This window comes from Hungatella effluvii, from assembly GCF_003201875.1.
In the GTDB taxonomy this organism is placed as follows: Bacteria; Bacillota; Clostridia; order Lachnospirales; family Lachnospiraceae; genus Hungatella; species Hungatella effluvii.
Map to the genome: position 1 here is coordinate 57,672 of NZ_QJKD01000011.1, position 115,343 is coordinate 173,014.

The window sequence follows — 115,343 nt, forward strand, 5'->3', positions numbered from 1 at the left end:
GGAGATCATGAGCGCGTACTATAAAGAGGTGTTTGTAGTAGGAAATATCGGAACCCCGTATACGTCCACCGCACTCCGCACGACAGACCAGTCTTATACGGTCGCGGAGATCAGCAGCTTTCAGCTGGAGACCATCACGGATTTTAAACCCGACGTGAGCGCGATCCTGAATATTACGCCGGACCATTTAAACCGCCATAAGACGATGGACTGCTACATAGAGGTAAAGAAAGGGATTGCAAAGAATCAGACGAAGGAGGATGCCTGCATCCTCAATTACGACGATCCGGTTCTGCGGCGATTCGGAGAGACTGTGACCCCGCGCGTCATCTATTTCAGCAGCAGGGAGTTTCTCTCTGAAGGCATCTGCCTGGATGGCGATATGATTGTAAGGAACCACGACGGCGTGCGCATGGAGATCATTAATATCCATGACATGAATCTGCTGGGCCGCCACAACCACGAAAACGTTATGGCGGCGGCTGCCATAACCATGGAGCTGGGAGTGCCGCTTGAGACGATACAGAGCGTGATCAGGGACTTTAAGGCGGTGGAACACCGGATCGAGTTCGTGGCAGAGAAGGCGGGGGTGAAGTACTATAACGATTCCAAGGGAACGAATCCCGACGCGGCGATCCAGGCGGTTAATGCCATGCCTGGCCCCACGATCTTAATCGCGGGAGGCTACGATAAGAATTCCGAGTATGACGAATGGATCAGATCCTTCGGCAAAAAGGTGAGATACATGGTCCTTTTAGGCCAGACGAGAGAGAAAATCGCTGAGTGTGCCGCAAGGCACGGCTTCACCAATGTCATGTATGCGGAAGACATGCAGGAGGCGGTCAGAGTTTGCGCATCCTATGCGAATGCCGGAGAATACGTGTTGTTGTCACCCGCCTGCGCCAGCTGGGGGATGTTTAACAATTACGAGGAACGGGGTGATGTTTTCAAGGAGTGCGTGCGCAGTCTGTAACAGGATGCGGCTATCGCTCACTAAAGTTTTGGCGAGGAGGAATGAGATGGCGGAAAACAGGCCTAACAAGAAGAAAAACAAACCGCGCCGTTTTTATGATTACAGCCTGCTGTTTACGGTGATATTTTTGACCGTGTTCGGTCTGGTTATGATATACAGTTCCAGCTCCTACGCTGCCCAGATAAAGTATGATGATGCGGCCTATTTTATGATGAGACAGGCGAAGATTGCACTGGCCGGATTTGTCATCATGCTGATTATCTCCAAGATGGATTACCACTGGTACGCAAGATTTGCCGTTCTGGCCTACGTCCTTTCCTATGTGCTGATGATTGCCACCGCACTGTTTGGTATCGAGAGAAACGGTAAGAAGCGCTGGCTCGGAGTGGGCGGCGCCTCAATTCAGCCAACAGAGTTTGTAAAGATCGCCCTGATCGTCATGCTGGCATCCATGATCGTGCAGATGGGCAAGAATATCAACGAAAAGAGAGGCGTGCTGCTGGTGATTGTCACCACGCTGCCTATCGCCGGAATAGTAGCAGCCAACAACTTAAGTTCCGGTATTATCATTGCAGGAATCGCGTTTGTCATGCTGTTTGTGGCATGTAAGAAAAAATGGCCGTTTTTTGCCTGCGGATTCGCGGGCGTGGGGGTGCTGGCGTTTGCCGGTCCCATTGCGACCGCCCTGGAGAAGATCGGTCTGTTAAAAGAGTATCAGTTAAGCCGTATCTTCGTCTGGCTGGAGCCGGAGAAATACCCGTCCACCGGCGGCTATCAGGTGCTTCAGGGGTTATACGCCATCGGTTCCGGAGGACTGGTGGGAAGAGGCTTAGGGGAGAGTATCCAGAAGATGGGATTCGTACCCGAGGCGCAGAATGATATGATTTTCTCCATCATCTGTGAGGAACTGGGGCTCTTCGGAGCCGTGTCGGTGATCCTGATCTTTCTGTTCATGATCTACCGGTTTATGCTGATTGCAGACAACGCGCCGGATTTATTCGGTGCCCTGCTGGTCGTAGGTGTCATGGGGCACATTGCGATCCAGGTTATCTTAAATATTGCCGTAGTTACCAACACCATTCCCAACACCGGAATCACGCTTCCCTTTATCAGCTACGGAGGCACGTCGGTTTTGTTCCTGATGATGGAAATGGGCATGGTTTTGAGCGTTTCCAATCAGATACGTCTGGAAAGGTGAAAGTCCCCCTCATTTTATTCGGCGGAATGTGATAACCTTTTTCCCGCTTTTTACATAGGATAGTATATAAGAAGCCACGGGAGGTATCGGATTGTCGGTCATAGAAGTCCAGGGGCTTACGCCCTTAGAAGGTGAGATAAAGATCCAGGGTTCCAAGAATGCCGTTCTGCCCATGATGGCGGCGGCAATTCTTCATAAAGGCACGACAGTGATAGAAAATGTCCCCAGGATACAGGATGTGTTCTGTATGCTGGGGATACTTGACAGTATCGGCTGTAAATGCCGTTTGGAAGGAAACCGGCTGAAGATTGATGCATCCGTAGTTACAGAGACGGAAATACCGAAAGAGTTTGTGAAGAGTATGCGTTCCTCGATCATTGTTTCAGGGCCGCTGTTAGGACGGATGAAGAGAGCCGTTACCAGTTTTCCCGGCGGCTGCTCTATCGGGGAAAGGCCCATTGACCTGCATTTGACGGCGCTTGACGCGCTGGGGGCCCGGGTGGAAGAGGACGGAGAGGAGCTTTTAGTCACGGCCAATGAACTGACGGGAGCCGACATCTACTTCCCGTTTCCCAGCGTGGGAGCGACAGAGAACGCCCTCATGGCCGCCGTGCTGGCGGATGGTGTGACCGTGATTCACGGCGCCGCCAGAGAGCCTGAGATCGAAGAACTGTGCCTGTTTTTAATCGGCATGGGAGCCAGGATCCACGGGGTGGGAAGTTCAACACTGGTCATTGAAGGGGTACTTAGCCTGCATGATTCCATATTTACCGTAACCGGCGACAGGATTGTGGCCGGCACTTATCTTTGTGCGGTCATGGCCGCGGAGGGGTGTGTGACCCTGACGGGAATCCGGCCATCCCATATGGAGGCGGTGCTGCGCTGTGCGGAGGAGATGGGAGCCGCCATACGGAGGTATGACGACCTCATTTCCGTGACCATGACAGGGCGCCCGGCGGATTATTCGGTTGTGACGGGTCCTTATCCGCAGTTTCCGACGGATTTACAGTCGCCGATGATGGCGGTGATGGCCGCCGCTGAGGGAACCGGCCGTATGGAAGAAACTGTATTTGAGGGAAGATTTGGCACTGTAAAAGAATTGCAGAAACTTGGCGCAGATATTATAATAGAGGATAACAGGGCGGAGATCCGCGGGCTGTACCCTTTAACGGGCGCAGTCGTGAGGGCCAGGGATTTACGCGGCGGCGCCGCATTGGTGGTCGCGGGTCTGGCCTCCCGTGGTGTGACGCAGATTACAGACTGCAGCCACATCGAGCGGGGGTATGAAGATATCTGCCGGGATTTAAAGAGCCTTGGCGCTGTGATTAGAGGAATGGAATGATAAGACCAGAAAAAAGCAAACGAAGAATCGTAATCGGAATTGTGGCGGCGGTTATCGTCTTACTGGCGGTAATCTTAATGTCCATCCGGATTACAGAGATTACAGTAACGGGAAATAAACAGTATACCGCCGATGAACTGCGCGGTCTGCTGTTTAAGGATAAGTGGGACCGGAATACGATTTACTGCTTTTACAAAGATCATTTTAAGGAACACGAACAGATTCCGTTTGTAGAAGACTATAAAATCGTATTCCAGAGCCCGACGAGGGTGGAAATCATCGTATACGAGAAGAGCGTGGTCGGATACGTCTCCTATATGGGAAGTTATATGTATTTCGACAAGGACGGTATCATCGTGGAGAGCTCCAGCAATAAGCTCCCGGGAATTCCATGGGTAACAGGACTGAAGTTCGGCCATATCGCCCTGCATCAGCCCCTTCCCGTGGAAAACACCAGGATCTTCGATGAGATCCTGAATCTGACGCAGCTGCTGTCGACGCATGAGATTACGGTGGACAGGATCCAGTACGATACTCACGGCAACGCCAGTTTAATCCTGGGGGACATCACCGTCTATCTCGGAAGCAACGACCAGATGAGCGGCAAGATTTCCGAGCTGAAGGATCAGCTTCCCGTGCTGACCGGCCTTTCTGGGACGCTGTATCTCGATACATATGACGAGGCTGAGACGGCCACATCGTACCGGTTTGTAAAAAATAAATAAAATTTCCATTCAGAACTTATAATTTTGTTGAAAAAGTGGTTGATATTTTCGGTAAAATCAAATATTATATTAGATAGGTCTATAGAGTAAGCTGTTTATGGTTAAAGGAGGATATAATCTTGTTAGAGATTAAGATAAATGAGGCGGATAATGCTGCAAGAATTCTGGTAATCGGTGTGGGCGGTGCCGGAAACAATGCGGTAAACCGTATGATTGATGAGAGTATCGCCGGTGTAGAATTCATCGGAATTAATACAGACAAGCAGGCACTTCAGTTTTGCAAGGCCCCTACGGCTATGCAGATCGGAGAGAAACTGACAAAGGGACTCGGAGCAGGCGCAAAGCCTGAGATCGGTGAGAAGGCTGCCGAGGAGAGTTCTGAGGAACTGGCTCAGGCCATGAAGGGCGCGGACATGGTGTTCGTTACCTGTGGTATGGGCGGCGGAACAGGAACCGGTGCGGCTCCCGTTGTTGCCAAGATTGCAAAAGATATGGGGATTCTGACAGTCGGTGTTGTCACAAAGCCGTTCCGCTTTGAGGCGAAGACACGTATGTCGAATGCGATCGCAGGTATCGAGCGCTTAAAAGAGAGCGTTGATACCTTAATTGTGATTCCTAACGACCGTCTGCTTGAGATTGTGGACAGGCGTACCACCATGCCGGATGCGTTAAAGAAGGCGGATGAAGTCCTTCAGCAGGCAGTACAGGGCATTACAGACTTAATCAACGTTCCAGGCCTGATTAACCTGGATTTCGCCGATGTCCAGACCGTCATGACGGACAAAGGCATCGCACATATCGGTATCGGCAAGGCGAAGGGCGACGAGAAGGCTCTCGATGCCGTGAAGCAGGCCGTATCCAGTCCGCTGCTGGAGACCACCATCGAGGGTGCCTCCCACGTTATCATCAATATTTCCGGCGATATCAGCCTGATCGAGGCCAACGAAGCGGCCAGCTACGTTCAGGAGATGGCAGGAGACGAAGCCAACATCATCTTCGGTGCCATGTATGACGAGACGGCTCAGGATGAAGCCAGCATTACCGTTATTGCTACCGGCCTCGATATGGGGAATGAGACTCCTGTCGGCAAGGTCATGACAAGCTTCGGCGGCAGCGCAACCGGCTATACGAGACCGCAGAAACCGGCGGCACAGCCGGCGCAGAACCAGAATCCTAACCCAAATCAGGAAGCTGCGGCAACCGCACCTGCTTACAATCCGAATTATAACCCGAACTACGGCAATCCAAACTATGGAAACCAGGGATACAATCCAAACTACAACAAGCCAAATTATGGCGGACAGGCCGGTGCACCAGGTGCTTCCCAGGGTGCCGGACAGCCTTACAGACCAACCGTAAACAGAGAAGTTCAGATCAATATTCCGGATTTCTTAAAGAACAAGAGATAAGATGCTGTGCTGCGCCGCGTGGTAACACAGTATTGAATAATGGGGGGTGCTGCAGATAGCCTTAGCAAAGCGCTAGGACTACCTGCAGCACCCCTTGTTTTAAACGGAGGAGATACTTTATGTCGGAAGAAAAGAAAAACCAGGGTGAAGACTGGGAGATGTCGGAAGAGTATTATAAGAGCGGGGAAGGGGAGAAAAAGCTGTCCCTGGAAGATTTTATTACAGAAGAGGATTTACAGACGGATGGGCTGAAGCTTCAGTCCAATCACGACGAGCTCTTAAAGAAGACTGCGGAGGACGTACACCGTGTGATGGAGCTGACTATGCAGGGAAACAACATCGAGAAGATTTCGGAAATGACAGGGCTGGATAGCCAGTATGTATACAATATCCTGGTCTGCGCACAGGGCTTCCGCGAGGACGATGAGATCGCGGTGGCTCATCTCGTGCTTGGATAAGGAGCTGTGAGCTTTATAATACAAAGGAGAAAGAGGGGGAAAATGCGATGAAGAAGAAGATGTGCCCGGTCTGTGACCTTCCTGTGAACGCGGGGAATTACTGTCCGCGCTGCAGAAGGGTGATCAGAAATCCCTATACGCAGAACGTGGATTACTATCTCAATGAGAGACATCCGGAGCATGAGACGGAGTGTGGCTTCCATAATCCATATCTGGAGGCGGATCACCACGGGGAAAGCAGTCATCCTGCCAGCCCGGCTCCAAATAAGCCTGTTCAGAGGCCTTTTTCGGGCGCAGGAACTTCCAATGGAGGCCGGACACAGGGGAGAGCATCCCAGCAGGGACAGACAAGATCATCGGAGCAGGCGGGAACGCCGGGGCAGGTACTGCAGCAGGGCGGAAGCCATCCGATGGGAAACAGGTTTCCAGAGACCGCAGCAGGTTCCGGGGCGTATCGTACAGCCTCAGGCGGTTATGGAGCAGGAAGCCGTCCGACAGGGACCGGAAGTATGAAGCCGGAGGGCAAGAAAAGTAATGTGGGAAAACCCATACTGATCATGGCTGCTGTCGGCCTTGTTACAATTGCCATGGTTACTTTTACAAACTTAGAGAGCTACTTAAGTGATTACCTCAAGGGAGTTGCGGAGACGACAGAGGCATATAATTATGATTATGAATCCGACTTTACGGAGATGAGCGATGAGGAAGTGATGGAAGCGGGTAAACCGTGTATGGCTTACTACCATTTTCCAGTGGATGGTACTTATGTGAGTGAGCAGCTGCTGGCTGCTGTCGAGAATTCTGACTTTGGCTATAAGCTGGAATCCGATGAACTCTATACAGACAATTACTTATATGACGATATATCTTATTTTGAAAGTATCAGAAGTCTCTATCTGGAGGATAGTCTGAGTGAAATGCGGGATGACGAATACACGGACCAGTATATCGACTTGAACTACGACACTGCGACCAATGAACTTCATGATTATAGGACCAGGCTTTACAGCAGCGAAGCCTCCCTTGCCTTTCTGGAGTGCTTCCTGACTGCCACGGAGGAAAGCGGCGGAATCGCGGCGGAAGACCGGAAGGCCGATGAGATTATGGAGGAAGCCAGAGATATTGTGCAGCAGGGGCAGAGCAGCTATATCTATAAAGGGCTGTTTATCATTGAAATTTACAAATACGAGGATGAAGACGCCCTATATGTCTATGTATCGTATAACGATCCTGAGCTGGGCTCGGAGTTGTAGCTCAGGGAGTTCAGTGTATGGAAGAAATGGTGCCGGGTATGATATTTTCTTGACAATATAACCGGATTGTGATATAGTATCATCAATCGTAAGAGGGAGTAGCTTCCAGCCCCGGGGCTGGATAAGATTGCGTCAGAACGATAAAGGAACCTTTATCCGCATACTTATGAAATGTGCAAGACTTTTATTGATAACCAGATGGCTGTCAGTAAAGGTCTTTTTTTATTACATAAGAAAGCATGCTTTATGGGACTTCATAGTCTGCATAAAGGTAACGCGGCCGCGTTTTCCATGCCCTTTACGAGAGAAACCAGAAAACGACAGAAAGAAAGGCGGAGAAAATATGGAAACATTTGATCCCAACAAGAAACCAAAGTTGAAAAAGATAACAGGTCTGCTCAAGAAATCAGGAGTGATAGCGGTGTTGGTGATAGCGATACCTGTCATAGGGATTGGCTCTGTTTATAACATTCAGGAACAGGAGCAGGCGGTGCTTACAACCCTTGGATCGGCGAAGACGGTTGCGGAGCCCGGGCTGCATTTTAAGATTCCGTTTATTCAGCGGGTACAGAAGGTGAATACCACCATACAGGGCGTGGCTATCGGTTACGATCCATCGGATAACCAGTCGGAGGAAGCGGACTCTCTGATGATTACCAGTGATTACAATTTTGTAAATGTGGACTTTTTCGTGGAATATAAGGTGGTGGATCCGGTGAAGGCCGTGTATGCGTCTCAGGACCCATTCACCATTTTGCAGAATATCAGCAGAAGCTGTATCCGTACCGTCATCGGAAGCTACGATGTGGATTCGGTGCTGACGACCGGGAAAAATGAGATACAGTCCAAGGTGAAAGAGATGGTTATGAATAAGCTGGAACAGCATGACGTGGGACTTTCCGTGGTGAACGTCACGATCCAGGATTCCGAACCGCCGACAGTGGAGGTGATGGAGGCGTTTAAGGCTGTGGAGACTGCCAAACAGGGTAAGGAAACGGCGATTAACAATGCAAACAAGTACCGCAATGAAAAGCTTCCCGAGGCTACGGCACAGACGGATAAGATTCTGCAGGAGGCAGAGTCTTCAAAGGTGCAGCGAGTCAACGAGGCTAACGCGGAGGTGGCGAAGTTCAACGCCATGTACGAGGAATACAGCAAAAATCCGGAAGTGACAAGAAAGCGCATGTTCTATGAGGCTATGGAGGACGTGCTGCCGGGAATGAAGGTGATCATCGACGGTACCGGCAAGACGGATACGATCCTGCCTTTAGACAGCTTTACGGGCGCAGCAGGAGCTGCAGCGTCCCAGGGTGCGGGAAATAACGCGACGGGACAGAATTCACTGGGAAACAGTGCAGGAAATGGCGTGGGAAGCAGTGAGGGAGATCGTACAGGAAATGATGGAAAAAGCGGCATGAAGCAGGGCGGATCGGGAACTCAGAGCACGGAAAGCCAGACAGAGCATGGGGCAGAGGAGGCAGCAGAATGAAAAAAACATTGAAAAAAGTGACTGGAACTATTGCAGGACTGGCCGTCATTATAGTATTATTAGGTTCAGTTGTAGTAACGAATGAAAATGAGTATAAGCTGATCCGGCAGTTCGGCCGGGTGGAGCGGGTCATCGATACCGCGGGAGTTACACTGAAGCTTCCGTTTATTCAGACAGCGGACACGCTGCCGAAACAGATCCTCCTGTATGATCTTGCAGCGTCTGACGTGATTACCATGGATAAGAAGACCATGTTAAGCGACAGCTATGTGCTGTGGCGCATTACAGATCCGCTCAAGTTTGCGCAGACGCTCAATTCTTCTGTAGCGAACGCGGAGGGGAGAATCGATACGGTGGTTTATAACTCCGTTAAAAATGTAATCAGCAGCATGAGTCAGAATGAGGTAATCAGCGGCCGGGATGGAGAACTGTCTCAGGCCATTATGACAAATGTCGGCGACAGCATGGCTGAATACGGAATCCAGCTTCTGGCCGTAGAGACAAAGCGGCTGGATCTGCCTGCCGATAATAAGGCGGCGGTTTATGAGCGTATGATTTCGGAGCGCGACAAGATCGCGGCTACCTATACCGCAGAAGGCCAGGCTGAGGCTCAGAAGATCAGAAATACAACAGACCGCGAAATTGCCATCAGCATTTCCGATGCGAAAGCACAGGCGGCGGCCATTACGGCGGATGGTGAGGCCGAGTACATGAGAATTATGGCGGAGGCGTACCGCGATCCGCAGAAGGCTGATTTTTATTCCTACACCAGGTCGCTGGAAGCGGCGCGGGCTTCTCTAAAGGGAGACAGCAATACGCTGATTTTGCCCGCAGATTCGCCGATTGCCCGGATTTTTATGGGGCAGTAAGGGCGGATATTACGAAAGACAGGAGATTTACGATATGAAGATCAAAGACATACTGGGGCAGGGAAAGCCCACGTTATCCTTCGAGGTGTTTCCTCCGAAGACGGAAGATAAGTACGAGTCCGTAGAAAAGGCGGCGGCAGAAATTGCAAAGCTGAATCCGGCCTTTATGAGTGTGACGTATGGAGCAGGAGGCGGTACGAGCCAGTATACGGTGGACATCGCCTCCACCCTGCATCATGAGTACCAGGTGACGGCGCTGGCCCATCTTACGTGCGTTTCCTCCACAAGAGAAAAGGTGCACGAGGTGCTGGAAGAGTTAAAGGCCGCGGGAATTGAGAATGTCCTTGCTCTGCGGGGGGATATCCCGAAGGAAGGGCCTGTGGCATCGGATTACCGTTTTGCCTCGGAGCTGATCCGGGAGATCAAGGCCTGCGGCGATTTCTGCATCGGAGCGGCCTGTTATCCGGAGGGCCATGTGGAATCGGTCAGCAAAACCATCGATATGGACTATCTGAAGCAGAAGGTGGAAGCCGGATGTGACTTTGTGACTACCCAGATGTTCTTTGACAATAATATCTTATATAATTATCTGTACCGGATCCGGGAGAAAGGGATTACGGTGCCTGTCGTGGCGGGAATTATGCCGGTGACGAATGTAAAGCAGATCATCCGCAGCTGCCAGCTCTCAGGAACGTATTTGCCGTCGCGGTTTAAAGCGATTGTGGACCGGTTCGGGGATAATCCGGCGGCTATGAAACAGGCGGGGATCGCCTATGCCACGGAGCAGATTATCGATCTCATTGCCAATGGAGTGGACGCGATTCACGTGTATTCCATGAATAAGCCGGATGTGGCGGCAAAAATAAAGGAGAACCTGTCGGAAATTCTGTAATGAATTGAGAGCGGGTCCCGGTGAGAAGTGGAGTGATATGCATGGAAATTAACCGGAGAGAGATTCGAAGGTATCTGGGATATGGCAGACAGGAAGCGGATGAGAAGGTTTCGAAGCTGATTGAAGAATGTGTGGAGGAGCTGGAGGCGGCAGCGTCGCCGAAAAGCATATACAGAGTATATCCTTTCCTGTTTATGTCGGAAGAAGAACTGGATTTCACGGTGTTTCGGACGAAGAGCCGGAGTCTCAGCCGTAATTTGAAGGACTGCGAACAGGTCATTTTATTTGCCGCTACCCTTGGGGCAGAGGCAGATTCCCTGATCCGTAAGTATACAAAGCTCCAGATGAGCAAGGCAGTGACCATGCAGGCGGCGGCCACAGCCATGATTGAGTCGTACTGTGACGAGGTGAATACGGAACTGAAAGAGTCCTTTGAGAAAAAAGGACTCTTTCTGCGGCCCAGGTTCAGCCCTGGATACGGGGATTTCCCCCTGGAATGCCAGAGGGATATCATCGCCGTTTTAGAGACGGCCAAGAGGATCGGAATTATGCTTACAGACAGCCTTTTGATGACTCCTTCCAAATCCGTGACCGCGGTGATGGGAGTGAGCCCGAAGCCTCACCGCTGTGAGGTGAGGGGCTGTGAATTATGTTCGAAAACAGACTGCGCGTACAGGAGAGGATAAGGGATATGACAGAGTTAATGGAAGAAATCAGGAAGAGAATCGTATTTTTCGACGGCGGTACGGGAAGCCTTCTGCAGGCTAATGGACTGAAGCCGGGAGAACTGCCGGAGACGTGGAATATCCTTCATCCGGAGATTGTGACAAAGCTGCATTACGATTATCTGGAGGCGGGAGCCGACATCATCAAGACAAATACCTTTGGAGCGAACGGGCTTAAATTTAACGATTCCAGTGAATATGGGCTGGAGGAGATTGTGACAGCGGCCATGGAAAATGCGAAGAATGCTGTCGGGAAAGCCGGAAAAAAGGGCTTTATCGCTCTTGATATCGGACCTACGGGAAAGCTTTTGAAGCCGCTTGGTGATTTGGGGTTCGAGGAAGCGTACGGGCTGTTCTCTGACGTCGTTAAAATCGGTGTGCGCGAAGGCGCTGACCTTGTTTTGATAGAAACTATGAGTGACAGCTATGAGGTAAAGGCGGCCGTTCTGGCTGCTAAGGAAAACTGTGATCTTCCGGTTTTTGCCACGATGATCTTTGACAGCAAGGGAAAACTCCTGACTGGAGGCACCGTGGAGTCTACTGTGGCGCTGTTGGAGGGGCTGGGCGTGGATGCCCTGGGAATAAACTGTGGTCTGGGCCCGGTTCAGATGAAAGGGATTTTGGCTGATATCATGAAGGCGGCATCCGTTCCGGTGATTGTTAATCCAAACGCCGGACTTCCGAGGAGTGAAGGCGGTAAGACCGTCTATGATATTGATGCGGATGAGTTTGCAGAGACCATGAGAGAGATCGTGGAGATGGGAGCCTGCATTGTGGGCGGCTGCTGCGGAACGACTCCGGAACATATTCGGAAGACCATTGCACTCTGCAGGGACCTGCCGGCACGTATGCCGGAGAAAAAGAACAGGACAGTCATTTCTTCCTATGCGCAGGCAGTGGTTATCGACAAGAATCCCGTACTCATCGGCGAGCGGATCAATCCGACGGGAAAATCGAAGTTCAAACAGGCGCTCCGGGACCACAATCTGGAATATATTCTGCGTGAGGGTGTGACTCAGCAGGACAACGGAGCGCACGTACTGGACGTGAATGTGGGACTGCCTGAGATCGACGAGGCAGCGATGATGGAAGAGGTGGTGAGGGAGCTGCAGAGCATCATCGACCTTCCTCTTCAGATCGATACTTCTAATATTCAGGCGATGGAACGGGCTCTGCGTGTTTACAACGGCAAGCCTTTGATTAACTCGGTCAATGGCAAGCAGGAAGTGATGGAGGCGGTATTTCCTCTGGTGAAGCGGTATGGCGGTGTTGTAGTTGCGCTGGCGCTTGACGAAGACGGAATTCCAGAGACTGCCGACGGGCGCCTGAGAGTAGCGGAAAAGATCTATGTGAAGGCGGCGGAATACGGGATTGAGAAGAAGGATATCATCATCGATGCACTCTGCATGACGGTCAGCTCAGACAGTAAGGGAGCAATTACCACACTGGAAACGGTGAGGAGAGTGCGGGATGAGCTTGGAGGAAAAACGATTCTGGGCGTCTCCAATATTTCTTTCGGGCTGCCGCAGCGTGAGATTGTCAATGCGGCATTTTTCACTATGGCGCTGCAGAATGGGCTGAACGCAGCGATTATCAATCCGAATTCCGAGGCCATGATGCGTTCCTATTACAGCTTCCGGGTGCTGGCGGATTTAGATCCGCAGTGCAGTGAATATATCAGCGTCTACAGCGGCCAGGTGACGACTTTGGGGCAGACGGTGCGCCAGGGTGGCGGTTCCGGGAAAGCGGACGGGAATGGAACGGTGATGTCTGCTTCGCTTGCGGAGAGCATTGAGAGAGGATTAAAAGAGAGTGCGCATCAGGCGGTTACGGAGCTCTTAAAGACGCTAGAGCCTCTTATTATCATAAATGAGGAAATGATTCCGGCTTTAGACCGTGTCGGGAAAGGTTTTGAGAAGGGCACAGTGTTCCTTCCTCAGCTTTTGATGAGCGCGGAAGCGGCTAAGGCGGCTTTTGAAGTTATTAAGGAGCAACTGGCGAAGTCGGGCAAGGAAGAGGAAAAGAAGGGGAAGATCATTCTTGCGACAGTCAAGGGTGATATTCATGACATTGGAAAGAATATTGTCAAGGTGCTTCTGGAGAACTATGGCTATGATGTCATTGATTTAGGTAAGGACGTGCCTCCGGAGCTGGTGGTGGAGACCGCCGTAGAGCAGGAAGTGAAGCTGGTAGGACTCAGCGCACTGATGACGACTACGGTTCCGAGTATGGAAGAGACCATAAGGCAGCTGCAGAAAGCGGCTCCTGAAACAAAGGTGATGGTGGGAGGCGCAGTTCTGACTGAGGATTATGCAAAGACGATCGGGGCAGACCGGTATTGCAGGGATGCGATGGCTTCTGTGAATTATGCGGAGAGTGTGTTTGCGGTCGAATGAATGGGTAGCGGTAGTGGAGTATGTTAGATGTAAAAAGAACAATGGTTTTTGATAACGACTATTTAATTTGTAGACAACTAGCCTCTTAAAAGGAGGCTGTTGTCTTTTTTCTTCTGTCTTTGTGGGATATAAAATACTTGCAATGGTCGCCCAATAATGCGGTGCTCAAATACTCATGAGGATATTATTAATAAAAATGTAAATAAATTAAATGGGACAGACATTTATTAGGATAGGCTTAAAATTGTATAAATTGACTTATAAAATAAAATATAGTAAACTTATATTGTACAAAATGATAGTAATATATTGCCGGATTAACCTAAACGGAGGTGATTTATGCAAGGATATTATCGCTTTTTAAATCGATGCGATATTACTGATGGTTTTAGGGATGCAAAAAAAGGTTCTTTTTTTGTGGATAAGTCTTTGTTAATTAAAGAAATAAACCAAAAGATTTCAACAAAAGAAAAGTTCATTTGCGTTAGCAGGCCTAGAAGATTTGGGAAAACTACGGCATTGGAGATGCTGGCTTCCTATTATACCAAAGAGGGGAACGCGGACTATCTATTCAATAATCTCAAAATTAAGGAAACTCAAACATATAAAGAACATTTAAATTGCCATAATGTAATTTATATTAATTTTACTGATTATTTTGAACAAGGAACAGTGCCTGAAGGAATTAAAGAATTTACATTTAATTTGCTCGTGGATATGAAAAATAAATATTCTGAAATTCCAGGTACTGATGAAAATTTGATATCTGTTTTTGATAAAATAAGGCAATTATATGGAGATAAATTTATATTTTTGATTGATGAATGGGATTGTGTTTTCAGATTTCATAAAGGAGAAAAAAGAGAGCAGGCTTTATTTTTAAGCTTTCTAAAACACTTTTTTAAAGACAGAAATTACGTTGAATTGGTATATATGACTGGAATTTTGCCAATTAAAAAGTATAATACAGGATCCGCTCTCAATATGTTTAAAGAATATACAATGCTGGATCCTGGTCTAACAGCCCCTTATTTTGGTTTTACGGATCAGGAAATAACTTTGTTATGCGAAAATACGGCTATGGACAAGAAAGAATTGGGGGAATGGTATGGAGGCTATCTGTTATCGGGAGTAGGGAAAATGTATAATCCTTGTTCCGTAAAAGATGCTTTAGAAGGAAAAGAATGCAGCGATTATTGGAATAATACAGGGGGGTATACAGAGTTAGAAGAGTATATTACCATGGATTTTGACGGCCTGATAGAATCTTTGACAAATTTATTTACTGGGAACAGTGAAGCGGTTGGTGTTCTGGGCTTTTTAAACGATTGGGACAGCTTTAGAAGTAAAGATGAGATATTCACAGCATTAATTCATATGGGGTATTTAACTTATAGTAATGGAAAAGTGAGTATACCCAATAAAGAAGTTAGAATTGAGTTTTCTAAGACGATTAAAAAAATGTCATGGGCTACAGTACCAAAGCTTTTAAAACAATCCAAAGATTTGTTGACTGCTGTCTTGAATCAGGAAGAAGCTAAAGTGGCAGATATGTTAGAAGTCGTCCATGACGGAATGCAGGAATTTAAAGAGTACAATAACGAAAATACTTTAAAATGTGTTATTCATTTAGCATTTTATGCTGCTTTAGAAGAATATGATTTGAATTTTGAAGAAAAAACAGGAAAAGGATATGCGGACTGTATTTTACACCCTAAGCGATTGGGGAATCCTGGTATTATTTTAGAATTAAAATATAATGGAACTGTAGAAGAGGCGATCGACCAGATAAAAAATAGGGATTATCCCAGTGTTTTAAAAAATAAAGTAAATAGAGTTTATTTGGTAGGAATTAATTATAAAAAAGATAAGAAAAAACATGAATGTAGGATTGAAATTATGGATTTTTTTAAAGATACATATAAAAAAGGAGGTGATAACGAGTATCTGGCACATATAAGTTCAGATAAGATGAGGGAGCAAACGATCGCCGCCCACTGTCATGGAACCGCACATCTTGCCGGTGATTTTGCCTCTTCTTTCAGCTGTAAGGAATGGGGATACGGCTGTGGCCTGGTCCATGATATCGGAAAATATTCAGACAAATTTCAAAAGCGTCTTTATGGAGGAAGCATCACGGACCATGCGACGGCAGGTGCCCGGGAATTATATAAAAGAAAAAATATGTATGCGGCCTACTGCATTTCTGGCCACCATTCGGGATTGCTGAATGGCGGGACTCGTGCCGATTGCGCAGGAGAAGCTACTTTTATGGGAAGGATGAAAAAGGGGCTTGAAGATTATCATGCTTACGAAGAAGAAATAGAAATTCCTGATTTTCCGGTCCCGCCCCTGCAGCCTTTGGGAGAATTTGGTTTTACTGCCTCGTTTTTCATTCGTATGCTGTTTTCATGTCTGGTTGATGCCGATTATCTGGATACGGAAGGTTTTATGTCTGAAAATCCGGTGCCTCGCGGAACATATGATACAATGAGCAGTCTGTTCCAACGTGTACAGGACTACATAATGCCCTGGCTTACGAATACCGACAGAAATACGGTTAATGGGAGACGAACGGAAATTTTAAAAGCGTGTTTGGAAAAGGGAAAGGAGCCGTCTGGACTCTTTCAATTGACGGTGCCTACTGGCGGAGGCAAGACAGTTTCTTCTCTAGCATTCGCCCTCCGTCATGCTATCCGGCATGACAAGCAGCATATCATTTATGTAATTCCATATACGAGTATTATTGAGCAGAATGCGGCTGTATTTAAGTATATTCTGGGGTGCGAAAACGTTTTGGAAGATCATTGCAATGTGGTATTCGAGAGCGAGGAGGAACTGGTGCGGTCCCAGCTGGCTGCGGAAAATTGGGACAAACCGGTGATCGTAACGACCAATGTTCAATTTTTTGAATCCCTGTTTTCAAATAAAACATCAAAATGCAGAAAACTCCATAATATTGCCAACAGCGTTGTGATCTTTGATGAGGCACAGATGCTGCCGGTACCATATTTGCAGCCATGTATACGGGCAATTACCGAATTGATTGTCAATTATCGCTGCAGCGCAGTATTATGTACCGCAACCCAGCCGTCCTTGCAGCAGTTTTTTCCGGATACTATGAAATGCCAGGAAATATGCCCGGATGTAAAAGGACAGTATGAGTTTTTTAAAAGAACAGATATTCAGGATAAAGGGAACCTATCGGATGAGCAGTTAGCTGCCCTGTTAAGACAGGAAAATCAGGTACTGTGCATTTTAAACAGCAGACGGCAGGTACAAATGATTTACGAGGCGGTAAAAGAAGAGGGAACGTATCATTTATCTACACTGATGTACCCGGAGCACCGAAAGAAGCTGCTGCAGGAAATAAGGGATCGATTGAAAGACGGAAAAACATGCAGGTTGATCGCTACCAGCCTTGTTGAAGCTGGGGTAGATTTTGATTTTCAAACGGTATATAGGGAACTGGCTGGCATCGATTCTGTCATTCAGGCGGCTGGAAGATGCAATCGTGAAGGCAAAAGAAGGAAAGATGACTGCCATACGATGGTATTTACTCTGGAAAAGCCAAAGAATATCCGTCTTCCTTCAGAATTGAAACAGCCTATTGCCGCTGCGGAGCAGACGGCAGAGAAATATGATGACATTGCGTCTCTGGAGGCGATTCATGATTATTTCAAACGCCTGTATTATTATAAGGGCGACAGGGGATTGGATACAAAAGGGATCGTGGATCAATTGGAAAAGGGAGGGCGTACCGGTTTGTTTCCCTTTGCAGATGTTGCAAAAGCGTTTTCTTTAATAGAAGATGGCAGTACAAAAACGATTTTGATTGATCGGGAACCGGAAGCACAGGAGATTGTTGCGCGTATACGCCGTGGTGAACACTCCCGACAGCTTGTCCGGGAGGCGGGCCATTACTGTGTTAACATATATGAACAGGATTTTGAGAAATTAAACGGCGCAGGTAAATTGGAAGCGCTTGAGTTAAAGTTCTATCGTTTGAGAAACTCAGATCAGTACACAGAGGAAATGGGTCTGGTTCTGAATGTTGAAAGAGGGGAGGCGGTTTTCTTATAATTTTGAGATAAGAGAACGCGATTGGAAGGAGGACAAACATGAGCCGTGGTGTACGGGTACGGGTTTGGGGGGATTTGGCTCTCTTTACCCGTCCGGAGATGAAAGTGGAACGATGCAGTTACGATGTGATCACGCCTTCGGCAGCGAGAGGTATATTGGAAGCAGTCTACTGGCATCCCGGAATGAAATGGGTCATTGACAGGATTTATGTGAGAAATCCAATTCGGTTTACCAGCATACGCCGAAACGAGGTGAAAAGCAAGGTTTTAGCCAGCAGCGCTTTAACGGTAATGAACGGAGGAAATAAGCCTCTGTTTATCAGCAGCCGCCAGGAGATCGTCCAGAGGGCGGCAATTCTGCTTCGGGATGTAGACTATGTTATCGAGGCACATTTTGACATGACAGAACATGCCAGCGATGAGGATAATCCGGGGAAATTCAAAGATATTATCATGCGGAGGCTGAGGCGGGGAGAATGTTACCATACGCCATACTTCGGCTGCCGGGAATTTCCTGCTAAATTTGAACTCTGTGAGGACGATACTGTGGTTACGGAATATCAAGGGGTGGAAAAGGATTTAGGCTATATGCTCTATGATTTTGACTATACCAATCCGGAAGATATACAGCCAATGTTTTTTCGGGCTGTATTAAAGGACGGAGTGTTGGATGTCCGGGATCAGGAGGTGGTGCGATGATCCTGCAGTCTTTGGTAACATATTATGAGAGTCTGGAGCGAAAGGGGAAAATAACCAGTCCGGGCTGGTGTTCGGCAAAGGTGTCTTTTGGTTTGGAGCTTTCGGAAGAAGGAGAACTGATCCGCGTTATTCCGCTAAGAAGATCTGACGAGAGGGGGAAGAAGACGGTCGAAGTGCCTTCGATCTGGAGGGTTCCGCAGATGGTAGCCCGTTCTTCTGGGGTTTCGGCCAATTTCCTTTGTGATAATTCCAGTTATCTGCTTGGAATTGATAATAAAGGAAAGCCGGAACGTTCTCTGGAGTGTTTTGAGGCGGCAAAAGAGAAACATCTGGAGATTCTGGAAGATGTGGACAGCAGGGCAGCCAGGGCGGTGATTCTGTATTTTAAAACCTGGAAGCCGGAAAAAGCCATGGAGCATGCTGCGCTGTCGGAGGTACTGGAAGAAATTCTGGCAGGGGGAAATTTGATTTTCTTTGTTGGAGACGAGTTTGTTCAGGAGGACCCTGCTATAAAAGCAGCCTGGGAAACATACAGACAGCAGCCGGGAGAAGGAACGGAAGGAATCTGTCTTGTGACAGGGAAACAGGCAGAGATTGCGAGGATTCATGGAACAATAAAAGGCGTACCGGGCGCCCAGTCCAGTGGGGCCGCATTGGTATCGTTTAATGCATCGGCTTTTGAATCGTATGGAAAAGAACAGAGTTATAATGCGCCGGTCAGCACATATGCAGCTTATGCGTATACAACTGCTTTAAATTATCTCCTGGCGGACAGGGATCATATGACGATGATCGGTGATACGGCGGTCGTCTATTGGGCGGAAGATGGAGAAGAGGCGTATAACCGGACATTTTCTTTTATGATGGAGCCAACGGCAGATAATCAGGAAATTGTAGCTGGGGTGTTCAAAAACCTGGCGGCAGGCAAGGCGGTGGATGTAAGTGATGTGGAAGAAAGCCTTTCCATGGATCAGAAATTCTATATATTGGGACTGTCTCCCAATGCGGCGAGGCTGTCTGTACGATTTTTCTATCAGGACAGCTTCGGAAATATTCTGCGGCATGTGAAAGATCATTACGACAGGCTGCGTATTGTGAGGCCGGCAGGCGACCGTATGGAGTATCTGGGAGTATGGAGACTGTTGTCTGAGACGGTGAACAAGAAGTCAAAGGATAAGAAACCGGCTCCCAATATGGCGGGAAGTCTGTATCGGGCTGTTATTTCGGGAAGTAATTACCCGGAAAGCATGTATCAGGCGGTGATCGGAAGAATACGGTCAGAACAGGATGACAGCGACAGCCACAGTTATAAAATTACGCGGGGAAGAGCCGCTATGATCAAGGCGTTTCTGTTAAAAAACAGAGGAGGCAGTGAGGAGGAAATTACCATGGAAGTGAACGATAACAGCAATGATGTTGCATATATACTGGGTCAGGAATTTGCTGTGCTGGAAGCCATACAGGAGGATGCCAATAAGGAAATTAACGCAACCATTAAAGATAAGTATTTTAATTCTGCGTGTGCAACTCCGGCATCCATCTTTCCGATTTTGTTTAAACTGAAAAATAGTCATTTGCGAAGGATAAACAATAAAGGCAAGGAAATTTACTATGAAAAAATGCTTGGGGCTCTTCAGAGTAAGATAACGGAAATACCGAAGCGGTTGAATTTAGATGCTCAGGGCAGATTTATATTGGGATATTATCATCAGACCCAGAAGAGATATGAGAAAAAGTCAAAGGAGGAAGTGTAAGATGGCAGATGTAATCAAAAACCGGTATGAGTTTGTAATCTTATTTGATGTAGAAAATGGAAATCCCAATGGTGACCCTGATGCGGGAAATCTTCCCAGAATTGATCCGGAAAGTGGTTATGGAATCGTGACAGATGTCTGCTTAAAGCGCAAGATCCGTAATTACGTGGAGACTGTGAAAGAGGACAACGAAGGCTATAAAATATACATTAAAGAAGATGTTCCCTTAAACAGAAGCGATAATACTGCCTATGAATACCTGGGGACTGATGATAAAGGAATAAAAGATTTAAAGAAGAAAGATCCGGAGGTGGATCGGAAGATTCGTGAATTCATGTGCCGTAATTTTTTTGATATCCGTACGTTTGGCGCGGTGATGACAACCTTTGTAAAGGCTGCGTTGAACTGCGGACAGGTCCGGGGACCGGTGCAGTTGGGATTTTCCAGAAGCATTGATCCGATTGTCAGTCAGGAAGTGACGATTACCAGAGTAGCGATTACCACGGAAAAAGATGCCGAAACGAAAAGTACGGAAATGGGGCGAAAGAATATTGTACCCTATGCATTGTACCGGACAGAAGGATACATATCGGCGAACTTAGCGAGAAAGGTCACCGGTTTTTCGGAAGAGGATCTAGAGCTTCTGTGGGAAGCAATCATCAATATGTTTGAAATCGATCATTCCGCGGCCAGAGGAAAGATGGCTGTCCGGGAACTGATTGTGTTTAAACACAGCAAAGAGTTAGGCGACTGCCCGGCGTATAAGCTGTTTGATGCGATAGAAGTGAAGAAACATGACGATGTGGATTATCCCAGAAAATACAGCGATTATACGATTACCATCCATGAGGAGCAGATTCCGGAAACAGTAGAAGTATTAAGGAAAATATGATGGATTATAAAGAAGAGGATTACCTGATGCTTTCCGGAATCCAGCATTTTGCGTTTTGCAGGAGACAGTGGGCGCTGATTCATATTGAGCAGCAATGGCAGGAGAATGAGAGAACTGCAGAAGGGGAGTTGCTCCATGAACGTGCCCATGATACCTGGGCCACAGAGAAACGGTCGGATGTGATTACCAGCCGGGGATTGCCGGTGCAGTCCAGAACGATGGGGATATCCGGGAGTTGTGATATTGTAGAGTTTCACAGAGCGGAGGAGGGCGTTCCGCTCTATGGGCACAGGGGACTATTTCGGGTTTACCCGATCGAGTATAAGAGAGGAAAGCCGAAAGATATTCCCATCGATATGTTACAGCTTACCGCACAGGCCATGTGTTTGGAGGAAATGCTTTCCGCGGAAATTGCGGAAGGGGCCATTTATTACGGCGAGATACGGCACAGAGAAAAGATTTTGTTCACAGAGGATTTGAGAACTCAGGTAAGGAAGTATTTTCAGGAAATGCATCAACTATTTGATAAGCAGTATACTCCTAATGTAAAATGGTCCAAAAGCTGTAACGCCTGTTCTTTGAATGATATCTGTATGCCGAAGCTGGGGAAAACGCCTTCTGTGAAGGAATATGTGCGCGAGAAAATTATGGAGGAGGAAACGCCTTGAAAAAACTGTTAAATACTTTGTATGTGACTTCTCCGGATAGTTATCTCTCAGTAGATGGCGAAAATGTCGTGATTCTGGATAAAGAGGTGGAACTGGGGCGGGTTCCCCTGCATAATCTTGAAGCGATTGTCTGCTTTGGCTACAGAGGGGTTAGCCCGGCCCTTATGGGCGGCTGCGCGATGCGTGATATTTCTCTGTGTTTTATGACACCTCAGGGAAAATTCCTGGCGCGAGTAACCGGCAGTGTCAGGGGAAATGTCGTATTACGAAAGAAGCAGTATGAAGCTTCTGAAAATGCTGATTTTAGCCTGGGAGTGGCAAAGAATTGTATTCTGGGTAAGATTTATAACGGAAAATGGGTTCTGGAGCGCGCCACTCGGGATCATGGTTTACAGGTCGATGTGGAGGCGCTGAAGCGTGCGTCTGCATTTATGCAGCAGTCATTAAACTATGTTTTGGAGTGTACGGACATGGCTCAGCTTAGGGGATATGAAGGAGAAGCGGCCAGTGTTTACTTTAGAGTCTTTGACCAATTGATCTTACAGCAGAAAAAAGATTTTAAGTTCTCCGGGAGAAATAAACGGCCGCCGTTAGACAATGTAAATGCCATGCTGTCATTTGTATATACTCTTTTAACAAATATGGTGGCTTCTGCGCTGGAAACGGTTGGGCTTGATCCCTATGTGGGCTTCATGCATACGGATAGGCCAGGGAGGGCGTCGCTGGCTCTTGACCTGATCGAAGAACTCCGTCCAGTGCTCGCAGATCGTTTTGTATTAGGGCTGATCAATCGAAAAATGGTTAGCGGTAAAGATTTTTCTAAGAAGGAAGATGGCGCTGTTATTATGACGGACCAGGTCAGAAAGCAACTACTGACAGAGTGGCAAAATAGAAAAAAGGAAGTTATCACACATCCTTATTTAGGTGAAAAGGTGGAGTGGGGGATGATTCCGTTTGTTCAGGCAATGCTGCTGGCACGATATCTAAGAGGAGATATGGATGAGTATCCGCCATTTTTCTGGAAGTAGGAGGTATTTTTCAAAATGTTAGTGCTGATTACCTATGATGTAAATACCGAGACCGCTGCGGGAAAGACAAGGTTGCGTAAAGTTGCAAAGCAATGTGTAAACTATGGTACCAGGGTACAAAATTCAGTTTTTGAATGTATTGTGGATAATGCCCAGTGCGTGATGTTAAAAGCGGTGTTAAAAGATCTGATTGATGTGAATGTTGACAGTCTGAGGTTTTATTATTTGGGTAACAAACATGACACGAAGGTGGAACATTTTGGTGTAGAGAAGGGAGTAAATGTAGAAAAACCTCTTATCTTTTAGAAGCGAATTTATGGTGCGAACCGGAAGTGATCATAAATTCCCTTGTAGGTTCGCACCGGAAATTTTGGGGTTATGAAGGGAAAATTGGGAAATTGGATATATTGATTTAATGAAATGTGTGCAAATTGCGCATGATTATTGCTGGTTATATGGTATAATATGTGCGAATTTGCTGTCTCCGCTAGCGATAGCGGAGTGGATTGAAATTATTGGTGTTTCTGGGTCTACGGGTTCCGGATCTGTCTCCGCTAGCGATAGCGGAGTGGATTGAAATCTTTGTACTATGTATCTGCTATTTGTCATTGTCGTCTCCGCTAGCGATAGCGGAGTGGATTGAAATAAAGGTTTATCGGGACATCTACGATCAGATTAAGGTCTCCGCTAGCGATAGCGGAGTGGATTGAAATGCCTGACTGATAACGATCAGGCCGATGGCATCTTTGTCTCCGCTAGCGATAGCGGAGTGGATTGAAATTGTAAGTTGACGCCTCCACTGTCATATGTAAATGGTCTCCGCTAGCGATAGCGGAGTGGATTGAAATGGGTAATACTAGACCGGAACTTCCTCACCCACGGGTCTCCGCTAGCGATAGCGGAGTGGATTGAAATAAATTATGCATCGCTTTTATTGGAGATATCCGGGTCTCCGCTAGCGATAGCGGAGTGGATTGAAATCTGTAGCTACCGGGCTTTGTGTTTTAGCTTCTTGTCTCCGCTAGCGATAGCGGAGTGGATTGAAATCGTAAGGGAAAATTATCTGTGTAGTACTCTCCTGTGTCTCCGCTAGCGATAGCGGAGTGGATTGAAATATGTACCGTGGTGTTGATGATGTTATGAATGCCCGTCTCCGCTAGCGATAGCGGAGTGGATTGAAATAACTGAGATAATGCGGTACCCTTCGTATAACTGCGTCTCCGCTAGCGATAGCGGAGTGGATTGAAATTCCCAATCAATATCATCTCTCTGTATAAGCGGTAGTCTCCGCTAGCGATAGCGGAGTGGATTGAAATTCTTTACGATGTTGTATTCAAAATTGACTGCAACCGTCTCCGCTAGCGATAGCGGAGTGGATTGAAATCTTCATGGACTGCGTAAAATACCCGTAATCCAATATCGTCTCCGCTAGCGATAGCGGAGTGGATTGAAATATTCTTTTTTAGCAACCGTTTAGCCTCTGCATAGCGTCTCCGCTAGCGATAGCGGAGTGGATTGAAATGTTGCAATTACATCAGCATCAAATAAATCGATCCGTCTCTGCTAGCGATAGCGGAGTGGATTGAAATCAGGAAGTAGAGCAGCCTTCCAGCGAGTTTGTCTGTCTCCGCTAGCGATAGCGGAGTGGATTGAAATGTCAGATACCGGAGCCACGAATAGAACAGTGTTGTCTCCGCTAGCGATAGCGGAGTGGATTGAAATCAGTTGGATTATCATTTTGCTATCTCTCCACATGTCTCCGCTAGCGATAGCGGAGTGGATTGAAATTTCAATAGAGCGGCAAATCTTCCCCTTCCAGATAGTCTCCGCTAGCGATAGCGGAGTGGATTGAAATCAGTTGGATTATCATTTTGCTATCTCTCCACATGTCTCCGCTAGCGATAGCGGAGTGGATTGAAATTTCAATAGAGCGGCAAATCTTCCCCTTCCAGATAGTCTCCGCTAGCGATAGCGGAGTGGATTGAAATAGTCCAGATGATCTTTGCCTGATCTCTCTTTGTGGTCTCCGCTAGCGATAGCGGAGTGGATTGAAATGTGGGTAAAGTTGCAGGAAAGGGATTATCTACAGTCTCCGCTAGCGATAGCGGAGTGGATTGAAATTTTAACTGTGATCTCCTGTACGCCAGTTCGTAATGTCTCCGCTAGCGATAGCGGAGTGGATTGAAATAGCGTTATGACAATATTACGCTTATCTACCCTTGTCTCCGCTAGCGATAGCGGAGTGGATTGAAATACCGCATTTGCAGGAGAATGGAAGCAGGACGCAGTCTCCGCTAGCGATAGCGGAGTGGATTGAAATCACATAACGCCGTAGACCGTTTTTTCTTTGTAGCGTCTCCGCTAGCGATAGCGGAGTGGATTGAAATAAAACTTGATATACTTAATAACATCGTATACGGCAAATAATTAGTACCGTGCTAGTTTTATTTATCCATGAGATAATAACTCCAGAAAACTACAAGTTTTTTAAAGGAGCTATCTTATGGATAAGATCACCCATCAGATCCGTGCAGAGCACTGGACCAAAGTCCTGAATGAATGCATAAACAGCGGTATGTCCAAAACTGCCTGGTGCAGAGCCAATGGGATTTCAGAAAAGCAGTTATTCTACTGGCAGAAGATTCTGCGCAGGGAGGCTTTCGAGAATTCCAAGGCCTCATTACCGACAACCGCCGCATCACACCCGTCGCTGGTGCCAACGACTCAGGGGACGGTCTCTTTTACCGAAATCAAACTCCCTTCATCTCCCCGGAGCGCGAATCCGGTTTTCCATCCGGATCTCGTGATTCGAAAAGGGGAGATTATCCTGGAAATATCGAATTCCGCTTCGGATGCTCTCCTTTCCCGGATCGGAGGGTTCCTGAATGCTGAATAATGCTGCCGGATTCCAAAAGATTTATATCGCTGCCGGATTTACAGATTTACGGCGCGGGATCGATGGTTTGGCTTCCATTGTCAAATTTAACTTCCAGCTTAATCCGTATGAAAAGGACATTCTTTTTCTCTTCTGCGGTAGACGCAATGACCGCATAAAAGGGCTTGTATGGGAAGGTGATGGATTTCTTCTCCTTTACAAAAGGCTGGAGCTTGGCGGTTTCAGCTGGCCCCGTACAAAAGAAGAGGCATTGGAGATCACCCCGGAACAATATCAGGCATTGATGCAGGGGCTGGAGATTGTCTCCAAACATCCGATCCAAGAAGTGCAGCCACAGGATCTTCTGTAAAGCATTGTGCAAAACGGAGAAAACAAAAAATCGTTCCACCGTCGCAGCCTCGGGCAAATCGGCAGTTATCCACAACCAGGCTTTAATGCATTCATTCAATGATGGAGTGCCTGTCTGCAGCAGGCTGCTGTGTGGATAAGTACTCTAAAAAGCTGAAAAAACTCTTAGTTTTTCGGCTTTTTAGAGTGTTTATCCTATGGTGAAAATGACGGGGCCTGTTTTTGTGTAGCTCGCTTTTTCTTTTGTTTTGCGGTACAATCGCTACAGGAAAACAAAGGAGCACCGAACATGTCAACGAATTACTCACCAGACGAACTGAACCGTTTCAGCAAAGAAACGCTCATGGCAGTGATCCTGTCCATGCAGGATCAACTGAGCCAGCTAAATGCAAACATGGAGCGCCTGATCGAGCAGATCGCTGACGCGAAGAATAAACGCTATGGGCGTTCTTCTGAAAAACTGGATGTTATTGCAGGACAGCTTGAGCTGGAACTCATCTTTAACGAAGCAGAAGTTCTGACAGAAACGCTTTATGTTGTTGAACCCGCCGAGGAGGATGTGATCCAGGTCAGACGTAGGAAACGGAAAGGGAAACGCGAGGAAGATCTAAAGGATCTTCCGGTTGAAGTGGTCTCTCATACCCTTTCGGAAGAAAAACTGCGGGAACTCTTTGGAGACAACGGATGGAAACAGCTTCCGGATGAAGTCTATAAAAGAGTGAGTGTCCAGCCAGCCGTGTACACAGTCGAAGAGCATCATGTGGCTGTCTATGCCGGCAGGGACAATCAGACCATCGTCAAGGCGGATCGTCCAAAAGACCTGCTCCGCAACAGCATCCTGACTCCAACCCTTGCGGCAAGTATCATGAATGCCAAGTATGTAAATGGACTTCCTTTATATCGAATCAGTCAGGAATTCCTGCGGAATGATATCCACATCTCCAAGCAGGTGATGGCGAACTGGATGATCCAGTGTGCGGACCGGTATCTGGGGATTCTTTATGACTACCTGCATAAAGAATTGTACCGTTTCCATGTGCTGCAAGCCGATGAGACACCCGTTATGGTATCAAAAGACGGACGCCCCGCAAACAGCAAGAGCTATATGTGGATCTACCGTACTGGCAAGGTATACCAAGACACGCCGATCATCCTGTATGAATATCAGCGTACCCGGAAAGCAGACCATCCGAGAGAATTCCTGAAAGATTTTGCAGGTGTGGTTGTCTGTGATGGCTATTGCGCTTATAGGAAGCTGGACCGTGAAAATCCGGATATTATTTTTGCAGGGTGCTGGACACATGCGAGACGATATTTCTCAGACGCATTAAAAGCGCTCCCGAAAGCGGCACAAAAAGCCGCGAACGATACGGTTGCGTATGAAGCCCTGAAGCGGATCGGCGCCATCTACCATCTGGACAACCAGTTATCTGATCTGAAACCAGATGAACGGAAGAAACAGCGGCAGATGACGGTCAAACCTCTGACAGAGGCTTTCTTTGCATGGGCAAAAGAGATTCAGTCATCCGGACGTCTTTCCAAAGGGAAAACACTGGAAGGAATCAACTACTGTATCAATCAGGAAGAAGCACTGAACGTGTTCCTGAATGACGGTGAAGTTCCGCTAGATAACAACGTAACAGAAGGAGCACTCCGCAGTTTCTGCCTGCACAAACATGCATGGAAGCTGATTGATAGCATAGATGGCGCAAAATCCAGTGCGATCATCTACAGCATAACGGAAACAGCAAAGGAGAACCACCTGAATCCGTTCCGTTATCTGATGCACATCCTGACCGTATTGAAGGACCATCAAGATGACACGGATTACCGCTTTATTGAGGAACTGCTTCCATGGTCCGATCAGTTACCGGAAATCTGTCGGAGCAAATCTAAAACAACGAATCTGTAAACCGGACCGCCGGAAATGGCGGTCAAAAAATGGAACAGTACGCATGGTTTGCTGTATACGACCAATGGTTGACAGTGTGTGGAAATAGAGATAACGGAGGACACAATGTGGTGGGATAATGACTATACTTTTCATGGCAAGACAGACAGTTATGAATTAATGTTCAATTCGCCGTTTGCAGGTAAAGAAAATGTAGCTTCTTTTAGTAAAGATAAAATGAATGAACTCAAACAATATATTGAGCAGTTAGACCAGAAGCACCAAGTGGGCCTTGTTAAAGAGGATGATTTGACTTCGTATAATAACCCAGATTTCCTGTGGTTATCTTACGAGTTGAATCGGATGAGGTTAAGGTATAATACTTCTCAAAGAAATCCGTATACAAGAGAAGTCTTGCCGGGGCACAGCCAGATTCCGTATGTACATATCTGTCTGAATGCTTTGGCGATGTCTGTATCTTCGCTATATCCGAAATCCACATTGAATGAATACAAATCAAGTTTAAAAGAACATTATGTTGTAGAGTTTGAACTTCCGTTTCTGAAGAAATATATGGAATTCTTAAGCGGCTTGTTTGATGACAATCCGCAGATAATAGATAAGAACAAAAGAGTTGTGTATCAGTTCAAGGCTCCAATTTATAGAAAAAGTCCATTTGCGGCTATGTTCGATTACAGACATGAGATTCCTGCAGTTATTTTTCACCAGTCAGTGTTGATGCTGTTATCGCATGAATTAGCACATATCGGCAATGGACATCTTAAACTCATTGCTAGTGACAATGCCTACGGGTTATCGCAGGATGTTCTTCGCGCATGTGAGAACGATGCGGATTGTACGGCGCTGTGCTGGCTGCTTGGCAGCAGAATATTAGATGTTGAGGGAACCTGCTTGGAAATTTCAGCAGATGATTATATAAAGGAACTCGCCTTAGCTATTTGTTCTGTATATATGTTGCTTTCATGGTCTTATGATAAGGATCATCGAAAGTGGAATGTAGAATCAATAAATAAAAAAGCTCATTTTCCCGCTTCAGTTCGTGCGTATAATATGCTTAATCTTGCGTACTCAAGATTGCTAAAAATCGGTGAATGGTGTGAACGGGATGGCATTGTCACATCGGATAAAGTGAAGATTGACAAGGCCTTTACAGAAAAAGCTTTTTCTCTTGGTATGGAAATGATAAGAGCATTTGATAGAACTTTCTTTATGAAACACGCCCATACAGAAGAAGTCTGTGAGCTTTTTGATAAAGGTGAAGCCAGGGAAGTGTACCAGATGGTGGTGCAGGAACTATCTGAAGGAAGTGTGGATGTCGGCATTGCAGACACATTCTATATGATTGGCTGCACGAAAGAAGCCCAGGCAGAATTGAAAAAGATTCATGAATTATGGCCGGAAGTTCGAAGCAGATTACAGAAGGTAAATCCATATTGCCAGTTGGCCGCAGTAGAGCCTTGGAATGAACTGCCGGAGCAATTGATAATATAATGTATATAAGAAACTGATAAATACATTCACGGTGAATTCGTTGAAAATCAATGGGCATCCTGTCTGATGCCTGCCCTACCCGGATAGAGGAGCGCTTCCAATGTTTCGTTGGATGTATCCTCGCCGACCGGCCAGTTGATGCTAAGCGCTTTAGCCAGGTTCAACACTTCCTGCACCGTGCTTTTTGAAGGGAGTTTGATTTCGGTAAAAGAGACCGTCCCCTGAGTCGTTGGCACCAGCGACGGGTGTGATGCGGCGGTTGTCGGTAATGAGGCCTTGGAATTCTCGAAAGCCTCCCTGCGCAGAATCCTCTGCCAGTAGAATAACTGCTTTTCTGAAATCCCATTGGCTCTGCACCAGGCAGTTTTGGACATACCGCTGTTTATGCATTCATTTAGGACTTTGGTCCAGTGCTCTGCACGGATCTGATGGGTGATCTTATCCATAAGATAGCTCCTTTAAAAAACTTGTAGTTTTCTGGAGATTATCTCATGGATAAATACAACTAGCACGGTACTAATTATTTGCCGTATACATAACATCTGAGAAAATGTCTCCGCTAGCGATAGCGGAGTGGATTGAAATTACTGCTACTGTCAATAAAGGTAATATGTTACAGGTCTCCGCTAGCGATAGCGGAGTGGATTGAAATAAGATCGTCTATCCGGTGTTTCGCAGATTTCGTTGTCTCCGCTAGCGATAGCGGAGTGGATTGAAATACACCCCCAGCCATGAACATCACAGCTTTGTAGACGTCTCCGCCATCGCTAGCTGTGTGTTTTAAAATCGTAAGATTATTGCAGAAATAAACCGTTGAGGGGACTCTATCAGTAATAGCAGAGTATATTAAATTTATGCAAAAAATCAGTTCACAGACGATAAAAGTAAATAGATAGGTTAAGGAGAGCAAAGAGTGAAGTACATTTTTATACATGGACTTGGACAGGGGCCAGATAGTTGGAATAAAACAGTTTCCTGCATGAGAGAACAGGAAGAGATTCAATGTTTGAACGTATTTGCATTTAAAAAGGGATCAGAGATTTCATACAGAAAAGTATATAAGGCTTTTTCGGCGTATTGTGAGTCTATAAAAACGGAGTTTGGTCTTTGTGGTCTTTCTTTGGGCGCTGTGATTGCGTTAAATTATGTGGTGGAGCATCCGGGAAGGGTAAAGTCGCTGGTCTTGATAGGGGGACAGTGCGTGATGCCGAAGGGGCTTTTAAGATTGCAGAATATGATATTTCGGGTGATGCCAAATGGGATTTTTAAGAAAATGGGGATAGGTAAAAGAGAACTGATTCAGTTGACAGAATCTATGATGGCATTGGATTTCAAAGAAGATTTGGTTAAAGTGGATTGCAGGACTCTGATTGTTTGCGGGGAGAAGGACCAGGCGAACAGAGGGGCGGCTGAAATGATGGCAGAGAAGATTCATGGGGCGAGAATAGAGATATTGGAAGGCTGCGGGCATGAAGTGAATGTGGAGGCGCCGGAGAAACTGGCGGAAGTTCTTGATGCGTTTTACGAAGAAAAGCAGGCTGGGAACCTGACAGGAACCGTGGTGTAAGGACAACAACGAGCAGGTGGTGAATAACCATGGTATACTGACATCCGGGAGCATAAAAAGTCAGGATGAATCAGCAATGACAGGATAGAATGGGACTATACGGAAGGAGATGAGAGGATAAACTGGATCAGCGGCTTGCAGAAGGCGATCGACTATATTGAGAGTCATCTGACAGAAGAGCTGGGGCGGCGGATATTGCGGCACAGGCAAATTATTCACCGTACCATTTTCAGCGGGTATTTGGGATTTTGTGCGGATACTCTCTGGGTGAATATATCAGGATGAGGCGGCTCACACTTGCCGGCAGTGAACCAGTACAGCGTTGCATAAGTTACGGTGAATTCTGCACTCGCTATTCACGTCATGATCACGCCCACGAAGCTAGACGTAGGGTCCACTACGCCGTCGCTTCGCGGACGCGCTCCTGACGCAAATATCAAGCACATAATTCACCGAAACTTACGCAATGCTGTACTGGCGTCTACTGATATAAAGGTGATTGAGGCGGCTCTTAAGTATGGCTATGATTCGCCGGAGAGTTTTGGAAGAGCATTTTCGCGTTTTCATGGGATAACGCCAGTACAGGCAAAGTCGGGCAGAGCAAAGTTAAAATCCTTTTCACGCCTTTCCGTAAAACTTATTTTAGACGGAGGCAGTACTATGAAGTACAGAATTGAAAAGATGGGTGAGTTAGAGGTTATTGTAAAAAAGAAAAATTTCGCCTGTGATTTGGAGACCAGCAACAGGCAGCTGCCAGAGTTTTGGGGAGAGTGCTGGACAGATAAGACCATGCTTGAGCTGTTTGAACGGAATCCGAAGGAAGGGATCTTTGGAGATACACTGCTTGGGCTTTGCCTGAGTGAAAATCCACAAGCGAACGAATTTGTCTATGCGATCGGTATCATGTATGACGGAGGACCGGTTGCGGAAGAATTAAGTGTGGAGAAGATTCCGGCTCACACCTGGGCGGTCTTTGAATGTGCTGGTCCTATTCCCGGGACTTTTCAGGAGATGCAGCATACGGTCTATTCTGAATTCTTCCCCAGCAGCGAATACCAGCCCGGCAGCGGACTTGATATTCAGGTTTATCCGGTGGGAGATATGCATACGGATAAGTATGTGTGCCAGCTATGGATTCCAATTGAGAAGAATTCATAGAACGGCTTTAATGTTGGTAAACAGTGGAAGACAACGGAAATCAGGAGAAAAACAGGATGATTCATCTCAGCAAAGAGGAGTTGACAGAGACGCTTTTTGTGATCGCCTCGATTGTGGCGAGGTGCGAGAATGCACAGACTAAATTCAGGGAAGGCACCTCTCAGCATACGCTTTTGAAAAACAGAATAAGGGCGCTTTATCTCTCAAAGGAACTGGTTGAAGCAGAACTTTTGCGAATGGGGGAGCGACTGTCCACGGTGGGTTGTGAAGAGACGGGGAAATGCAAAGCACTGGACAATTGCGAAATACTGGGAGAAGGCTCTTTAATGGAGGAACTGAAATCAGCGGTTCCTCCAATTGTTTCCATAATCAGTAAATGTGAGAAGGCGCAGTCGAAATACGAAAAGGGGACGGCACAGTTTAGGCGGTACGAAAAGATAATCCTTGCCATGAAGGTCTCAAAGACTTTGTTGAAGGACCGGCTGGAGAATTAAGCCGTGCCGGAGAATTAAGCTGAGCGAAAGTAAAAAATTTACAGGTTTTATAAAATTATCTCCGTTGAAGATTGTCCCTCCTCTTACTTATAATAGACTTATCAGGCAGTAAGAAGTTTTGACATAAGGAAGCAATGAAAGCTGGAGCGTGTTTGAAAATTTATTTCCGCCATCTGCCCTAAGGAATTCACCAGGCTTTGCCCGGTACCCCTTAGGACTGGCAAGCCCCACTTCGCGGCATATTTGGCCCCAATTCAGTCAGCGTAGCCCACTACGCCTTCTTCATAGGGACCAAATCTCCCACAAAGTGTGACGCACAGCTGACGATAAGAAATTTTCAAACACGCTCCAGGGTAAGGGGACAAGCAACAGATCAAGAGGACAAACGAGAGGGAGGTTTTACAATGAAGAAGAGATGGTTTACTCTGACACTGACGGCGGCCGTCATGGCGGGACTCTGTGGCTGTGCGGGGAACAGCGGCACTTCCGGAGCGGGGGACACGGCCGGAGCGAAAACGGAGGCGGAGACGACTACCGCGAAAGCAGAGACCGTGGCACAGACAGCCAAAGAGGAGCAGAAGGACGAGATAACGCTGCAGTTCTGGGAGATGAACTACGGAAGCGACGACGCCTACTTGGAGACCTGCGAAAAACTGATTGCACAGTATGAGAGCGAGAATCCGGGCGTAAATATCGAGGTTACGGTACAGCCGTGGGATAATTATTACCAGCTGTTTTTAACCGCGGTCAGCTCCAATGCGGCGCCGGACGTGGCCAGTGTGGCTCTGGATCTTCCGGACATGTACGCCAGAATGGGCGAGGCACTGGAACTTAATGACGTAGTGGCGGAGTGGAAACAGGATGGAACCATTGATGACTATGGGGAAGCCACAATGAAATCATTTACTTACGACGGCGATCAGATCGCAGTTCCTTATATGGTGGGATACAGAGGGATCTTTTACCGCAGCGATTATTTAAAGGAGTGCGGGATCGAAAAGGTTCCGGAGACCTGGGATGAGCTGCTGGCGGCGTGTGAGAAGATCAAAGAGGTCCGCCCGGATCTGACTCCTCTGGATTTCGCGGGAGCAGACATGGGACTGTGGCACTATTTCATGTGCTTCGCCATGAGCAATGACGCAGGAATCGTGAAGGAGGACGGTACGCCGGGAAGTACGGATGACAGATATAAGGCGGCCATCGATCTGTTTAAGACATTCAAGGAAAAAGGCTATGTGGCTGACGGTGTCCTGGGACATAGATCGGCAGATGCGGAGAAACTGTATTACAGCGGCAAGTCCGTGTTCTGGTTTACCAGCTTCCCGGCTTCTATATTCGACTATCCGGAGATTCTGGAAAATACCGAGGTTTACAGCGCATTTAAGGGACCGGACGGAACAGCGGTCAGAACCTCCAGCTTTAGTGACGCTCTGATGGCATTCTCACAGACAAAGCACCCGGAGGAAGCGAAGAAGTTTGTAAAATGGTGGGCAGAGAACTGCAGCGCTTTATATACCGAAGGCGGATGCTGGGCGTATCCGGCGAAGAAATCCTTCTTCAGCGGCGAGACCTTTAACAACAAGGTTGCCCAGGGCGTGTTAAATAAGATCGTGCCGACCGCAGTACCGTGTACCTGGCCGATCGAGAACATTTTCCCGGGATTCTCTCAGGTAAATGGAGAGCAGACGATGAATTACAGCGCACAGGAGGCGCTTAACGGTAAGGTGGATACCGACGAGATCGCCAGAATTCAGGCAGAAAAGATCCAGGAAGCAATCGACATCGCAACAGAAGAGTAGTGACCAGAAAGGTCCGGCTTTTATAAAAGGCCGGACCTTCATTAAAAAAAGGAGGGACTGCTGATGGAGAAAAACCGGAGAAGGTTTGGCCTTAAAATGCTGGTCATGCCGACGATCATTCTGTTGCTGGTCAGCTTTTATCCGCTGTTTAACAGCATTTATTTAAGTGTTACCAATACGAATATTTTAAAGAAAGGACAGACGGTCCGGTTTACGGGCGCTGCCAATTTTATCAAGCTGTTTTCGGACAGGACCATGGGGCCGTCCCTGGTGTATTCCCTGGAATATGCGTTTATCTGTGTGGCCGCCAGCTACGTGCTGGGACTCTTTCTGGCCGTTCTGCTGAATCAGAAGATTAAGGGAAGAGCGCTGTTTCGCGGTCTGATTTTGATTCCATGGGCGATACCGACCGTAGTCGCTACGGCGAACTGGCTGTGGATCTTAAATGACCAGTCGGGAATCGTAAATGTGATTCTGCAGAGACTGCATCTGACGGATGGGCCGATTCTGTTCTTTGCGGATCAGAGGATGGCGCGGATCACATGCATCGTGGTGGGAACGTGGAAATCGTATCCGTTTATGTGTATGTCGCTGCTGGCCGGGCTCCAGGGCGTTCCGGAGGATGTCTACGAATCGGCCAGGATGGACGGGGCCACGGGAATCAAGACATTTTTCTATATTACATTGCCGATGATCCGGAACGTGAGTATGGTGGTCGTGACTCTGATGTTCATCTGGGGCTTTAACAATTTTGATATTATCTATCTTCTGACGCAGGGCGGGCCGCTGGAGGCGACCTTTACGCTTCCGATCTATACATATAATACCGCGTTCTACCGGGGACAGATGGGGTATGCATCCGCCATTTCCATGATGACTCTTGTGATTCTTCTGTTCTTCTGCGCAGTTTACATGAAAATGCAGAAGAGAAAGGATGATGTATGAAAAATAAAAAGGGGATCATCTATGCGCTTCTGATCTTTTTCTGCGCGGCTGCCAATTTACCGGTTCTGTCCATGATTGGAACCGCGCTTAAACCGAGGTCTGAGACGCTGTCAACCGTCTCGCTGTTCACGCTGCATCCTACGCTGGATAATTTTATCCATGTGCTTACCAGGACCTCTTTTGCACAGTCACTCGTCAACACGATCTTCGTGGCGCTGATCGTGACGGCGCTGTGTGTGGCATTTTCCACGATGGCCGGTTTCGGACTGTCACGGTGCCGCGGCGTGCTTTTTGACGGGTATACGATGTTTCTCATTATCCTTCAGATGCTGCCGGCCATGCTGATTATGATTCCGCTGTATGTGACTCTCAGCCGTTTTCATCTGGTGGATACCCATTTCAGCCTTATTCTCATCTATACGGCCATCAATCTGCCGTTCGGTATCTGGACTCTGAAAGGGTTTTTCGATGATATTCCGACGGAGCTGGACGAGGCCGCCATGATTGACGGATGCAGCCGCTTTCAGGCGTATTGGAGGATCATCCTCCCGTTTTCCCTGCCTGGAGTGGCGTCGGTGGGAGTGTTTACTCTGATGAATGTGTGGAATGAGTATACGATCGCCAGTATTTTTATCCAGGATAAGAATCTGCGGACGCTGTCAGTGGGAATCCGGCAGTTTATGATGCAGAATACGACAGACTGGGCTTCCATGAGCGCGGCGGCAACCATCGCGGTTCTTCCGGCGTTCGTCATGATTATATTTGCACAGAAGTATTTGGTGGGCGGATTGACTTCCGGTTCCGTGAAAGGATGAGCAGATGAGAGAAAGTGTACTGATTTTGTGCCGCAATGAACGGGAAACGATCCTCTACGCGGCGGAGGAACTAAAACGTTACTTAAGCCTGGCCGGCGTGTCCGCCTGGACCTCGGTGCAGGAGACGCACAGCCCGTATATGAAGATACTGGAGCTGGCAGTGACACCGGAGGAATTTTGTGTAAAGGAAGGGCAGCGTCCGGAGAGTCCCCCTCACTCCGTTCGGCGGAATGTTGACGCCTACGCCATCACAGTAACGGATCTCGGGGGAACCATAAAGGGGTCCAATAACCGCAGCGTGCTTTTGGGGGCCTACCGGTATTTAAAAGAGCTGGGCTTTGCATTTCTGAGGCCGGACCGGGAGGGGGAACGGATTCCGGCAGCGGTGGGGTCCCACACGGTGAATATCAGAGAGGAGGCTTCCAGCCGGTACCGCGGAATCTGTATAGAAGGCGCCGTGTCGTTTGAAAATATTATGCGCTTTGTGACATGGCTCCCGAAGGCAGGCTTTAACACGTATTTCACACAGTTTAAGATTCCCTATGAGTTTTTCAAGACGTGGTACCTCCATACCAATAATCCGTGTTACGAGAAGGAACCGGTTCCCTCGGAAGAAGAGGTGGACGCATTTGTGAAAGAAATTCTCGTGCCCCATATAAAGAAGCTGGGGCTGATCTGGCAGGCGGGAGGCCACGGCTTTACGACGGGAGCGGCGGGGCTGCCCGGTACGGGTTGGGATCCTATGGAGGAAGAGAAGGTGCCGGAGGAGCGCAGGGAGTATCTGGCGATGATAGACGGGAAGAGGGGGCTGTTTCATGGCGTTCCCTTGAATACCAGCCTATGCTGTTCCAATCCGCTTGTGAGAGAATTGCTGGTTTGTGAAATCCTGGATTACATTCACGGGAACCCTCAGCTGGACATGGTCCATGTATGGCTTGCCGATGACGGAAACAACAGCTGTGAATGCGGGGCGTGCGCCGCGAAACGTCCTTCTGACTGGTATATTGAGATTTTAAATCAGGTGGATGAGGCGCTTTCAAAGGAAGGCAGTCCGGTTAAGGTGGTATTTCTGGCATACTTTGATCTGTTGTGGCCGCCTGTCAGCGCGAAGCTTCTAAATCCGGAGCGATTTGTGTTTATGTTTGCGCCGATTACCCGGTCCTACCGGACGCCGCTTCCGGTGGAAGAGACGCCGCTCATTCCGCCTTATAAACGGAATCAGTGCAGATTTCCGGTAAATGCGGGGGAAAATATGCATTACTGCAGCGCCTGGAAGCAGTTTTTTCCGGGGGACAGCTTTCTGTATGATTATCACTATATGTGGAATCAGTTCCGGGACTGGGGAGATTACGGATCGGCGGAAATCCTGTGGGAGGACCTGGTGAACCTGGAAGAGGCGGGCTTTGACGGGTATGTGAGCTGCCAGCAGACCAGGGTATTTGCGCCTACGGGCTTTGGAATGTATGTGATGGCTGAAACGCTCTGGAACAGGAGCTGTACCTTTGAAATGCTGGAGCTGAAGTATTTCCGCATGGTCTACGGTGATCAGGCGGAGGCGGTGCTTTCCTACTGTAAGGAGCTCTCTGCACTGTCGTATATGGAGCAGCCGGAAAACGATGATCCGGGAGTGTGCGCGGAGGCTGTGGAAAAGCTGAAAGCGGCGGCCAATTTAATCAGAACTTACCGGCCTCTTTTTGAGAAGAATTTTAAGGATGAGATGATACAGGACCGGATGGCCTGGAAATATCTGTTATATTCAGGCAGAGCTGCCGAAATGTACATAAGTATGCTAAAATACAGGAGACAGGGATCAGAGGACCAGGTTTCGGAGGAATACCGGAAGCTGAAAGAGTATCTGCGCAGGACGGAGGAAGAATGGCAGGAAGGCTTTGACGTTTACTGGTTTGTGAAGGACAGAGACAAAAAGTTCCTGGCCTCTGAAACGTAAGAAAAGGGAGGGATCGTGCTTGGGGGATAGGAGAAAGCGAATTCCCGCGCTTCTCAGAAGAATTGGCTTGAAGAGAAGGCTGTTTATCGGTTTTGTGATCGTTTCACTTCTGCCGATGGCGGTGCTGGGGGTCATCATGGGCGTCAGGCTTTACCATACAATTATGGACAATTACGAGGAACAGTCCATACAGGCGCTGGGGACGATCCAGTACCGGATCGGAATCGTGACCGGAGCCAAGGAGGAGAGAATCAATGCGTTTGCCTCTGACGCCGATGTGGTCAAAAGTGTGCGCAAGCTGAATATGGATATCAGCCTTCTCGACCGGACTGCTCTGACAAGAGATCTGCAGGGCAGGCTGCTGGCGGAATTAAGCCAGATTAAGGGCGGTGTGCGCGCGGAAATCCTGGACCGGAACGGGGAGTACGTTACAGGGATTTTCGATGACCGCTACACGGCGCTCTCCGGCGAGGCGAGAGCCCGGGCGAAGGAGAGTCCGGACCGGCTGCATCTGTGGCACGGAACGGAGCAGGAGGGGGAAGAGATTATCGTTTTCTCCAGGCAGATTATTAATTATTTCAATGGAAGGACCACGGGGTGGGTGCTTCTCTATGTGGGGACGGATGAGCTGAAGGAAGAGATGAAGACGGTGCAGACCGACGCGGTTATCGCCGTTTACGATGAGGAGGGCGGTCTGATCTGTTCCGGAACGGGAAATGGGAGTATTGCCGTTATTGCGGAAGAAGATTTAAACGAGGCCGGATTCCGGGTATCGGGCTACCGGGATTCCGAGGATATGTGGAAGGCGGACTGGAAGCTGGAATCGGGCCGGTATCAGGTGCTTTTCCAGAATATGGCCGGTACCGGATGGGAGATCGCCATTTTTAAGGATTACCATGAACTGGTCCGGTCATTTGCCGGAATCGGGATTCTGGCTGCCGTTATCTGTCTGGTGAGTATCGGTATTATTATCTGTCTGTCGCTTTTGATCACCAGAACCGTGGCGGAACCGGTACAAAACATCGCGGAGAGCATGAAGATATTCAGCCAGGGAAACCTAAGTGTCAGGGTGACGGACGACGCGGCGGATGAGATCGGGATGCTGGGAAATGAGTTTAATTCCATGAGCAATAACATCGAGCGTCTGACTCACGAGGTATATGAGGCCCGCATCAAGGAGAAGGAGGCGGGCCTAAGAGCCCTTGAGGCGCAGATCAATCCTCATTTCCTGTACAATACCCTCGATATGATCAACTGGATGTCATACCGCTCATCCAATCAGGATATCTGTAAGATTGTGAAGTCACTTTCCGACTTTTTTAAGCTGAGCTTAAACCATGGGAAGGAGCTTTACACAGTGGGTGACGAGGTTCGCCATATACAGAGCTATGTTACCATTGAACAGTATAAGAAGGCGGAAATTGATTTTGAGATTCATGTGGACGAGGAATTGAAGCCGTGCGTCTGCCCGAAGCTGATCGTACAGCCGCTGGTGGAAAACGCCATCCTTCACGGGATCGAGCCGAAACGGGGACCGGGAATGATCATCATTTCCTTTGTCCGCCGGGAAAATGACATCGTGATCACGGTGGAAGACGACGGCGTGGGGCTGTGCGGGAAGCAGAGGGAAGGCGCACGCTATCACCACGGAGGATATGGTCTGCAGAATATCAATGAACGGCTCACCATGCTTTACGGAAAGAAGTACCATGTGACAGTGGAAGAGAGAAAGGGGGGCGGCGTGATTTCCAGTGTCGTCATTCCCCTGATCGGATTGGAAGGTTTGGACGATGTATCTGATGATTGTAGAGGATGAAAAATTTATTCGTGACGGTATTCTGTATCTCTTGTCCGAGGTACCGGGCATTACGGAAATCGACACGGCCTGCGACGGGGAGGATGCCTGGAGTATGATAACGGATTCAAGGCGGTTTCCCGATATCGTTCTGACAGATATCCGTATGCCGGGTATGGATGGGCTGGAGCTGAGCCATAAGATCCGGGAGCATTCCGCTGCCTCCAAGATCATATTTATCAGCGGATATGAGGATTTTGCCTATGCAAAAAAGGCCATTTCCCTTGGGGCCAGCGGGTATGTGACGAAGCCGGTCGCCCAGGATGAGCTGCTGGAGCTGATTAACCGCGTGATGATACAGATCAGAAAGGAAGAGCAGTTCGACAGGCAGCAGGAGATATCGTGTTTTCATGAGAAGCAATCGGATGCGCTGCTGGGAGATATCTTAAGCCAGATAAGGGATAACCCGGGCGGCGTGTCCCTTAAGGCGCTGTCGGAGAGTTGGGGCGTGTCTCCATCCTATATCAGCATTCTCTTCAAGGATAAGACCGGCCATAACTTTAAGGATTATCTGCTGGACTGCAGAATGAAGCGGGCGAAGGAGCTTTTGGCGGCGGGAAGCCAGGCGGCTGAGATCTGTGAAAACCTGGGATACAGCGATTACGATTATTTCAGCAAAAGCTATAAGAAGTATTATGGCGAGTCGCCGGCGGAATACCGGAAAAGGATTCATTTATAGGTTACGTTTTCCGTGCCTCTGCAAGGATAACCGCAGGGGCATTTAAACTTGCAACAGACAGACATGTTGTGCTATAATGGGGAAAGCTTAATACATTGGAGGTATTACAAAATGAAAAAGATTATTTTGACGGGGGACCGGCCAACGGGTAAACTTCATATCGGCCATTATGTGGGCTCCTTAAAACGCAGGGTGGAGCTGCAGAATTCCGGTGAGTTTGATGAGATATTTATCATGATCGCCGACGCGCAGGCTTTGACTGATAATGCGGACAACCCGGAGAAGGTGCGTCAGAATATTATTGAGGTGGCTCTGGATTATCTTTCCTGCGGCCTTGACCCTGCAAAATCGACCCTGTTTATCCAGTCACAGATTCCGGAACTGACGGAGCTGTCCTTTTATTATATGAATCTGGTTACCGTTGCCAGGCTTCAGAGAAACCCGACTGTGAAGTCGGAGATCGCCATGAGGAATTTTGAAGCCAGTATCCCGGTAGGCTTTTTTACGTATCCCATCAGCCAGGCGGCGGATATCACGGCATTTAAGGCGACTACCGTGCCGGTAGGCGAGGACCAGGAGCCGATGATCGAACAGACGAGAGAGATCGTCAGAAAGTTTAACTCTGTCTATGGGGACGCTCTGGTGGAGCCGGAGATTCTGCTTCCAGACAACCAGGCCTGCTTAAGACTTCCGGGAACCGACGGAAAGGCGAAGATGAGCAAGTCTCTGGGCAACTGCATCTATTTATCCGATACCGAGGCGGATGTGAAGAAGAAGGTCATGAGCATGTACACCGATCCGAACCACATTCAGGTTTCCGATCCGGGACAGATCGAGGGCAATACGGTCTTTACGTATCTGGATGCTTTCTGTAAGGCAGATGCGTTTGAGAAGTATCTTCCGGATTACAAGAATCTGGATGAACTGAAGGATCACTACAAACGCGGCGGACTGGGCGATGTGAAGGTGAAGAAGTTCTTAAACAGCGTTCTTCAGGAGGAGCTGGCTCCGATCCGTGCCAGAAGAAAAGAGTACGAGGCCAACATTCCTTATGTCTATCAGATATTAAAGGAAGGCAGCGAGAAGGCGGAGCGCGTGGCGGCGGATACGCTGGCCGGCGTGAAAAGGGCCATGAAGATCAACTATTTTGATGATATGGAACTGATTGCCGCACAGGCGGAGAAGTATAAGAATCAGGAGTCATAATGTGGGAAGAAGATCAACCGTTTTATAAAATGCGGCAGCGTTTTTATAAGGCGGTTGAATTATTTTTGGAGAGAAAGGAAGTAAAACAATGAAAAATGTGATATCGCTTCGTGAGGTAGTGGACTGTGATGCGTTTTTGAAGGAGAAGTGCTTAAATTTCAGGATTCATCTGCGGGATGCGTGCGGAAAACAGTCCTGCTGGATTGAGCCTTTGAGTGAGTGCGGATGTGATGGCCAGTACGAGGAGCTGTACGCGGCTTTGGAGGAATTCTTTGGAAAACTGCGTTACAAGCTGGAGTACAGCGACGATAAGCTTAATTTCTGGCTTTCCAATGAATAGGAGCAGCAGGCCATGAAGTCGCGTTATAAGGGAATTGTGTTTATCGTATGCTCAGCGTTCTGCTTCGCGCTGATGAATCTGTTTGTCAGGCTGTCGGGAGATCTGCCGTCCATTCAGAAAAGCTTTTTCCGGAATCTGGTGGCATTTTTCTTTGCACTCATTCTGATGAAACGGGATCACGTGGGCTTTTCCGGTAAGAAGGAGAATCTGTGGCAGCTGATTCTGCGTTCCACGTTCGGTACCATCGGAATTCTCTGTAATTTTTATGCGGTGGATCATCTGGTGCTGGCAGACGCCTCCATGCTTAATAAGATGTCGCCGTTTTTTGCGATTCTGTTCAGCTTTCTGATTTTAAAGGAAAAGGTAAAGCCGGCTCAGGCGGTTATCGTGGCGGGCGCATTTGCCGGAAGCCTCTTTATCATCAAGCCGTCCCCTCTCAATATGGAGCTGGCGCCGGCCCTGATCGGGCTGCTGGGAGGCATGAGTGCAGGAGCTGCCTATACCTTTGTGCGGTCGCTGGGCATTCGTGGGGAGAAGGGGCCGTTTATCGTCTGTTTCTTCTCCGGATTCTCCTGTCTGGTGACGCTTCCGTACCTTCTGGTGGGGTTCCATGGGATGACGTGGGCACAGCTGGGATTTCTGCTGCTGGCAGGCCTTGCAGCGGCGGGCGGCCAGTTTGCGATCACCGCGGCGTACTGCCATGCCCCGGCCAGGGAGATCTCGGTCTACGATTACTCCCAGATCATCTTTTCCGCCGTACTGGGCTTTGTTATATTCGGCCAGGTACCGGACCGGTTCAGCGTGCTGGGGTATGTGATGATCTGCGCGATGGCGGTGGTGATGTTTCTTTATAACAACAGACGGACGATAGATCCCGGTTAAATTCGTGGATAAAATATTGATGCATGCTGCTTTGAGCTGCTCCAGTATTTTTTCTACATGCATTTCCATAATGAATAATCCCTTTTTCTTTCATAATGGATATGTTTTAGGTGACTTTTTCTTATACTGTAAGGCGGAAAGCGGAGGCTGTATTTTATGAAAAAAGTTAAGATAACCGTGACAGAGAGTAAATGCCGCAGCGGACACTGTAAAATAGGAGAGGAATATATCGTTGAGGAGCTGTGCCCGCCGATGTGCCATGAGCTTTGGAATATCCTTTATTCCTATGTGTTCGCACTGCAGAATGGGGCGGAATTGGATTATGGAGCTGTTCATGCACGGCAATTCGATGCGAAGTGTCCGGATGGCGGAAGAGTGTGCGTTCATGGAGAGGTAGTGGAGTAAGGCTGTGTAGGTAGCTCATCATTGATTTTTTACAATAGAAAATATATCCAAATTTCAGTGCAATAAAATGATAATAATAATCAATACTGATTATTGACTTTTCCAAACCCTGGATGCTATAATGTTCCTATAAGTTAGACGTAACTAACTTATAATTTCCCTATAAATGAACCATATTATTTATGGATAAATTGGCAGAAAGGAGACATAAAAATTATGTCATTAATTGGAAAAGAAATCGGAGAGTTTAAAGTACAGAGTTTTGTAAATAATGAATTTAAAGAGGTAACGAAGGAGGATGTGCTGGGAAAATGGGCTGTATTTTTCTTCTATCCTGCGGACTTTACCTTTGTGTGCCCGACGGAGCTTGAGGATCTGGCGGACAAGTATGAAGACTTTAAGAAGATTGGCTGCGAGATTTACAGCGTCTCCTGCGATACGCATTTCGTGCATAAGGCGTGGCATGACGTATCGAAGACCATTAAGAAGATTCAGTATCCGATGCTGGCGGATCCGACCGGCACACTGGCCCGTGACTTCGATGTGATGATCGAAGCGGATGGCCTGGCGGAGCGCGGTTCCTTTATTGTCAATCCGGAAGGCAGGATTGTGGCCTATGAAGTGATCGCCGGAAATGTGGGCAGAAATGCAGATGAACTTTTCCGCAGAGTGCAGGCTTCCCAGTTCGTGGCGGAGCATGGCGACGAGGTTTGCCCGGCTAAATGGAAACCGGGTGCTGAGACATTAAAGCCAAGCCTGAACCTGGTTGGGCTTCTGTAATATGACCGGGCAGTATGACGTCATCGTCGTGGGAGCGGGGCCGGCCGGATTATCGGCCGCCCTCTACGCGGCGAGGGCAAAATACCGGGTCCTCGTCCTGGAAAAGGAGAAAATGGGAGGACAGATTACCATTACATCGGAGATCGTCAATTATCCCGGCGTGGAAAAGACGAACGGCACCGAGCTGACGGAACAGATGAGAAGACAGGCGGAAGCCTTTGGCGCAGAATTTGCCATGGCGGAGGTTAAGGGGATCGATCTGGCCGGGGAGATCAAGACGGTGAAGACCGACAAGGGAGAGTACCAGGCTCCCGGCATCGTTCTGGCGGTGGGAGCCAATCCCAGAAAGCTGGGCTTTGCGGGCGAACGGGAATATCAGGGGCGCGGCGTTGCCTACTGTGCTACCTGTGACGGTGAATTTTTCACAGGAATGGATGTCTTCGTCATCGGCGGCGGATTTGCGGCGGCGGAAGAGGCCGTATTTCTGACAAAGTACGCCAAAAAAGTTACGATCATCGTCAGGGAGGAAGACTTTACCTGCGCGAAGGCCGTAGCGGACAAGGCGAAAAATCATGAGAAGATCGAGGTACACTACGAAACGGAGATTTTAGAGGCGGCTGGAGACGGACTGCTTCGGCGCGCTCGTTTTAAGGACAACGCATCCGGGAAGGAGTGGAGCTACGAAGCACCGGAAGGAACCTCCTTCGGGATTTTTGTATTTGCCGGATACGTCCCGGATACGAAATGGCTGAAGGGCCTGGTGGAGCTGGATGGACAGGGCTACATCATCACCGACCGGGACCAGAAGACGAGTGTGGATGGCGTCTACGCGGCCGGGGATGTCTGCGTAAAGAATCTGCGTCAGGTGGTGACCGCTGTCTCGGATGGAGCCGTGGCGGCGACTTCCCTGGAACGGTACGTTTCGGAGACATACGAAAAACCGGAGCTGGCCGGATGGAAAGCGGATATAGAAGAAAAGCGGACAATGAACGTGGAACACGCCTCTGTTTCTGACTTAAACGATGGTGTATTGATTACCGGGGAGATGAAATCCCAGCTTGCGGACTTATTTTCCGGGCTTCAGAATAGAATAGTCGTTGAGGGTGTCCTTGACGGCAGTCCCATGGCGGATGAAATGGAGCAGTTTCTTGATGAACTCGGCGATATTTCGGATATGGTGGAATGCAGATCCCGCCGTGAATCGGATAAGGTCAAAGAGGATGAAGAGTATCCGGTGCTCCGCATCTTAAAGGAGAACGGAGATGAGACCGGGATTCGGTTCTATGCGGTTCCGGGCGGCCATGAGTTCAATTCCTTTGTTCTCGCAATCTATAACGCGGCCGGGCCGGGGCAGCCGATTACGGACGAAGAGAGAACCCGGATCGGGAAGCTGAAGGGACCGGTGAATATAAAGATTGCGGTCTCCCTGTCCTGTACCATGTGTCCGGCCACGGTTATGGCGGCGGGCAGAATCGCCGCGGAACATGATGGTGTGGAGGCGTGGGCCTTCGATCTGGCCCATTATCCGGAGATGAAAGAAAAGTATCAGATTATGAGTGTGCCGTGTACGATCATCAATGACGGGAAGGTGGTATTCGGCAGAAAAACAGTGGATGATCTGCTGACGGTTCTGGAGGAATCCTAAAAGGAACGGGCAGACGAAAGGAGAATGAATATGGACTATCTGGAAATAGAAAAGGTTATCGGACGGGAAATCATTGACTCAAGGGGAAATCCTACCGTGGAGGCAGAGGTATGGCTCGCAGACGGAACCATCGGAAGAGGCGCGGCGCCGAGCGGTGCGTCTACCGGTGAATTTGAGGCTCTGGAGCTGAGAGATAAAGATAAGAAACGTTTTGGCGGAAAAGGCGTCAGGAAGGCTGTGGAAAATATCAATACGGTCATATCCGGTGTCCTGACAGGCATGGATGCGTCGGATATTTACGCGGTCGATCACGCCATGATCCAGGCGGACGGAACGAAGGACAAATCAAAGCTGGGTGCCAACAGCATTCTGGCGGTCTCCATCGCCTGCGCGCGGGCCGCGTCTATATCCATGGGAATCCCGTTATACCGTTTTCTGGGCGGAATTTCAGGAAACAGGCTTCCGGTACCGATGATGAATATCTTAAACGGCGGCGCTCATGCGGCGAATACCGTTGATGTACAGGAATTCATGATTATGCCGGTTGGCGCTCCCACATTCCGTGAGGGACTCCGCTGGTGTACCGAGGTATTCCACTGTCTGGCGTCTATTTTAAAAGAGAAAGGCCTGGCTACCTCTGTCGGTGACGAGGGTGGTTTCGCTCCGGACTTAGGAAGCGACGAGGAAGCCATCGAGCTGATCTTAGAGGCGGTAAAACGCGCCGGATATGAACCGGGACATGATTTCGTTCTGGCTATGGATGCGGCTTCCAGTGAGTGGAAGAGCGGAAAAAAGGGCGAGTACCTGCTTCCGAAATGCAAGAAGCATTTTACTTCGGAGGAACTGATCGGACACTGGAAACAGCTCTGTGAGAAGTACCCGATCTGGTCCATCGAGGACGCTCTCGACGAGGAGGACTGGGAAGGCTGGAAGAAGCTGACGGCCTCTCTGGGCAGCAAAGTACAGCTGGTCGGCGACGACCTCTTCGTAACCAATACAGAGAGACTGAAGAAGGGAATCGATTCCGGATGCGGCAATTCCATTCTGATCAAGTTAAATCAGATCGGTTCCGTGTCGGAGACGTTAGAGGCCATCAAGATGGCTCATAAGGCCGGATATACGGCGATCGCTTCCCATCGTTCGGGTGAGACGGAGGACACGACCATTGCAGACCTTGCGGTGGCTCTTAATACGTGCCAGATTAAGACAGGCGCGCCCAGCAGAAGTGAGCGTGTGGCGAAGTATAACCAGCTTCTCAGAATTGAGGAAGAGCTGGGCGAGACGGCTGTTTACCCTGGAAGAAATGCATTCTGCATCAAACGGTAAAATGCGGCCAGTAAATTAAGAAAATAAAGAGAACGGCTGACAGAAGACATCTTCTGGTTCCGAGAAAACGGAATGGAAGAGGCGGCTTCTGCCTGCCGTTCTTTTTATGGATCGTCCTGATGAATGCGGCTGAGTGAAGGCTGCATCTGCATTTCAATGTGACATTTGCCGCAGACTATGGTAAAATGAAAGGAAAATTGGTTGAAATACAGAAGTTGGAGGCACTATGGTCTGGATTTATCGCGCTTTTTTTGAACCGGGGACAGGGAGCAATAAGAGGGAGAAAGAGCATGAGCAGGGACTTTTGCTCCTGCGGAGAGCCTTAAGGGAGCAGTATGGGATGGACTATGGAGATGGCCGAAAGCCGGTTCTGATTGAGGGAGCGCACGGAAAGCCATACTTGAGGGAGTATCCGCAGATTCAGTTCAATATCAGCCACTGTATGGGACTGGCCGTGCTTGGTGTCGGGGAGTGTTCCGTGGGAATCGACGTGGAATATGTGCGTCCGTACCGGGAGCCGCTTTTAAAGAGAGTGCTTTCTGCGGCTGAGCTCCGACAGATGGAGGCAGCGGGTGAAGCCGGGCGGGAGGAGCTGTTCTTCCGGTTCTGGACTCTGAAGGAAAGCTACGTGAAAGCGGTGGGATGCGGTATTACTGTGCCTCTGCAGGACATCTCCTTCCAAATTGGTGATGATGGGGGAATTACATGTGAAAAGACCGGATGGAAGTTCCGTCAGTGGATTCTGGCAGGGGGGTATGTGTTATCGGCCTGTGTATCGGGGGAAGGGGAAATTCGTCTGGCAGAACAGGAGGAACGGCCTTGAACGGTGAGAAAAAGGACTTGCGTTACAGCAGAACGGACAGGCTCCTGCAGGAGGCATTTTTAGAGCTTTTGAAGGTCAAATCCGTCGACCGGATTACGATCAGGGATTTGACGGAACGGGCGGGGATCAACCGCTGTACGTTCTACCACCATTACCAGGATATCTATGATCTGCTGGAACAGATTGAGGATGGGGTCATGGAGCACGTGCTGGAAATGATGCGGGGCTTCCATCCGAACCGGGAAGAGGATGTCAGCCGCCGTTATTTTGAGTGTTTCTGTCAGTATATCTATGAAAACCGGACCGTATACTGCGTGCTGACCAATGGCCAGGAAAGCCGGTTCATCAAAAAGCTCCTGAGGATGATCTCGGAATATATGGCGGGATTATCTGGGAAGGAGAATGACGGCGACAAGCTGAGCCGTGAGTACGCGGTTGCCTATTCCATCGGAGGCGTAGTGGGCGTCCTGCATAAGTGGATGAAAGAGGATTTTGAAAGCCCTCCCGAGGTGGTGGCCGGATTTATCAGCAGCGTATTTCTAAATGGGATGAAGGATATTCTGTGAGAATAGTAATAGAAGTCAGGAAAGAAGCGGTTTCGGGTATGATACTCCCGAAACCGATTCTTTCAAGTATCTGCATTCACTCATACGCTGCAGAAGCGTTTGCCTTTTGTGACACGGCGTAATGTTCGATATAGTGCAGTGCGTCTCCTACCGTTGTAATCTCGAGTAAATCACTGATGTCCATCTCAATCTGAAAGTGCTCTTCGATGTCTCCGATCATCGCTATAAAATCCAGAGAGTCAAATTCTAAGTCTTCAACGAAGCGGGAATCTCTGGTGATGGATTCCGGGCTGACATCCACATACTGGGTGACGAGTTCCTTTAACTGCTTATACATATTCATTCCTCCCTGATTCGCCGCCGGAAACTGTCCGATGGTTTGAATTTGAGTCCAAGTTTAAGCAGATTTCCTTCAAATATCAAGCAACAGATTGGAGAAACTGTTGCTTAAACAACAGATTTGGGAAAGTGTTGCATATTGTCTCCTCAGAAAATGATCCTGACGTAGAATAAAGAGTCCGGTTCCCTGTGTATTATTCCTATTGACTGAGTACCTCTGCGTTGATGCCCATAATTTTCAGATATCCGTCTTCCGCTAAGGAAAAGAAGAGACCGGGCGATCCGGATTCACTGCCTACGAAGATGCCTGCCTGTGACGGTGTCAGACGATCGGGATCGACACCGGCGACCGCCTGAAGCATGGCGTCTGTAAAAATGTCGTCCTTCTGGGCCTTCAGACCGGCGGCATCTGCGACATCCAGCCCCTCCGTGTTGGCTTCTGTCGTCACGTAAACGGGATAGGCGCAGAGCTGAGCCAGCGCTTCGATATCGCGCTCCGAGAAAATATGCTGAATCTGTTCGGCAAAGCCTTTATAGTCCGATTCTTCCAGGGACGCGGCCTGGCTGCCGGGGACTTCGGCATTCGCTTCTGCTTGGCGGGGGCGGTCGGAGTCTGCGCTGTTGGTGTTATCGCTGCCGTAACTGCTGCTGCCGGAACTGCCGCTGTCGGAACTGCCGCTGCCAGAATCTCCAGACTTCCCATCGGACTGATTCTCCGCAGATATGCGCTGAGTCATCAGCTGTATCTTTTCGGCGGAAGCGCTGCCGTTTCCGGCCTTCTTCACTTCCGACTCCCTTAGATCGATCGTCACCTCATCTCCGGCCAGCAGATCGCCCAGTTTTATCTCCGTCAGTTCTTCTGTGTCGAGGCCGTAGTAGGATAGCTGGGCGTGGGAGCAGTCGATAAAGCAGCGTTCCCCGAACAGGGAATCGCCGCTTGCGCCGCCATTATCCGCATCCTTTACGTAAAGTCCGTTCCGGCCTTCATCGGTTTCCAGAACAATGGCATTATTGCCGAGATGGAGCGGGTCTTCTTTAGGCTGGCAGCCCGTCAGGCACAGCAGGGCCGCTGCGGCCGCCGCGGCAGTCAGTAAGCGGATATTTATCATAGGGCAGGTTCTCCTTTGTAATGACAGGTTTGATCAGTTTATCTGATCCGTTACCTTCATTTTAAGGTCTGTCCATACCGATGTCAACCGAAGGTTTTCGGGAGGACTGTTTTAATGGGAACCGGCTCTCTGAGATCATGAGCCCGGCCAGTGTCAGCACGATTCCGCATACGGACTGCCAGGTGATGACCTCGTGCAGGAAGATTAAGGAAGTGATGACTGTAATTACCGGAACCGCGTAAATGTAGACACTCGTTTTTACAGAGCCCAGAGCCCGTACCGCGAAGTTCCAGGTGACAAAGCAGAGCGCGGAAGCGCCGAATCCCAGGAAGAGAATATTGAGCGCGTTCTGCATCAGCATGAAACGAGCCGGAGCGATCCGGAAAGGCAGGAAGAACAGAGCCGGTACCATGAAAAGGAGGCCGTAGAAAAAGGTTCTGCGGGTGCTCTCGATGGTTCCGTACCCATAGCTTCCGATCTTTTTCGTGAGTATGGAGTAGGCCGCCCAGGTGATGGCCGCCGCCAGGGCCAGGAAATCTCCTTTGGGGCTCAGCTGTACGCCGGTATCCTTTTGGAAGCTTAAGAGGGAGATTCCAAGCATGGCCGCCGCGAAGCCGGTTAAGAAACGGCGTCCCGGTTTTTCTCCCTTCATGAACAGCCAGTCGAAGAGGCTGGTGAAGAACGGGGCCACGGAGATGATAATGCTTACGTTGGCCGCCTGGGTCAGGGTCAGCGCGAAGTTTTCCATGAGGAAATAGAGGGTGACGCCGCAGAGGCCGGCCGCTGCGAAGAGCAGCTCCGCTTTTCTGTCTCCGGTATGGAGGAGGCGGGGGGCTGCGATCCACAGTGCTGCGTATCCGATAAAAAAGCGGAAAAACAGGATTTCCAGCGGTGTAAAGGATACCAGCAGAACCTTGGTTGAGATAAAGGTGGTTCCCCAGATGAAGATGGTGACGGCGGCCGCAAGATGGCCTGTCATGTTAGACTTTTCTGACATTTGTTTATTCCTCCGTGTCGGCAGTGGTGTCCCTGCCGGATTCTGTAAATATTTTCTGATACTGCTTCGGAGTCAGCCCTGTGAAATCCTTAAAAAAACGGGTGAAATGACTCTGGTCGGTGAAACCGGCCCTGGCGGCCGCGTCGATGGGAGGTACCGCCTGCTCTAACAGCTTCTTCGCCTCTTCTAAGCGGATGGACTGGAGATAGCGGTACGGGGATACTCCCGTCTGCTTTGTAAAGGTATGGAGCAGCCACGATTTGCTCAGATGAATCTGTTCGGTCAGCTCTTCCAGCGTGATATTTTCGGAATAGTGTTCCTTTAGATATTCACACGTATCGGCGATGGCGCTGTCCAAAAAGACTCCGTTATGCTCTTCGTAAGGAGTGCTGTGCTCCTTAAGGATCTGCTCCAGCAGGAAAAAGAATGCTTCCTCTTTTTCAAAGGGGGACGCGTCGGTTACGATGGCATTGTAGACATCGGCCAGCGATGTGGTGATATCGCTGTGATAGACTACATTTACGGTGAATTGTGGGACAAATTCTTTTCCCGTGATGTCGGCGGCCGCCTTTTTCATGACAGGCACGGGTATGTTTAACGCCCTGTAGTCCAGCAGCTCTCCGTTCATGGGAGAACAGAAGTGATTGTCTTTGGGATTAAAGAGGATCAAATCCCCTCTCGACAGATCGTACTCGGATCCGCGGCACCACAGATGGCGGCAGCCGCCTTCTATAAAGCCGATGACGTAGCATTCGTGAAAATGATTGGGGAATTTCTGTACGATGCCGCTTAGCTGGTATGCCTCGATACCGAGACAGCTGTCGTAGAATATATGGCGTTGTTCCTGAGATGTTGTCATGGCGTACTCCTTTCAAACTTTTTTGATTTTATCACAATAAAGTAAAAAAGTCTTGTATGATGTTGCAAATCTAGTACTGCGTTGCATAAATTCCTTAACTTTACAGGTTTACTTATGAAATCCTGAAAAACTGGAAAGAATTCATTAGAAAGAGAGTGACAAAAGATTGAAAATTTGAGAGTAACGGTAATATGGAGGAACTGCACATGAAGACCATGACAGATAATTTTATGATTTCTTTTTTACAGCGATTTGACGAGCACCCGTTTGATGTGAAGATCCATGGGAAAACCCATCATATCGGAAATGGAAATCCGACCTTTGTGGTGGATTTAAAAGAGGATATCGAGGGGAAAGAGCTTTTGACGAGCACCTCCCTGGCGCTGGGCGAGGCTTATATGAAGGGAAATTTAGAGGTGGAAGGGGATTTGTTCGAGGCTCTGGACTCATTTTTGGGACAGATGGACCGATTCTCCACAGACCGGTCCAAATTAAAGAAGCTGATGTTTACCTCCCAGTCAAAGAAGAATCAGGAGAAGGAAGTCACCTCCCATTATGACATCGGCAATGATTTTTACAGCCTGTGGCTGGATGAGACCATGAGCTATTCCTGCGGTTACTTTAAACATGAGACCGACACCTTATACGAGGCGCAGTGCAATAAAGTGGAACGTATCCTGGAAAAACTCTGTTTAAAGAAGGACATGACCCTGCTCGATATCGGATGCGGCTGGGGGTATCTGCTGATCCGGGCTGCGAAGGAGTACGGTGTGAAGGGGCTTGGGATCACCTTAAGCCACGAACAGCAGAAGGAATTCGAAGAGCGGATCGAAAAAGAGGGATTGACGGGACAGATTGAGGTAGCGCGGATGGATTACCGTGAGCTGGAGAAGAGCGGCAGACAGTTCGACCGGGTGGTCAGCGTCGGGATGCTGGAGCACGTGGGACGGGCGAATTACGAGCTGTTCGTAAAAAATGTGGATTCCGTGTTAAAGCCGGGCGGGCTCCTTCTGCTTCACTATATCAGTGCGCTGAAAGAGTATCAGGGGGACCCGTGGATCAAGAAATATATCTTTCCGGGCGGCATGGTGCCAAGCCTTCGGGAAATAATCCATTTATTCGGCGACTACCGGTTTTACACCCTGGACGTGGAAAGCTTAAGACGCCACTACTATAAGACTCTGCGCTGCTGGGAACAAAACTTCAGCGGCCACAGGCAGGAGGTGGAGGAGAAGATGGGGACTGAGTTTGCGAGAATGTGGGAACTCTATTTAAGCTCCTGTGCCGCGACCTTCCACAACGGTATCATCGACCTTCATCAGATCCTTGTCTCCAAGGGCGTAAACAACGAGCTGCCCATGACGAGATGGTATTAACTGGAAATGAGGAATTCTCTCAAAAAAAGTGGTTGCATTTTTAGTTAGCATATGCTAATATGTATACAGTTAGCAAACACTAACTACATGTGAATATTCTATACTGTGAGCACTTAGTGAGGTCTTTCACGAACTTAGTGCGAGCCATACCTGAGTACTTAACGAGATCTTTCACGAGTTTAGTACGAACGGTATACATTAACCCTCTGGGTTTTCCTTCATTGACCCGTGAAGGAATCATGACTCCTATGAGAACCGTCTCTGTTACCGCATGACAGAGGCGGTTTTTCATGTCGTACGAAAGGGGGGATGCGCACTCCGCGCTAAGGAAATATGGCCGATGAAGCGACCGCATTCCGGCGCGCGAGTCCGGTTTACCAGACTCTTTATTCTGTCCCGTAATGATGTCCGTCAGCATCGGAGTGTTTCAATCTTGTGTATTGATATGCAGAAGAAATAATGATAAAATAGTGAAACAGTATGAGAAAGCAGGAATTGATTGCAGATTTTTGAAAAGGAACTGCCAGAAGGGATAGAATCAGAAAGGATGGAATACAGATGAAAAAGGTACTGATGATGATTCAGGAATCATGTCCTTACTGCCGGCAGGCACTGCGCATGATGGATGAACTGAAAGCGGAGCGGCCGGAGTTTAAAGCAGTCGAGGTGAAAATTGTGGATGAGAACAGGGAGAAGGCGTTTGCGGATTCCCTGGACTACTGGTATGTACCGACGTATTTCGTGGATGGAGTAAAGGTGCATGAAGGTGTGCCGACCGTGGACAAAGTGCGGAAGGTTTATAAGAGAGCGCTTGACCTGTGAGAGGAGGGCCGGGAAGCGGGGGAATTTGCTGCTGACTGAGCGATCGTATGGTATGATTCCCGTGGACATCGAGTGACTGGATAGAAAGGTACATAATTGTGACGTTATATGAGTAAAGGGAAGAAAAACTGGCTGATGATCCTGATTTATGCGGGACTTATAGCTATGTGCCTCGGCATCGTTTGGTTTGTGGGAAAGATCTCCTCACCGACAAAACCGGGCAGAGAAAGCAGCAGCGAGACGACGATGGTGCAGACTGGAGAATCGCAGGAAGAGGAACGTGAAGAGGAGGAGATCGAGAGCGCGGAGGCGACTCCATCCGAGGCGGAGACACAGGAAGAAAGCAGACAGCAGGACGAAAGCAGGAGATGGTACGGCGGTCGCACAGAGACGGACCGGCCGGAGATGGAGGAAGAACTGCCGGTGGAAGAGTATCGGCCGCCGTCCATAGTAACGGTCTCTGATATCCATTATTTCGCCCCAGCCATGACCGATTACGGCGAGGCGTTCGACGAGATGGTGAAGCGGGACGATGGAAAGCTGATTCCTTATATTTCCCAGCTGATGGATGTGTTTACGGAAGAGATGACGGAGCGTCAGCCCGATGCCGTAATTCTGAGCGGTGATTTAACATTGAACGGCGAAAAGGGTGCTCATGAGGCGCTTGCGGAAAAGCTGAAGGTGCTTGCGGACAAGGGCGTGCGGGTCCTCGTGATTCCGGGAAATCACGATATCAATAATCCCAACGCTGCCTCCTATTTCGGAGAGGTGAGGGAGGCGGCGGAATCGGTCAGCGCGGAGGAATTCCTGGACATTTACCATGAATTCGGATACGACCAGGCGATCAGCAGAGATGAGACATCCTTAAGCTATATCTGTGAGCTTGACGAGAAAAACTGGCTTATGATGCTGGATTCCGCCCAGTATGAGCCGGTGAACCTGGTGGGAGGAAGAATACGGAGCACTACCGTCAAATGGATGGAGGAGCAGCTGGAAGCGGCGAAGGAACTGGGGATCTCGGTAATTCCCATTGCCCATCACAACCTGCTGAAGGAGAGTATTCTGTATCCTGTGGACTGCACCCTGGAAAACAGCGATGAGGTTATAAAACTGCTGGAACGGTACCGTGTGCCGGTCTTCATCAGCGGCCACCTGCATCTGCAGCGGACCAAGAAATACAAGCCTGAGCCGGGAGAACCGGAGGATGCCTACCATATCAGTGAGATCGTGGCGGATTCCTTTGCCATTCCGCCCTGCCAGTACGGAATCCTGTCATGGGGAGACGGCGGGCAGCTTCGCTATACGACGAAGGAAGCGGATGTGGAGCGTTACGCGGCGGCTCACGGCCTGACAGATGAAAACCTGCTGAATTTTAAGGAGTACGGAACCGATTTCCTGGTGGGAGTGATAAGCCAGCAGATATATAAGAAGATGAGCAGTCTGCCGGAGGAGCATATGCGCAAGATGGCGGAGCTGTACGGCCAGCTGAACCGTGATTACTGCGCCGGGACGCCCATCGACGTGAAAGAGATAAAATCAGATGAGGCATTCCGCTTATGGGAGCGTAACCTTCCGGACAGCCGGATGTTCGAGGAGATCGACGATATCCTGCGCGATACCAGGAAGGATCACAATACGTGGGATTTCCCGTAACAGTTCACTCCCCACCAGGGGCACCGCAGTCCGGTTCGACCGGGCAGGCTTCCTCAGCCTTTCCTGTGACTTTGCAGGGTATTAGAAGTTCTTAACGCGCAAAATTTTTCGTTCAGGTGAAATTTCCACTTGTCTGAGCGTAGCGAGTTTGGGAATTTCTCCTGGTTTTTAGAAAAATTCTGCACGTTTAGAACTTCTTATGCCCGAAACCGGAACTGGAAAGGCTGAGGAAGCCTGCCCGGCCGAACCGGACTGCGGTGCCCCTGGTGGGGAGTGAACTGTTACGAGTTTCTGGGAGAGTGGTAAAAACTTCCTTTACAAATTATTTCATATCGTGCTATAATGATGAAATAAAATTACATGCGTAACAGGAACGGAGGAAGAGGAGCCATGCAGGATCATATCAACGTTTCGGGAGTCCTGTGTTCTTCTTACGATACCTTTTTTGAGGCGGAAAAGAAGATTGCGGATTATATACTGGAGCATAAAAGTGAAATCATCGATATGACTGTCGCGGAGCTGGCTTTGGCAAGCGGAACCAGCGACGCGACGGTATCGCGTTTTTGCAGGCGCTGCGGATTTAACGGTTTTCATCATTTAAAGATTACTCTGGCGAAGGAGGTGGCGGAGGAACGCGGGAAATCCGTGGAGGTATCCAACGATATCAGCCGCGATAATATCGCGCAGTCCCTCCAGAATATCCTGGCCAACAAGGCGGCGGAGCTGACACAGACGGTGTCCATGATGGATCCGGTTCAGCTGGGAAAGATCCTGGAACTGATAGAACATGCCCGCACGGTGCAGCTGGTGGCTGTGGGGAATACGATTCCGGTTGCCTTAGACGGCGCCTTCAAGTTCAATCAACTGGGCATTCATGCGGTATCGGGTACGATCTGGGAGACACAGATGGCGTTTACCTGCAATTTGGGGCCGGAAGATGTGGTGATCATCCTATCTAACTCCGGTTTTTCCAAACGGCTGATGACGCTTACCGCAGTGGCGAAGGAGAATCATTGCAAGATGATTGCGATTACCAACAACGCTGCCTCGCCGCTGGGTCAGGCCAGCGATTACCATATCACAACGGCGACCAGGGAGAAGCTGCTTTTGGGTGAGTTCTGCTTCTCACGGGTATCGGCCACCATGGTGGTCGAGATTCTCTATTTGTTCCTGGCCGTGAGCAAGAAGGACTCATACGACCATATCCGACGCCATGAGATCGCGATTTCCGAGGATAAGAATAACTGATCCGGCGGAAGTTGCGGGGAAGAGAATAGGAAAATGAATATGGATATAAAAGAGTTTTACAGCCTGGAGGATAAAGCATACTGGTTAAGCCAGATCAGGAAAAGCGACTGGCGGGCAGGACAATATCTGCATGATTTGTTAAGCGAAGATCGGTTAAAGGCGCTGTGCGGGGAGACGACGAGAGTATTTCTTTTGACAGATAACCGGCAGCTGGTATCATTCTGCACGCTGGCGGAGATGGACGATGTGAGAAACACGGAGCTAAGTCCATGGATCGGTTTCGTATATACGTTTCCTCAATACAGAGGACACCGGTATATGGGAAATCTGCTGGATTATGCATATGAAGCAGCAAGAAATGATGGAGCGGGTCAGATTTATATTTCTACCGGCGAAACGGGATTATACGAAAAATACGGATATACCTTCTATCAGCTGATGAAGGACGAGAATGAAGAGGATTCCAGGGTATATAAAAGAGAGATTAAGTGAGAATTTCTCTTTTCCGGTAAACGTTTAAAACGGGAGTGAGTGTCAGGGAGTATACGGTGAACATGCCGTACCGGACATTGGCTCCTTTTTTAGTTCCTATGAAAGAAAATATTGTCCTCATAAAAGGAAACAAACGATGATGCATGAAATCAGTAATTATTGGAAAAATACATAGTAAAAAAGTACAAAAAACACGCGGGGAAACAGGGAAAATGGACTGGAGATTTATGGAAATTGACGAAACTGTATAAGAAATAATATTTCTTGTGAAAATGTATTGACGAAAATACTAAATCATAATATAGTATAGCAGAGGGAAGAAATAAAATTTTATATTAACGAGGAGAGGTGACATATGATTTACACAGTGACATTTAATCCGGCTTTGGATTATGTAGTAAAAGTAAATCACTTCACGCTGGGAATGGTCAACAGAACCGTGCAGGAAGACATTTATTATGGGGGCAAGGGCATCAATGTATCGGCGGTACTGAAGACGCTGGGCTTTGGGAGTACTGCGCTCGGGTTTGTGGCCGGGTTTACGGGAGACGAGATTGAACGGGGAGTGAAAAATCTGGGATTCCAGTCCGATTTTATCCGGGTGGAGAACGGTATGTCCAGAATCAACGTAAAGCTTAGATCGGAACAGGAATCGGAGATCAACGGCACCGGCCCGGAGATTACCGGAGCGGATGTGGAAAAGCTTTTTGAAAAGCTTGAGAAGCTGGAGGCAGACGATGTCTTAGTCCTGTCGGGAAGCATCCCGAATTCCATTGACGACGGAATCTATGAGCGGATCATGGAGCGGTTAGACGGCAGGGGCATCCGTATCGTGGTGGATGCGACGAAGGATCTGCTGATGAATGTCCTTCCCTATCATCCATTTATGATTAAACCGAATAACCATGAGTTGGGCGAGATGTTCGGCACGGTGCCAAAGGATGAGGATGAAATCATATATTACGCCAGACAGCTGCAGGAAAAGGGCGCGGTGAACGTGCTGGTCTCCATGGCGGGGGACGGAGCCGTCCTAATTGCTGAAAACGGAGCGGTATTTTCCATGGGAGTTCCAAAGGGAACGGTGAAGAATTCTGTGGGCGCCGGAGATTCCATGGTGGCGGGATTCATCGCCGGATATCTGGAAAATGGAAATTACGAGCACGCTTTAAGGCTTGGAAGTGCCTGCGGAAGCGCCAGCGCATTTTCCGAGGGACTGGCCTGTAAGGAAGATATTTTGAAACTTTATGAGGAATTACGATAGGAGGGGTTCTGAGATGAGAATAACGGAATTATTGAAAAAAGAAAGCATCGAGCTCGGTGTAAAAGTCTCTGGCAAGGAAGAAGCCATTGATAAGCTGATCGGTCTGATGGCGGCCGGCGGAAGGCTGAACGACAAAGCCGGCTATAAAGAAGGCATTCTGGCCCGCGAGGCGCTGGGAAGCACTGCAGTAGGCGAGGGGATCGCGATTCCTCACGCCAAGGTGGCCGCGGTTAAGGAGCCGGGACTTGCAGCCATGGTGGTGCCTGATGGCGTGGATTACGAAGCGTTCGACGGTTCGCTGGCCAACTTAATCTTTATGATTGCGGCGCCTGAGGGCGAAGCGGATGTTCATCTGGAAGCGCTGTCCCGTCTGTCCACGCTTCTTATGGATCCTGACTTTAAGAATGATTTGATCCATGCGGAGTCAAAAGAAGAATTTTTACAGCTGATCGACGACAAGGAATCCGAGCGCTATGAGAAGAAGGTGCGGAAAGAGGAGAAGATAGCGGAGGACGCGGCGCCTGAGGTCCAGGAGCCTTTAAAGAGCGCAGCCGGATACCGTGTCCTCGCAGTGACCGCGTGTCCTACCGGCATCGCCCACACCTTTATGGCGGCTGAGAATCTGGAGCAGCTGGGAAAGAAGCTTGGCATTCCTGTAAAATCGGAGACCAACGGAGCCGAGGGTGCGGCTAACGTTCTGACGAAGGAAGAGATCGCCGCTGCCGACGGAATCATCATCGCAGCAGACAAGAATGTGGATATGGCCCGTTTCGATGGTAAACACGTAGTGAAGGCCTCTGTCTCCGACGGAATTCAAAAAGGTGAGGAGCTGATTAAAAAGGCTGTGAGCGGCGAAGCTCCTGTCTACCACCATACAGGTGCCGCTGCTTCAGCGGAGGGCGGAGAGAGCGAGGGCATCGGCCACACCATTTATAAGCATCTGATGAACGGCGTCTCCCATATGCTTCCGTTCGTGATCGGCGGCGGACTTTTAATCGCCCTGGCGTTCCTGTTCGATGATTATTCCATCAATCCGGCTAATTTTGGTAAGAATACACCGATAGCGGCCTATTTAAAGACGATCGGCGAGCAGGCATTTGGCATGATGCTTCCGGTTCTGGCCGGTTATATCGCCATGAGTATCGCGGACCGTCCCGGTCTGGCGGTCGGTTTCGTAGGCGGCATGGTGGCAAAGATGGGAGCCACGTTCATGAATCCGGCAGGCGGGGATGTGAACTCAGGATTTTTAGGTGCGCTTCTGGCTGGTTTTATCGGCGGTTATATTGTTGTCCTGTTAAAGAAAGTATTAAAAAAGCTTCCAAAATCTCTGGAAGGCATCAAACCGGTTCTCTTATATCCGCTGCTGGGCATTTTCCTGGTCGCGGTGGCAACAACATTTATCAATCCGTTTGTCGGTGCGATCAATGACGGTCTGACCCATTTCTTAAACGGCATGGGCGGCACCAGTAAGGTGATCCTCGGAGCCGTTGTCGGCGGCATGATGTCCGTAGACATGGGCGGCCCGGTCAATAAGGCGGCATACGTGTTCGGCACGGCGCAGCTGGCGGAAGGAAACTTCGATATTATGGCCGCGGTTATGGCGGGCGGCATGGTTCCTCCCATTGCGATCGCATTGTGCAGCACATTCTTTAAGAAGAAATTTACGGAGAAGGAACGCCAGTCCGGTCTGGTAAACTATATCATGGGCCTGTCCTTTATATCCGAGGGCGCCATACCGTTTGCAGCATCAGATCCCCTGCGCGTGATACCGTCCTGTATCATCGGTTCGGCCGTGGCAGGCGGACTTTCCATGGCGCTGAACTGTACGCTGCGCGCACCTCACGGCGGCATCTTCGTACTTCCGACGATCGGAAATCCGTTCGGCTATCTTGCCGCGGTTGTGATCGGATCGGTGATCGGCTGTGTGATACTGGCGGCGCTTAAGAAGAATAAGGTTGGAGAGGAATAAGCCTGTTTAAAAATCGAAAAGGGAAAGATCAGTTGGGTAAAACACTGGTTTTTCCCTTTTCCCGTGCCATTTTGCCAGCAGGATGGTATAATTGACAGAAAAAGAGAGAGAGCGGCACTTTCACATCAGGTGGGGATCGTGTGGGAAGGCAGGAGAAAGGAAATGAGAGAATGCTAACAATAAAGCGAGTGAGTCTGGATATCCCGCGGGGACGCCGGATTCTGGCGGTCAGCGATATCCACGGCCATGTTCATTTTTTGAAAAAGGTGTTGGAAAGGGTGGGGTTCTGTGAGGATGACGAGCTGATAATCGATGGTGATATCATTGAAAAGGGACCGTATTCCTTAGAAACGCTCCGTTATGTCATGGAGCTTGATAAAAAACCTAACGTCCATGTGATTTCGGGGAATGTGGATTCATGGCAGCTGGAGCTGATCGGAAGCCGCGAACCAGAGCGGACAAGGGCACTGGCGGAATTTATCCGAACGGCAAAGAAACGATGGGGAGGAAGTCTTTTTCTGGATTTCTGTGAGGAAATGGGGATTGGGCATCCGCAGACGGAAGCGGAGACTGCTGCTGCCAGGGAAAAGGTGATAGTCCACGGGCAGGCGGAACTGAAATTTTTATCAGAGCTGCCTTCCATCGTGGAAGCGGGCAATTTTATCTTTGTTCACAGCGGCCTTCCTGAGCGGTGGGAGGAGATGGAGGGGCAGGAGGCCACTCCGGTTCTGAAGTTCGATGACTTTCGAAACAGGGGCGGAAGCTTCGAACGGTGCGTGGTGGCAGGCCATTGGCCCGTCTGTCTGTACCGCCATGAGGTGGCGGAATTCAACCCGTTTTTTGACCGGAACAAGAATATCATCAGCATCGATGGTGGCTGCGGCCTGAAGCGGGATGGACAGCTTAACTGCCTGATTATTCCAGATGCAGAGGGGACCATGGAAGAAGTCAGCTGGACCTCCTACGGGGGATTTCCGGAAATGACGGCTGTCGACAGCCAGCAGGAGAGGAAGGCCCGGATTTCGGTCCAGTACACGGACAACCGTGTGGAACTCCTGCCGGGGCAGAGTCCGGGGGCGGGGTTGGTGCGCCTTCGCCACCTGACTACGGATACTGTGCTTGACGTACCGGAAGACTATTTATATGAGCGGGATGGAACGCTTCGGTGTGACGATTTCTGCGACTATCATATGGAAGTAAAGGCAGGAGAGCGGGTGGAACTGGTGGAAACTGGCGCCATGGGAAGCCTCATTAAGAAGAACGGGGTCAGCAGCTGGTACCACGGAAGGCTGGAGCCGGTATAGAGTAGAGGAGAAAACAATATGAGCGAAGCTGGTGAGAAACAAACGGAAGGCAAAACCACGATCAGCGAAAACAGGGCACTGTCCGGCGTACCTGTGATTGAAAGGGAGGTAACTGCACTTCTGGAAGAGATATCTTCGTGCCCGGAAACGGCAGCGGTGGCGGTGGGCGGCTCCAGAGCCACGGGAAAGGCCGACAAGAAGTCGGATTACGATATCTATGTGTATGTGGAAATGGAGATAGCAAAAGAGCGGCGTAAGAGTATACTGGAAAAGTACTGCGGCGTCATGGAGATCGGAAATCACTATTGGGAGTCAGAGGACAACTGCACGCTGAACAATGGCGTGGACATCGATATTATTTATCGTAAGCTTCAGGATTTCGGGGGAGATGTGGCAGCGGTTGTGGAGCAGAACCAGGCTTCCAACGGCTACACTACCTGTATGTGGCATAATCTTGCCACGTGCAGGATCCTGTATGACAGGGACGGAGCACTGGAAGCAATGAAGAGGCGTTTTGATGTCCCCTATCCGGAGGCATTGAGGGCTGAAATCATTCGGAAGAACAGAGCCCTGCTAAGCGGCGTACTCCCGTCTTACGATGCACAGATACGGAAGGCAGCGTCCAGGAGAGACCTCGTCAGCATCAATCACAGAGCGACGGAATTTCTGGCCAGCTACTTCGATATTATATTTGCCATGAACAGGCAGACCCATCCGGGGGAGAAGCGGCTCGTGAGTCTCTGCAAAGACATATGCGAAAATTTGCCGGACCGGTTTGAGGAAAATCTGAACCGTTTATTTTCTGTTATGTACGATACTGACGGGGCTGTCAATGATGTGATCGCCTGTATGCTGATAGAACTGGACCAGGCTTTGCTGAAAGCAGAAAATGGGCAGCCGTAAATATAGACCACAGACGAATCCAGGAAACTTAAAAATCCCGGGCGGCGCTGAATGCGTGCCCGGGATTATACGTTCCTGTGTTCTTTTTTGCATGTCCCATCTATTTTATGAGGTGAATTCCTTCATTTCTTCGATCTCTTTTTCCTGAGCATCGATGATGTTCTGGGCGAGAGTCCTGATCTCCTCGTAATTGGTGTACTCGAGGATGGATTTGGCCATGTCAACCGCCATCTGGTGATGCATGATCATGCCCTCGGCAAATGCATGATCGAGGCTGTCAGTGCCGGACTTACTCATGGAATGGTCGTGCTCCAGCATCTTGTCGTATTCGTCTAAATATGCGCTTTCCTGGTCTGCATCGTTGTGGCCTTCTGCCTCATACTTTTTGATCAGATCCTTCATCTGCTGTATCTCTTCTGTCTGAGTGTTTTTGATGTTTTCGGCCAGTTTTTTCAGCTTTTCATTGCTTCCGCCGTATTCGAGGTAGCTGTCGGCCATATCGATGGCGGACTCATGATGAGGAATCATGCCGTTTAAAAAGTCGATGGATGCATTTCCTGTCTTGGGGATGTTCTCCATGTCATGCATCATGTCCATCATGATCTCATCCTGGCGCTGTAAGTAGCGGTTGGTGTCGTCGTCAGAGGCTGCGTCACTGCCGCCGTGGCCGTTATGGTCCATACTATTTTTACTTTCCGCTGAACCGGACGACTGTTCCGCGGTCTGGCTGCTGCTTTCCATCTCCGTTGGTGCGGGCGGAATCGGCGCCTTTTTTCTGCTTCCGGCCGCGGCAAAGGCGGCTATTGCAAGGATAACGATGGCGGCAATGATTCCAGTAGCCCAGTATTTCATATTTTTGTTCATAATCCCATTTCCTCCATTTCTTATCGGAGTACTCTCGGAAACTCAGCCACAAAGATGGGCGCAAGGGAGTTTCCGAGAGTGCTCTATCGGTAATCTTAGTATGAGGTAGTGATGGAAGGTTTATGCACGATGGCAAATCTAATCTTGTGCAGGAATGGATGCTCTGGTAAAATAAGGATAAAATGGAGGTGTCTTCTATGCGAACCGAACAGGAAATGTATACAATGATAATCGATACGGCAAAGGCGGACGACCGCATTCTCGCCGTTTATATGAATGGATCACGGGTGAATCCGGAGGCGGAAAGGGATATTTTTCAGGATTATGATATCGCCTTCGTCGTGAAGGAGACGGAAAGCTTTCGGAAGGACAGAACGTGGATCGACCGGTTTGGAGACCGCCTTTACATGCAGTATCCGGAGGAGAACGACGAGTTTCCCTCGGATGTGAAAAACTGCTATGGATGGCTCATGCAGTTTGCCGATGGAAACCGCCTCGACCTTCATGTACAGACGCTTTCCTACTCCCTGCAGATGATGGAGGAGGACCGGATGTTCCGGATTTTGTATGATAAGGATGGCTGTCTGGCTGAAGCACCGGAACCGACGGCGGAGCAATACCGGGTGAAACGGCCGGAGGAGAGCCAGTTTCTCTTTGTCTGCAATGAATTCTGGTGGTGTCTGAACAATGTAGCGAAGGGACTGTGGAGAAAAGAGGTGCCGTATGTGCAGGATATGGTGAACCTCCATGTGCGCCCCCAGCTCATTACGCTTCTGTCCTGGAAGGCGGGGATTCAGACGAATTTTACCTGCAGTGCGGGGAAATCCGGAAAGTATCTGTACCGCTCCTTATCAAAGGAGGACTGGGACCGGCTGATTCGGACGTACGCGGGCGGCAGGCTGGATGAGATGTGGGAGGCGGCCGATACCATGTGTGTGCTGTTTCATGAGACCGCTCTGGCGGTGGCAGAACAGCTGAGATTTCGGTACGATGGGAAGGAAGCGGAGGCGAGCCTGGGGTTTTTCCGTCATGTTAAGGGACTGCCGGAGGAGGCGAAAGAGGTTTTGTGAGTTTGTAAGTTTTATAGGAATACAAGTGATTTTCCGCTGCTGAATAAGGATTTTGGCTGATCTGAAATTATAATCAGAGCGGAAAATCTTTCTGCTTTATAATATTGATATAATGATCATAGAGCCTGGTAGATATCAATGTTCACGATATCAAAGTATCGTTTTATATTTCTTGCAATTTCTACCCATATATGGTAATCTGTTACATACAATCAACAGGGTTGCTGGTTTATTCAAATGATTCAAAATATTTTCGCATATTCTTAGTAACGGCATATCGCCGGAGTAATTCCAAAAAGTAAAATTTAATATAGTAAGTTATAACGGCAGATTGCGTAAAATTGGCTCCTGTACTTGTATTTTACACAGTATTTTTATATAATCATACTGAAGGCCCCATAGCCTCTCTGCGTTGTAAAAGAAACAGGAGGTGTGCATATGGGGAAAAGAGATATTGCATTAGCCAGGTATTTTGAAGACGAGGACCGGTATGCGGATTTGATTAATGGTTTTGTGTTTCGTGGTGAACCAGTCATATCCGGCGAGAATATTTTAGATAAAAATACTAGGATAACAGGAATTCTCGGAAATCTTAAAAAGCGGTTTGCAGTTCAAAAATATCGAGATGCAGTAAAAAGAGTTGTTCTTGGAGTGAATTTTGTAGTAATAGCGTTGGAACATCAGGATCAGATTCACTACAGTATGCCGGTGCGTGTAATGCTTGAGGACGCAGCTGGATATGATGAGCAGATGAGGAGAATCCAGAAGAAGAACCAAAAGGTTAAGGGGCTGGATAAGGGGGAGTTTCTTGGCAGTTTCAGGAAGGAAGACAGGTTAAACGCTGTTTTTACCATTGTTCTGTACTATGGTGAGAAAACATGGGATGGTGCAAAGGACCTTTATTCGCTTATTAATTTCGATGAAGTTCCGGAAATGCTGAAAGATCTGTTTAACAATTATCGTCTTCATGTTCTGGAGGTCAGACGTTTTAAAGATATCGACCAGTTTAACACTGATTTGAGGGAAGTATTCGGATTTATTGGCTTTTCCGGAGATAAAACTGCGGTACGTAATTATGTCGCAGAAAATCAGGACAGCTTTGAACAGCTGAGCGAAGATGCCTATGATGTAATTGCTGTCATGGCTCATTCGAAAGAACTGGAAGACGTAAAGGAAAGGTACAGAGAGAAAGGCGGGAAGATTAATATGTGTGAAGCCATACGGGGTATATTTGAAGACGGCAGACTTGAGGGAAAGCGTGAAGGTGAATTAAAGGCAAAGCAGATTGTTGCCAGGAATATGTATTTACGTGGAATGTCAGAGGAGGATACGTCCGGCCTGTGTGAGGAAGATATAGAATTGGTAAGACAATGGTTCCATGAGTGGAGAAGACAGGACACGCGGTAACGCAGAGGATTAAATTTGTCAGTAAGGAGTCATAGATTATGAAAACATATAATTGGGGAATCATAGGAACCGGATCAATTGCACGGGAGATGGCGTCGGCCCTGGCTGTGTGCCGCGGCACCGTCTATGGTGTCTGTGGAACGAGCAGAGAGAAGGCGGAGCGCTTTGCGGCGGAGAACGGAGTTCTGCACGCGTTCGCGGACGCAGATGCACTGCTTTCGGATGAAAATGTGGACATTGTATACATAGCAACGCCTCACAACATGCATTTTGAATTCATCAGGCGGTCGGTCCTGGCTGGAAAACATGTTCTCTGTGAGAAGGCCATTACGGTGTCGTCCGCGGAGATGGAGCAAGCGGCTGCACTGGCTGAGGAAAAGGGCGTGGTGGTTATGGAGGCCATGACGATTTTCCATATGCCTCTCTATAAAAAGCTTAAGGAGATCGTAGCTTCGGGGGCGATCGGGCCGGTGAAGACGATTTCCGTCAATTTTGGAAGCTGTAAGCCTTACGATGTGACCAGCCGGTTCTTTTGTAAAGACCTGGCCGGGGGAGCGCTTCTCGATATCGGAACGTACGCCGTGTCCTTTGCCATGTATTTTCTGGATGAGAGACCGGATACCGTTCTGTCAGCCGTGAAGCGTTTCGAGACCGGAGTGGACGAACAGTCCGGAATCGTGTTCATGGGCGAGAACGGGCAGATGGCGGTTATTGCGCTCTCCATGAGGGCCAAGCAGCCAAAACGCGGCGTGGTAGCCGGAGAACTGGGATATATCGAGGTCACGGAGTATCCGAGAGCGGACCGGGCTGCCATCGTCTATACGGCAGACGGACGGAAAGAGGAGATTGCCTGCGGCGACAGCAGGAAGGCGCTGGAATACGAGGTGGAGGATATGGAAAAAGCCGTATCAGGGCACCTTGTGTCAGAGAGCATGGCCCTTTCCAGGGATGTTATGTGGCTTTTAAGCGGTGTGCAGAAGCAGTGGGAAGAGCGGGACTAGTATAGCATTGCGTAAATAACTGTGATATAGTACTTGATATCTGCGTCAGGTGTGCGTCCACGAAGCGACGGCGTAGTGGACCCTACGTCTAGCTTCGTGGACGTGCTCCTGGCGTAGATAGCGAGTGCTATATCACAGGAATTTACGCAACGCTGTACTAGCAGGCTGGAACACAGAAGTAAGGACAGAATATGGAGGACAAAATCATGTATCAGTGCTGTATTTTTGATTTGGATGGAACGATTATCAATACACTGCATTCTTTAAAGAAGACGGTGAATGAGACGATAAAACAGTTTGGCTACGGCCCTATTGATGAGTATCACGTCAGGTATTTCGTGGGAGACGGTTATAAAAAGCTGGTGGAACGGACGCTGGTTTACTGTGGGGATACAGAGCTTACGCACTACGAGGAAGCGCTGACGGTCTATGATGAGATGTTCAAGAAATACTGCTTATATCAGATGGAACCGTATGCAGGGATGCCGGAATTTTTAAAGATGCTGAAGGAAAAGGGAATCAGGATCGCGGTGGTGACAAACAAAGCCCATGACCGCGCCGTCGAGTGTGTTGAGACCGTCTATGGTCCTGGCTTTTTCGATAAGATAACCGGGGAGGGAAAGGGCATGAAGTGTAAGCCGGACCCTGAGGGCGCCCTTAAGACGGCGGAGGAATTCCATGTGGAGCCGTCGGAATGCCTCTACTTTGGAGATACGAACACCGACATGAAGACGGGAATCAACGCGGGCATGGACACCGTGGGTGTGCTGTGGGGATTCCGGGACAGGGAAGAGCTGGAAGCATTTAAGCCGAAATACATCATCAGCCATCCGGATGAAATCAGATCACTGTTTAACGAAACAAACGAGAATTCTCCCGCCTCTGTGGGGGAACGATGAAACAAATAAACAATGAATAAAATTAAAAAAAGACAGGAAACTAAAGAGAGATGCTCTGAGCTGAAAGAGATGTCTCTCTTTTTTCTGCCCTTTACCGGGTGTCGTGCTCCGGCGCGGGAGCACGGCCAGCCGGCTCAGAAACGATATTTTACGGGATAACTCATTAATCCAAGGAGGAAACATGGCAAAGCACTGGAAATGGGGATTTGTGATACTGGCCGCTGTATGGGCCGCACTTTTCGGAAACATGCTGGGGTATGCCTGGAATGTGACGCATCGGGAGGAGCCAATACCTGAAGTACCAATGGAACAGATCCAGAATACGAATATAAGCGAGGTGGCCCAGGAGACGATGGACCGGTTCTGGACGGTGGCTGTGTTTGGGGTGGATTCCAGGGAGGGAAAGCTTGGAAAAGGCACGCGGTCCGATATGGAGATGGTATTAAATATCAATCTGGAGACTGGAGAAATCCGAATGGTGTCGGTTTACCGTGACACCTACGTAAAGATTGATGAAAAGAATAAATACGATAAGATCAATCAGGCCTATTTTGAAGGCGGTCCGGCTCAGGCCATATGGGCGCTGAGCGAAAATATGGACTTAAATATCGACGATTACGTTTCCTTCAGCTGGAAGGCAGTGGCAGATGCGATTAACCTGTTAGGAGGGATCGACGTGGAGATCAGTCAGGAGGAGTTTAAGGTCATCAATGGCTTTATTACAGAGACTGTGGAGTCCACAGGAGTCGGTTCCCACCATTTGAAAAAGGCGGGAATGAACCATTTGGATGGGGTGCAGGCCGTAGCGTATGCAAGGCTGCGGAAGATGGATACGGATTTTATGAGGACAAAACGGCAGCGGCTGGTGGCGGAGCTGGTGCTGGAGAAGTTAAAGCAGGCCGATTTGGGAACTGTGCGCCAGCTGGCATTTTCCATACTCCCTTCTGTGTCCTCCAGCGTGGGGATGAAGGATATTCTCTCCCTGGCGGGCACCGTGTCGAAATTCCATTTAACGGAGACCGAGGGCTTCCCATTTGAACTGAAGGATGCGCTGGTGGGAAAGAAGGACTGCGTCATACCGGTCACTCTGAGAGACAATGTAATCCGTCTTCACCGGTTTTTATTTGACGAGGAGGATTATGTGCCGTCAAAACAGGTGGAGGAGATCAGTAAGCAGATCGAGCTTCACACCACAAAAAGGTAATCGTTCAGCAGCCGGAAGCGGAGGCTGAACGATTACGCAAAAGCCATAAAAAGTAAAAAACACTTGAAAAAACAGTTAGTATATGCTAATCTATATGAAGTTAGCAATAACTAACTTATGGCTTTCAAAAATCTGGATAGATAAAATAAGTTTACTCCGGGGATAATGAGAAAGCGGAAGGAGTGAAACGGATGTCAACAGACGCAATTATGTCATATATTTCAGAGTGCAGCCACGCAGGAAGGCTGGAGTTTCAGGTTTCCATCCAGTGCGCCCCCGTATTAAAGGGAATTAAGGCGTCTAATCTTGTGACCATGGCAAAGGGATCGCTGCAAACCGTAAGAAGCGCCCTTGCAGGCACAGAAATTACTGCAGTTATGCTGGCAGCCGGTGACAGGACAGAGGTTCTGTTTCTGTACCGCTTCCCCATGCTGAAAGCACTTCTGGCAAATAAGGAAATAAGAAAATTTTTAAAATCCTGCGGATATGTGCAGTTTGATCTGGCTTCCATTCTCATGGGATTAAAACGCAAATATACCGCGTATCTGGCCGGCAGTGGAGAATTTCCGCACGAACTGGGCGTTCTGCTGGAATATCCGGTCGAGGATGTCAAGGATTTTATCCGTTACAGCGGAGAGAAATTCCTGTTTACCGGTTACTGGAAAGTATATCACAATCCTGCGCAGGCCAGACTTAAATTTACCCGGTATGACCGGGCGAGAGAAGCCGCCATGCAGCAGATCATAAATGGAAGCCGCCTGTATGAAGTGGCGGTAAGAAAAGGAGAATAAAACATGAGCGATATTTATGTAGTTTATTTTAGTTCTACAGGAAATACAGAGGAAATGGCAAAGCACGTTGCAGACGGAATCGAGAGAAAGGGTGGAAACCCGGTACTTACAGAGATTGGAAGCGCAGATCCGGATAACTTAAAGGAGGCTTCCGCCTTTGCACTCGGCTGTCCTGCCTGCGGCGCAGAGGAACTGGATGAGAGCATGGAGTCCTTAATCGAGGAGATATCCGGTTCTCTGGAAGGCAAGAACGTCGGGCTGTTCGGCTCCTACGGCTGGGGCGGCGGCGACTGGATGCGTGAGTGGGAGAAGCGCATGGCGGAGCGCGGCGCGAAGATCGTCGGCGGAGAGGGAGTCATCGCTCTGGAATCCCCGGATGGAGATGCGGAGAAGCAGCTTAAGAACCTGGGTGAAGCGCTGGCGGAGCTTGGCGCTCAGGCTTAACCTGAGATTAAGATTAATAGTTGGCCGGCAGGAATCGTTTCATATAATTCCTGCCGGCCATTCTTTTATGAGCATTTGGCAACTGCTGCGCAGTGCTTCCTACGGTGTATTTGGCTCCAGCACCACGAATGACTGCGGTTCCAGAACGATTTGTCCGTTCTCCCATCTGCCGCTGCCGATGGAGTAGATGGCAGACTTCTGACCGTCAGAAGGTACCGTGACCGTCTCGCCGGACGGATTGACTGCAATGGTCAGTGCGCCGCGGCGGTATACGAAGGGCATCGCTCCTTTTTTGGCATAGAGCGGCTCAAATTCCGCGTCGGCCTGTAAATCTGCCTGATCATGGCGCAGGGCCAGCAGGGCTTTTACGGTGTGGAGCAGAGAATCCGGATTGGATTCCTGATTTTCCACTGTGGGCGCGTCGGAGGCTTCATCAACCGGGAGATAGAGGCTGTCTTTATCCGCATCGGAGAAGCCCGCATTTTTTCCGCTGTTCCACTGCATCGGTGTGCGGGAACCGGTTCGGAAGTAGCCGCCTTCCTTTGTTGCCAGCTCTAAATAGCGCATTCCGATCTCATCGCCGTAATAGAGATAGGGAACGCCCGGCATGGTAAAAATAAAAGCAAAGGCCAGTTTCAGCTCGGTCTCATCCAGATTATAGCGGGGACGGAGTGTGTCGTGATTGCAGGTCAAAAGACAGAAGTAACCGTCCTCCTTCGAAGCTTCATATTTGGGCAGGTAATCGTCTAAGAACCTTGTAATATCTCCGTGGCTGTCCTTTTTGAAGAAGCTGTGGTCCTCCTGGTTCTCATAGTCACGCATCAGGGTGCTGTAGCCATTGCCGCGCCCATTTAAGAAGAAATCCATGTGGAAGCCTGCCTTCAGCGCGAGCCGCGGATTGCCCCATTCGGAGACCATGGCGGCTTCCGGATAGTCGCTGTCCAGCATTTCCCTGACATCTCGCCAGATGGCACAGGTGCCGGTCTTTTCCTCATCGTCGTTCTTCACCAGGGAGGCGGCCATGTCCACACGGAAACCGTCACACCCCCGGTCAAGCCAGAAACGCATGACATCCTTCATGGCCTCTCTGGTGGCGGCACAGTCCGGATGATCGGTGGGAAGCTGCCACGGCTCCTTCGGATCTAAGAAGCCGTAGTTTAAGGCCGGCTGGCATTTGAAGAAGTTAAGTACATAGACGCCGCTGCGTTCGCTCTCTCCACCGATATACGGAAAGCCCTTGGCGCCCTCGAAACAGTGATTGGTCCAGATGTAGCGGTTGGAGTATTCGTTGGTCTCCGCCTTCTGGCTCATGGTAAACCACTCGTGTTCCTCGGAGGTGTGGCCGGGAACGAGGTCCAGCAGCACGCGTATGCCCCTTTTGTGGGCCTCCTCAAACAGATGGTACAGATCTTCGTTGGTCCCGTAGCGGGGGGCCGCCTTCTTATAATCCCGTACATCGTAGCCCGCGTCCTTAAAGGGGGAGTCGAAACAGGGATTGATCCAAAGGGCATTGCAGCCCAAGTCCCTTATGTAGTCCAGCTTCCCGGTGATTCCCTGAAAATCCCCGATCCCATCCCCGTTGGTATCCTGAAATGACTGGGGATAAATTTCATAAAATACTGCGTCTTTTAACCATTGCGGCATGACCATTTCCTCCTTTTAATGTAACAGTTCAGATGGCTCATTCATAATTCCTGTCTACGATGCTATTGACATCTGCTATATTGATAATATACTATAAAAAAGAAAGAAAATCTTGCAAAATAATACCGGATAGTAACACAATTCTATGATAATGGGGAGGATAAATGGAAATGGAGAGAACGGGGCTTAAGACTGGGAGTACAGGCGGCCGGATGCCAGATTATAAAGAGAAGACAAATCACGGGGATGCGTTGATGCCGGTCCGCTATTACCACTGTTCCGTGCCGAATTCGTACAGAAATCTCTCCCTGCACTGGCATGAGGAGATGGAGATCACCCTGATCCGGTCGGGAGACATCTATTACGATATCGATTTTGAGACATTTTCGGTGGAGGAAGGGGATCTGCTTCTGATTTCTCCTCACATGCTCCATTCTGCCCATGAGATGCCGGGAAAGGACATGGTGTCGGACAGCCTCGTGTTTCATCTCGACTTCCTGGGCTACCAGGTTCCGGATGCCTGTACTCTGAAGTTCTTAAACCCGGTCCAGTCCGGGAAGCTGCGTTTTCTTCCGGTCGTGAAGCCGGGGACAGCTGGCTATGAGGAGATGAAGGCGTGTTTTGTCCTTCTTTTAAAATGCTTTAATGAGAAGCAGTATGGGTACGAGCTGTACACGAAGGAACTGCTCATGCGTTTTTTTCGCCTGCTGTACCAGTATGGATGTGCGGCGAAGCACGAGGGAAGCAACGGAGAATCCGGCGCCGAGGAGAAGTTAAAAGAGGTTCTTTCGTATATTCAGTCAAATTACAGGGAAACGTTAACCATAGAGGAGCTGGCATCGGTCTGCCATTTCAGCCAGACTCATTTTATGAATTTCTTTAAGCGGTATGCAGGCATGACCTGCATAGAGTATATCAACCATTACCGGATCACCAGGGCGGCGGCCGATTTGGTGGAGACGGAACGGCAGGTGATGGATATCGCGCTGGAAAATGGCTTCCGGAACATTTCTTATTTTAATAAGGTATTTAAGGAACGGTTCGGAGTGACGCCGGGGAGGTACCGGAAAAACAGCCTGGAAAACCTTTCCCTGTCCTGTAAAATGTGATATACTATGCAGATGGAATCAGATTGGAGACATAATGAATGAAGAAAAATAGAAGAATCCCGCGGAAGTTCTGCATCGGAACCGTGATTCTGGCTATGATTTTAACAGGGTGTGCCGGGCGGCAGATTCCCTCGGCGGAGCCGGAAACAGAGGGCGGGAAACTGAATGTGGTGACAACGCTGTTTCCTTACTACGATTTTACCAGGCAGATAGCCGGTGAACATATTAACCTGACCATGGTGGTTCCGGCGGGTATGGACAGCCATTCCTTCGAGCCGACGCCGGCGGACATGATCACGATTCAGAACGCCGATGTGCTGATCTGCAACGGCGGAGCCATGGAACACTGGCTGGAGCGGGTCCTATCGGCGGTCGATACCTCTCACATGGCCGTCATGACGGGGATGGATTACGTGGATACCGTTCAGGAGGAGATTGTGGAAGGCATGGAAGAGGAGGCGCATGGGCACGACCACGACCATAGCGTTGACCACGACCACAGCCACGATGACCTTTACAGCCATGAGCTGTATGACGACGACGGCCATGGGGCAGAGATCGAATACGACGAACATATCTGGACCTCGCCTGTGAACGCCATGAAACTGGTGAAGGGCATCGAAGAGACCCTGGCTTTAGCAGATCCCGGGAACCGGGCGGCTTATGAAGCGAATGCAGAAAGCTATCTGTCGAAGCTTGAGAAGCTGGATCAGGAGTTTCGTGACGTGACAGCCAATGAAAAGAGGAACATGATAATCGTGGGGGATAAGTTCCCTTACCGTTATTTTGCGGACGAGTATGGCTTGCGCTACAGGGCCGCATTTTCCGGATGCAGTACGGATACGGAGCCAAGCGCCAAAACCATCGCTTACCTCATCGATAAGATGAAGACAGAACAGATTCCGGTCATCTACTATCCGGAGCTGACCAGCCACCGGGTGGCGGAGATCATCTCCGAGGAAACGGGCGCAGAACCGCTCTTACTGCATTCCTGTCACAATGTGACCAGGAGGGAATTTGACAGCGGCGTGACCTACTTAGACTTAATGGAACAGAATGTGATTAATTTGAAAAAAGGACTGGAATAAATGAATTCATTGATACAATGCAGCCATGCGGATTTCGGCTATGAAAACCAGGATGCCGTGGTGGACGTCACCATGGAGGTGAATCCCGGTGATTACGTCTGCATCGTCGGAGAGAACGGTTCCGGAAAGAGCACCCTGATGAAGGGAATGCTGGGACTCTTAAAGCCGACGAAGGGCACCATATCCGTGTCGGATGAACTGAAAAAGAGCGGGATCGGTTATCTCCCGCAGCAGACGGCGGCGCAGAAGGATTTCCCGGCTACGGTCGGGGAGGTCGTACTGTCCGGCTGTTTAAGCAGGCGCGGAAACAAGCCTTTCTATTCAGGAAAGGAAAAGGCGCTGGCGGAAAAGAACATGGAGCGGCTGGGAATCGCAGAACTGGCAGGTCAGTGCTACCGCGACTTATCGGGCGGGCAGCAGCAGCGGACCCTGATTGCCCGGGCCCTGTGCGCCACGGACAAGCTGCTGATCCTGGATGAGCCGATTACGGGCCTGGACCCTTCGGCAATCCTGGAATTTTACGAGATTATCCGAAAATTGAATCAAAAAGAGGGCGTGGCGATCTTAATGGTATCCCACGATATTGCAAATGTGGTGAAGCAGGCGAAAAAGATTCTTCATTTAAAGAGAGAGGTGCTGTTCTACGGCACGACAGAGGAGTATTTGAAGAGCAGCGCGGGCCACATTTATCTGGGAGGTGAGCTTTGATGGAAATGGTGAGAGAGATGCTTTCATACCCATTCCTCGTCAGGGCCTTAGTGGGCGGAATTCTCGTCTCGCTCTGCGCGTCCCTTCTGGGTGTGAGCCTTGTGTTAAAACGGTATTCCATGATTGGGGACGGTCTGTCCCACGTGTCCTTCGGCGCGCTCTCTATCGCGGTAGCGGCCGGATGGTCCCCCTTAAAGGTATCCATCCCCGTGGTGGTTCTGGCGGCGTTCTTCCTTTTAAGGATCACGGAGCACGGAAAGATCAAGAGTGACGCGGCCATCGCCATGATATCGGCGGCGGCCCTTGCCATCGGTATTATCGTCACCTCCATGACGACCGGTATGACGACCGATGTGAGCAGCTACATGTTCGGAAGCATTCTGGCCATGAGCAGGACGGACGTCAGCTTAAGCGTGATCTTAAGCGTCGTGGTTCTGGGACTGTTTCTGATCTGTTACAATAAGATTTTTGCAGTGACCTTTGATGAGAATTTCGCCAGAGCCACGGGAGTAAACGTCTCGTGGTACAATGTGCTCATTGCGATTCTGACGGCGATCACCATCGTCCTTGGAATGCGTATGATGGGAGCGATGCTGATTTCCAGCCTGATTATCTTTCCGGCGCTCACATCCATGCGGCTCTTTAAGAGCTTCCGCGGCGTGGTGCTGTCCTCCGGAGTGCTGGGCGTGGTGTGCTTCTGTATCGGAATGGTGATGTCCTACCGGTTCTCCACACCGGCAGGAGCCAGCGTCGTTGTCGTCAATCTGGCGGCATTTCTGCTCTTTACAGGGACAGAGTGGGCGCTCAAATTCCGAACCGGCGGAAAAAAGCCGGAATTAAGTGAAAATACGGAAGCAGAAAGGCAGTAGCAGCAAAATGGATGAGAAAAAATTAATTCATGCCCGGCGCCATGTGAGCCAGACACAGTTTATTGCATATGGATTTTTCTGCGTTATCATAACGGGAACACTTCTGCTCATGCTTCCCTTTGCCAGCCGCGACGGACAGTCGGAGCCATTTTTAAACTGTCTGTTTACGGCCACCAGCGCGTCCTGCGTGACGGGCCTTGTGGTGGCTGATACCTGGAGCCAGTGGTCCTTATTTGGCCAGCTCGTCATTCTGACCATGATTCAGATTGGCGGTCTGGGCTTTATCACGGTGGGCGTCTTCATTTCCATCGTTCTCCGCCGTAAGATCGGGCTGAAGGAGCGCGGACTCATGATGGAGAGCGTCAATACCCTGCAGATCGGCGGGGTGGTGCGCCTGGCGAAGAAGATTATCATCGGCACGTGTATCTTTGAGGGAACGGGGGCGGTGCTTCTGGCAATCCGCTTTATCCCCCAGTTTGGTTTCTTCCGGGGACTGTTTTACGGTATTTTCCATTCTATATCGGCCTTCTGCAACGCGGGCTTCGACCTGATGGGAGGGCAGACACCGTACAGCTCTTTTGTGGCCTATTACGATGACTGGCTGGTGAACTTTGTCATCATGTCCCTGATCATTATCGGCGGTATCGGCTTTATTGTCTGGGATGATTTAAGCCGCAACAAGCTGCATTTTCGAAAATATATGCTTCAGACGAAGATTGTACTCGTCACCACCGCGATCCTGGTCTTCGGCGGAGGACTGCTGTTTTATCTGCTGGAGAGGAATCACCTTCTGGTGGGAATGAATACCAGCGGTAAGATCCTGACCTCCTTATTCAGCTCCGTGACGGCCAGAACGGCCGGCTTCAACACGACGGACACGGCGGCCTTAACCGATGGAAGCAAGCTGCTGACCATCATCCTGATGTTCATCGGAGGAAGCCCTGGCTCCACTGCCGGCGGCATCAAGACGACGACCCTGGTGGTCCTTCTCTTGTGCGTACATTCCAATATCAAGCAGACGTACGGGATCAATATCTTCGGCAGGAGGCTGGAGAACGACGCGGTCAAGCGTGCCGGAACGATTCTGACGATCAACCTTTTACTGGCAGTCACGGCGTCACTGGCCATCATGGCGATACAGCCTCTGGGATTTTCAGATATCCTGTTTGAGACGTTTTCCGCTATCGGTACCGTCGGAATGACTACGGGAATCACGAGAGCGCTGCATCCGGTATCGCGCTGCATCATCATTCTTCTGATGTACTGCGGCAGAATCGGAAGCCTTTCCTTTGCGCTGGCCTTTGTCCAGTCTAAGAGAAAGCCCCATGTACAGCAGCCTGCGGAGGCGATCAACATCGGGTAAGCCCGTAGCCGGTGCCTGGAAGTGAAGAGATCATGTATTCAATTCGCCTCGGCGAATGGGTGCGAGCGCCTGCCATGCCCCGCATGACATCATACACTGGGGCGCTCTGCACATCCGCCGGAGGCTTCAACATTCAGAAGTGGATTGCACCACCACAGAATAAAGCTTGCTATAACCCACCACCTTAGAGGTGGGGGAACCTGCTTATGAATGTTAAAATAATATGCTGCGAAGCAAAGGAGAATATCATATGAAATCAATTTTAATCATAGGAATGGGACGGTTTGGCCACCATCTCTGCGAGAATCTCGCCATGCTGGGAAATGACGTCATGGTGGTGGACCAGAAGGAAGAGGTGTTAGAGGACCTGCTTCCCATCGTGACCAGCGCCAAGATCGGAGACTGTACCAACGAGGCGGTCTTACGAAGCCTGGGAATCGCCAACTTCGACATCTGTTTCGTCTGTATCGGAACGAATTTCCAGAGCAGTCTGGAGATCACCAGCCTTGTAAAGGAGCTGGGCGGTCGCCGTGTCATCAGCAAGGCAAACCGCGACATTCACGCCAAGTTTCTTCTCAGAAACGGCGCGGATGAGGTCATCTATCCGGACCGTGACATTGCAGAAAAGATGGCAGTCCGCTACAGCGCCAACCACGTATTTGACTACATTGAACTGACACAGGAATACTCCATCTACGAGATTCCGCCTCTTCCGGAATGGATCCACAAGACCATCCGTGAGGCCGATATCCGTAACCGTTACCACATCAGCGTCCTGGGCATCAAACGCGAAGGAAAAGCTCAGCTCATGCCCCCGGCCGACTATGTCATTCAGGCGCAGGAGCATCTGATGGTAATTGGAAAAAAGGTGGATATTGATAATATCCTGGAAAAGATGAAATGATGTGCTCAAAGTTCGAGTAAATGATATCGCCGCCCCCGCACCATGAATAATAAGGGAATTGTGGATGAATACAGGCGGCGTAAGCTGGCCTACGATGTGGTAAAACGGATTTACCACGCTTACGAAGATAAATGACAGGGAGAGCAGCAGGGGAAAACCATGTTTAGAAAACGCGGTTTTCCCCTGCTGTTTATTTAAAAACCTGTTCCTCTTTCCTTTAAAATTTCCCGCTTAGTTGGATTTATTTTCCTTATTGAGAATTATTTTCAATAAAGTACTTGATTTTTTATTTGGATTAGCATATACTAACTACTGTAAAGAAAATGAAATTGAGAATAATTTTCAAAATTAAGCAGAGGTGGTGAATATGATGCCTTTAACCATGGTAAGAACCGGCGAAGCACAGGTAATACGTAAAATCGGCGGGAACGAAGAGACGAAACGTTTTCTTGAGAATCTTGGTTTTGTAACGGGCGCAGTGGTCACCGTGGTATCGACGATCAGCGGAAATATGATAGTCAATGTCAAGGATTCCAGAATCGCAGTGAATCAGGATATGGCAAAAAAAATTATGGTTTAGTAGGAGGAAAAGAGGATGCAGACCTTGAAGGAAATTCCATGCGGCACGACCGTAACCGTGAAGAAGTTAAACGGAGAGGGCGCAGTCAAACGCCGGATTATGGATATGGGGATCACAAAAGGCTGTTCTGTATTTGTCAGGAAGGTGGCGCCGCTCGGGGACCCGGTGGAAGTAACGGTGCGAGGGTATGAACTTTCTTTGAGAAAACAGGATGCGGAACTGATTGTGGTGGAGTAAAAGATCAGGGAAGGGCGGAAGCCCTATATTTTAAGAATGAGAGTTAGAGATGGCTAACTAAAGGAGGAACAAGAGTATGGCAATCCGTATTGCACTGGCAGGTAATCCGAACTGCGGAAAAACCACCATGTTTAATAACTTAACAGGCTCCAACCAGTATGTTGGAAACTGGCCTGGAGTTACGGTTGAGAAGAAGGAAGGGAAACTGAAGGGAAAGAAAGACATCATTATCACCGACCTTCCGGGAATTTATTCCCTGTCACCGTATACACTGGAAGAGGTCGTAAGCCGTGACTATTTAATCAATGAGAGACCGGATGCGATTATTAACCTGGTGGACGCCACGAATCTGGAACGTAACTTATATTTGACGACACAGCTGCTGGAACTGGGTATTCCGGTTATCATCGCCCTGAACATGATGGATCTGGCGGTGAAGAGCGGCGATAAGATCGACGAGAAGAAGCTGGCGGCAGCGTTTGGCTGTGAAGTGGTTGCTACCTCCGCCTTAAAGGGTGAGGGACTGACTGAAGTGGTGGACCGTGCGGTTCGTCTGGCAAATGCCAGGACCATTCAGGTGCCGAAGCATGAGTTTTCCAGAGAGGTGGAAGGCTGGCTGGCTGATATCGCAGACCTCCTTCCCAATTCCGTTCCGGACCATCTGGCGCGCTGGTACAGCATCAAGCTGTTCGAGCAGGATGAGAAGGTCCTGGGTACGACCCCGCTTTCTGCCGATTCCTCGAAGCGCATCGTGGAAATCGTGAAGGAAGCCGAGAAGCAGATGGATGACGATGCGGAGAGTATCATCACCAACGAGAGATACGAATACATATCGAAAATCATTACGGGCTGTTTAAAGAAGAACCGTAAGGGAATGACCGTTTCGGACAAGATTGACAGGATTGTAACGAACAGAATCCTGGCACTTCCGATCTTCGTGGCTGTGATGTTTGTGGTTTATTACGTTTCCGTCACATCACTGGGAACCATTGTTACAGACTTTACCAATGACACGCTGTTTGGCGCATGGATCCAGCCGGCTGTTCAGGGCTTAATGGAAACCGCAGGCGCTTCCGAATGGCTCGTTTCCCTAGTTGTGGATGGTATCATTGGAGGTCTGGCGGCTCCAATCGGATTCGCTCCTCAGATGGCGATTCTCTTCCTGTTCTTATCTGTCCTGGAAGACTGCGGATACATGGCGAGAGTTGCATTTATCATGGACCGTATTTTCCGCAGATTCGGATTATCGGGAAAGAGCTTTATCCCGCTGCTTATCTCTTCCGGATGCGGCGTTCCGGCCATCATGGCCACTAAAACCATTGAAGATGATAAAAACCGTCGTATGACCATTATGACATCGACCTTCGTTCCCTGCGGTGCAAAGCTTCCGGTTATCGCACTGGTAGCAGGTGCGATCATGGGTGGGGCCTGGTGGATGGCACCCAGCATGTATTTCATCGGAATTGCATCGGTTATCATATCCTGTATTATTTTAAAGAAAACGAAAATGTTTGCAGGTGATCCGTCGCCGTTCGTAATCGAACTTCCGCAGTATCACGTTCCGTCAGTGAAGACCGTGCTGCTTCACGTATGGGAGCGTGTATGGAGCTTCTTAAAGAAAGCGGGAACAATCCTGTTCCTATGCTGTATGGTGATGTGGTTCCTGGCTACGTTCGGCGTGGAAAATGGCGCCTTTGGCATGGTTGAGGATATGGAAGCTTCCTTCCTCGCGATCATCGGCACCTTCCTCGCTCCGATCTTTGCTCCTCTGGGCTTCGGCAGCTGGCAGGCGGTTGCATCCTCCCTTTCCGGATTCGTGGCAAAGGAAGGTATCGTCAGCACCATGGGTGTTCTTGCCAATATGGCGGAAGCGACGGAGACTGATGCTGCTCTGTGGCAGTACGTTATGACTGATTTCTTCCATGGAAGCGCCCTTGCAGGATTTACCTTCTTAACCTTTAACTTACTGGATTCTCCGTGTCTGGCTGCAATCAGCACCATGGCGAAGGAGATGGGAAATAAGCGCTGGACCGCGTTTGCAGTTATCTTCCAGAATGTATTTGCTTATGCGGTATGCTTAATGATCTATCAGCTGGGATCATTCGCCATGGGCGGTGGCTTCGGTATTGGGACAGCCGCTGCTGTTATTGTTCTTGCTGTAACTCTGTATCTGCTGTTCCGTCCGGCTCCGAAGGCTGACAAGAAGACAGGAGCCGTAGCGGCCAGAATTTAAGCAGATGAACAGCTTAATCGTAACAATTTAAGAGACTGAATAGAAAAGAGGGATACTTATGGTAACTTGGATAGCTGCCAATGCGGCGACAATTATGATATCACTGATATTACTCGTATTGACGGGACTTGCGATCCGTTCCGTGTATAAGAACCGGGGAACCTGCAGCTGCGGAAGCAAGAGCGGCTGCGGAGGACAATGCAGTTGCTGCCATGGCTGTGCTCCAGGCCATAAGCCGCGCTCATAACGGGGAGGTTGATAAAATGAATCAGGCTGATATCCTCGAAGAGAAACGCGCCTATGTGATTCGGGAATTAAAGAGAAACGGATGCAGAATCACAAACCAGAGACAGATTCTGATCGACGTGATTCTGCAGGACGAATGCTGCTGCTGTAAGGAAATGTATTATCAGGCACTGGAAAAGGACCCCACGATCGGAATGGCCACTGTTTACCGGATGGTGAAGACCCTGGAGGAGATCGGACTGATCCAGAGAAAGAACCTTTACCGGATAGACGGAGACAGCGCCAGCGCCTGAAGGGATCAAAAACCCGGGCAGGAGAAGAGCTGACGGTGCTCAATGAGAATAACAGGAACCGGCCGTGGTACCCGTGCAGACAGCTGCAGGGCGCCGCGGCCGGTTCCTTTGTATTTTGAAATATGGGCCGGGGTGGACTTATGAGAATAAATCGTATATGATAGAAACGATACACACGGGATGGAACGGGGAGGAACTGCCATGTATGAGTCCGGAGAAAATTATCTGGAGACGATCCTGCGTCTGAGGGAGAAAAATGGGACGGTGCGTTCCATCGATATCGCTCACGAACTGAATTTCAGCAAACCGAGCGTGAGCCGTGCCATCGGAATCCTGAAGGCGGCAGAGGAAGATGCCTGCCGCATGGAACATATTATCAGTGAGGAAGTGTTTTTGGGAATTAAAAGATTTATGAGCGAGCAGAGCCAGTAGGTTTCTGCTTTTCTTTATCTTTGGATGTAACTTTTTGGGAAAACCGGAGTCTATATAGGTGAAGGCGGTTTCGAGTGAAGAAAAAACAAAGGAGAGACGTCCGTGGGAGTGAGATTTGAAGAAGTTTACCAGAGGCAGAAAAACGCGGTATACGGTTACCTTTCCTATATGACGAAGGATAAAGATACGGCGGAGGATTTGGCGCAGGAGACCTTTTTGAAGGTCTATCTGGGGCTTAAGGGCTTTAAGGAGGAATGCAGTGAAAAGACGTGGTGCCTGACGATTGCGCGGAACACCTTTCTTTCATTTGCCAGAAAGAAACAGCCGGTTCTTCTGGAGGAGGCCGACATGGAACGGCTCGAGGCCGGGTATGAGAGCGGACCGGAGGAGAAGCTTTTGGAGGAAGAGAAGGCAAAATTGATCCGGGAGGTGCTTTCTTCTTTAAATGCCGACGACAGGACGATCATCCTGCTTCGCGATTATGAAAAGATGGCGTATGCGGATATTGCCAGAGTGACAGGGCTGTCGGAAACCGTGGTAAAGGTCAGGCTTCACAGGGCCAGGCTTAAGTACCGGAGCCGGTATGAACAGAGAGGAGGTGACAGCTGTGGCATGTGATTACAGAGATCGGGTACTGGAGTATCTGCGGGGCAATACCGAGGACCCGGAAGTGGAAAAGCACCTGGAGGAATGCGGGGAATGCCGCGCGCTGGTCGAAGGGTATCTGGAGAAAGAGAAGGAGCTGGACATACCGGAGGCCGGATATGGCGGTACGGATGAGGGGCTTAAGGAGCGGGTGGTCCATTTTGAAAAAGGAACCAGAAGGATCCTGGTGTTCACTCTGGTTGGTTTCGTGCTGGGCTGGTTTTCCATCGCTTATTTTACGGATTCTTTTCTTGTGACAAAGGTGATTCTGGCCATCCCGTACAAGGTCAGTGAGATGCTGCATAATCTGTTTCACGCGCAGCCCTACGGCTATTACGGCGGGAACGGCATGTTTACGGAATTTAACGAATTCTTCCCGGGAAGGGGCCTTCTTACGTTTCTGGCGGAGCGGATTACGCCGGTCATGATCGGGGGCGCTGTCTATGGCAGCCTCGCCTATTTTACCGGAGATTCGAAGATCTTTACGCTGCGGCGCTATCTGAAGTTTGCAGCCGTCTGGGCGGCTGTAGTCCTTCTTTGGACGGGGGCGCTGTTAAAGGCGGACACCGTAATGGCGGCAAAGGATGACCGCATGGAGGACGTAACCGGATTCTTTCTGGCTACCGAAAGCCGGGGAAACGGCTACTATGAAGAGGACGAGCCGGGAGGGATCGACACCATTTTCCGCATTCTTCGGGATGCACTTTACCGGGACGGGAATCCCCTGGAACGCTTAAGCCCTGATGTGCGGGTGCCCGAGGATGAACTGCAGCTTCAGATATTTCTGGGAAAATACCGGCAGGATTCCATGATCTGCGAGGTAAATCCGAAGGAGCATTATCTGGTGACGGAGCACGGTACGGTATACCGGGTGCCGGAGGAGTTCTCCAGATACATGGTTCAGTACCAGGAGGACTGTTTGGAGTCCTTATATGATGAATACGATGGGGAGGAGACGCTGACAGATGAAGAAACTGGCGGAATGGAGAATTAAAACGAAAAAAGACTGGATCCTTGCATTCCTGTTTACGGCCCTGATGGTCTATGTGGTGGCGGTCCGCTTTTTTCACTGGAAGATCCTCAATTTTATGCAGAAGTTCATGCCGGATAAGATGAGTACCATGAACCTGCCGGAGGGATACGGAACGGTGCTGTTCTGCGCTTTAGGCATGGCAGTGATCACGATGGCAGTGCTTGCGCTTGAGCACCAGAAAAAGAAGTATATAGCGGCGGCGGGGCTGGCCGGATTCCTGATTGCCGACTGCGCGCTGGCCGGCTTCGTATTACACTGCCGCCTGATCGTACAGCGGGGCTATGAGGAACCGGCGGCTTCCGCCTGGATCGCTTTACGTGACGAGAATGGGAATGTGAATCTGGCGTCAGGAGACGAGACTCTGGCGCGGCTTCAGATGCTGGCATTTTCTCTGGAGAGGCAGCCGGCCGAGAGACAGGAGGAGCTAAAAAAGCTGGTGAGAGAAGGGAAGCAGGACCGTTCATTTGTCTGGTTTTCCTTTCCGGAGAAATATTTTCACGGATACGATCCCATATTTAATATAGAAGAAGGACTGATTTATATGGACCGCGGGGATCAAAATATGGTGTTTTACAAGGATAACGGTTTCATTGAATGCGTAGAAGAACTGAAAAACACCATGATTGAGAAAAAATGATAAAGTACAATAAGGGTCTCCGGCTTGACTTTACAGGCGGTTTGTGACAAAATAGGTAGTTGTAGTGAATGAAAAACCTGGAAAGAAAAGAGGTCCTTAAACGATATGACAAAGATTGATATTATATCCGGCTTCCTTGGAGCCGGTAAGACGACTTTTATTAAAAAACTGCTGGAGGAGGCCATCTCCGGTGAGCAGGTGGTTTTAATTGAAAATGAGTTCGGGGAGATCGGCATCGACGGCGGATTCTTAAAGGATTCCGGAATCGAGATCCGTGAGATGAACAGCGGCTGCATCTGCTGCTCCCTGGTCGGTGATTTTGGAAAGTCCCTGGCGGAAGTGCTGACCAAGTACAAGCCGGACCGTGTGATCATCGAGCCGTCAGGCGTGGGTAAGCTTTCTGACGTCATGAAGGCGGTCAGAGACGTGGCGGCGGAGATCGAGGTTACCTTGAACAGCGCGGTTACCATCGTGGATGTGGCGAAATGCCGGATGTATATGAAGAATTTCGGTGAGTTCTTTAATAATCAGATCGAGAACGCGGGAACGGTTGTTTTAAGCCGTACCGACATTACTGCCATGGACAAGGTAAACCAGGCGGTGGAACTGATCCGTGAGAAGAATCCGAAGGCCGTGATCGTTACAACGCCATGCGGCCAGTTAAGCGGCGCCCAGCTTCTGGAAATCATCGAGAAGCCGGATACGATGGCGGAAGACTTAATGAAGGAAGTTGAGGAGCACCGTCATCACCATCACGACCATGACGGCGGGGCGTGCGGCTGCGGGCATGATGAGGAAGCGTGCGGCTGTGGTCATGACCATGAGCATCATCACGACCACGATCATGAAGCAGAGGAGTGCGGCTGCGGCCATGACCACGAGCACCACCACCATCACGACCACGATCATGAAGCAGAAGAGTGTGGCTGCGGCCATGACCATGAGCACCACCACCATCACGACCACGATCATGAAGCAGAAGAGTGTGGCTGCGGCCATGACCATGAGCACCACCATCATCACGACCACGATCACGAAGCAGAGGAGTGCGGCTGCGGCCATGATCACGAGCATCACCACCATCATGACGGCGAGACCTGCAGCTGCGGTCACGATCACGACCACCACCATGCGGACGAGGTATTCACCAGCTGGGGTCTTGAGAATGTTGCGGCCATGAAGAGGGAAGACTTAGACCGGATTCTGGACGAACTGGCATACGGTGACCAGTACGGCGAGGTACTTCGCGCCAAGGGCATGGTTCCTGGAGAGAAAGAGGGAAGCTGGCTCTATTTCGACCTTGTACCGGAGCAGTATGAGATCCGTGACGGATCACCGGAATATACCGGCAAGGTATGCGTGATCGGCGCAAAGCTGAAAGAAGACGAATTAAAGAAAGCGTTTGGCAGGTGAGAAGATGGAGTACACGGATACATTAGATGACGATTTTATGCCGGTGTTTCTGATCAATGGATTTTTAGAAGCCGGTAAGACCCAGTTTCTCCAGTTTACCATGCAGCAGGATTATTTTCAGACCGATGGAAAGACCCTGCTGATCGTCTGCGAAGACGGTGATACGGAGTACGATACAGAACTGTTGAAACGCACCAAAACGGCGGGTATATTCATCGAGAGCATGGACGAACTCACGCCGGAGCGCCTTCTGGAGCTGGAGCTTCTCTATAACCCGGAGCGCGTCTTAATTGAGTGGAACGGCATGTGGAATCAGGATGACTTACAGCTGCCGGACGACTGGCGTGTATATCAGCAGATTACCATTATTGACATGTCCACCTTTGACTTATATGTGGCTAATATGAAGCCTCTGCTGTATGCCATGATTAAGAATTCTGAACTGGTTATTTGTAACCGGTGTGACGGGATCGAAGATTTATCAGGCTACCGCAGGACCCTTAAATCCATGTGCCAGAGAGGCGAGATTGTCTTTGAGGATTCAGAGGGGGAGATCGACGAGATCGCGGACGAGGATCTGCCTTACGATATGAGTGCGGACGTGATTGCAATTTCGCCGGAGGCCTACGGCATCTGGTATATTGACTGTATGGACAGGCGGGACCGCTACGAGGGGAAGATTGTGGAATTTACGGCCATGGTATTAAAGAGCCCGGAATTCCCGAAAAATTACTTTGTCCCGGGACGTATGGCCATGACCTGCTGTGAAGCCGACATGACGTTCCTGGGATTTGTCACGAAGGCCAGAGAAGCGAAGGACTTACAGACGAAGCAGTGGGTAAAGGTCCGGGCCAGGATCGCTTACGAATTCTGGAAGGACTATGAGGGCGAAGGCCCTGTGCTCTATGCGGAGTCCGTCCAGGCGGCGGAGCCAATCCGGGACGTAGTACAGTTTTAACGAAGCAAAGATCAGGCAGTCCGCCTCAGCGGCCATATTTCCTTCGCGTGGAGTGTGCGGCCCCCCATACTTTCTTGTTTCACATGATGAGTTATCCTGTATTATAAAAAAGAGCCTTGAGGCGGAACTGTCATGGTCCCGCTTCAAGGCTCTTTTGAGTTTGCAGTGTTTTGTAATGAATGATAAAGCTACATCTGTGGTACCGGTGTCGGTCTGGCCGGATCGAATACGTCCGGGACGTTGAACAAGTCGCTTAAGCTGTCCGGATAGTAATACATGCGGTAACCATCCAGATTCCGTCTGCCCTGGCGGAAATGATCCGATCCCAGCTGCATCCAGTAAGGCGTGCTGGCATCCACGTTGCAGAAATATCGGAATCCCAGTGATTTTAAATAGGTAAAGCGTTCATTATCATCCGTATAAGGCTTCCAGGTCCCGATATCGCTGCCAAAGGGGTAGAGAATGATATCGGTAGGACCGATCAGGGATTCCACGTTCTTTTCCCACTTATCCGCGTCCAGCCTGAAGTGTTCCATGGAGATCGTGCCCAGGTTGCGGTGGCCCCAGCTGTGGGAAGCCAGTTCCCAGCCGTGGTCTCTCAGGCACTGTGCGACTGCGGCCGCCTGTTTTAAGTCCTCCTCGTAATTGGGATTGGTGTCCTTATAAGATTCATCTGTCCGGTATCCAAGAATTCCATTGTAGCCCGTAAATGCGATAATGGCTCTTGCGCCCTTATAAGAAAATCCCGGGTGTTCTTTAATGAAGGTTTCCAGTATGGGAACGAGATCGAAATCTCCGGTGACGACGCTTCCGTCATCCTGTTCCATCTCTGTAGTGGGATAGCCGTCTTCCCCAATCACCATGCGGGTGGCGAAGCCGTCTCCCTTCATATATTCATAGTAGCATACATCATCCTGTGACATGACGAAGGCCTTTTTTCCTTCGGGAAGCATGATGTCGCCGTAGACGAAATTCGGATTGCCGTTTTCGTCTGTCGTTTCATAGGCGAGATCGTGGATCTTTACGAGGACGTAGCCTTTATCGTACATGGACTGCATCATCTTGATAAACTCGTCTTTCGTCGTCATCATCTGGTTGTATCCGCCCTCCCGGTTGTCTCCGTCGAAGGCCTTGGAGGTATCGACGATCAGGGAGTGGAAGAACACATGGGTGACTTCCTGGGGATTGACGCGGACCAGCCGGCTCATCTGATCTGTGTAAGCGGCGACTGCGTCTGCGGCTTCCTTCGTGGAGGCGTAGCGGCTGTCGGAGATGATCAGGTTGATGGCACCTTCATAATCGTACTGCACGGCCAGGCTTTCCGCCTGTGTAAGGAGATCAATCAGGCCGGTGTCCTCTGTCTCCGGCGCCGTAGTGATAACCTCCGGAGGGGACGTCTCCGCTGCGGTCTGGTTGGCGGATGCCTTGATCGCTCCAAGCCCCTTGCGGTGCCGGCCCAGTATAATGCCGCCCGTGACTAAGGCGGCAACCAGTAAAATTCCTATCATAATGACAATGATATTATGTAACGTGCGGCGGCGCTTTTCCTGCTGACGCCGTTCACGGTATTCTTCCATATTCATGCGATAACCTCTTTTTCCAGTGTATTGAAGGAGCTCTGGGCGGCCGGATCAGACAGATGTTTCACAGAAAATGACACACTGCTGTACCCGAAACCGGCCCGGATACCGGACACAGTACAAACTCCTGAATCAGTATACCATACTTTCAGGCAGGATGAAATCGTATCAAGGGAAAATTAAGGAAAAATTTTTGGCAAAAAGTGGCATAGGAATGGAAATCCCACCCATACAATGAAACAAAGGATTTTATCAGGGGAAATTATGAAACGATTGTTAGCTCTTGTTTTAAGCATGCTGCTTTTCCTCTGTCCGTCTCATGCCGCGTGGGGGCAGGAGCCGGACATTGCCGTGGCGTCGGACATGGTAATCCGGTCGGAAGAGGCGAAGACTGTAAACGCCGAGGGAGGTCCATCCATACAGGCGCCAAGCGCTCTGTTGATGGAAGCTTCTACCGGACAGGTGATATACGAAAAAGATGCGGATACGAAAAGGAGTCCCGCCAGTATTACGAAAATCATGACTCTGATCCTGATTTTTGATGCCCTGGATTCCGGGAAAATAAAAATGACCGACGAGGTGGTAACCAGCGCACATGCCAAGTCCATGGGCGGCTCCCAGGTTTTCCTGGAAGAGGGGGAGACCCAGACGGTGGAGACCATGATCAAATGCATCGTGGTGGCCTCAGGAAACGACGCTTCCGTGGCCATGGCGGAATACATAGCTGGTACAGAGGAAGAATTTGTGAAAATGATGAACGAGAGGGCGGCCGGACTTGGCATGACCAACACCCATTTTGAGGACTGCTGCGGCCTGACTGATTCGCCTACCCATGTGACGACGGCCAGAGATATCGCCCTCATGTCGAGAGAACTGATCAACAAGTATCCCCAGATCCATAATTACTCCACCATCTGGATGGAGAACATCACCCACGTGACGAAACAGGGAACGAAGGAGTTTGGTCTCTCCAACACGAATAAGCTGTTAAAAATGGCGACCAACTTCAATGTAACCGGTTTGAAGACGGGTTCTACGTCTCTGGCAAAATACTGTCTGTCGGCGACCGCAGAAAAAGACGGTGTCCGCCTGATCGCTTCCATTATGGCGGCTCCTGATTACAAGGCCAGGTTTGCAGACGCCCAGACGCTGCTGAATTACGGCTACGCCAACTGCCGCCTGTACGAGGATAAGGAGATGCTTCCTCTTCCGGAGCTGGTGGTGGATAACGGCGTCGTAGACAGCGTTCCCTTAAAATACGGCGGCACCTTCTCCTATCTGAGCTTAAACGGGGAAGACCTGGCTGCCATAGAGAAGGAACTGGTACTGCCGGAATCCATAGCGGCGCCGGTGGAGGAAGGACAGAACGTGGGCGTGATCAAATACAGTCTGGCGGGAAAGAAGCTGGGAGAAGTCCCGGTACTCACGGCTGGAGCGGTGAAGGAAGCCGGGTTCATGGATTACTTTAAGAGAGTGCTGGCGGGATTCGCAGTTTGACAGCGCGGCGCCGGAAAGAAAACGAAAAACGGGAGGAAAAGCATTTCATGCTTTTCCTCCCGTTTTTTTTCACAGGAAAGTTCGTCCTATGAAACAAAAACCCTCCGGGAGACAGCGTGCCCCGCTTTATCGGGTATGCGCACTTCGCGCTAAGGAAATATGGCCGCTGAAGCGACCGCGCTCCGGCGCGAGAGTCCGGCGGGCCGGACACTTTATTATAGAAGACCTCCAAACTGTAAGAACAGCGGAGCGAATACCAGGGATACAATGGTCATAAGCTTGATCAGGATATTGATAGATGGTCCCGACGTATCCTTGAACGGATCGCCTACCGTGTCGCCGACGACAGCCGCCTTGTGCGCGGAGCTGCCTTTTCCGCCGTGGTTGCCTGTCTCGATGTATTTCTTCGCGTTATCCCAGGCGCCGCCAGCGTTGGACATGAATATGGCGGTGAGAACACCGGTCACCAGGGCTCCGGTCAGAAGTCCGCCCAGGGCTTCCGGCCCGAGAATCAGTCCGACGGCCAGAGGGACGAGCACGGCCATGAGGCCGGGAAGAAACATTTCGCGGAGCGCGGCAGTGGTGGAGATGGATACGCAGGAGGCGTAGTCCGGCCGGTCGGTCCCTTCCAGGATGCCCGGCTTCTCATGGAACTGCCGGCGCACTTCCTCGATCATCTGGTGAGCCGCCTTCGACACGGATTCCATGGTCATGGAAGAGAAGAGGAAGGTGAGCATTCCGCCGATGAACAGTCCGACGATCACATGAGCGTCTAAAATATCAATTGTTTTTAAATTTACCGCTTCCGCATAGGAAACGAATAAGGCCAGGGCGGTTAAGGCGGCGGAGCCGATGGCAAAGCCCTTTCCGATCGCCGCCGTGGTGTTGCCGACAGAGTCCAGCTTGTCGGTGATTTCGCGGACCGAATCATCGAGACCGGCCATCTCCGCGATGCCGCCGGCGTTATCTGCGATAGGACCGTATGCGTCGATGGCGACGGTAATGCCGGTGGTGGAAAGCATGCCGACCGCGGCCAGGGCGATTCCGTAGAGGCCCATCAGGCGGAAGGAGACGAGAATGCCGATGCAGACCAGCAGAATCGGAATCGCGGTGGACTGCATACCGACGGCAATTCCGCTGATCACGGTGGTAGCGGACCCGGTCTCTGACTGTTTGGCAATCTTTTTCACAAAACGATAGTCGCCGGAGGTGTAGATCTCCGTGACAAATCCGATCATAACGCCCACAAGGAGTCCGGCGATGATGGCAAAGGCGGCGTTGAAGCTGCCGAAATATACGTAGCTTAAGAGGAAGGAGGCGGCCACGACCAGGGCTGTGGCGCTGTACTCTCCGCTCTTTAACGCACGGTGCGGATTGGAATTGTTGCCGGCTCTCACGATCAGGGCTCCGATGATGGACGCCACGACACCGCAGGCGGAGAGCAGCAGCGGGAAGATGACGCCCGCTTCCTGGTAGAATACGACACCCAGCGTCAGCGCTGAGATCAGGGACCCTACATATGATTCGAACAGGTCAGCCCCCATACCGGCCACGTCACCCACGTTATCGCCTACGTTGTCTGCGATGACGGCCGGGTTCCGGGGATCATCCTCAGGAATTCCGGCTTCCACCTTGCCGACTAAATCGGCGCCTACATCGGCCGCCTTGGTGTAGATTCCGCCGCCCACACGGGCGAATAAGGCGATGGAGGAGGCGCCGAGGCTGAAGCCTGCAAGCACTTCCACATCCTTTGTAATAAGGAAAAGCGTTCCGACACCGAGAAGTCCCAGTCCGACGACGGCCATACCCATGACACTACCGCCGGAAAATGCCACGGATAAGGCCTGGCTCATACCGGAGGTCCTTGCGGCGTTGGCGGTACGGCAGTTGGCGCGGATCGCCGCGCTCATGCCCAGATAACCGGCAATGGTGGAGAAGGCGCTGCCCACCAGGAAGCAGACGGCCGTAGTCCAGCTTCTCGTACCAAAACCAATCACGACGAAGAGGACAGCGACAAAGATGATGAGGACACGGTATTCCGAGGTCATGAATGCCCTTGCGCCTTCCGCAATCGCGTCCGCAATCTCGCGCATCCGGTCATTTCCCGGGTCCTGCTTAATCACGTGAAGACGCAGAAAGATAGCAAACAAAAGGCCGATCAGGCCGATAACGGGTACAGACAGTATCATTTTTTCCATAATAACCCTCCCAATTTTCATGATATTTGTGCAAATTGATACCTGTGTAAACTATTGTAGCAGATAAACTGCGATAATACAACAAAAAATTTTAGATAACCTAAAAATAATTTAGAATAATTTGTTCTGTAATTAAGTTGACAAACAATATTATACGATATATAATATAACCATGCTATACAAGATATAATATAGAACACAAAATAATATTATACTAAACAATAAGAGAAAGGTCGAGTGAGTATGGAGACGAAACGTTTATACCGTTCAGTAAAGAATAAGGTGCTTTGCGGCGTGTGCGGCGGCATCGGAGAGTATTTTAATGTGGACCCGGTTATTATAAGGCTTATATGGGTAATTCTGATGTTCTTCCAGCCATGGCGTCATATGTTCCATTCGTTTGCGGGATTTTCCCTCATCGGCGGCAGTTTGGTCGTTTATTTCATCGCGGCAGTGATTATACCGCGGGCACCCTCAGATGACGGAAGCCGTTAAAGGCCGTTCGGATCTGACTGAATGAGAAGATAGGAGTGGGAATATGGTTTTTAACACAGGTGCAGCCCTCCTTGATGCGATCGTACTGGCGGTTGTGTCAAAGGAACAGGAAGGGACTTACGGATATAAAATCACACAGGATGTGAGGAGTGTCATCGACATTTCAGAATCGACCCTTTACCCGGTGCTTCGCAGGCTTCAGAAGGAAGAGTGTCTGGAAGTCTACGATATGGCTATCGACGGCAGAAACCGCAGATATTATAAGATTACGGAAAAGGGCAGAGTACAGTTAAATTTGTACAAAGGTGAGTGGGCAGGCTACTCCCGGAAGATATCTCAAATCTTTGAGGAGGCATTAATATGAACAGGGAAGAGTTTATGAAGGAGCTGGAATATCTGCTTTCCGATATTCCGGATGAAGATAAGGCGGAAGCCATCGGCTACTACAGAGATTATCTGGAGGAAGCCGGAGATGAGAATGAGGAAGCGGCTATCAGGGAATTTGGAAGCCCGGAGCGCATCGCGGCGATTATCCGCTCCGATCTGTCCGGGCATTTGGAAGACGGCGGGGAGTTCACGGAGAAAGGGTATCAGGATGAACGGTTCCGCGACCCGAATTACCAGGTGGCCAAGCGGTATGACCTGCCGGACGCCGTGGAAGGACAGAAGACAGAGGAACATGAGGAAAAGAGAGAGAATCAGCCGAGAACCAACCGGACAGTAAAGATCATCCTGTGGATTATCTTAATTATTGTGGCATCTCCGGTCCTGTTTGGAATCGGCGGCGGTCTGGTCGGGATGTTCGGCGGCCTCTTCGGACTGCTGGTAGCGGCTGTAGTGCTCGTGGGCGTCCTTACCGGAGTGCTGTTTATCTGTGGGATTGCACTGCTCATAGTGGGCATCGTGTCGATGGTGATACATCCCTTAAGCGGGATACTGGTTATCGGCATTTCCGTACTGACACTGGGATTTGCTTTTGCAAGTCTGGCTTTATGCGGTGTGTTTTACGGTAAGTTTCTGCCGTTTCTGTTCCGTTCGATTGTGAATGGAATCAGTGGTTTACTCTATGGAAGGAGGAGTCGCTCATGAAGAATTTTACGAAGGTATGCCTGATTGCAGGCGGCGTCTGCATTCTGATCGGAGGTGGGATTACCACTGTGGCGGCCGCTATGGGCGGCAGACTGTCAGATGTGTCTGCTTACCATTACAGCTGGCTTGGCCGTGATATCGCCGACGGCATTACCCGTGACATCAGGACGGGGATGGACGATCTCAGCCGCGACCTGTCGGATAGTTTCGACGACAGCTTTGACGAACTGGGCCGCGAATTTGATGATATCGGCCGCAGCATCCATGACAGGCTGGATGATGGGGTATTAAACGAGAGTGCATTTTCTGAGATTTACGCCAGGAAGCTGGATCTGGAGGTTCGAAGAGGCAAGGCCGTTATAGTATATGATGCTCCGGCGGATAAGATCGTTGTTTCCAGTGAGGAAGATATGGCACGCTGGAATGTCTACAGCGAAGAGGATGAACTGAAGGTAACGGTTGGGTCCAAGTCCTGGGATTCCTATGACTATGAGGATACAGTGATTTATATCCACGTTCCGGCAGATTACCGCTTCGAGGAGGTCGAACTGAAGGTCAAGGCACAGAGTAATAAAAAGGTGATTAACAGCGATAATGGTCCTGCTATTGTGGCGGAAGGCTTAAAGGCCGGCAAGATAGAGATCGACGCAGCCGTCGGCGCAGTAAGAGTGACAGGAGCCGACACGGGAAAGCTGGAGGTTGATTCCGATGTGGGAGCCGTGCAGTTTGAAGGATCGGTAGACGGCGATGTGGACACGGAATGCAGCGTCGGCGCTGTTAAACTTGACCTGGCGGGAGCGAAGGCAGACTTTAACTACGAGATCAAATGCAAGGTAGGCAGCATTACCGTTGACGGCGAGGGCTTTTCCGGACTGTCCAAGGAAAGAAAGATCAATAACGGGGCAGCCAAAAAGATGGAACTGGACTGCAGCACAGGTGCGATTGAAGTTAAATTTCACTGATATAATGGAAAACATATAGAGAGAACAGAGAGGAGATTCAAAGATGGATGACAGAGAGACAAGAAGATTATACCGTTCAGATACAGATAAGATGATTTGCGGCGTATGCGGAGGAATCGGTGAGTATTTTAACGTTGACGCTACGCTGATCCGGCTCTTATGGGCGGTGCTGGCCTGTTCTGGCACGGGCATTGTGGCCTATCTCATCGCGGCGGTCATTATTCCCCGCAGATAGGAATTTAGGAATTATGCGGATACGATTACCATTCTGGCTCCGGCTGCTTTTGCGGCCCGGAGCCTTTTCCTAATGAAAAATGAACCATTTTATTCGCTGGAGGCTCTTATATACAGATGCAGCAGGGCGGCAGTCATTGATGGAAAATAGTCGTAGTGTTCCTGTCTGACGCATTGCCTGACGGTTCGGGGTTCAACAGGACGGAAGTCTCAAAGACGCCGTCTTCATACCGGAACCGGGCGATGCCGTGGTACTGGTCTGCGATGTGGCGTACAGACATGGTACCGATGCCTTCTCCGGCGTGATGGGAGGAGAGGAAAACTCCGTTCTCTTCCCGGATATCCCCGGAGTAGGAGTTGACCACAGACAGCGTGACCATGGAGCGGCCCGCCATTCCCAGTTTCATGCGGATAAAGCGTTCCCCCTCCGTTTGCCGGAGGCATGCCTCCACGGCATTGGACAGTAAATTCCCCAATATGGTGCAGAAGTCCACCTCGGGAACTGTCAGAAGGGAGGGAAGCTGGATCTCGATGGAGACGATAACCCCGCTGCTTACGGCTGTGTTTTCATAATAGCTGATGATGGAATTGACCGCATGATTGTCACAGTACTGTTTCAGGGCGTAGCTTTCGGCCTGCTTTAAAAACTCTTCAATGTAGCGGAGGCATCCCTCATAGTCCCGGCGCTCGGCGTATCCCCGCATGGCCAGCAGATGGTGGCGGAGATCGTGACGGGCCTTCCGGGTCCCCTCAATGTTATCCTGCAGAAGGCTGTACTGCTTCTTCTCCATCTCTGTCAGCAGTTCGGCGGTGTGAAGCTTTTCCCGCAGAACGATGTTCTGGGAGGTCTCCGACAGCAGCCGGAAGATGCAGAGCTGGCAGAAAAACATACCCGGATACCAGACCAGTGGAAACAGCAGCATGGAATTTTTATTTCCGGTCTCAATGGCGGTATAGTAGGGATTGAAGCCGAGCCGGTAGAGAAAGAAAAAGGACACGGGAATAATCCATAAATAGTTCCAGATATTCATGCTTTTTGTGCTGGCGATGGCCGGATGGATACACACCTTGAAGAAGTGGTAGAGTACCGGTACGAGGAGAATATAGACGGTCAGACGGCACAAAAAACCGGTGGCGGTCTGGCTGCCGGAAAAGGAAGCTGAATGCCAGATCACACTCACCAGGTCGGAGATCATATTGGTTCCATCCAGATAGTTGCGCGCCGCAAACACCATGAAGATAGTGACGAATATGCTTTCGCGAAAAAGCCAGGACAGAAAGAGGATGATGACTGCCAGGCTGTAGATGGAATATAAGGTCTTAAATGAGTCTCCGCCCCCGAACAGGGGGCGGAGCAGAAAGTAAGAACCGGTCGTAACAAAGAATAAAAGAACCAGAATAAAAAAGCTCCGTACGCCGCTTACCCGTAAACGGCCCCGGAAGAACAGCAGAATACAGAAAATAATCGTCAAAAGTTCGAGCCCGACGGATAAGACGGAAAAAGGGAACTCCATTATACGCCTCCGCTCAGCCGCAGAAACTGATAGTCCGCGTAGCGCTGGTGAATTTCCTGACGGTTCTTCCGCGTAATCGGCACCCGCTCATCGGTATCCATGATAAAGTCATTCTTTTCTAAAGAGATCACCCGGTCCATGTTGACGATGCAGTTTCTGTAACAGCAGAGAAACTGGGGATAACAGAGAAGATAGGGTGAAAATGTCTCAAATTTCATGTAGGAACGGATCGTTCTCGTTTTGGTGTGAATCTGAATATAGTGATTAAAGTAATCTGTAAATATAATATCATCGAGCCGGATCTTAATCATGGTCCGGCTTTCCTTGACTTCTATGTACCGCGCGTGGCTGCACATGGACCGTTCGCAGTATTTTAATGTGTTTTTAAATTTCTCATAGGAAAAGGGCTTTACAAGATAATCAGAAACCCGCAGTTCAAATCCCCTGACCGCAAAGTCACTGCTGTTGGTAGTAAAGACCATCAGGCAGTCCGCATCGCTGTTTCTTACCTTCTCCGCGATCTCCAGTCCATTTATTCCATCTAAAAAAATGTCGATAAAAAGCAGATCATAAGCCCCCGGCCTCCAGCATTCCATAAACTGTTCACCGTTTTCGAATAGGTCGACCTGCCTGTATATGGGATTTCCTGAATAATATTCCTTAATATAGCCGGATAACTGTTCCCTCTGTGCTGAAGAGTCATCTATGACTGCAATACGCAATGTTATCACTCTCCTTCGTTCATATAGCATACCTTTAAAATTATATCATATTATCGACAGACCTGCTGGAAATTTTGGGTAAAAACAGGGTAAAAACAGTAAACTATGGTATATTTTAGTAAAATGTGTCATTGACGCTGTCGAAAGCTGACACACGGGGCCACCGCCCCATCCTGCAAATCAGAAAACCCTGCGGTCCGGATGTTTAAGGGGTCTCATAACGGGCATACTCTCCTTAGATTCGAGAAAGGAGCAAGCCTGTAATCATGTCAAAAGGAAAAAAGAACGAACCATTCGATCCTCACAATTTAAAACCAGAGGAAATACTTAAATTCGAAATTGCCACGGAGTTAGGTCTCAGTGACAAAGTAATCAACGGCGGCTGGCGTTCCCTCACCGCGAAAGAAAGCGGCCGCATCGGCGGTCTCATTACGAAACGCAAACGCGAATTGAAACAAGAGGCTTTAGAAGAAAAGTAAGAACTGCACCACAGCGCTTAAGGAGAGGGGAAGGGAGACCGGAGCTGACAAACAGACGGTTTCCCCTCCCCTCTCCTCAAGCTATGTGGCTAAGAATTTGATTTTTAAGGGGGAAAGCCATAGGGGTCCCCTGTTTAAAAAAACTTGCCACCCCCCGCGCTATCCATTATAATATACGGGAAAGAGGAAACAGCGATGGAAGAGAAAAAGTTGAGAAGTGGTTTTACCACGGGTACGTGTGCGGCCTGTGCGGCGAAGGCTGCTGCGGTCATGCTGCTGCAGCGGGAAACGGTGGAGTGTGTCCAGGTGATGACGCCCGGAGGAACGAGAGCGGAGATGCTGCTGTATGATACGGAACGGACAGAACGTTCGGCGGTGTGCGCCGTCAGAAAAGACGCGGGAGATGACCCGGATGTGACGGATCAGGCTTTGATTTATGCTTCGGTAGAGTACATAAAAGACAGCGGCGACCCGGAGAGGTGTTACCGGAACAATCATATTTTCTTAACCGGAGGCCCTGGAGTCGGGATTGTGACGAAGCCGGGCCTTGCGTGTTCTGTAGGGCTTCATGCCATCAATCCGGTACCCAGAAAGATGATATTTGAAGAAGTGGAGGCGGTGGCGCGAAGCGCGGGCTGCGAAGGACGCCTCCTTGTCCGAATATGGGTTCCGGAAGGCGCGCGTCTGGCTCTCAGCACCTTTAACCCGAAGCTTGGAATCGAGGGCGGGATCTCTGTGCTTGGAACCAGCGGGATCGTAGAGCCGATGAGCGAGGCCGCTTTAAGGGCCACCATTCAGCTGGAGTTCCATATGAAGGCCGTGGCAGGGCAGCGGGAAGTAATCTTAACACCCGGAAATTACGGGGAGAATTTTTTGAAGGAGACGTTAAATCTCTCCCTGGCCCAGGGGGTCCAGTGCAGCAATTTCGTACAGGATTCCGTGAAAATGGCGGCGGACGAGGGGCTGGACGGTCTTCTTTTTGTCGGCCACGTCGGAAAACTGATTAAGGTGGCCGGCGGTGTCGGGAATACGCATTCAAAGTACGGGGACAGGCGTATGGAAATTATGTGGGACTGTGCCCGGGTACACTGTGAGGAGCTGGCGATAAGCGCCCGGAAACGGTTGAAAGACCAGGTGCTCGCATCCAATACGACGGAGGAGGCGGTAATCTGGCTGGAAAAGGCCGGAGTTCTGAAACCGGCGATGATGACTGCGGTGGAACGGATGAAGCAGTACGTAGAAGACTGGAGCGGGAGAGCCGTGTGCGCCGAGGTGGTGACATTTACGAACGGATACGGTATACTTGGTATGACCTGCGGGGCAGAGAATATGATTGAGGCATTTCGCATTCGGGAAGAAGCTAACGAAATGCAGAAAGAATAGAAGAGAAAACAAGAACAGGAGAGACAATCATGTCTGGAATTCTATACGGAATCGGCGTCGGTCCGGGAGACCCGGAATTAATGACCATAAAAGCAGCAAAGCGGATAAAGGAATGTGCGGTGATCGCCATTCCACACAGGGAAAAGGAGCAGTGCACGGCTTACCGGATCGCGCGTCAGGCGGTGCCGGAGATTGAGGAGAAAGAGTGCCTTTACCTCCCTATGCCGATGACAAAGGATAAAAAGGTGCTGGATGAAAGCCACGATCTGGCGGCCGGCGCTGTGATGGAACGGCTGGACAGAGGGGAGGACGTGGGTTTCATCACGCTGGGTGATGTGAGCATCTACTCGACCTGCAGCTATCTGCTGGAGCGCCTGTGGAGTAAAGGGTATGCGACGAGGCTGGAATGCGGGATTCCCTCATTTTCAGCGGCAGCGGCCAGGCTTGGCATGCCGCTGGTGTCCGGAGCGGAGGAGCTGCATGTGATACCGGCTACGTACCAGGTGAAGGAAGCGCTTAAGCTTCCAGGCGTCAAGGTGCTTATGAAGACGGGAAAACAGATGAAGGCAGTCAAGGAAGAGATCCGCAAATGCGGGGGCAGTGCCGTTATGGTGGAAAACTGCGGCATGGATGATGAACGGATTTTTATGTCCCTGGAGGAAATACCGGATGAGCCGGGATATTATTCACTGTTGATTGTGAGGTAGAGATGGTACATATCGTAGGAGCAGGTCCGGGAGCACCGGATCTTATTACCGTCCGTGGGAAGGAACTGATCTCCCAGGCGGATACAATTATTTACGCAGGCTCGCTGGTAAATCCGGCGCTGCTGGAATACAGAAAAGAAGGGTGCCGCGTGTTAAACAGCGCGTATATGACGCTCGATCAGGTCGTAGAGGCGGTCCGTGAGACCGAGTCAGAGGGTAAGATGACAGTCCGCCTGCACACGGGAGACCCCTGCATCTATGGGGCGATCCGGGAACAGATGGATGAATTTGACCGTTTGGGGATCTCCTATCAAGTCTGCCCGGGAGTCAGCTCCTTCTGTGGAGCCGCCGCAGCCTTGAATATGGAATACACGCTTCCGGAGATATCCCAGAGTGTGGTGATTACCAGGATGGCAGGGCGGACTCCGGTTCCGGAGCGGGAATCCATCGCTTCTTTTGCGGCGCATGGAGCGACCATGGTCCTGTTCTTAAGCTCAGGCATGGTGGCAGAGCTGGCGGATGAGCTGATGCGCGGCGGATACGGGGCGGACACTCCGGCGGCCATCGTCTATCGGGCTACCTGGGATGATGAGAAGAAGGTCGTCTGCACGGTGGGAACGCTGGCAGAGCGGGCGGCCAGGGAGCAGATCAGGAAAACAGCCCTGATCATCGTGGGAAACGCGGTGAGCCAGAGCGGGTATGCCCTTTCGAAACTGTATGATTCAGGATTTACGACGGAATACAGGAAGGGAAGTGATTCTGAGGGGGCAGCACTGGCACAGAAAGAGGGGAAATGATGAGGCTTTCGCTGATTTGTTTTACAGGAGCGGGGGCGAAGCTTGGCGCCCGGCTGTTGAAGGAACTGAAACGGGACGGTCATGAATGCCGCGGGTACGTGCTGGAGAAGTTTTTGAACCCGTTTCACGAGGCAAATGGTCTGGAACCCTTAAAATCCAGCCTTCAGGAATGGACCGGGAACCAGTTTGAGACGCGGGATGGGCTGATTTTCATTGGGGCCGCAGGGATCGCCGTCAGGGCCATTGCACCGTGGGTAAAGGACAAGAGGACGGATCCGGCCGTTGTGGTGATCGATGATAGCGGCCGCTTTTCCATTTCCCTTCTGTCCGGCCATTTGGGAGGAGCCAATGGGCTGGCGGAAGAGACGGCGAAGCTGACGGGAGGAATCCCCGTTATCACCACGGCCACGGATATCCATGGCCGCTTCGCAGTGGATAATTTTGCAAAGGAGCAGGGGCTTTGGATCTCGGATATGAAGACGGCAAAGGCGGTGTCCGCCGATGTCCTGGCCGGTGAGCCGGTGGGATTTTTCAGCGATTTCCCCGCAGCGGGAAGCGTGCCGGAGGGCTTTACCCAGAAGGAAAGCTGTAAAAGAAATGTCTGGATTACGGTGAAGCGTTATCCGGAGAACTATGACTTTCTGAAGCTGTTCCTGCCGGAAGGCGGAGAGGTGCTCCGTCTGGTACCCCGGATTGTGATCCTGGGAATCGGCTGTAAGAGGGGCACGGAAAAAGAAAGAATAGAAGCAGCCGTGGAGGAGGCATTAAGCCGTTGGAACATCGAGCCGGAGAGTGCGGCCGCTGTGGCGACAATCGATATAAAGAAAGAGGAAGCCGGACTCCTTTCCTATGTAAGGGAGCATGGTCTCTCCTTTCAAACGTATTCGGCCGAACGGCTGCTGCAGGCGGAGGGGGAATTCTCCCCGTCTTCTTTTGTTAAGGAGATCACAGGCGTGGACAACGTCTGCGAGCGGGCCGCCGTAAGCCTTGCAGAGGACTTAGGCGGAGGAAAACTGATGATGAGAAAACAGGCGGGCGGCGGCGTCACGGTGGCGGCCGCAGTTCGGGATTGGAAGGTGAAGCTGTGAAGCAGACAGGGAAATTATACGTGGTGGGAATCGGACCGGGTTCCTACGAACAGATGACAATAAAGGCGGTTCGCGCCATGGAAGAGAGTCAGGTGGTGGTCGGCTATACGGTGTATGCGGATTTGATGCGGGAACATTTTCCCGGAAAAGAGTGGATCACCACGCCTATGAGGCAGGAGACAGAACGGTGCCGTATGGCAATCGAGAAGGCGGAGGCCGGCATGACGGTGGCGCTGATCTGCAGCGGGGACGCCGGTGTGTACGGAATGAGCGGCCTTATCCTGGAGCTGGTGGGAGAATCGAATTCCCCGACCGTGGAGGTGATTCCCGGAGTGACGGCGGCGTTAAGCGGCGGTGCCTTGCTGGGTGCGCCTCTGGGGCACGATTTTGCCGTGATCAGCTTAAGCGATTTACTGACTCCGATGGAGCTGATCGAGGACAGGCTTTTGCACGCGGCAAAGGCGGATCTGGCCATATGCCTCTATAATCCCTCCAGCCGGAAGCGGTCGGATTACTTAAGACGGGCGTGTGACATCATGCTCACCGCCAAGAAGCCGGAAACGGTCTGCGGCATTGCAAAGAATATCGGCCGGGAAGGGGAGTCCATGGAGCTTATGACGCTTTCCGAATTAAGGGACACATCTACCGACATGTTTACCACCGTGTTCATCGGCAATGAGAAGACAAAGGCGGTAAACGGGAGGATGGTAACGCCGAGAGGGTACCGGAATGTGTAGGATTTTAATCTTCGGAGGCACTACGGAAGGCCGTCTTCTTGCCGAATACTGCCACCAGCAGGAAATAGAGGCGTACGTCAGCGTTGTCAGCGGTTACGGTGCGGATCTGCTACCGGAAAGTGAATATCTCCATGTGCTTTCGGGCCGCATGGCCGGGGAGGCGATGGAAGGCTTCATGAAGCGGGCATCCATCCGCGCTGTCTTTGACGCGACCCATCCGTATGCCGCGGAGGCAACCAGAAATATAAAGGAAGCCTGCGGCCGCGCCGGGGTCTCCTATCTGCGGGTGACGCGGGAGTCTGCCGCAGCGGAGAATCCTGGAGGTGACAGCGGCAAAGGCCCAGCCGCAGCATTTGCATCTCAAGTCGTATACGTGCATTCCGTAGAGGAAGCCGTCTGTTACTTGAAGGACAGGGAGGGAGACATCCTCGTGACTACGGGGAGTAAGGAACTTGCCGCCTATACAGCGCTTCCGGGATATGAGGAAAGGCTTTACGTGCGGGTTCTTCCCTCCTGCGCCGCCATATCCGCCTGCGAAGACATCGGAATAAGAGGAAAACGCATCATCGCCATGCAGGGCCCGTTTTCCGAAGAAATGAACCGGGCCATGATGCGGCAGCTGGGAGTCCGCTATCTGGTGACAAAGGAAGCGGGGACAGCGGGAGGCTTTTTAGAAAAGCTCTCCGCGGCGGAAGCGCTTTCCGTGACAGCGGTTGTGATTGGAAGACCGTTGGAGGAGAGAGACGGAATTACATTGGACGCGGCAAAAATACTCCTGAAAGAAGCGGGAACCGTATCCGCCAAACGGAAGCTTTCTCTCATCGGGACAGGGATGGGAGGCCCGGGCCAGATGACGCTTGCGGCCGCTGAGGCGCTGAAACGGTGTGATGTCCTATTTGGTGCCAGACGTATGACGGACGCGGCGGAGAGGCTGGGAGAACCGGTGTCGAAAATCCTGCGGGTTCCGATTTATGGGAACCGTGAGATCCTGGAATGGCTTGAGAGTCATCCGGAGCATAAAAGAGCCGGTGTCCTGTATTCCGGCGACACGGGGTTTTACAGCGGCGCGTCCGGTATGGCCGCCGTGCTTTCGGAAAAACCGTACTGCGATTCCTATGAATTCACCACTTACCCGGGGATTTCGTCCGTGTCGTACTTATGTGCCAAAATGGGACGAAGCTGGGAGCATGTGAAACTGATCAGCCTGCACGGGCGGGACTGCGACGCGGTCCAGGCGCTGGCTCAGAATCCGGCGGTATTTACGCTGCTGGGCGGGGCGCATACGGTAAAGGAACTCTGTGAGCAGCTTTTGAGAGCCGGGCTTACCGACGTGAGAATCACTGCGGGAGAGCGGCTCTCCTATGCCGATGAGCGGATTGTGACCGGAACGCCGGACCAGCTTGCAGCCATGGAATTTACAAGCCTGGCTGTGATTCTGATGGAACGGAACGAAGAGTGTGAGGGAGGCAGATGAGAGACGAATGGTTTATCCGGGGAGAGGTCCCCATGACGAAGAGCGAGGTTCGTGCCGTTTCGGTGGAGAAGCTGGAGCTTTCGCCCGATTCGGTCCTCTATGATATCGGAGCGGGGACCGGTTCCGTGTCGGTGGAGGCCGCGGCTTTTATGCCGGAAGGCACAGTCTATGCGGTCGAGAAGAAGCGGGAGGCCGTGGAGCTGCTGGAGAAAAACAGGAAAAAGTTTCAGGCGGAGCAGATTCGAATCATAGAAGGCGCGGCCCCGGAGGCTTTAGAGGGTCTGGAGGCGCCTACCCATGCATTTCTGGGAGGAACCTCCGGCAAAATGGCAGATATTCTTTCTCTGCTGCTGGCAAAGAATCCCGAGGTCCGGGTGGTGGTGAATGCGATCACGCTGGAGTCCGTTTCGAAGGTGATGGAATGGACTGCCGACCACGGGATCGAGGCCGATATCGTTCTGGTGTCAGTTTCGCGGGCGAAGGCGGCGGGGCGGGTCCACATGATGATAGCTCAGAACCCTGTTTATGTGATTTCCTTTGGGGGGAGAGAGACAGGGGGCGTGAAAGCGGCAAAGCAAGCGGTGACAGCCGAAAAGGCCTCCGGCTCAGAAACTGCATATCCGCGTTTGATGCTTGCCGCACCGAAGAGCGGCAGCGGAAAAACGATGATGACCTGCGGACTGCTGGCCGCATGGAAAAAGCGGGAGATAGAATGCCGGGCGTTTAAGTGCGGGCCTGACTACATCGATCCCATGTTTCACAAGTATGTGCTGGGAATTGACGGTGGGAATCTGGATACCTTTTTTCTGCCTGAGGAAGAGGTTCGAAATCAGTTTAAGGACCTGGCAGCCGGTGCTGACCTTTCGGTGGTGGAAGGCGTGATGGGATATTACGACGGTGTCGGAGGAAATGACACTTGGGCCAGCTCCTACGACACGGCCCGCGCCCTTGACGCACCTGTCGTACTGGTTCTGGACTGCAAGGGAGCCTCGCTTTCCCTGGCGGCAGAAATAAAAGGATTTCTGGAATATAGAAAAGACAGCCGTATACGCGGCGTTATCCTAAACAGGATCTCTCCGGTGATGGCGGAACGCCTCGTGCCGGAGATCGAAAAGCTGGGAATTTCCGTGTTCGGCTATCTGCCGGAATGCGACGCGGCAAAAGTAACCAGCCGTCATCTCGGACTTGTGATTCCGGAGGAGTCGGGAGCCCTGCGGGAGCGGCTGGAACTGTTGGCTTTGGAGATTGAGAAGACCGTAGATGTGGAAGGGCTTTTACGGCTGGCCGGCGGTGCCGGGGAATTGAAGAACGACGGTGAAGCGGCGGAGGGCAGCGCTGAATCCGTAATCGGCGTTGAAGCACCCGGAACGGAACGCATACGGATCGGTATTGCCAGAGACGAGGCTTTCTGTTTTTATTATCAGGAAAATATAAAGCTTTTTGAGAGCCTGGGAGCCGAGTTCGTGGAATTTGATCCCATGCGGGACGAGCATCTGCCAAAGGAAATTGCCGGGCTGATGCTCGGCGGCGGTTACCCGGAACTCTATGCCGAAAGATTGTCGGCCAACGGCTCCCTTTTAAGAGAAATAAAAGAAGCGGCGGCCGGCGGAATGCCCATACTCGCGGAGTGCGGCGGCTTCCTCTATCTTCATGAGGAGCTGGAGACGAAGGAGGGGGAGGTCCTTCCCATGGCGGGAGTCATCGCGGGGCGGGCATTTCCAACCGGAAAACTGTCCCGTTTCGGATACATCGGGCTCGTGCCCTATGGGGACACTCCGCTTTTGAAAGAAGGGGAAGAGATCCGCGGCCATGAATTCCACTACTGGGACAGCACGGCCTGCGGAAATGCGATGAAGGCCGTGAAACCAGGCGGAAAGAGAAGCTGGGACTGCATTCATGCAGATGGCGGTCTGCTGGCCGGTTTCCCCCATCTTTATTATCCATCAAATCCGTCTGCCGCAGAGCGGTGGCTGGAGCTTTGCAGGAAAGGAACTTAAGTCATGACAGAAGAATTGAACATACGGCGGGGCGTCTCAGAGGACATTTCCGAACTGGTGCGGTTATACGACGAGACGGTCGAGCATCTGGAAAGCCATGTCAACTATCCGGGCTGGAAAAAGGGAGTCTATCCCGGAAGGGACGCGGCGGAAGAGGGAGTGGAGACAGGCACACTCTATGTGGCGGAGACTAAAGGCCGCATCATCGGTTCCATCATATTAAATGGAAAGCAGGAGGCCGCATACAACGGTGTCTCCTGGGGCGTGGAGGCAGAGCCGGAAGAGGTAATGGTGATCCATACATTTCTCGTTCACCCTGATTTCCGGAAATCAGGCGCGGGGAAATTCCTGATGGAGTTTGCGGAAGTGCAGGCCTTGAGGGAAGGAAAGAAGACAATCCGTCTTGACGTATACGAGAAAAATGAACCCGCAGTCCGGCTCTATGAGCGGCAGGGATACCGCTATGTGGCGACTGTGGATCTGGGACTGGGCTCCTGGGGCCTTCCGTGGTTTAAACTCTATGAGAGAACGGCAGAAGAGTGCTTAAACGGGGTGTTGTCCAGGATATCCCCTCTTTCTGCAGGTGCCATGGAACTGGCCTCTCTCACATGGAGCCATGTGGCGAAGCCGCTCTACAGCCTGGGGATTCTCGAAGAGGACGTAATAAAGATCGCCGGAATATCAGAGACCCAGCATGTCGATATCGGTAACCGGGCGCTGATTATCATGTGCAGTGATAACGGCATTGTAGAAGAAGGGGTAACTCAGACCGGACAGGAAGTCACAGCCGTGGTAACTGAAAATATGACGGATGGAAACAGCAGTGTCTGCCTCATGGCTGACCGGGCGGGAGTGGACGTGTTTCCGGTGGATATCGGAGTCTCCAGAGATCTGCGTTCCGGCGCCAGGAATCCGCTGATACGGAAAAAACTGGCTTATGGAACAAAGAATTTCCATAAGGAACCGGCCATGACCCGGGAGACCGCTGTATCTGCCATTGCCGCGGGACTTAGCGTGGCAGGGGAGCTGAAGGAAAAAGGGTACCGTCTGATCGCCACCGGAGAGATGGGGATCGGCAACACCACGACGAGCAGCGCCGTGGCGGCCATGCTGCTGGATCGTGATCCGGCTGAAATGACGGGCCGCGGGGCGGGACTGTCGGACGAGGGCCTGATGAAAAAAGTATCCGTTATCCGGGAAGCTGTGAAACGGTACGGACCGGAATGCAGCGATGCCATCGATGTGATCGCCCATGTGGGCGGTTTAGATCTCGCCGGTCTTACCGGCGTCTTTTTAGGGGGCGCGGTCTACCGCATTCCCGTTCTGATCGACGGCTTTATCTCGGGCACTGCGGCGCTTGCCGCAGCAAAGCTGGCGCCGGCCGCCCGCGATTATATGCTGGCCACCCACGTTTCGGCGGAACCGGCGGGACGATTGCTCCTGGATGAACTGGGCTTAAAGCCATTTGTAGCGGCAGGAATGTGTCTGGGGGAGGGGACCGGCGCGGTGGCGTCCATCCCGCTTCTCGATATGGCGCTGGAGGTTTATACCAAAATGAGCACATTTCAGGATATTCAGATTGAGGAGTACAAGCCGCTGGCGTCTCAGAGAAATTCCGGGACGCAGTAGCAGTGAATCCCGGCGGCACCAGGGCATGCTGGTGCTTACAGCGAGGAGGAAGAGGATGGTAACACTGGTAACAGGGGGCAGCGGCAGCGGGAAATCGGCCTTTGCCGAGCAGGAGATCGTCAGACTGGGAAAACGGAGGCGGATCTACATTGCGACCATGAAGCCCTGGGATGAGGAGTGCAGACGCCGGATTGAACGTCACCGTCTGATGCGGGCAGATAAGCAGTTTGAGACTGTGGAGTGCTGCCGCGGCTTAGAGCGGCTGAAGCTGCCTGCCGGGGGAACAGACGGAGAGCTGACCGGAGCGGCGGAGTATGCAGTTCTTTTGGAATGCCTCTCCAACCTGGTTTCCAATGAACTGTTTGGAACCGGGGATGACGACTGTCCGGACAGCCTTTCCGCCGAATACGGCTCTGAGGTGGCAGATTCGGTAGCAGGCGGAATTCTGAGTCTGAGAAAGAAAGTATCTGATCTCGTCATCGTGACCAACGAGGTGTTTTCGGCCGGCGATTACCGCAAACAACCGGTCTGCATAAAATGGGACGAAAAAGGGGAAAATCCGGATACCGGAGATCTCTGCGGCTGGGATGAATCCACGGCTCTCTATCTAAAGGTTCTGGGAGAAATCAACTGCCGTCTGGGAATGCTTGCAGACCGCGTCATCGAGGTGAGCGCAGGAATTCCCGTTGTAATTAAATAATCATGTCATACAGTTGTCGTGTTTACTGTGTTACACTCATAAAAAAGTAAGGAGGCAGCAGTATGACACCATTTGATTATAAAAAAGAGTATAAGGCATTGTATCTTCCGAAGGAGATGCCATCCATCGTGGAGGTACCTTCCATGCAGTACGCGGCGGTGAGAGGACACGGAGATCCGAACGAGCCGGATGGGGAATACGGAAGGGCAGTTGCCGTTCTGTACGGGATTTCCTACACGATTAAGATGAGCTATAAGGGAAGCCGGAAGATTGAAGATTTCTTTGAGTACGTCGTTCCGCCGCTGGAGGGCTTCTGGTGGATGGAAGGCGGTGCGCCGGGCGTCGATTACAGGAACAAGTCCGGATTTAACTGGATTTCCATAATCAGAGTGCCGGAATTCGTCACAGAGGAGGTATTCGCCTGGGCGAAGGAGGAGGCGCAGCGAAAAAAAGAGATCGATACGAGTCTTGCGGAGCTGATTACAGTTTCGGAGGGCCTGTGTGTCCAGTGTCTCCATATTGGAAGCTATAACGAGGAACCGGCCACCGTTGCAAAGATGGACCATTATAGGAGGGAACAGGGCTATGAGAACGATATTTCTGATCGCAGGCGTCACCATGAGATATACTTAAGTGATCCGAGGAAGGTTTCTCCGGAGCGTATGAAAACCGTAATCAGGCATCCGGTGAGACCGAAGATTGATTAGAGCGTATCTGGATATGAATTTTCAGACATGCTCTGGGAGAGGAAGGAAAAAATGATAGTCATGATTTGTGTTGACGACCATAACGGCATGATGTTCAACCACCGGCGTCAGAGCAGAGACAGCGCCGTGCAGGAGCGGGTGCTCCGGTGCTCGGAGAACAGCAGACTTTGGATGAACGAGTACTCCAGTAAGCTGTTCCCGGAGCCTAAACCGGACTGGCTGTCCGTCGATCCGGCATTTCTTGACAGGGCGGGAAGCGGAGAGTACTGCTTTGTTGAGGACCAGGACATTCGGCCATATGAAGATGAGCTTGAATCGATCATTCTGTTTCAATGGAACCGCAGTTATCCGGCGGATTTCCATTTTCCGGCGGATATCCTGTCTCATGGATGGACCATGACGGAATCCGAGGAGTTTGAGGGAAGCTCCCACGAAAAAATAATAAGAGAAGTGTATAAAAAAGATGAAGAGAATAAGTAATTATATTGCAGTTTTAGTCATGACGGCGCTGTTCCTTGTCGGCTGCGCCCAATCGCCGGCCCCGATACCGGACCAGGTGCTGGCTCAGACATCGGCTCAAATGTCAGACCAGACATCGGCTCAGACCGGCGAAAGCCAAAGCACTGCCGGTGTACAGGCCAATGAGACAGAGCTTGTGGGTAGTACAGGACCGAAGCAGTTCAAAGTATCCGATATTCCCGCCTATTCGGGAGAAGCGTATGCCGCGGTAAACGGGAATGTCCCCTATTTCGAAACGTCAGATTTCACGACAGAATCCTTCGAGACTTACAGTGATTTAGACAGCCTCGGAAGATGCGGCACGGCCTATGCCAATGTGGGCACAGATCTTATGCCGACAGAAAAACGCGGGTCCATAGGCAAGGTGAAGCCTTCCGGGTGGCAGACCATAAAATACGATTTTGTAGACGGTAAGTACCTCTATAACCGGTGCCACTTAATCGGCTTTCAGCTGACGGCTGAGAATGCCAATGAAAAGAATCTGATCACAGGTACCCGGTATATGAATGTGGACGGTATGCTGCCGTTTGAGAACATGGTGGCCGACTACGTCAAGGAAACGAAAAACCATGTCCTGTACCGCGTTACTCCGGTTTTCCAGGGCAATAATCTGATCGCTGACGGCGTACTGATGGAGGCGGAATCCGTTGAGGACGCGGGCGACGGGATTTTATTCTGTGTATTTGTCTATAACGTGCAGCCCGGAGTCACCATAGACTACGTTACCGGCAGCAGTCAGCGATCAGAGAGTGCACCACAGGAGACCGCGGTGCCCGAGGCCGGCAGCACAGCCGGGAAAAAAGCTGAGAGCAGCGCAGAAAGTAAAAACGAAAGTAAATCCAGTACCGAGACCACATATATTTTCAATACCAATACTCACAAATTTCACTATCCTTCCTGTTCCAGTGTTTCACAGATGAATGAATCAAACAAGCAGAGCTTCACCGGCAGCCGGGATGAAGCGATCGCGCAGGGCTATGAGCCGTGCGGGAGATGTAAGCCTTAATTTTTTTCTGCCGGCTGGTATCTTTAGCTATAAAATTTACAGTTGTAGTGGGGGAGAGGCTCTGTGCCCCTCCTCTTTCCCGTCTTCACGCCAGGTCTCTCCCAGGCGTATCTTTCAGCCTCCAAATCCAATTCTGCGCCGGTAAATACGAATTGAAACCGTGATATTTTTTTGTATATTATAGACTTTATACGCTTGTATATGGTATTATATACATAAGAAACACGTTACTAAAAGTTAATAATTGGATTGTAAAAAGTATGGTTCAATTTACTTGTATGGAGGTATATATGACAGATACAGAAAAAATTGATCAGATCCTATTAAAAATGGAAAGTTTTGCGACAAAAGACGATTTGAAGGTCTTTGCGACAAAAGACGATTTGAAGGCCTTTGCAACAAAAGACGATTTGAAAGCCTTTGCGACAAAAGCAGACTTAAGGCATGAAACCAATTTGGTGTTGGAAGAGTTGGATTCAACGGAGCAGAGACTCAACCGAAGGATTGATTCAACCAACAAAGACCTGCAAGAGTTACGTCAATATGTCACAGCTGTGCGATATAACAATGAGATTGTCGAAATTCTGATGAAACGACAGGACAATGTAGAACAAAGATTGCAAAAAGTGGAAAGAAAGGTGTTGTGTTCATAAGTTGTAACAGTTCAGACGGCGGGATAATTGGCGCATAAGTTGTTTGGATCTGTAAAAGGCAGAAAACAATTGAAAATATTTACAGCTCGTGATATGCTATTACTGTATCCTGACGCCAAAAAACATGCTTTGAGGCGAAAGGTTCGGCTCGAGATAGGAAATATAACATGGAATGCAGATCGCATTCTTTTCTTGCCGTACCGTTTGGGGTGCGGCATTTTTGCTTTAACAAAATCAACGAGAATTCTCCCAGCCTCTACAGGTGGGAGATGAATCGCAAAAACAAACTTAGCGTCAGTGGCGGGCAGATATCCCCCACTGACATGAGGTCAAAACAATCCGGGCAACCGGATAAAATGGCAGCATAGCTACTATGTCATTCTGAGTTTTGTATTCTGAACTCAGAATGTGGATTGAAATAATATTTGAAATATTTTAAGATTCCGGAGGTGTAACGATGGAAACAAGGATCGCGGTGGTGGGAATCGTTGTGGAAGCAGAGGAATCCGTAGAGGAACTCAACGAAATTCTTCATGAATACCGCCAGTACATCATTGGCCGTATGGGGATTCCCTATCATGAGAAGAAGATCAGCATTATCAGTATTGCGGTGGACGCTCCCCAGAGTATTATATCGGCTCTTTCCGGCAAGGTGGGAAAATTGAAGGGAGTCAGCTCGAAGACCGCCTACTCGGGAGTGAAATCATGAGCGACGCTGCAAAGAAGGTCATGGACTTAGCCGTGCGGCTGGCGGAGAATCACGATCTGCCGGATGACGCGCTGTATACGCTGATTACGGAACGGAATGAAGAGACAGCCCTGTTTTTGAGAAACGAGGCCAGAGCACTGTGCGAACGGATCTACGGACGCTTCGTCTATATCCGAGGACTGATTGAATTTACGAATTACTGTAAAAATGACTGCTACTACTGTGGAATCAGGAGAAGCAACCGGGAGGCAGAGCGGTACCGGTTGACAGAGGAGGAGATTCTGTCGTGCTGTGAGGCTGGCTACGGCTTGGGATTCCGCACTTTTGTGCTTCAGGGCGGAGAAGATCCCTATTTTACGGATGAACGGCTTGGCTCCATTGTGGCGTCAATCCGAGGGTTGTGTCCGGACTGTGCCATCACCCTGTCGGCAGGGGAGCGAAGCCATGACAGCTATAGACGCCTCCATGATGCGGGGGCAGACCGTTACTTACTCCGCCATGAGACGGCCGATCCGTGCCATTACGGAAGGCTTCATCCGGAGTCGATGAGCTTCGATAAGCGGATGGCGGCGCTGAAGGATCTGAAGGAAATCGGTTATCAGACTGGCTGCGGCTTTATGGTTGGGTCACCATACCAGACCGCGTCCATGATCGTAAAGGATCTGCGCTTCATGAAGGAATTCGGTCCTCATATGATTGGGATCGGACCGTTTCTCTCTCATAAGGACACTCCGTTTTATGATATGGAAAATGGGACAGCCGAATTGACACTGTATCTGCTGTCGGTTATTCGTCTGATGATGCCGAAGGTGCTGCTTCCTGCTACCACGGCACTCGGAACCGTGACGGAAGGCGGCAGAGAGGCGGGAATCTTGAGCGGCGCCAATGTGGTCATGCCGAATCTGTCCCCGGCAGGCGTCCGAAAGAAGTATATGCTGTATGACAACAAGCTGTCCTCCGGCTCCGAGGCCGCGGAGAGCCTGGAACTCTTAAGGGAATCCTTAAGTAAAATCGGTTATGGGATTGCAGTCTCGCGGGGCGACAGTCTAGTAATATAAAAATGAATGACTGACGGAGAAGCATTTGCTGACCCGGAAGAAAGGAAGGAATCATGTATAATCCAGAATCGTTAAAAGCAGAGGAATTTATTTCACACGAGGAGATCCAGGAGACACTCGACTATGCGGAAAAAAACAAAGAAAACGTGGAGCTGATCGACTCGATCATCGAGAAGGCAAGGCAGCTGAAGGGACTCAGCCACAGGGAGGCGTCCGTGCTGCTGGCCTGCGAGATGCCGGACAAGATTTTAGAGATGTATAACCTGGCGGAAGAGATTAAGAAGAAATTCTATGGAAACCGTATCGTCATGTTTGCACCTCTCTACTTATCCAACTACTGTATCAACGGCTGTACGTACTGTCCGTACCACGGCAAGAACAAGCACATCGCCCGCAAGAAGCTGACGCAGGAGGAAGTGGCAAAGGAAGTAATCGCCCTTCAGGATATGGGCCATAAGCGTCTGGCTATCGAGGCGGGGGAGGATCCGGTGAGAAATCCCATCGAATACATATTGGAATGTATCGATACGATCTATTCCATTAAGCATAAGAACGGAGCCATCCGCCGTGTGAATGTAAATATTGCCGCTACTACGGTCGAGAACTACAGGAAGTTAAAGGACGCGGGAATCGGAACTTACATTCTGTTCCAGGAGACGTATCACAAGGAGAGCTATGAGAAGCTTCATCCGACGGGACCGAAGCACGATTACGCCTACCATACCGAGGCTATGGACCGGGCCATGGACGGCGGAATCGATGATGTGGGACTTGGCGTACTTTTCGGACTGGAGCTCTACAAATATGAGTTTGCAGGCCTTTTAATGCATGCCGAGCATTTAGAGGCGGTTCACGGTGTGGGCCCTCACACCATCAGCGTTCCGCGTATCAAACATGCCGACGATATCGATCCAAGCGCATTTGACAACAGCATCAGCGACGACATCTTTGCAAAGCTCTGCGCATTGATCCGTCTTGCCGTGCCATATACGGGAATGATCATTTCCACAAGGGAGAGCCAGCAGGTGAGGGAAAAGGTGATCCGCCTCGGTGTGTCCCAGATCAGCGGCGCTTCCAGAACAAGCGTAGGCGGTTATCAGGAGGAGATCCGGCCGACCGATACGGAGCAGTTTGACGTTTCCGACCAGAGAAGCCTCGACGAGGTGGTGCGCTGGCTGATGGAGATGGGGTATATTCCGTCCTTCTGTACCGCGTGCTATCGGGAAGGCAGGACCGGTGACCGTTTCATGAGCCTCTGTAAGAGCGGCCAGATTCAGAACTGCTGCCATCCCAACGCGCTAATGACGTTAAAGGAATTTTTGATGGATTACGCCTCCGAGGACACGAAAGCCATCGGAGAGAAGTTAATCGAGGCAGAGCTGGCCAATATTCCAAAAGACAAGGTGCGGGATATCTGTAAGGATCATCTGGAAAAGATCGAACAGGGAATCCGGGATTTCCGGTTTTGAGATAGTATGGTTCATACAAAAGACAACTCAGAGGACTGTGGGGTGAAGAAATATGGGACTAAGTGATACGCCGGGCGGCGAGCGCATACACATTGGCTTCTTCGGCCGCCGCAATGCGGGAAAATCCAGCATAGTAAACGCGGTCACGGGCCAGGAACTGTCCGTGGTATCTGATATCAAGGGAACGACGACGGACCCGGTCTATAAATCCATGGAGCTGCTTCCCATGGGCCCTGTGGTGATCATCGATACCCCGGGCTTTGACGATGAAGGCGCTCTCGGAGAGCTGCGCGTGAAAAAGACCCGGGAGATTTTAAACAGGGCGGACTGTGCCGTGCTGGTGGTCGATTCGGTTTTGGGAAAGACGAAAGCCGATGAGGAGATGCTTACACTATTTAAAGAGAAACAGCTTCCATATCTGATCGCCTATAATAAATGGGATCTGCTGGACGAAAAAGAGTATAAAACAGAAGAGCAGACAGCGGACGAAAAATCTGTTTTCGTCAGTGCCGAGACGAACTACCATATTAAGGAGTTAAAAGAGAGGATCGCCGGTCTCGTAAAAGAGAAGGAAAATGGCTGCCGTCTGGTGGGCGATTTCTTAAAACCTCTCGATCTTGTGGTCCTTGTGGTCCCCATCGATAAGGCCGCGCCGAAGGGACGGCTGATTCTGCCGCAGCAGCAGGCCATCAGGGATATTCTGGAGGCGGGGGCCGTGTCCGTGGTGGTGCGCGACACGGAGCTTTTAGCCGCGCTTAAGAAGCTGGGCCGCGATCCGGATCTGGTGATCACGGACAGCCAGGC

Annotated in this window: 109 protein-coding genes, 3 pseudogenes and 1 CRISPR repeat array (2 of these 113 cut by a window edge); of the genes and pseudogenes, 101 read left to right on the forward strand and 11 right to left on the reverse strand. The window is 50.2% G+C overall.

The window, feature by feature from the left end:
• The 24 genes and pseudogenes from murD to DFR60_RS19615 all read left to right on the forward strand — a co-directional run.
• Positions 1 to 973: the 3' portion of a UDP-N-acetylmuramoyl-L-alanine--D-glutamate ligase gene (gene murD, locus DFR60_RS19505; protein ID WP_110324395.1), read on the forward strand. 374 nt of this gene lie to the left of the window's left edge; 973 of the gene's 1,347 nt are visible here — the last part of the coding sequence; its start codon lies off the left edge, out of view; it ends in the stop codon at positions 971 to 973.
• 46 nt (positions 974 to 1,019) lie between these two features.
• On the forward strand, positions 1,020 to 2,171 hold the full coding sequence (locus DFR60_RS19510; protein ID WP_110324396.1) for an FtsW/RodA/SpoVE family cell cycle protein: 1,152 nt from the start codon (positions 1,020 to 1,022) through the stop codon (positions 2,169 to 2,171).
• A 91-nt stretch (positions 2,172 to 2,262) separates the two neighbouring features.
• Complete coding sequence (gene murA, locus DFR60_RS19515; RefSeq protein WP_110324397.1) at positions 2,263 to 3,513, forward strand: UDP-N-acetylglucosamine 1-carboxyvinyltransferase; 1,251 nt, start codon at positions 2,263 to 2,265, stop codon at positions 3,511 to 3,513.
• Positions 3,510 to 4,238 (forward strand): cell division protein FtsQ/DivIB, encoded by a 729-nt coding sequence (locus DFR60_RS19520; protein WP_110324398.1) that lies wholly within the window; start codon positions 3,510 to 3,512, stop codon positions 4,236 to 4,238. Before murA ends, DFR60_RS19520 begins: the two co-directional genes overlap by 4 nt.
• Before the next feature lie 119 nt (positions 4,239 to 4,357).
• Entirely contained in the window at positions 4,358 to 5,647 is a 1,290-nt protein-coding gene (gene ftsZ, locus DFR60_RS19525; protein ID WP_025531124.1) for a cell division protein FtsZ, read from the forward strand.
• Between the two features lie 119 nt (positions 5,648 to 5,766).
• Positions 5,767 to 6,105, forward strand: coding sequence for a hypothetical protein (locus tag DFR60_RS19530; RefSeq protein ID WP_110324399.1), 339 nt, complete (start codon positions 5,767 to 5,769; stop codon positions 6,103 to 6,105).
• 47 nt (positions 6,106 to 6,152) lie between these two features.
• Positions 6,153 to 7,358 (forward strand): hypothetical protein, encoded by a 1,206-nt coding sequence (locus DFR60_RS19535; protein ID WP_110324400.1) that lies wholly within the window; start codon positions 6,153 to 6,155, stop codon positions 7,356 to 7,358.
• 343 nt (positions 7,359 to 7,701) lie between these two features.
• Positions 7,702 to 8,847: an FtsH protease activity modulator HflK gene (hflK, locus tag DFR60_RS19540; protein ID WP_110324527.1), complete on the forward strand. Its 1,146-nt coding sequence runs from the start codon at positions 7,702 to 7,704 to the stop codon at positions 8,845 to 8,847.
• Positions 8,844 to 9,716 carry a protease modulator HflC gene (hflC, locus tag DFR60_RS19545; RefSeq protein WP_110324401.1) on the forward strand — a complete coding sequence of 291 codons (873 nt, stop codon included), beginning with the start codon at positions 8,844 to 8,846 and terminating at the stop codon, positions 9,714 to 9,716. Before hflK ends, hflC begins: the two co-directional genes overlap by 4 nt.
• A gap of 34 nt (positions 9,717 to 9,750) precedes the next feature.
• Complete coding sequence (gene metF, locus DFR60_RS19550; RefSeq protein WP_025531121.1) at positions 9,751 to 10,608, forward strand: methylenetetrahydrofolate reductase [NAD(P)H]; 858 nt, start codon at positions 9,751 to 9,753, stop codon at positions 10,606 to 10,608.
• A 41-nt stretch (positions 10,609 to 10,649) separates the two neighbouring features.
• Complete coding sequence (locus DFR60_RS19555; RefSeq protein ID WP_110324402.1) at positions 10,650 to 11,294, forward strand: vitamin B12 dependent-methionine synthase activation domain-containing protein; 645 nt, start codon at positions 10,650 to 10,652, stop codon at positions 11,292 to 11,294.
• Between the two features lie 5 nt (positions 11,295 to 11,299).
• Positions 11,300 to 13,729, forward strand: a complete 2,430-nt coding sequence (locus tag DFR60_RS19560; protein ID WP_110324403.1) for a homocysteine S-methyltransferase family protein — start codon at positions 11,300 to 11,302, stop codon at positions 13,727 to 13,729.
• Positions 13,730 to 14,068: 339 nt separating this feature from the next.
• Positions 14,069 to 15,595: pseudogene (locus DFR60_RS31480) on the forward strand (AAA family ATPase); the annotation flags it as partial.
• A gap of 33 nt (positions 15,596 to 15,628) precedes the next feature.
• Complete coding sequence (gene cas3 / locus DFR60_RS31485) at positions 15,629 to 17,812, forward strand: CRISPR-associated helicase Cas3' (protein WP_243005133.1); 2,184 nt, start codon at positions 15,629 to 15,631, stop codon at positions 17,810 to 17,812.
• 38 nt (positions 17,813 to 17,850) lie between these two features.
• Entirely contained in the window at positions 17,851 to 18,510 is a 660-nt protein-coding gene (gene cas5c, locus DFR60_RS19570) for a type I-C CRISPR-associated protein Cas5c (protein ID WP_110324405.1), read from the forward strand.
• Positions 18,507 to 20,264 (forward strand): type I-C CRISPR-associated protein Cas8c/Csd1, encoded by a 1,758-nt coding sequence (cas8c, locus tag DFR60_RS19575; RefSeq protein ID WP_110324406.1) that lies wholly within the window; start codon positions 18,507 to 18,509, stop codon positions 20,262 to 20,264. Before cas5c ends, cas8c begins: the two co-directional genes overlap by 4 nt.
• Before the next feature lies 1 nt (position 20,265).
• Entirely contained in the window at positions 20,266 to 21,156 is an 891-nt protein-coding gene (gene cas7c / locus DFR60_RS19580; protein ID WP_110324407.1) for a type I-C CRISPR-associated protein Cas7/Csd2, read from the forward strand.
• Positions 21,156 to 21,824: a CRISPR-associated protein Cas4 gene (cas4, locus tag DFR60_RS19585; RefSeq protein WP_110324408.1), complete on the forward strand. Its 669-nt coding sequence runs from the start codon at positions 21,156 to 21,158 to the stop codon at positions 21,822 to 21,824. The genes cas7c and cas4 overlap by 1 nt, the downstream gene beginning before the upstream one ends.
• The gene (cas1c, locus tag DFR60_RS19590) at positions 21,821 to 22,852 is read left to right on the forward strand and encodes a type I-C CRISPR-associated endonuclease Cas1c (RefSeq protein ID WP_110324409.1); all 1,032 of its coding nucleotides are present in this window, start codon (positions 21,821 to 21,823) and stop codon (positions 22,850 to 22,852) included. The genes cas4 and cas1c overlap by 4 nt, the downstream gene beginning before the upstream one ends.
• A gap of 15 nt (positions 22,853 to 22,867) precedes the next feature.
• On the forward strand, positions 22,868 to 23,158 hold the full coding sequence (gene cas2 / locus DFR60_RS19595) for a CRISPR-associated endonuclease Cas2 (RefSeq protein WP_110324410.1): 291 nt from the start codon (positions 22,868 to 22,870) through the stop codon (positions 23,156 to 23,158).
• A gap of 174 nt (positions 23,159 to 23,332) precedes the next feature.
• Positions 23,333 to 25,239: a CRISPR direct-repeat array (repeat unit 33 nt; unit sequence GTCTCCGCTAGCGATAGCGGAGTGGATTGAAAT).
• A gap of 116 nt (positions 25,240 to 25,355) precedes the next feature.
• On the forward strand, positions 25,356 to 25,748 hold the full coding sequence (gene tnpA / locus DFR60_RS19600; RefSeq protein WP_110324411.1) for an IS66 family insertion sequence element accessory protein TnpA: 393 nt from the start codon (positions 25,356 to 25,358) through the stop codon (positions 25,746 to 25,748).
• Positions 25,738 to 26,097: an IS66 family insertion sequence element accessory protein TnpB gene (tnpB, locus tag DFR60_RS19605; RefSeq protein WP_110324528.1), complete on the forward strand. Its 360-nt coding sequence runs from the start codon at positions 25,738 to 25,740 to the stop codon at positions 26,095 to 26,097. The genes tnpA (DFR60_RS19600) and tnpB overlap by 11 nt, the downstream gene beginning before the upstream one ends.
• Before the next feature lie 288 nt (positions 26,098 to 26,385).
• Positions 26,386 to 28,008 (forward strand): IS66 family transposase, encoded by a 1,623-nt coding sequence (gene tnpC, locus DFR60_RS19610; RefSeq protein WP_110324412.1) that lies wholly within the window; start codon positions 26,386 to 26,388, stop codon positions 28,006 to 28,008.
• 105 nt (positions 28,009 to 28,113) lie between these two features.
• Positions 28,114 to 29,499, forward strand: a complete 1,386-nt coding sequence (locus DFR60_RS19615; protein WP_110324413.1) for a hypothetical protein — start codon at positions 28,114 to 28,116, stop codon at positions 29,497 to 29,499.
• A 47-nt stretch (positions 29,500 to 29,546) separates the two neighbouring features.
• On the opposite strand, the gene tnpA (DFR60_RS19620) is transcribed toward DFR60_RS19615, so the two are convergent.
• A complete protein-coding gene (tnpA, locus tag DFR60_RS19620; protein WP_242356996.1) occupies positions 29,547 to 29,945 on the reverse strand; it encodes an IS66 family insertion sequence element accessory protein TnpA in 399 nt (132 codons plus the stop codon).
• Between the two features lie 467 nt (positions 29,946 to 30,412).
• Between tnpA (DFR60_RS19620) and DFR60_RS19625 the strand changes: the two genes are divergently transcribed.
• From DFR60_RS19625 to DFR60_RS19715, 19 genes and pseudogenes are all read left to right on the forward strand, one after another.
• Positions 30,413 to 31,066 (forward strand): alpha/beta fold hydrolase, encoded by a 654-nt coding sequence (locus DFR60_RS19625; RefSeq protein WP_110324414.1) that lies wholly within the window; start codon positions 30,413 to 30,415, stop codon positions 31,064 to 31,066.
• 660 nt (positions 31,067 to 31,726) lie between these two features.
• Entirely contained in the window at positions 31,727 to 32,224 is a 498-nt protein-coding gene (locus DFR60_RS19635; RefSeq protein WP_243005128.1) for a GyrI-like domain-containing protein, read from the forward strand.
• 56 nt (positions 32,225 to 32,280) lie between these two features.
• Positions 32,281 to 32,718, forward strand: a complete 438-nt coding sequence (locus DFR60_RS19640; RefSeq protein WP_110324415.1) for a hypothetical protein — start codon at positions 32,281 to 32,283, stop codon at positions 32,716 to 32,718.
• Positions 32,719 to 32,951: 233 nt separating this feature from the next.
• Positions 32,952 to 33,059: pseudogene (locus tag DFR60_RS31490) on the forward strand (DUF6783 domain-containing protein); the annotation flags it as partial.
• 63 nt (positions 33,060 to 33,122) lie between these two features.
• Positions 33,123 to 34,517, forward strand: coding sequence for an ABC transporter substrate-binding protein (locus DFR60_RS19645; RefSeq protein WP_110324416.1), 1,395 nt, complete (start codon positions 33,123 to 33,125; stop codon positions 34,515 to 34,517).
• Between the two features lie 63 nt (positions 34,518 to 34,580).
• On the forward strand, positions 34,581 to 35,462 hold the full coding sequence (locus DFR60_RS19650; RefSeq protein WP_110324417.1) for a carbohydrate ABC transporter permease: 882 nt from the start codon (positions 34,581 to 34,583) through the stop codon (positions 35,460 to 35,462).
• Positions 35,459 to 36,277, forward strand: a complete 819-nt coding sequence (locus DFR60_RS19655) for a carbohydrate ABC transporter permease (protein WP_002603414.1) — start codon at positions 35,459 to 35,461, stop codon at positions 36,275 to 36,277. The genes DFR60_RS19650 and DFR60_RS19655 overlap by 4 nt, the downstream gene beginning before the upstream one ends.
• Before the next feature lie 4 nt (positions 36,278 to 36,281).
• The gene (locus tag DFR60_RS19660; RefSeq protein ID WP_110324418.1) at positions 36,282 to 38,225 is read left to right on the forward strand and encodes a DUF4838 domain-containing protein; all 1,944 of its coding nucleotides are present in this window, start codon (positions 36,282 to 36,284) and stop codon (positions 38,223 to 38,225) included.
• 19 nt (positions 38,226 to 38,244) lie between these two features.
• Positions 38,245 to 40,041, forward strand: a complete 1,797-nt coding sequence (locus tag DFR60_RS19665) for a sensor histidine kinase (RefSeq protein ID WP_110324419.1) — start codon at positions 38,245 to 38,247, stop codon at positions 40,039 to 40,041.
• On the forward strand, positions 40,016 to 40,759 hold the full coding sequence (locus DFR60_RS19670; protein ID WP_110324420.1) for a response regulator transcription factor: 744 nt from the start codon (positions 40,016 to 40,018) through the stop codon (positions 40,757 to 40,759). Before DFR60_RS19665 ends, DFR60_RS19670 begins: the two co-directional genes overlap by 26 nt.
• Before the next feature lie 111 nt (positions 40,760 to 40,870).
• Positions 40,871 to 41,965: a tryptophan--tRNA ligase gene (trpS, locus tag DFR60_RS19675; RefSeq protein WP_002603418.1), complete on the forward strand. Its 1,095-nt coding sequence runs from the start codon at positions 40,871 to 40,873 to the stop codon at positions 41,963 to 41,965.
• A gap of 88 nt (positions 41,966 to 42,053) precedes the next feature.
• The gene (locus tag DFR60_RS19680; protein ID WP_002603419.1) at positions 42,054 to 42,305 is read left to right on the forward strand and encodes an RDAC family protein; all 252 of its coding nucleotides are present in this window, start codon (positions 42,054 to 42,056) and stop codon (positions 42,303 to 42,305) included.
• Positions 42,306 to 42,317: 12 nt separating this feature from the next.
• On the forward strand, positions 42,318 to 43,187 hold the full coding sequence (locus DFR60_RS19685) for a DMT family transporter (protein ID WP_110324421.1): 870 nt from the start codon (positions 42,318 to 42,320) through the stop codon (positions 43,185 to 43,187).
• Between the two features lie 156 nt (positions 43,188 to 43,343).
• Positions 43,344 to 43,592 (forward strand): TIGR04076 family protein, encoded by a 249-nt coding sequence (locus DFR60_RS19690; protein ID WP_110324422.1) that lies wholly within the window; start codon positions 43,344 to 43,346, stop codon positions 43,590 to 43,592.
• A gap of 216 nt (positions 43,593 to 43,808) precedes the next feature.
• Entirely contained in the window at positions 43,809 to 44,372 is a 564-nt protein-coding gene (gene ahpC / locus DFR60_RS19695; protein WP_002603421.1) for an alkyl hydroperoxide reductase subunit C, read from the forward strand.
• Position 44,373: 1 nt separating this feature from the next.
• On the forward strand, positions 44,374 to 46,017 hold the full coding sequence (locus DFR60_RS19700) for an FAD-dependent oxidoreductase (RefSeq protein ID WP_110324423.1): 1,644 nt from the start codon (positions 44,374 to 44,376) through the stop codon (positions 46,015 to 46,017).
• Positions 46,018 to 46,047: 30 nt separating this feature from the next.
• On the forward strand, positions 46,048 to 47,343 hold the full coding sequence (gene eno / locus DFR60_RS19705) for a phosphopyruvate hydratase (protein WP_002603423.1): 1,296 nt from the start codon (positions 46,048 to 46,050) through the stop codon (positions 47,341 to 47,343).
• A 226-nt stretch (positions 47,344 to 47,569) separates the two neighbouring features.
• Positions 47,570 to 48,166 carry a 4'-phosphopantetheinyl transferase family protein gene (locus tag DFR60_RS19710; protein WP_110324424.1) on the forward strand — a complete coding sequence of 199 codons (597 nt, stop codon included), beginning with the start codon at positions 47,570 to 47,572 and terminating at the stop codon, positions 48,164 to 48,166.
• Positions 48,163 to 48,732, forward strand: a complete 570-nt coding sequence (locus tag DFR60_RS19715; protein ID WP_025530615.1) for a TetR/AcrR family transcriptional regulator — start codon at positions 48,163 to 48,165, stop codon at positions 48,730 to 48,732. Before DFR60_RS19710 ends, DFR60_RS19715 begins: the two co-directional genes overlap by 4 nt.
• A 76-nt stretch (positions 48,733 to 48,808) precedes the next feature.
• Here DFR60_RS19715 and DFR60_RS19720 read toward each other — a convergent pair whose 3' ends face one another.
• The 4 genes from DFR60_RS19720 to DFR60_RS19735 form a co-directional block, all read right to left on the reverse strand.
• The gene (locus DFR60_RS19720; protein WP_002603426.1) at positions 48,809 to 49,069 is read right to left on the reverse strand and encodes an acyl carrier protein; all 261 of its coding nucleotides are present in this window, start codon (positions 49,067 to 49,069) and stop codon (positions 48,809 to 48,811) included.
• Positions 49,070 to 49,271: 202 nt separating this feature from the next.
• Positions 49,272 to 50,180 (reverse strand): hypothetical protein, encoded by a 909-nt coding sequence (locus DFR60_RS19725; protein ID WP_110324425.1) that lies wholly within the window; start codon positions 50,178 to 50,180, stop codon positions 49,272 to 49,274.
• A 61-nt stretch (positions 50,181 to 50,241) separates the two neighbouring features.
• A complete protein-coding gene (locus DFR60_RS19730; protein WP_002603428.1) occupies positions 50,242 to 51,177 on the reverse strand; it encodes a DMT family transporter in 936 nt (311 codons plus the stop codon).
• Between the two features lie 4 nt (positions 51,178 to 51,181).
• Complete coding sequence (locus tag DFR60_RS19735; RefSeq protein ID WP_110324426.1) at positions 51,182 to 52,036, reverse strand: AraC family transcriptional regulator; 855 nt, start codon at positions 52,034 to 52,036, stop codon at positions 51,182 to 51,184.
• A gap of 206 nt (positions 52,037 to 52,242) precedes the next feature.
• Here DFR60_RS19735 and DFR60_RS19740 point away from each other — a divergent pair, with 206 nt between their 5' ends.
• The 9 genes from DFR60_RS19740 to DFR60_RS19780 all read left to right on the forward strand — a co-directional run bounded on the left by DFR60_RS19740 (position 52,243) and on the right by DFR60_RS19780 (position 63,064).
• A complete protein-coding gene (locus DFR60_RS19740; RefSeq protein ID WP_110324427.1) occupies positions 52,243 to 53,412 on the forward strand; it encodes an SAM-dependent methyltransferase in 1,170 nt (389 codons plus the stop codon).
• Positions 53,413 to 53,970: 558 nt separating this feature from the next.
• Positions 53,971 to 54,234 (forward strand): thioredoxin family protein, encoded by a 264-nt coding sequence (locus tag DFR60_RS19745; RefSeq protein ID WP_110324428.1) that lies wholly within the window; start codon positions 53,971 to 53,973, stop codon positions 54,232 to 54,234.
• A 108-nt stretch (positions 54,235 to 54,342) separates the two neighbouring features.
• Positions 54,343 to 55,887 (forward strand): metallophosphoesterase, encoded by a 1,545-nt coding sequence (locus tag DFR60_RS19750; protein WP_167437657.1) that lies wholly within the window; start codon positions 54,343 to 54,345, stop codon positions 55,885 to 55,887.
• 390 nt (positions 55,888 to 56,277) lie between these two features.
• The gene (locus DFR60_RS19755) at positions 56,278 to 57,135 is read left to right on the forward strand and encodes a MurR/RpiR family transcriptional regulator (protein WP_110324429.1); all 858 of its coding nucleotides are present in this window, start codon (positions 56,278 to 56,280) and stop codon (positions 57,133 to 57,135) included.
• A 33-nt stretch (positions 57,136 to 57,168) separates the two neighbouring features.
• Entirely contained in the window at positions 57,169 to 57,627 is a 459-nt protein-coding gene (locus DFR60_RS19760) for a GNAT family N-acetyltransferase (protein WP_110324430.1), read from the forward strand.
• 355 nt (positions 57,628 to 57,982) lie between these two features.
• A complete protein-coding gene (gene pfkB, locus DFR60_RS19765) occupies positions 57,983 to 58,888 on the forward strand; it encodes a 1-phosphofructokinase (RefSeq protein ID WP_110324431.1) in 906 nt (301 codons plus the stop codon).
• 13 nt (positions 58,889 to 58,901) lie between these two features.
• Positions 58,902 to 60,857 carry a PTS fructose transporter subunit IIABC gene (locus DFR60_RS19770; protein WP_110324432.1) on the forward strand — a complete coding sequence of 652 codons (1,956 nt, stop codon included), beginning with the start codon at positions 58,902 to 58,904 and terminating at the stop codon, positions 60,855 to 60,857.
• Positions 60,858 to 61,027: 170 nt separating this feature from the next.
• A complete protein-coding gene (locus tag DFR60_RS19775; protein ID WP_110324530.1) occupies positions 61,028 to 62,161 on the forward strand; it encodes a metallophosphoesterase in 1,134 nt (377 codons plus the stop codon).
• A gap of 18 nt (positions 62,162 to 62,179) precedes the next feature.
• Positions 62,180 to 63,064 (forward strand): DUF4037 domain-containing protein, encoded by an 885-nt coding sequence (locus tag DFR60_RS19780; protein ID WP_110324433.1) that lies wholly within the window; start codon positions 62,180 to 62,182, stop codon positions 63,062 to 63,064.
• A gap of 105 nt (positions 63,065 to 63,169) precedes the next feature.
• Here DFR60_RS19780 and DFR60_RS19785 read toward each other — a convergent pair whose 3' ends face one another.
• Positions 63,170 to 63,928: a DUF305 domain-containing protein gene (locus DFR60_RS19785; RefSeq protein ID WP_110324434.1), complete on the reverse strand. Its 759-nt coding sequence runs from the start codon at positions 63,926 to 63,928 to the stop codon at positions 63,170 to 63,172.
• A gap of 197 nt (positions 63,929 to 64,125) precedes the next feature.
• Here DFR60_RS19785 and DFR60_RS19790 point away from each other — a divergent pair, with 197 nt between their 5' ends.
• The 7 genes from DFR60_RS19790 (at position 64,126) to DFR60_RS19825 (ending at position 70,744) form a co-directional block, all read left to right on the forward strand.
• On the forward strand, positions 64,126 to 64,998 hold the full coding sequence (locus tag DFR60_RS19790) for an aminoglycoside 6-adenylyltransferase (RefSeq protein ID WP_110324435.1): 873 nt from the start codon (positions 64,126 to 64,128) through the stop codon (positions 64,996 to 64,998).
• Between the two features lie 438 nt (positions 64,999 to 65,436).
• Positions 65,437 to 66,405 (forward strand): transposase, encoded by a 969-nt coding sequence (locus tag DFR60_RS19795; RefSeq protein ID WP_110324436.1) that lies wholly within the window; start codon positions 65,437 to 65,439, stop codon positions 66,403 to 66,405.
• Positions 66,406 to 66,443: 38 nt separating this feature from the next.
• Positions 66,444 to 67,406 (forward strand): Gfo/Idh/MocA family protein, encoded by a 963-nt coding sequence (locus DFR60_RS19800; RefSeq protein WP_110324437.1) that lies wholly within the window; start codon positions 66,444 to 66,446, stop codon positions 67,404 to 67,406.
• Between the two features lie 206 nt (positions 67,407 to 67,612).
• On the forward strand, positions 67,613 to 68,305 hold the full coding sequence (locus DFR60_RS19810) for an HAD family hydrolase (RefSeq protein ID WP_110324438.1): 693 nt from the start codon (positions 67,613 to 67,615) through the stop codon (positions 68,303 to 68,305).
• A gap of 181 nt (positions 68,306 to 68,486) precedes the next feature.
• Entirely contained in the window at positions 68,487 to 69,509 is a 1,023-nt protein-coding gene (locus DFR60_RS19815) for an LCP family protein (protein ID WP_110324439.1), read from the forward strand.
• Positions 69,510 to 69,700: 191 nt separating this feature from the next.
• Positions 69,701 to 70,300, forward strand: coding sequence for a DUF3793 family protein (locus DFR60_RS19820; RefSeq protein WP_025530600.1), 600 nt, complete (start codon positions 69,701 to 69,703; stop codon positions 70,298 to 70,300).
• 3 nt (positions 70,301 to 70,303) lie between these two features.
• The gene (locus DFR60_RS19825) at positions 70,304 to 70,744 is read left to right on the forward strand and encodes a flavodoxin (RefSeq protein WP_110324440.1); all 441 of its coding nucleotides are present in this window, start codon (positions 70,304 to 70,306) and stop codon (positions 70,742 to 70,744) included.
• 99 nt (positions 70,745 to 70,843) lie between these two features.
• Here the strand turns inward: DFR60_RS19825 and DFR60_RS19830 are convergent, their stop codons facing one another.
• On the reverse strand, positions 70,844 to 72,388 hold the full coding sequence (locus tag DFR60_RS19830) for an alpha-amylase family glycosyl hydrolase (protein ID WP_110324441.1): 1,545 nt from the start codon (positions 72,386 to 72,388) through the stop codon (positions 70,844 to 70,846).
• A 164-nt stretch (positions 72,389 to 72,552) separates the two neighbouring features.
• Between DFR60_RS19830 and DFR60_RS19835 the strand changes: the two genes are divergently transcribed.
• The 17 genes from DFR60_RS19835 to DFR60_RS19915 all read left to right on the forward strand — a co-directional run bounded on the left by DFR60_RS19835 (position 72,553) and on the right by DFR60_RS19915 (position 87,136).
• Entirely contained in the window at positions 72,553 to 73,497 is a 945-nt protein-coding gene (locus tag DFR60_RS19835; protein ID WP_243005129.1) for a helix-turn-helix transcriptional regulator, read from the forward strand.
• A gap of 38 nt (positions 73,498 to 73,535) precedes the next feature.
• Positions 73,536 to 74,585, forward strand: a complete 1,050-nt coding sequence (locus DFR60_RS19840; protein WP_110324442.1) for a metal ABC transporter substrate-binding protein — start codon at positions 73,536 to 73,538, stop codon at positions 74,583 to 74,585.
• A complete protein-coding gene (locus tag DFR60_RS19845) occupies positions 74,586 to 75,293 on the forward strand; it encodes a metal ABC transporter ATP-binding protein (RefSeq protein ID WP_025530599.1) in 708 nt (235 codons plus the stop codon). It abuts the gene before it with no gap.
• Positions 75,293 to 76,162 carry a metal ABC transporter permease gene (locus DFR60_RS19850; RefSeq protein WP_110324443.1) on the forward strand — a complete coding sequence of 290 codons (870 nt, stop codon included), beginning with the start codon at positions 75,293 to 75,295 and terminating at the stop codon, positions 76,160 to 76,162. The genes DFR60_RS19845 and DFR60_RS19850 overlap by 1 nt, the downstream gene beginning before the upstream one ends.
• Positions 76,163 to 76,169: 7 nt before the next feature.
• On the forward strand, positions 76,170 to 77,525 hold the full coding sequence (locus DFR60_RS19855; RefSeq protein WP_110324444.1) for a TrkH family potassium uptake protein: 1,356 nt from the start codon (positions 76,170 to 76,172) through the stop codon (positions 77,523 to 77,525).
• 250 nt (positions 77,526 to 77,775) lie between these two features.
• Positions 77,776 to 78,429, forward strand: a complete 654-nt coding sequence (locus DFR60_RS19860; RefSeq protein ID WP_055657071.1) for a potassium channel family protein — start codon at positions 77,776 to 77,778, stop codon at positions 78,427 to 78,429.
• A gap of 367 nt (positions 78,430 to 78,796) precedes the next feature.
• Positions 78,797 to 79,009, forward strand: a complete 213-nt coding sequence (locus tag DFR60_RS19865) for a FeoA family protein (protein WP_002603461.1) — start codon at positions 78,797 to 78,799, stop codon at positions 79,007 to 79,009.
• A 15-nt stretch (positions 79,010 to 79,024) separates the two neighbouring features.
• Positions 79,025 to 79,246 carry a FeoA family protein gene (locus DFR60_RS19870; RefSeq protein WP_025530593.1) on the forward strand — a complete coding sequence of 74 codons (222 nt, stop codon included), beginning with the start codon at positions 79,025 to 79,027 and terminating at the stop codon, positions 79,244 to 79,246.
• A 76-nt stretch (positions 79,247 to 79,322) separates the two neighbouring features.
• Positions 79,323 to 81,479, forward strand: coding sequence for a ferrous iron transport protein B (gene feoB, locus DFR60_RS19875; RefSeq protein ID WP_110324445.1), 2,157 nt, complete (start codon positions 79,323 to 79,325; stop codon positions 81,477 to 81,479).
• A gap of 58 nt (positions 81,480 to 81,537) precedes the next feature.
• Positions 81,538 to 81,726 (forward strand): FeoB-associated Cys-rich membrane protein, encoded by a 189-nt coding sequence (locus tag DFR60_RS19880; RefSeq protein ID WP_081034280.1) that lies wholly within the window; start codon positions 81,538 to 81,540, stop codon positions 81,724 to 81,726.
• Positions 81,727 to 81,742: 16 nt separating this feature from the next.
• Positions 81,743 to 82,018, forward strand: coding sequence for a transcriptional repressor (locus DFR60_RS19885; RefSeq protein ID WP_110324446.1), 276 nt, complete (start codon positions 81,743 to 81,745; stop codon positions 82,016 to 82,018).
• A gap of 201 nt (positions 82,019 to 82,219) precedes the next feature.
• Positions 82,220 to 82,450 (forward strand): metal-dependent transcriptional regulator, encoded by a 231-nt coding sequence (locus tag DFR60_RS19890; protein WP_110324447.1) that lies wholly within the window; start codon positions 82,220 to 82,222, stop codon positions 82,448 to 82,450.
• Between the two features lie 102 nt (positions 82,451 to 82,552).
• Positions 82,553 to 83,068: an RNA polymerase sigma factor gene (locus tag DFR60_RS19895; protein WP_110324448.1), complete on the forward strand. Its 516-nt coding sequence runs from the start codon at positions 82,553 to 82,555 to the stop codon at positions 83,066 to 83,068.
• Complete coding sequence (locus tag DFR60_RS19900) at positions 83,058 to 84,089, forward strand: zf-HC2 domain-containing protein (RefSeq protein ID WP_110324449.1); 1,032 nt, start codon at positions 83,058 to 83,060, stop codon at positions 84,087 to 84,089. Before DFR60_RS19895 ends, DFR60_RS19900 begins: the two co-directional genes overlap by 11 nt.
• Positions 84,061 to 84,765 (forward strand): hypothetical protein, encoded by a 705-nt coding sequence (locus tag DFR60_RS19905; RefSeq protein ID WP_110324450.1) that lies wholly within the window; start codon positions 84,061 to 84,063, stop codon positions 84,763 to 84,765. Before DFR60_RS19900 ends, DFR60_RS19905 begins: the two co-directional genes overlap by 29 nt.
• Before the next feature lie 105 nt (positions 84,766 to 84,870).
• Entirely contained in the window at positions 84,871 to 86,178 is a 1,308-nt protein-coding gene (locus tag DFR60_RS19910) for a CobW family GTP-binding protein (RefSeq protein ID WP_110324451.1), read from the forward strand.
• 4 nt (positions 86,179 to 86,182) lie between these two features.
• Positions 86,183 to 87,136, forward strand: coding sequence for a TIGR03943 family putative permease subunit (locus DFR60_RS19915; RefSeq protein ID WP_110324452.1), 954 nt, complete (start codon positions 86,183 to 86,185; stop codon positions 87,134 to 87,136).
• A gap of 188 nt (positions 87,137 to 87,324) precedes the next feature.
• Here the strand turns inward: DFR60_RS19915 and DFR60_RS19920 are convergent, their stop codons facing one another.
• On the reverse strand, positions 87,325 to 88,719 hold the full coding sequence (locus tag DFR60_RS19920) for a polysaccharide deacetylase family protein (protein ID WP_110324453.1): 1,395 nt from the start codon (positions 88,717 to 88,719) through the stop codon (positions 87,325 to 87,327).
• 261 nt (positions 88,720 to 88,980) lie between these two features.
• Here DFR60_RS19920 and DFR60_RS19925 point away from each other — a divergent pair, with 261 nt between their 5' ends.
• The gene (locus DFR60_RS19925) at positions 88,981 to 90,213 is read left to right on the forward strand and encodes a D-alanyl-D-alanine carboxypeptidase family protein (protein ID WP_110324454.1); all 1,233 of its coding nucleotides are present in this window, start codon (positions 88,981 to 88,983) and stop codon (positions 90,211 to 90,213) included.
• 215 nt (positions 90,214 to 90,428) lie between these two features.
• On the opposite strand, the gene DFR60_RS19930 is transcribed toward DFR60_RS19925, so the two are convergent.
• Complete coding sequence (locus tag DFR60_RS19930; RefSeq protein ID WP_110324455.1) at positions 90,429 to 92,411, reverse strand: sodium-translocating pyrophosphatase; 1,983 nt, start codon at positions 92,409 to 92,411, stop codon at positions 90,429 to 90,431.
• 243 nt (positions 92,412 to 92,654) lie between these two features.
• Here DFR60_RS19930 and DFR60_RS19935 point away from each other — a divergent pair, with 243 nt between their 5' ends.
• Genes DFR60_RS19935 through DFR60_RS19955 form a run of 5 tightly spaced genes read left to right on the forward strand, consistent with a single transcriptional unit; the run spans position 92,655 to position 95,192 of the window.
• Positions 92,655 to 92,906, forward strand: a complete 252-nt coding sequence (locus tag DFR60_RS19935) for a PspC domain-containing protein (protein ID WP_110324456.1) — start codon at positions 92,655 to 92,657, stop codon at positions 92,904 to 92,906.
• 43 nt (positions 92,907 to 92,949) lie between these two features.
• Positions 92,950 to 93,270, forward strand: a complete 321-nt coding sequence (locus DFR60_RS19940; protein WP_002603476.1) for a PadR family transcriptional regulator — start codon at positions 92,950 to 92,952, stop codon at positions 93,268 to 93,270.
• On the forward strand, positions 93,267 to 93,995 hold the full coding sequence (locus DFR60_RS19945) for an HAAS signaling domain-containing protein (RefSeq protein ID WP_110324457.1): 729 nt from the start codon (positions 93,267 to 93,269) through the stop codon (positions 93,993 to 93,995). The genes DFR60_RS19940 and DFR60_RS19945 overlap by 4 nt, the downstream gene beginning before the upstream one ends.
• Positions 93,992 to 94,957: a DUF4097 family beta strand repeat-containing protein gene (locus DFR60_RS19950; RefSeq protein ID WP_110324458.1), complete on the forward strand. Its 966-nt coding sequence runs from the start codon at positions 93,992 to 93,994 to the stop codon at positions 94,955 to 94,957. The genes DFR60_RS19945 and DFR60_RS19950 overlap by 4 nt, the downstream gene beginning before the upstream one ends.
• Before the next feature lie 43 nt (positions 94,958 to 95,000).
• Positions 95,001 to 95,192: a PspC domain-containing protein gene (locus tag DFR60_RS19955; protein WP_110324459.1), complete on the forward strand. Its 192-nt coding sequence runs from the start codon at positions 95,001 to 95,003 to the stop codon at positions 95,190 to 95,192.
• A 133-nt stretch (positions 95,193 to 95,325) separates the two neighbouring features.
• Here DFR60_RS19955 and DFR60_RS19960 read toward each other — a convergent pair whose 3' ends face one another.
• Together DFR60_RS19960 and DFR60_RS19965 are read right to left on the reverse strand one after the other, a co-directional pair.
• The gene (locus tag DFR60_RS19960; RefSeq protein WP_110324460.1) at positions 95,326 to 96,705 is read right to left on the reverse strand and encodes a GHKL domain-containing protein; all 1,380 of its coding nucleotides are present in this window, start codon (positions 96,703 to 96,705) and stop codon (positions 95,326 to 95,328) included.
• Positions 96,705 to 97,436, reverse strand: a complete 732-nt coding sequence (locus tag DFR60_RS19965) for a LytR/AlgR family response regulator transcription factor (RefSeq protein ID WP_490393323.1) — start codon at positions 97,434 to 97,436, stop codon at positions 96,705 to 96,707. Before DFR60_RS19965 ends, DFR60_RS19960 begins: the two co-directional genes overlap by 1 nt.
• A gap of 257 nt (positions 97,437 to 97,693) precedes the next feature.
• Between DFR60_RS19965 and DFR60_RS19970 the strand changes: the two genes are divergently transcribed.
• The 19 genes and pseudogenes from DFR60_RS19970 to hydF all read left to right on the forward strand — a co-directional run.
• Complete coding sequence (locus DFR60_RS19970; protein ID WP_002603484.1) at positions 97,694 to 97,906, forward strand: alpha/beta-type small acid-soluble spore protein; 213 nt, start codon at positions 97,694 to 97,696, stop codon at positions 97,904 to 97,906.
• A gap of 195 nt (positions 97,907 to 98,101) precedes the next feature.
• Positions 98,102 to 99,289 carry a cobalt-precorrin-5B (C(1))-methyltransferase CbiD gene (gene cbiD, locus DFR60_RS19975; protein ID WP_110324462.1) on the forward strand — a complete coding sequence of 396 codons (1,188 nt, stop codon included), beginning with the start codon at positions 98,102 to 98,104 and terminating at the stop codon, positions 99,287 to 99,289.
• Positions 99,290 to 99,318: 29 nt separating this feature from the next.
• Positions 99,319 to 99,996 (forward strand): precorrin-2 C(20)-methyltransferase, encoded by a 678-nt coding sequence (gene cobI, locus DFR60_RS19980; protein WP_110324463.1) that lies wholly within the window; start codon positions 99,319 to 99,321, stop codon positions 99,994 to 99,996.
• Positions 99,997 to 99,998: 2 nt separating this feature from the next.
• Positions 99,999 to 100,793 carry a precorrin-4 C(11)-methyltransferase gene (gene cobM, locus DFR60_RS19985; protein WP_110324464.1) on the forward strand — a complete coding sequence of 265 codons (795 nt, stop codon included), beginning with the start codon at positions 99,999 to 100,001 and terminating at the stop codon, positions 100,791 to 100,793.
• Positions 100,790 to 101,881 carry a cobalt-precorrin 5A hydrolase gene (locus DFR60_RS19990; RefSeq protein ID WP_243005130.1) on the forward strand — a complete coding sequence of 364 codons (1,092 nt, stop codon included), beginning with the start codon at positions 100,790 to 100,792 and terminating at the stop codon, positions 101,879 to 101,881. Before cobM ends, DFR60_RS19990 begins: the two co-directional genes overlap by 4 nt.
• Positions 101,878 to 102,618 (forward strand): precorrin-3B C(17)-methyltransferase, encoded by a 741-nt coding sequence (gene cobJ, locus DFR60_RS19995; RefSeq protein ID WP_207659557.1) that lies wholly within the window; start codon positions 101,878 to 101,880, stop codon positions 102,616 to 102,618. Before DFR60_RS19990 ends, cobJ begins: the two co-directional genes overlap by 4 nt.
• Positions 102,611 to 104,092: a precorrin-6A reductase gene (gene cobK, locus DFR60_RS20000; protein WP_110324467.1), complete on the forward strand. Its 1,482-nt coding sequence runs from the start codon at positions 102,611 to 102,613 to the stop codon at positions 104,090 to 104,092. The genes cobJ and cobK overlap by 8 nt, the downstream gene beginning before the upstream one ends.
• Positions 104,089 to 106,089, forward strand: a complete 2,001-nt coding sequence (locus tag DFR60_RS20005) for a cobyrinic acid a,c-diamide synthase CobB (RefSeq protein ID WP_243005131.1) — start codon at positions 104,089 to 104,091, stop codon at positions 106,087 to 106,089. The genes cobK and DFR60_RS20005 overlap by 4 nt, the downstream gene beginning before the upstream one ends.
• Before the next feature lie 3 nt (positions 106,090 to 106,092).
• Positions 106,093 to 106,545, forward strand: a pseudogene (locus tag DFR60_RS31495) (GNAT family N-acetyltransferase); the annotation flags it as partial.
• Positions 106,546 to 106,641: 96 nt separating this feature from the next.
• Positions 106,642 to 107,718: a nicotinate-nucleotide--dimethylbenzimidazole phosphoribosyltransferase gene (gene cobT, locus DFR60_RS20010; protein ID WP_432764122.1), complete on the forward strand. Its 1,077-nt coding sequence runs from the start codon at positions 106,642 to 106,644 to the stop codon at positions 107,716 to 107,718.
• A gap of 55 nt (positions 107,719 to 107,773) precedes the next feature.
• Entirely contained in the window at positions 107,774 to 108,418 is a 645-nt protein-coding gene (locus DFR60_RS20015; protein ID WP_110324469.1) for a bifunctional adenosylcobinamide kinase/adenosylcobinamide-phosphate guanylyltransferase, read from the forward strand.
• A gap of 62 nt (positions 108,419 to 108,480) precedes the next feature.
• Positions 108,481 to 109,125: a GyrI-like domain-containing protein gene (locus DFR60_RS20020; RefSeq protein WP_110324470.1), complete on the forward strand. Its 645-nt coding sequence runs from the start codon at positions 108,481 to 108,483 to the stop codon at positions 109,123 to 109,125.
• 51 nt (positions 109,126 to 109,176) lie between these two features.
• A complete protein-coding gene (locus DFR60_RS20025) occupies positions 109,177 to 109,605 on the forward strand; it encodes a hypothetical protein (protein WP_025530724.1) in 429 nt (142 codons plus the stop codon).
• Entirely contained in the window at positions 109,589 to 110,650 is a 1,062-nt protein-coding gene (locus tag DFR60_RS20030; RefSeq protein WP_110324471.1) for a DNA/RNA non-specific endonuclease, read from the forward strand. Before DFR60_RS20025 ends, DFR60_RS20030 begins: the two co-directional genes overlap by 17 nt.
• A gap of 290 nt (positions 110,651 to 110,940) precedes the next feature.
• On the forward strand, positions 110,941 to 111,303 hold the full coding sequence (locus DFR60_RS20035; protein ID WP_110324472.1) for a hypothetical protein: 363 nt from the start codon (positions 110,941 to 110,943) through the stop codon (positions 111,301 to 111,303).
• Between the two features lie 457 nt (positions 111,304 to 111,760).
• Positions 111,761 to 112,012 carry a TM1266 family iron-only hydrogenase system putative regulator gene (locus DFR60_RS20045; RefSeq protein ID WP_002603498.1) on the forward strand — a complete coding sequence of 84 codons (252 nt, stop codon included), beginning with the start codon at positions 111,761 to 111,763 and terminating at the stop codon, positions 112,010 to 112,012.
• Positions 112,009 to 113,070: a [FeFe] hydrogenase H-cluster radical SAM maturase HydE gene (hydE, locus tag DFR60_RS20050; RefSeq protein WP_110324473.1), complete on the forward strand. Its 1,062-nt coding sequence runs from the start codon at positions 112,009 to 112,011 to the stop codon at positions 113,068 to 113,070. Before DFR60_RS20045 ends, hydE begins: the two co-directional genes overlap by 4 nt.
• Before the next feature lie 53 nt (positions 113,071 to 113,123).
• Complete coding sequence (hydG, locus tag DFR60_RS20055; protein ID WP_002603500.1) at positions 113,124 to 114,539, forward strand: [FeFe] hydrogenase H-cluster radical SAM maturase HydG; 1,416 nt, start codon at positions 113,124 to 113,126, stop codon at positions 114,537 to 114,539.
• Between the two features lie 52 nt (positions 114,540 to 114,591).
• Positions 114,592 to 115,343 carry the 5' portion of a [FeFe] hydrogenase H-cluster maturation GTPase HydF gene (gene hydF, locus DFR60_RS20060; protein WP_110324474.1) on the forward strand. The gene runs 457 nt beyond the window's last position, so only the first 752 of its 1,209 coding nucleotides appear in the window; it begins with the start codon at positions 114,592 to 114,594; its stop codon lies beyond the right edge, outside the window.

Excerpts from the sequence above, each read along its gene's own strand:
- cobI (WP_110324463.1), top strand. The coding sequence starts at position 99,319 with ATGTCTGGAATTCTATACGGAATCGGCGTCGGTCCGGGAGACCCGGAA.
- ahpC (WP_002603421.1), top strand. The coding sequence starts at position 43,809 with ATGTCATTAATTGGAAAAGAAATCGGAGAGTTTAAAGTACAGAGTTTT.
- DFR60_RS19785 (WP_110324434.1), bottom strand. The coding sequence starts at position 63,928 with ATGAACAAAAATATGAAATACTGGGCTACTGGAATCATTGCCGCCATC.
- DFR60_RS19890 (WP_110324447.1), top strand. The coding sequence starts at position 82,220 with ATGTATGAGTCCGGAGAAAATTATCTGGAGACGATCCTGCGTCTGAGG.
- hydG (WP_002603500.1), top strand. The coding sequence starts at position 113,124 with ATGTATAATCCAGAATCGTTAAAAGCAGAGGAATTTATTTCACACGAG.
- hflK (WP_110324527.1), top strand. The coding sequence starts at position 7,702 with ATGGAAACATTTGATCCCAACAAGAAACCAAAGTTGAAAAAGATAACA.
- DFR60_RS20030 (WP_110324471.1), top strand. The coding sequence starts at position 109,589 with ATGAAGAGAATAAGTAATTATATTGCAGTTTTAGTCATGACGGCGCTG.
- DFR60_RS19710 (WP_110324424.1), top strand. The coding sequence starts at position 47,570 with ATGGTCTGGATTTATCGCGCTTTTTTTGAACCGGGGACAGGGAGCAAT.
- DFR60_RS19560 (WP_110324403.1), top strand. The coding sequence starts at position 11,300 with ATGACAGAGTTAATGGAAGAAATCAGGAAGAGAATCGTATTTTTCGAC.
- DFR60_RS19885 (WP_110324446.1), top strand. The coding sequence starts at position 81,743 with ATGAATCAGGCTGATATCCTCGAAGAGAAACGCGCCTATGTGATTCGG.
- DFR60_RS19615 (WP_110324413.1), top strand. The coding sequence starts at position 28,114 with ATGTGGTGGGATAATGACTATACTTTTCATGGCAAGACAGACAGTTAT.
- DFR60_RS19825 (WP_110324440.1), top strand. The coding sequence starts at position 70,304 with ATGAGCGATATTTATGTAGTTTATTTTAGTTCTACAGGAAATACAGAG.
- cas3 (WP_243005133.1), top strand. The coding sequence starts at position 15,629 with ATGGATTTTTTTAAAGATACATATAAAAAAGGAGGTGATAACGAGTAT.
- DFR60_RS19735 (WP_110324426.1), bottom strand. The coding sequence starts at position 52,036 with ATGACAACATCTCAGGAACAACGCCATATATTCTACGACAGCTGTCTC.
- eno (WP_002603423.1), top strand. The coding sequence starts at position 46,048 with ATGGACTATCTGGAAATAGAAAAGGTTATCGGACGGGAAATCATTGAC.
- hflC (WP_110324401.1), top strand. The coding sequence starts at position 8,844 with ATGAAAAAAACATTGAAAAAAGTGACTGGAACTATTGCAGGACTGGCC.
- trpS (WP_002603418.1), top strand. The coding sequence starts at position 40,871 with ATGAAAAAGATTATTTTGACGGGGGACCGGCCAACGGGTAAACTTCAT.
- hydE (WP_110324473.1), top strand. The coding sequence starts at position 112,009 with ATGAGCGACGCTGCAAAGAAGGTCATGGACTTAGCCGTGCGGCTGGCG.
- DFR60_RS19655 (WP_002603414.1), top strand. The coding sequence starts at position 35,459 with ATGAAAAATAAAAAGGGGATCATCTATGCGCTTCTGATCTTTTTCTGC.
- DFR60_RS19915 (WP_110324452.1), top strand. The coding sequence starts at position 86,183 with ATGGAGTACACGGATACATTAGATGACGATTTTATGCCGGTGTTTCTG.
- DFR60_RS19750 (WP_167437657.1), top strand. The coding sequence starts at position 54,343 with ATGAGTAAAGGGAAGAAAAACTGGCTGATGATCCTGATTTATGCGGGA.
- DFR60_RS20045 (WP_002603498.1), top strand. The coding sequence starts at position 111,761 with ATGGAAACAAGGATCGCGGTGGTGGGAATCGTTGTGGAAGCAGAGGAA.
- DFR60_RS19790 (WP_110324435.1), top strand. The coding sequence starts at position 64,126 with ATGCGAACCGAACAGGAAATGTATACAATGATAATCGATACGGCAAAG.
- cbiD (WP_110324462.1), top strand. The coding sequence starts at position 98,102 with ATGGAAGAGAAAAAGTTGAGAAGTGGTTTTACCACGGGTACGTGTGCG.
- tnpA (WP_110324411.1), top strand. The coding sequence starts at position 25,356 with ATGGATAAGATCACCCATCAGATCCGTGCAGAGCACTGGACCAAAGTC.
- DFR60_RS19635 (WP_243005128.1), top strand. The coding sequence starts at position 31,727 with ATGAAGTACAGAATTGAAAAGATGGGTGAGTTAGAGGTTATTGTAAAA.
- cobM (WP_110324464.1), top strand. The coding sequence starts at position 99,999 with ATGGTACATATCGTAGGAGCAGGTCCGGGAGCACCGGATCTTATTACC.
- DFR60_RS19970 (WP_002603484.1), top strand. The coding sequence starts at position 97,694 with ATGTCAAAAGGAAAAAAGAACGAACCATTCGATCCTCACAATTTAAAA.
- DFR60_RS19725 (WP_110324425.1), bottom strand. The coding sequence starts at position 50,180 with ATGATAAATATCCGCTTACTGACTGCCGCGGCGGCCGCAGCGGCCCTG.
- DFR60_RS19810 (WP_110324438.1), top strand. The coding sequence starts at position 67,613 with ATGTATCAGTGCTGTATTTTTGATTTGGATGGAACGATTATCAATACA.
- DFR60_RS19650 (WP_110324417.1), top strand. The coding sequence starts at position 34,581 with ATGGAGAAAAACCGGAGAAGGTTTGGCCTTAAAATGCTGGTCATGCCG.
- cas5c (WP_110324405.1), top strand. The coding sequence starts at position 17,851 with ATGAGCCGTGGTGTACGGGTACGGGTTTGGGGGGATTTGGCTCTCTTT.
- DFR60_RS19685 (WP_110324421.1), top strand. The coding sequence starts at position 42,318 with ATGAAGTCGCGTTATAAGGGAATTGTGTTTATCGTATGCTCAGCGTTC.
- DFR60_RS19925 (WP_110324454.1), top strand. The coding sequence starts at position 88,981 with ATGAAACGATTGTTAGCTCTTGTTTTAAGCATGCTGCTTTTCCTCTGT.
- DFR60_RS19645 (WP_110324416.1), top strand. The coding sequence starts at position 33,123 with ATGAAGAAGAGATGGTTTACTCTGACACTGACGGCGGCCGTCATGGCG.
- DFR60_RS19780 (WP_110324433.1), top strand. The coding sequence starts at position 62,180 with ATGAGCGAAGCTGGTGAGAAACAAACGGAAGGCAAAACCACGATCAGC.
- DFR60_RS19830 (WP_110324441.1), bottom strand. The coding sequence starts at position 72,388 with ATGCCGCAATGGTTAAAAGACGCAGTATTTTATGAAATTTATCCCCAG.
- tnpC (WP_110324412.1), top strand. The coding sequence starts at position 26,386 with ATGTCAACGAATTACTCACCAGACGAACTGAACCGTTTCAGCAAAGAA.
- DFR60_RS19660 (WP_110324418.1), top strand. The coding sequence starts at position 36,282 with ATGAGAGAAAGTGTACTGATTTTGTGCCGCAATGAACGGGAAACGATC.
- cas8c (WP_110324406.1), top strand. The coding sequence starts at position 18,507 with ATGATCCTGCAGTCTTTGGTAACATATTATGAGAGTCTGGAGCGAAAG.
- DFR60_RS19535 (WP_110324400.1), top strand. The coding sequence starts at position 6,153 with ATGAAGAAGAAGATGTGCCCGGTCTGTGACCTTCCTGTGAACGCGGGG.
- DFR60_RS19960 (WP_110324460.1), bottom strand. The coding sequence starts at position 96,705 with ATGGAGTTCCCTTTTTCCGTCTTATCCGTCGGGCTCGAACTTTTGACG.
- cas7c (WP_110324407.1), top strand. The coding sequence starts at position 20,266 with ATGGCAGATGTAATCAAAAACCGGTATGAGTTTGTAATCTTATTTGAT.
- DFR60_RS19510 (WP_110324396.1), top strand. The coding sequence starts at position 1,020 with ATGGCGGAAAACAGGCCTAACAAGAAGAAAAACAAACCGCGCCGTTTT.
- DFR60_RS19930 (WP_110324455.1), bottom strand. The coding sequence starts at position 92,411 with ATGGAAAAAATGATACTGTCTGTACCCGTTATCGGCCTGATCGGCCTT.
- DFR60_RS19865 (WP_002603461.1), top strand. The coding sequence starts at position 78,797 with ATGATGCCTTTAACCATGGTAAGAACCGGCGAAGCACAGGTAATACGT.
- DFR60_RS19740 (WP_110324427.1), top strand. The coding sequence starts at position 52,243 with ATGAAGACCATGACAGATAATTTTATGATTTCTTTTTTACAGCGATTT.
- DFR60_RS19720 (WP_002603426.1), bottom strand. The coding sequence starts at position 49,069 with ATGTATAAGCAGTTAAAGGAACTCGTCACCCAGTATGTGGATGTCAGC.
- DFR60_RS19905 (WP_110324450.1), top strand. The coding sequence starts at position 84,061 with ATGAAGAAACTGGCGGAATGGAGAATTAAAACGAAAAAAGACTGGATC.
- DFR60_RS19860 (WP_055657071.1), top strand. The coding sequence starts at position 77,776 with ATGAAATCAATTTTAATCATAGGAATGGGACGGTTTGGCCACCATCTC.
- DFR60_RS19840 (WP_110324442.1), top strand. The coding sequence starts at position 73,536 with ATGAAGAAAAATAGAAGAATCCCGCGGAAGTTCTGCATCGGAACCGTG.
- DFR60_RS19530 (WP_110324399.1), top strand. The coding sequence starts at position 5,767 with ATGTCGGAAGAAAAGAAAAACCAGGGTGAAGACTGGGAGATGTCGGAA.
- tnpA (WP_242356996.1), bottom strand. The coding sequence starts at position 29,945 with ATGGATAAGATCACCCATCAGATCCGTGCAGAGCACTGGACCAAAGTC.
- DFR60_RS19990 (WP_243005130.1), top strand. The coding sequence starts at position 100,790 with ATGATGAGGCTTTCGCTGATTTGTTTTACAGGAGCGGGGGCGAAGCTT.
- DFR60_RS19835 (WP_243005129.1), top strand. The coding sequence starts at position 72,553 with ATGGAAATGGAGAGAACGGGGCTTAAGACTGGGAGTACAGGCGGCCGG.
- DFR60_RS20025 (WP_025530724.1), top strand. The coding sequence starts at position 109,177 with ATGATAGTCATGATTTGTGTTGACGACCATAACGGCATGATGTTCAAC.
- DFR60_RS19955 (WP_110324459.1), top strand. The coding sequence starts at position 95,001 with ATGGATGACAGAGAGACAAGAAGATTATACCGTTCAGATACAGATAAG.
- DFR60_RS19850 (WP_110324443.1), top strand. The coding sequence starts at position 75,293 with ATGGAAATGGTGAGAGAGATGCTTTCATACCCATTCCTCGTCAGGGCC.
- DFR60_RS19880 (WP_081034280.1), top strand. The coding sequence starts at position 81,538 with ATGGTAACTTGGATAGCTGCCAATGCGGCGACAATTATGATATCACTG.
- DFR60_RS20035 (WP_110324472.1), top strand. The coding sequence starts at position 110,941 with ATGACAGATACAGAAAAAATTGATCAGATCCTATTAAAAATGGAAAGT.
- DFR60_RS19870 (WP_025530593.1), top strand. The coding sequence starts at position 79,025 with ATGCAGACCTTGAAGGAAATTCCATGCGGCACGACCGTAACCGTGAAG.
- tnpB (WP_110324528.1), top strand. The coding sequence starts at position 25,738 with ATGCTGAATAATGCTGCCGGATTCCAAAAGATTTATATCGCTGCCGGA.
- DFR60_RS19940 (WP_002603476.1), top strand. The coding sequence starts at position 92,950 with ATGGTTTTTAACACAGGTGCAGCCCTCCTTGATGCGATCGTACTGGCG.
- DFR60_RS20005 (WP_243005131.1), top strand. The coding sequence starts at position 104,089 with ATGAGAGACGAATGGTTTATCCGGGGAGAGGTCCCCATGACGAAGAGC.
- DFR60_RS19690 (WP_110324422.1), top strand. The coding sequence starts at position 43,344 with ATGAAAAAAGTTAAGATAACCGTGACAGAGAGTAAATGCCGCAGCGGA.
- DFR60_RS19800 (WP_110324437.1), top strand. The coding sequence starts at position 66,444 with ATGAAAACATATAATTGGGGAATCATAGGAACCGGATCAATTGCACGG.
- DFR60_RS19520 (WP_110324398.1), top strand. The coding sequence starts at position 3,510 with ATGATAAGACCAGAAAAAAGCAAACGAAGAATCGTAATCGGAATTGTG.
- DFR60_RS19945 (WP_110324457.1), top strand. The coding sequence starts at position 93,267 with ATGAACAGGGAAGAGTTTATGAAGGAGCTGGAATATCTGCTTTCCGAT.
- DFR60_RS19640 (WP_110324415.1), top strand. The coding sequence starts at position 32,281 with ATGATTCATCTCAGCAAAGAGGAGTTGACAGAGACGCTTTTTGTGATC.
- DFR60_RS19555 (WP_110324402.1), top strand. The coding sequence starts at position 10,650 with ATGGAAATTAACCGGAGAGAGATTCGAAGGTATCTGGGATATGGCAGA.
- DFR60_RS19815 (WP_110324439.1), top strand. The coding sequence starts at position 68,487 with ATGGCAAAGCACTGGAAATGGGGATTTGTGATACTGGCCGCTGTATGG.
- DFR60_RS19680 (WP_002603419.1), top strand. The coding sequence starts at position 42,054 with ATGAAAAATGTGATATCGCTTCGTGAGGTAGTGGACTGTGATGCGTTT.
- DFR60_RS19670 (WP_110324420.1), top strand. The coding sequence starts at position 40,016 with ATGTATCTGATGATTGTAGAGGATGAAAAATTTATTCGTGACGGTATT.
- DFR60_RS19845 (WP_025530599.1), top strand. The coding sequence starts at position 74,586 with ATGAATTCATTGATACAATGCAGCCATGCGGATTTCGGCTATGAAAAC.
- pfkB (WP_110324431.1), top strand. The coding sequence starts at position 57,983 with ATGATTTACACAGTGACATTTAATCCGGCTTTGGATTATGTAGTAAAA.
- cobK (WP_110324467.1), top strand. The coding sequence starts at position 102,611 with ATGTGTAGGATTTTAATCTTCGGAGGCACTACGGAAGGCCGTCTTCTT.
- cas4 (WP_110324408.1), top strand. The coding sequence starts at position 21,156 with ATGGATTATAAAGAAGAGGATTACCTGATGCTTTCCGGAATCCAGCAT.
- metF (WP_025531121.1), top strand. The coding sequence starts at position 9,751 with ATGAAGATCAAAGACATACTGGGGCAGGGAAAGCCCACGTTATCCTTC.
- DFR60_RS19755 (WP_110324429.1), top strand. The coding sequence starts at position 56,278 with ATGCAGGATCATATCAACGTTTCGGGAGTCCTGTGTTCTTCTTACGAT.
- DFR60_RS20015 (WP_110324469.1), top strand. The coding sequence starts at position 107,774 with ATGGTAACACTGGTAACAGGGGGCAGCGGCAGCGGGAAATCGGCCTTT.
- DFR60_RS19700 (WP_110324423.1), top strand. The coding sequence starts at position 44,374 with ATGACCGGGCAGTATGACGTCATCGTCGTGGGAGCGGGGCCGGCCGGA.
- DFR60_RS19950 (WP_110324458.1), top strand. The coding sequence starts at position 93,992 with ATGAAGAATTTTACGAAGGTATGCCTGATTGCAGGCGGCGTCTGCATT.
- DFR60_RS19935 (WP_110324456.1), top strand. The coding sequence starts at position 92,655 with ATGGAGACGAAACGTTTATACCGTTCAGTAAAGAATAAGGTGCTTTGC.
- feoB (WP_110324445.1), top strand. The coding sequence starts at position 79,323 with ATGGCAATCCGTATTGCACTGGCAGGTAATCCGAACTGCGGAAAAACC.
- DFR60_RS19910 (WP_110324451.1), top strand. The coding sequence starts at position 84,871 with ATGACAAAGATTGATATTATATCCGGCTTCCTTGGAGCCGGTAAGACG.
- DFR60_RS19745 (WP_110324428.1), top strand. The coding sequence starts at position 53,971 with ATGAAAAAGGTACTGATGATGATTCAGGAATCATGTCCTTACTGCCGG.
- DFR60_RS19770 (WP_110324432.1), top strand. The coding sequence starts at position 58,902 with ATGAGAATAACGGAATTATTGAAAAAAGAAAGCATCGAGCTCGGTGTA.
- DFR60_RS19920 (WP_110324453.1), bottom strand. The coding sequence starts at position 88,719 with ATGAATATGGAAGAATACCGTGAACGGCGTCAGCAGGAAAAGCGCCGC.
- DFR60_RS19795 (WP_110324436.1), top strand. The coding sequence starts at position 65,437 with ATGGGGAAAAGAGATATTGCATTAGCCAGGTATTTTGAAGACGAGGAC.
- DFR60_RS19730 (WP_002603428.1), bottom strand. The coding sequence starts at position 51,177 with ATGTCAGAAAAGTCTAACATGACAGGCCATCTTGCGGCCGCCGTCACC.
- DFR60_RS19760 (WP_110324430.1), top strand. The coding sequence starts at position 57,169 with ATGAATATGGATATAAAAGAGTTTTACAGCCTGGAGGATAAAGCATAC.
- DFR60_RS19775 (WP_110324530.1), top strand. The coding sequence starts at position 61,028 with ATGCTAACAATAAAGCGAGTGAGTCTGGATATCCCGCGGGGACGCCGG.
- DFR60_RS19820 (WP_025530600.1), top strand. The coding sequence starts at position 69,701 with ATGTCAACAGACGCAATTATGTCATATATTTCAGAGTGCAGCCACGCA.
- cas2 (WP_110324410.1), top strand. The coding sequence starts at position 22,868 with ATGTTAGTGCTGATTACCTATGATGTAAATACCGAGACCGCTGCGGGA.
- DFR60_RS19855 (WP_110324444.1), top strand. The coding sequence starts at position 76,170 with ATGGATGAGAAAAAATTAATTCATGCCCGGCGCCATGTGAGCCAGACA.
- DFR60_RS20020 (WP_110324470.1), top strand. The coding sequence starts at position 108,481 with ATGACACCATTTGATTATAAAAAAGAGTATAAGGCATTGTATCTTCCG.